Origin of the sequence: Novosphingobium sp. G106 (genome assembly GCF_019075875.1) — a bacterium.
Lineage (GTDB): Bacteria > Pseudomonadota > Alphaproteobacteria > Sphingomonadales > Sphingomonadaceae > Novosphingobium.
In genome coordinates this window covers 1-113,610 of record NZ_JAHOOZ010000002.1, presented here as the reverse complement: position 1 = coordinate 113,610, position 113,610 = coordinate 1, and the positions used below count along the sequence as shown (strand labels likewise).

Genomic DNA, 113,610 nt, shown 5'->3' with positions numbered 1-113,610 from the left:
TGCCGGAGGCGGAGCGGCGATAAGGGATTCGATTGAACCTAACGGCTCCGGAGCCTTGCAACAGTTCACTCACGCGGCGAAGCCGCGGACGTCAGCCCCCGTCTCACAAGAGACGCCCAACCTTCCTCCGCCGTGTCGACGAACTCGAAAAGCTCGAGGTCAGCGCGCGCGATCATGCCAGTGTCGACGAGCGCATCAAAATTGATGACCTGCTTCCAATATGAACTGCCGAACAGAACGATGGGAGCGCTGAGTGCCTTGCCCGTCTGCTGCAAAGTCAACAGCTCGAACATTTCATCGAGAGTTCCAAAGCCACCGGGGAAGATTGCGAGAGCCGACGCCCTCATCGCCAGATGCATCTTGCGCATGGCGAAGTAGTGAAAACGGAAGTTCAGCTCCGGGGTGATATAGGCGTTGGGCCTCTGCTCGCGAAGCAAAGTGATGTTGAAGCCAATGCTCGGAGCGCCAACGTCGTGAGCGCCCCGATTGGCAGCCTCCATGATCCCGGGGCCGCCGCCAGTTGCGATCACATTTTCGCGCCAGCGATGCCTGGGTGCGAAGGCACCGCCGCGCAACGATACGATCTGCGCAAACTCGCGTGCCACCTCGTAATAGTCAGTATGGCGCGTAAGGTTGTCAGCGGCCTTGCGCTCTTCTTCCGTTTTCGCATTGTCCTGGGCCTGCGCTGCAGCCTCCTTCGATCGAATGCGCGCGCTTCCAAAGACAATGACCGTCGAGCGCACCCCCCAGTCCTTCAAGGCGAGATCCGCCTTCGCGAATTCGAGAGCAAAGCGGATTGGGCGCATTTCCTCGCGAAGAAGGAACTCGGTATCCTCCACCGGCAAAAGCAGGCTCGTAGTGTCCGGATAGGCTAGAAGATCCATAGGCGCAGTCCTCGCAGTTAAAGCTGAGCGCGTGCAGCGCATCGCCAACACTTCTGTGAAGGACGCCTGCGCTTCAGGCTTTCCGTAATATCCCGGACTACTGCGGCCCTCGCGGGCGGTGATGTACTGTGCATTTGGCCAGCAAAAGCCGCGACCGGAGCGGCAGCTAGGCCGATGCGGTTGGCGCGTGTTCGCGCCTCGCGGCTCGCAGGACGGCGTAACCGAGCAGCCCGGAAAGCAGCGAACCAACCAGGACACCGATCTTCGATTCGGACTGAAGCAGTTCGCTGCCCGGGAAAGCCAGGAGCGTGATGAAGATGCTCATTGTAAAGCCGATGCCGCAAAGCAAGGCGACGCCGAGCAACTGGAGCCTGCTGGCGTGGGCGGGCATGTCCGCCAATCGCAGACGGACGGCGAGTGTCGCGAAGCCGAACACACCCACGAACTTGCCGATAAGGAGGCCCAATGCGGCGCCGAGGGTCACCGGTGCGAGCAACGCTGTGGGCGGTAAGCCGACGACGGGAACGGCGGCGTTGGCCAATCCGAATACCGGAAGGATCAGGAATGCGACCGGCAGATGCAAGGCGTGCTCCAGTCGGTACAGCGGGCTCTGGGAATCCGCGTCGGGGCGGCCAGGCCTGCGCGCCATCGGAATCGTAAAGGCCAACATTACTCCCGCGAGGGTGGCATGAATTCCGGATCGAAGAACCAGGACCCATAAGACCATTCCCACCAGGAGATAGGGGATCAGTGTAACGACGCAAGACCGGTTGAGCGCGATCAGCACGAGCAAGGCCGCGATTGCTCCGGCCAGGTCGATCAGCGACAACTCCGACGTGTAGAATAGCGCGATGATCACGACCGCTCCGAGGTCATCGATGATCGCCAGGGCAGCCAAGAACACCCGGAGCGAGGCCGGCACGCGGTTGCCGAGCAAGGCGATCACGCCCAAGGCAAAGGCGATGTCCGTGGCGGCGGGGATCGCCCAGCCGGCGGCGGTGGAGCCGCGATTGAACGCCAAGTAGATGAGCGCGGGAACCACCATCCCGCCCGCAGCGGCGATCCCGGGCAAGGCGCGGCGCGGCCAGGTCGAGAGTTCGCCATGCAGCATCTCGCGCTTGATTTCCAAGCCCACAAGCAAAAAGAACACGGCCATCAAGCCGTCGTTGATCCAGTGCCCGACGGTGAGCGGCCCCAGCGGAAGGTGCAGCAGCGCCGCATAGCCAGGGCCGAGCGAGGTATTGGCGATGACGAGAGCGACCAGCGCGGCCGCCATCAACACAAGTCCCGCGGACGACTGGGCTTCGAGGAACTGGCGGATAGCGCTCGGGCGCGCGAGGATGGTGCGGGTCAACAATGGCTCCAGACGCAGGCGATCTCGCTGGCGGCCCGACCAGCGCATAACCTGCCCGCATCCAGTTCAGATACGAACACCCACGATTGGCTATGGCACCCCGGCCGTGTCGGAACAACCCGGCCACCGTCAGTTGGACTTGCGACCGACTTGCCGATCAGAACGGAAAGGCTTCTCGGATGGCGAGGATCGCGACTGCGCAAGTGAGGACGTTGAGCGGAAGCCCCACGCGGACGAAGTCCATATAGCGATAACCTGCCATCTGGTAGACGATCACGTTGGTCTGATAACCGAACGGCGTCGCGAAGGCGGCGCTTGCCGCCATCATCACCGCAACGAGGAAGGGCCTCGGGCTGACCGCGAGGCTGTCTGCAAGGGCCACGGCCACTGGCGTTAGAAGCACGGCGACCGTCGCGTTCGACAAGAGCTCGGTCAGCACCATGGTGACGACGTAGAGCACGATTAGCGCGACTAGGGGGCTCAACCCATTCACGCTTCCGATCAGGAGGCTCGAGGCTTGTTCGGCGAGACCGCTCTGTTCCATGGCAATTCCGATCACGACCATGCCGGCGATGAGGATGAGGATTTCGGGCTTCAGACCGCTGTAAGCCTGGTCCGCGCTAATCACGCGCAGGATGATCAGGAGCACGGCTCCAGCAAACGCAGTGGCCGCGATCGGCGCCACGTTGAGCGCGGCGAGCGCGATTGCGCCGACGAACACGGAAAGCGCCGCGACGGCCTTGCGCGGCTGCAAGGGGCGGTTGATTGCAAAGAGTTCGGCATCGCCCACCTGCGCGCTCGCGATGTGCGAGGGATCGATCGGTTTGCCTTCTTCGCGCTCGTCGTGCTCGTGCCTGGCGAGCAGCCGACCACTGAGCAGGAACAGGTACAGGCCGCCGGCGAGTGCGACGGGCAGCCCGACGGGTGTGATCTCGAATATTCCGAAACGCGGCTGTCCGGCTATCCGTGCCATGTCGTCCACGAGAAGATCGTCGAGGTGCCGACGAGCGTGCAGCAACCGGTGAGCACCGTAATGTAGGAGAGCGGCATCAGGTAACGCTTGGGCGATTGCCCGATAGCCGTCGCTACATCGCGTATGACAGGCGCACCCAGAACCACAATGGGCGTGCTGTTGAGGAAGCACGAGACGCTGCCGATCATCGACAGGAGCAGCCAAACTCCCTTGGAGCCCAGCCGGGTGCACATGCTGACGCCCAGCGCTATGGCCCGGTCGAGCAGGCCGGAAAGCTCCAGGGCGTAGGCGATCACGAAGAGCGAGGCCAAGGCGATGATCGCCGGGCTGGCAAAAGCGCCTTGAACTTCGGATGGCTGAACCACGCCGGTCATCAGCAGAATGGCGGCGCCCGCAAGTGCTACGACGTCGGCGCGTAACCGATCCCAGATCAGCATCGCGACGCCGCCGAGCACCAGCAGCGTCAGAATCTGGTCGACGGTCATCGTGCCCGTGCCTCCGACTATGCTTGGCCGCTGTCAATGGGCCGTCGGCTGGATTGCGGCGAAGGCTTGGCCGAGATCGGTTGGCCCTGAGCCGCCGGCTTGCTATCGGTCCCAGAATGCAAGAGCCAAGCCTCAGGACCAGCCGCCTTGTCATCGCCGGCGGCTTGGCGGCCTTGATCGCGATGGGAGCGGCTGGCTTCCTTGCTGGCAGAGGCAGTTCCCCCCGTCCCCGCCCCGCCCGAGATCGCAACACCGACCGACGCGCCGAGTGCGCCGGCTCCGGAGAAGCCGAGCCTCCTCCAGCGAGGAGACATTATCGCGGCCGCTTACCGTGCAGCTGATGCCCATGCCGCGGGCAGGCCAGTTCCTCGGGAGGTGACCGAACTGGCCGGGCGTCGGTTCGATCTGGTTATCCCGTTCGGATGTGATGGCCCCGCACCGGCCGACAGCAAGGCGCCGCTACGCTGGCGGTACGATGAGAAGCAGCAAACAATCCGAATCCACGTTGCGCGCACGCACTGGCGGCCGGCGGACTGGGGAATCGAGGACCCGGATCCGGCGGGCCCTGGTGCAGAAGGTTTCTGGATCAGCCGGCCCTGGACTTCATCGGAGAGCTGCGCTCGATCGGGCAGCACCGTGCTGGTGACCGGCGCGGAGGCGGTCACCCTCCCAGGACAGACCTTGGCCGTCGCTCAATTCGGATCGGGTGAAGCCGGCAGCGATAGATCCGCATCGCGCGCGTTCGACCTCGTCAAGCGATTGGCACTGGATCGGTTCAATTCCGCCGACGGCTTTCGATTGAGGCTGGCAGGGCGCGTTCGCGCCCAGGGCGGCCGGCCACCTATCCTTTGCTTCCAGCCCGCAGGCGGCGAACAGAGGCCGATCTGTGTAGTGTCGGTTTCCTTTGAGGAGGTCGCTGTCGAGATAGCGAGTTCGGGAGAGCGCCTCGGCACCTGGCCACTCGGACAACCGACCAGCCTTTCGCCAAGTGAGTGATCCAGGCCCAAGATCTCTGCGCGCCGACTATCGAGGTGCGGCAGGCGCGTCTTTCGGGTCAAGAGTTTCACCGCACAGTTTTTCACTCTCAGGAACAAGATGCTGAGGTAGCAGCTACAAACTACTCGGCGAGGTTGACGTCCACAGCTTTGTAAGTAGAGCTAATTGATCCAAAAATGGAGGCACCTATTCATGGCCGACGAAACGTCTGGAACCGATCTTCTCGAACTCGCTACCGAACTGACAATGGCGTGGCTGTCCAACCCCAATACCCGGGCCGCAGCGGAAGACATTCCAACCTTCCTACAATCCATGCACAGCGCGGTGGTAAATCTGGCCACGCCGCAGGCGTTGCCGGAGGTAGCATCGGCGACCGAGTATGTTCCGGCTGTTACGCCGCGCCGCTCGCTCGCATCACCTGACCACATCATCTCGCTGATCGATGGCAAGCCCTACAAGACGCTCAAGCGCCATCTGTCGGGACATGGCCTGACTCCTGCTGAGTACCGCGAGCGCTATGGCTTGAAGAGCGACTATCCAATGGTCGCGGCAAATTATGCCGAGATGCGCCGTGGTCTCGCCAAGAAGATCGGCCTCGGACGGAAGCCGGGAGCCAAGGTGGCGACCAAATCGAGCCCCAAACCGGCGGCCACGAAGCCAGCAGCCAAGTCCAAAGCGCCGCGCGCCGCAAAAGCTACGGCTGAAACCGCGCCCAAGGGCTGAACCGAGCGCGCCGCAGCGGCGCTCAGTGCGTCGTTGCGGTGGTTCGGGTATGTCTCTGCGCCGAGCCGATCGAAGCGCGGTTGCGCCGCCAGAGTCCCGTGATACTGCGCGGCATAACAAGCTTCGGGAGCGTGCAAATGGACACCCCCATTCTAATGGAACTGACGGCCGACATCGTCTCGGCTCATGTCGGGCACAACAGCGTCGCCCCCGCCGATGTTCCCCGCCTCATCCAGTCGGTTTACGGCGCCCTAGCCGGCGTTGGGCAGGAGGCGCCAGCAGCCGCCGCACTTCCCGAGCCCAAGGTTGCCGTCCGCTCGTCGGTCAAACCTGATGCGATCACCTGCCTCGAATGCGGCGCGAAAATGAAAATTCTCAAGCGTCATCTCGCAACCGACCATGGTTTCTCGCCCGATGAATACCGCCTACGCTGGAGCCTTCCGCGCGACTACCCGATGGTCGCGCCCGACTATTCCGCCAAGCGTCAGGCCGTTGCGAAGGCATTCGGGCTCGGACGCAGAGCAGATAAAAAGGTGCCTTCAGATCAGGCAAAGGCGATGGCTTTAACCGATGGCGGCTGAAGACGGGGCCCGCAGACCGTTCGTCGACCAGACGGGCCTAGACCTTCTTGATGAGACCGGCATCTCTCATCTTTCAGATTATAAGGTGTTGCGAGACCAGTTGATCCCGCCTCCGCTCTGGACATCAGCCCACCCGGCGCATCGGGAGCCTCGCGAGCAGCGATAAGAAATAATAAAGCCTCTGCGTGTTAATGGAACGGGAAGAGGGTTCCATATCGGAATTTGGAGCGACCCGCTCCCACTTTCGAGGTGTAATAGAGTCGAGCCTTCGAAATAAAGTCTTTCAAGCATTTGAGTCAACGCTTAATAGATTTCGAAGAGGCGCAATGGGTAAGTATGTTGGCTCGGGCAGGCTGCTGCGACGCGCCGAAGCCTGGATTATCGGCCTAGGCGGTCTAGGTGTCGCCTTCCTCTCCGTGTGTTTTAACTCATTCGATGCCTTTATAGCGTTAGTGGCAGGACACGAAGACTGGCACATTCTTGAACTCGCCACGGTTCTTTTCTATGGCAGCCTTGCTGGCCTCATTATTGCGTTTCGCAGGGCAGCGGACTTACAGCGCGAAATTGTCAAACGCGAGGACGCGGAAAACCACGCCAATTTGCTCGCTCGGCATGACTCCTTGACCGGGCTTCCCAATCGACGGCTACTGAGCGACGAGTTGAACGTCGCAATCAAGGCAGTCGAAAATGCCGCCAGCGAATGCGCGGTTTTTGTCATCGACCTCGATCAGTTCAAGCCGGTGAACGATCTGCACGGGCACGACGTCGGTGATGGCGTGCTGATCGAGGTTGCCAGCCGCCTGAAAGGCGTTTGTGATGAGGGGGCGACGATTGCCCGATTGGGCGGCGATGAATTCGTCTGTGTGATGTCCTATCCGGCCGGGGCAGACGTCCCCGCGCGAACCGCAGGGCAAGTCATTCGGACATTGGGCGAGGCCTTCGTGATCAATGGCACACGCCTCGAGATCGGGGCGACCGTTGGCATAGCCCGTTGCCCGCAGGATGCGACGACTGCCGAAGCGCTCCTGAGAGCGGCCGACGTAGCAATGTACGAAGCCAAGCGCGCCGGGCGAGGCCAATATCACTTCTTCCATGCCGAAATGGATATGCGCCTGCGCGAGCGTGCCGTCATCGAGCTGGATCTTCGATCGGCGCTCGATCGCGGTGAAATCGAGGCCTATTTCCAGCCGGTTATTTCACTCGGCGAGTCCAACATAATCGGCTTCGAAGCACTGGCGCGCTGGAATCATCCTACTCGGGGCTTGCTGGCGCCCGACCTGTTCATCTCCATTGCGGAAGACATGGGCCTCATCGGGGAGTTGTCCTATGGCATCTTGCGCAGCGGCTGCATGGCCGCGTGCGACTGGCCACCTCACACGTCGCTGTCCATCAACATCTCACCGATCCAGCTCAAAGATCCGTGGCTGTCGGCCCGGCTGCTGGCCATCCTTACGGAATGCGGCTTCCCTTCGAGCAGGTTGATCGTCGAGGTGACCGAGAACGCGATCATTGACGATATTGAACTGGTCTCCGAGGTCTTCTCGTCGCTGCAAAATGCCGGTATCCGAATTGCGCTCGACGATTTCGGCAAGGGATATTCGAGCCTCAACCATCTGCGACAACTGCGCTTCGACCATCTAAAGATCGACAGCTCGTTTGTGCTGTCGATGGATGCGTCGGAAAGCCGCAAGATCGTCAGCGCGATCGCGGGGCTCGGCAAAGCCCTGGGCATGCCCGTGACCGCCGAAGGCGTCGAAACCGAGGCATCCGCGGAGACGTTGCGTTCGCTCGGCTGCGAACAAGCTCAAGGCTATTTGTTTGGCCACCCGGTCACCGCCTCCGAGACAGCCAATTCGTTCGATTCGACCGACAGATCTCTTCCCAAGGGAAAGGCGGCATCGAGCCTTTGACCGGACGAGGCTGCGAGTTAGCGGATCAGCGTTTCGTCGCGTAGTCCGCTGTCCGGAAGGACGTGCACACGCTCTTGGTCGAGTTTTGGGTCGCTGGGTGCCACACCGTCGCAGGGAAGTGCGCGGCGGCGATCGCCGACATAGATGGTGTATCGCGGCGGTTGCGATTTTGAACGGACAGAAGGGCAACCCCTTCACCTATGATGGCGAGATCGGGGTCACTCCTGACCTCGGTTCGCGGCGATTACGTTCGCGTCGGATAGAGGCAGGTTTCCTCTCGCAGTGGCTGGCGAACGGCTTGATCGAGGCAGATTTGCCGATGGTTTGCGTCGAGAGGGGGCACAAGAAGGCACTGCTCGAGGTTCCGCAATCAACAAATCGGATCGTAACGACGCGCGCGGTATTGCCCAGATGATGGCATGCTCAAAGGGGCCCGCCGCACTGGTTCAGCGTCAGTTGCTTTTGCAAAGGGGAGCCGTGTTCGGCTATCGTACCGGCCGGGGATGAAGGGACGTAGAGAGCGTCCGATAAGGAGCCGCCATGAACGACCAGGCCCAGGATTTTGATGCAGACGACTTCTTCCTCAGCGACCGGTGGGTCGCTAATCCCTATCCCTATTTCGACTATCTGAGGGCGAAGTCGCCGGTGCAGCGCGAGCCGCATCACGGCATCCTCATGGTCACGGGTTACAACGAGGCGCTGGAAATCTACAACGATCCTGAACGCTTCTCCTCCTGCATGTCGACCACCGGGCCCTTCGCCGGTTGCCCCATTCCGCTCGACGAGCATCGGGGCGAGGACATTTCGGAACTCATCGAGCAGTGGCGCGACAAGACGCCGTTCCACGACCAGCTCCCGACGATGGATCCGCCGATCCACACTGCCCACCGTTCCTTGCTGATGTCGCTGATCACGCCGCGGCGGCTCAAGGAGAACGAGGACTTCATGTGGAAGTTGGCGGACGAGCAGATCGACACATTCATCGACCGCGGCGAATGCGAGTTCATGAATGACTTCGCCCAGCCCTTCGCCGTGCTTGTCGTTTCCGACCTGCTCGGCGTGCCATCCGAAGACCGCGTGGAGTTCCGCCAGCATCTGATCCGGGTCGAGCAGGAGAGCGGCGGCGCTGTGGTCGGCGGTACCGACGGCGAAGTGACGCACGGGCCGTTGGAGTTTCTCTACGACAAGTTCTCGGCCTACATCGAGGACCGCCGCGCCAATCCACGGGAGGACGTCCTCACCGGACTCGCCAAGGCCACTTTCCCGGACGGTTCGATGCCAGATCCGATGGATGTTGCTCGCATAGCCGCCAACGTGTTCGCCGCCGGGCAGGAAACCACGGTCCGGCTGCTCAGCTATGCCTTTCAGTTCATCGGCGATCGCCCCGACATTCAGAAGCGCCTGCGAGAGGACCGCAGCCTCATACCCAATTTCGTCGAGGAGTGCATGCGTACCGAGGGCCCGGTGAAGGGCGATTTCCGCCTCACCAAGATGCCGACGACCGTGGGCGGTATCGACGTTCCCGCAGGCACTTTCCTGTTCATCGCGAACGGCGCCGCTAACCGGGACGCCCGCAAGTTCGAGAACCCCGCGGAATTCCAGCTCGACCGCAAGAACGCACGCCTGCATGTCGGCTTCGGCGCCGGCCGCCACGCCTGCCCCGGCGCGCCGCTGGCACGGGCCGAAACGGTTGTTGCGCTGAACCGCATGTTCGACCGGACCAGCGACATCCGTATATCCGAGAAGATCCATGGGCCTGCCGGAGCCCGGCGATACAGCTATCTGCCCACCTTTATCCTGCGCGGACTGACCCACATCGCCTTGGAATTCGATGCGAAGGAGGCAGGCTGATCATGAAAGTCCAGGTCAATTCGGAGATCTGCGCCGGTTTCGGCATCTGCACGGGAATTGCGCCGGAAGTGTTCGAGCTGCACGACGACGGCTATGCTGTTGTTCTGGTCAGCGAAGTGGCGCCGGAGGATGAGGATGCGATGCGTCGGGCGGAGAGCCAGTGTCCGGCACGAGCGATCTCAATTTCCGAAGATTGTTCCGCGGACTAAACTTGGCTGGGGCCGAGAAGAAATCCGGAAGGTGTCCGCCGTCGCCGACTTGCGGGTCATTCAATGCCCATTCTCGATCTCCCGAAATCGGATATCCGTTCATGTGGAAAGCCGTCAAGATGGCTAACCGGCCGCGTTGATAGGCCAATACGTTTTAGTCGAAGGTTTTTGACGTAGCTGCAATCCGTTCGCTCACGGCTTTTGATGAAGATGTGACGCCAACCGCTTCCGAAATCCTGAGCCACTCATTTGTAGCGGCGCGAACTCGTTCGACAATCAATGTCATTGCCCGGATCGAGATTCCATGGCGTGCACCAACGGACAACACGTGCTCTCTGCCGATGTTTCGGCCCTCGCCGTTGACCGCAAGGTAATGTTCTCCACCAGGCCCGGCCGAGTAGGTCAGGTCATAGGCCGGCGCCAACCGCCATTGTCCGGCATCATCCATCAGGTAGCTGTGCTGTCTGGTATGATCATCGCGATTATGGGCGAGCACGTTGAAGACCATGCGGCGGAAGGCTTCCTCTACATCTACAGCATGCCGCGTGAATTGCCCCGTTGCACGCAGGAACCCATCATAGTCGACGCTTGGAACGCTCCAGGGGGCTTCCAATGCGCCCGAGAGAGAGACCATGTGTATGCGCTGGCCGGGCGCGGGTCTATCGAAGCGCTTGGTCGCGAAATGGCCGGGCCCCTCCTGCGCTGGCAGCAACAGTGTTTCGGCCATATTGATGCCGGCCAGCCGGGCCATTTGAGCATAGGCTTCTTCGACCGGGCCGATGTCAATGGGATCGGAAGGCGCGCGGAACTTTACGATCCACGCTTCGAGATCATCGGACGGGTTAGACTCTGATGTGGTGAAGGACCCATCCTTGGCTATGCCAAGGTGGACTTTCGGGCGAGCGCCGCCGGAGCTGCCACCAAGTGTTGCCAGGGTGTTAATCTGTTCGATCTCGTCCCCCAGCAGGATTGCTCGAGATTGCTCGGCTAGGTCATCGAGATCGATCGAAAGGCCCCCGGGATCCGGGGTCGTGCTGGGCTCGTAGATGAGAGCGCCGCGCCCGTTTGTGCCAACAAGGGCGAGCTTGTCGACACCATTGAAATCCTCAAGGCGGAAACCGAGCTTGCGAAGCTGAAGGCGGATGAGAAGTGAGCCCCAGGCATCCGGCAGGCTATCGGACAGGAAGCCATGAAGACCATCAAACTCGCGTCCTTTCGCCGGCCATAGACCCGGTTCAGGCGGATAGAGCCCGGGGTCGAATTTTATTGATCGACGAACGACGCTCGGATCCCATTCAAGCTGTGCAATTCCATTGGCCGAAGCGATTAGACCGACAGGTTCCGCAGGCGTCGCGCTAGTCCTGTTCCAAGAAATACGAAGAGGTGAGCTAGGTGCTAGTTTCATCCGACATTCTTTCGGGACGGGGCTCGGAGCCGCCGTTTCGGCTCCGCTGCCATTTGCTGCTGGCGCAACAATTCGTCCATCGAGGATGCGGCGGGCGGTGGGAAGAGCGATGTAAGCCCTTCTTCGCAACGAAGTGCGATTGCCGCCCGAGCCAGATCCTCGATGGAGGCCTTGCCTTCCTGTTCCATCCGGCGCCAGGTGCGGTATGCTACTCCAGCCCGAGCAGCTGCATCGGCTTGGGTTATCCCTAAAGCGACGCGGCGAGTTTTGATCCTCGTGCCGAGGCTGGCCATCAGCTCTGAGGCGGTCTGAAACATAGTCCTTATATGGACTACAGTCGGGAAAAATTCAAAGATAATGTCCATATATGGCCAAATGGGATTGAGCCATGAAAAAGCCGTCCGGACTGCGGTTTCGAGTTAGATTCTGACCCCAACAGTTGAACGTGCGTGGCGTCTCGCTTAGCCCGGCTCAGAGAGACCGTGACCGCCAACAGAGCGGCCGTTCACTTGCAAGATCTGGGCCGTTGAAAGCGGACCTCCATTCACGACTTGCCGCGAGCGGGAATGGCTCGTTCACGGGCTTGCAACTGCAGTGATATGAGCATTCTACCCTGCGTCTGCCGAACTGCTGTCAGTCCATGTGTTGATCGTATGACGATGCAATGCAAGTTCTCGACTTGTGGATAAACTTGTGCGTTACTCTGGGGATGACCGAACGTGAAGCACGCGCCAAGCGGCTTGATGAGATGGCTGTTGAGGCAACTGGACTTGAGAAAGGGCAAAGTCTGGCGGCTGAGGCAGATCGCCTCCGCGCAATCGATTACGGCAGATGGCGCTTTCGTTATCTGAGGCTTCCGCTGCTCAGGAATTGATTCGACCTTCTGTAAGCAACCGGCAGACAGGCCTCGGCGACGTTGCGGACATTCGCGTCCCTTCGGGTGACCTCGGAACTGTCATTCGCCCATTTGAAGGCGTTTGCTTGGAGTGCCAAGGTCAAATGGCTTTGCTAGGGTTATCGTCAGTCGTTGTTGGAAGGGGCCGCCGATGATTGTCGTTTGGGGCGGACAGACGTCGCGATCGATCCGGGTCGTCTGGGTGCTGGAGGAGATGGGCCTTCCCTACTGCTTGCGGCAGGTCGACATGCTGGCCGCCGAGCAAGATCCCGAATTTTTGGCGGTCAACCCAGCCGACTACATCCCGGCGATTCAGGACGGCGACGTCACCATGGTGGAGTCGATCGCGATCATGGAATACCTCATGGCGCGCTATGGGCCGACGCCGCTGTCGCCGGCGCCGCACGAACCGAACTTCGCCGCGTACCAGCAGTTTCTGCACCTCGGGGAAGCTGGCCTCGCGACTCTGATGATGCCCGTCGTTGTCAGCCGGTTCATCGCGCCCGAGACCGAGAGGCACAACTGGGGCGCCACCTGGTGCCTGCGGTCGTTCCAGAAACGACTGAAGCTGGTTAGCGTGGCGCTCGCCAGTTCGCCCTACCTCGCGGGCGAGGCTTTCACTGCTGCTGATATCTCGGTCACCTACGCCTTGAACTTGGGCCAAAGGAATTGCGGCATCACCCTCGGCGACGCCGAACAAGCCTACATCGCCCGCACTACGGGCCGCGACGCCTACAAGCGCGCCATGGAGCGTTCGCACGAAGGAGTAAGCGCCTAAACCTATGCGTGCTCCGCCGGTGGGGCGTGAGACGGGAGCCACCGACAAAGGCGCAAAGCGGGGGCCGCCGGATGGGTACAACCAAACGGCCGATGCGAACCGTCGGATCGGCGACGATCGGCTGTAATTAAGACTACAACACGCGTTGGGCGCGCAATTTCTAAAAGGGTGGTTAACTCGGAACTGCGGTTGTCAACATCTAGTTTTTGACAGCTTCTCAATGATCTAAGCGCAGATCGGATAAATGAAATTTCCATTCCCCTTTCGACAGTGGGAGGCGAAGGCAGGAGCGCAGTTCGAAGTCGCTCAGGTCGGGAAGCTGCGGCGTCAGATCGCACCGCTATACGTGCTGTTGACATTGAGCGCAGCGTCGCTCGCTTTCACCTATCGCACGCTTGCGCCCGTCTGGCTGACCCTAGTGATGCCCGCGCTTTTGATCGCGGCGTGCATGACGCGAATGATAGGTTGGGGCCTGATGGGGCAACAAGGCGAGGTTACGCCCGCCCAGGCTCGAACTGCTCTACGGCGGACAACGGTTGTAGGAGCAATGTTTGCGGTGACGTTCTCGGCGTGGACACTCGCCCTCGATCAATATGGAGGAATTCGCGAGCATAGCCACCTCGCGATGTTCGTCGCGATAAGTGTCCTTGGGTGCGTGTTTTGCCTTGGCTATCATCCCAGGGCAGCTTCCGTAATATGCCTGATCGATGTCGGGACATTTCTCGTCCATAGTTTCAACCGCGGATCCAAGGTCGACATCGCGATCGCGATCAACGTCGCGCTAGTGACAGCGGTGATCCTCAAAGTCCTGCGCGACTCCTTCGCTTCGTTCATAACCCTTGAAATCTCGCAGAGAGCGCTTGAGCAAAAGCGCGAAGAGACCCAGAATTTGTGCGAAGAAAATGCGCTTCTTGCCCAGACGGATGCCTTGACCGGCTTGCCCAATCGCCGATTTTTCTTTGCGGAGCTGGAGCGAATGTTGGCTGCGGATGGCCAGGCATTTACAGTCGCCGTCCTTGACCTTGACGGATTCAAGCCTGTGAACGATGGCTTTGGCCATGCTCTCGGAGATCAGCTACTTCAGATAATTGCTCATCGGCTGCGGCCAGCTACAGATTCTATTGTCGCGGCAAGACTCGGCGGCGATGAGTTCGGTCTCTTGATCAAGCATGAAGCACCAGACGCAATCCGCTATGCGCGATGGATCTGCGATAAGGTGAAGGAATCGATTCCTCTTTCAGATGCGACGGTAACAGTCGGGTGCTCGCTTGGACTAGCGAGCTATCCCGAAGTGGGTCGCACAGCGCAGGACCTTTTCGATCGCGCCGACTTCGCACTCTATTATGCGAAGTCCCACAAGCGGGGCGGGTATGTCATTTTCTCGTCAGAACTTGCGGAGATTGTCCGCTCAGATCGGGAAATCGAGAAGGCCTTCCAGGTCGCCGAACTTGAGCGCGAGCTTACCGTCGCGTTTCAGCCGATATTTGCGACCAATGACCTCGCTCTCGTTGGCGTGGAGGCGCTTGCCCGGTGGAATTCGCCGCACGTCGGCATCGTTTCCCCGGAGCAACTCATCTCGGCTGCCGAACGCGCAGGAATGGCTCGTCGCACAACTCTGACTCTTTTCGGGAAAGCCTTGGAGGGAGCAGCTTGGCTGCCAGAAAACGTCCGCCTCAATTTTAACCTCTCGGCTCTCGATGTCGCGGATGACGTCACCGTCTCGCTTATCCTCGAGCGCTTGGATATGTCGGGTTTACGGCCCGAAAGGATAGTATTCGAACTCACCGAAAACGCTTTGGTGAAAGACCTCGACGCCGCTAGAGTTTCACTGGAGAGACTGCGAAATACCGGAGCTAAGCTGGCTCTAGACGACTTTGGCACCGGATTTTCGAGCCTGTCCACGCTTCACCGACTCCCCTTCGATATCGTAAAAGTAGATCGCAGTTTTGCCGCCAGACTGCACGACGCGCCCGGTCGGCGGCTGATCGCCGCAATTCGTGGCCTGGCCGATGCCCTGTCACTGCAGTGCGTTCTAGAGGGTATCGAAACCGAAGAGCAGCTTCACGAAGCAACTGCGGCCGGCTTCGGCTTCGTACAAGGCTATCACCTAGCCTCCCCAGGACTGATCGGCGATGTTCTCGCGGCGCTCGAGCTTGCTCGAGAGGCAGCCTGATTGATTAGGGCAGCATTTGGCTGACATGTGCGGCCTGAAAAGGAAATTGACGGCATGATCCTTCGCGGGACACTGGAGTCCAACGGCTCGAAGGCCAGGAGCGACGCTTCGATTGCCGAGCGGACCGCTTCGCGCTACACTTAGCTTTGATTTTGAACTGCAGGTTGGCGCGGTGCAGCTCGGCAGTGCGAGGGCTGATACCGAGATACTTACCTGTAAGGCGGTTAATGCGGCCCTCGGCGATGCCAGCGAGCATTCCCTTCTAGCGCCGAGAACCGCCGACTGTGCAGTCGTTGCTTTGGGCTAGCCCATTCGAGCACGAGCTTGTCTTCCGACAAAGGCGATTGAAGGCTCCTCGCTGCCTTATGGATGCTTTTTCGCGGATGGCGCCGTCAGGCTGCCAGAGCGATTTTGATGATTGCAGGCTTGAAAGCCGGCAGCGACGCCTCGATAGCGACGCGAATTGCCTCGGCGCTGTGCTTGGCTCCGATTTTCGCGAGGAGATTGGCGCGGTGCAATTCGACCGTGCGGGGGCTGATGCCTAGGTGCTCGCCGATCAGCCGGTTGCTCAGACCTTCGACCATGCCGGCGAGGATTTCTCGCTCTCGCCGCGAGAGCTTTTCGATCCGCGCCGCCGCCAGAACCTGACGCGAACCGCCTGCGGCCAGCGCATTCGAGCGATTGCAGGCACCTTGCAGTACCCGGGTCAAGGTCTCGCCGCAGCCCGGCCAAACAGCAAAGCCGACGGCTCCTTCGAGCACGGCTTCGACAATGTCGCATGGCTCCGGGCTGCTCGAATAGGCCACGATCGGAAGCCAGCCCTGGCGGCCGCAGATCTCCCGAGCGAGGGAGGCGACGGCATTCGCTTCATCGTGCATGAGGACCAGGCCGGATTTGGGCCAGGACGCCACGAACTCTTCGATGGTCTCGAATGGTTCGGCGCGGATGCCTTGGTTATTGAGATAGAAGGAGATCGACGCACGGCGCCGCACGTCCGCATCGATAATGAAAACGAGATCTTGCATGGCGGACTTGGACCTTGGGCATTGATGCGATCGGTGTGCGATCACGAAGTGCTAGCCGCGGGCCATCGGAAATAATGGTTAGATTCCGATGACGCTGATTTCGTAGAACTACGTAGGCGGGCGAATGCTTCCGCCGACATTGTTGCCGTTCAATGTCCATTCGTGGTTACGCAAAAGCAGCCATCGGTTCATCGAGCTAAGTAAGGGTTGGGCCCGACTTGCTCATCCGAGGATCCAGGCGCGCCGGCACTACCTTACCCCCTCGGGCCGCTGCGACTTTCAGCAGGCGCCGGAATGAAGGACATTCCATGTGGCTAGGCGCCGGGCATGACGCGGCATGTTCGAGGCCGTTCTTGAGCGCGCTAAGCTGCTTGATCGTCCGATCCAGTTCGTTCGCCTTGTGTGATAGTAAACTGCGGTCGATCTGAGCTGCGAGGCCGTTGCCGAACATCGCCCTGATCTGGTCGAGCGAAAAACCGGCCATCCGGCCGAGCGCAATCAAGGACAGGCGGCCGAATACATCGTGGCCGAAAGTGCGCCGGAGTCCGCGCCGATCCAGAGATTCAATCAGACCTTTCTCCTCATAGAAGCGCAGCGTCGAGGCCGGGACACCCGAGCGCTTGGCGACCTCCGAAATTTCGATCAGTTTCATGCTTGACCTCAAGTCGACTTAAAGTGGCATCGTGCTGTGAACTGACAGTCGGGACAAGGACAATCACGATGAAAAAGGCCTCACAATCCAACTCTCAGAGATCGTCATCTTGGGCACTGGCCGGGCTCTCACTGACGATGCTGATGCCATCGCTTGCGACCAGTACGGCAAACATCGCTTTGCCCGATCTTGCGCGGACTTTCGCAGCATCGTTTCAAGCGGCCCAATGGATCGTGCTCAGCTATCTGTTGACCGTCACCGCGCTGATCGTGGCGGTCGGTCGTCTTGGAGACGTGCTGGGTCGGCGCCGCTTGTTGCTGATTGGTACGATAATCTTCGCAGGAGCATCTTTGCTCTGCGGCCTATCGCCAAGCCTCGAGTTGCTGATCGTCGCCCGGGTTGCCCAGGGGGCGGGCGCCGCGATCATGATGGCATTGACGATGGCCTTTGTCGGCGCGGTGGTACCGCCTGAACGGACTGGAAGCGCCATGGGTCTTCTCGGCTCCATGTCGGCTGTCGGCACGACGCTGGGACCGGCAGTTGGCGGGCTTCTGATCGTATGGGCAGGCGCCAAGGCGATATTCCTGATCAACGTGCCGATTGCTGGTCTCGCCTTAGCGATCGCAATAGGCACCCTGCCGCGAGATCTTCCGCGCACAGCGGCGACAGCCCTGCGTTTCGACGTCGGGGGCATGGGTCTCATGGTCACCGCGCTCACCGCCTATGCCTTGACGTTGACGCTGAGCCGCGGGCAATTTGGATTGCTGAATGCTGCAGCCCTCATTGTCGCTTTCGCCGCAAGCATCGGCTTTGTCGCCGTAGAAATCAAAGTGACTTCGCCGCTTGTCCGGATAGACATGTTCCGTAACCGAGAGCTGGTCGCCGGGCTTGCTGCCAACGTGCTCGTCTCGGCGGTCATGATGGCGACACTGATCGTCGGCCCGTTCTATTTGACCAAAGCCATCTCGCTGCGCCCTGCCGCCGCGGGGCTCATCCTCGCTATCGGTCCGCTCGCTGCCGCAATTGCCGGGGTGCCGGCAGGCCGAATTGTCGATCGCTTTGGTTCGGAGCGCGCCGCGCTTGCCGGTCTCGCTGCTCTTGCTGTCGGGGCTACTGCTTTGTCCGTGGTCCCCGCGAGCTTCGGCATTGCGGGATATGCCGTGCCGATTGTCGTTATGACGACCGCCTACGGGCTGTTCCAGGCGGCCAACAACACGAAGATCATGACACGCGCCAATGCGGCAGAACGCGGCGTCGTCTCGGGGCTGCTAAACCTGTCGCGCAATCTCGGGCTGATCACGGGGGCATCGGCCATGGGCGCCGTTTTTGCCTGGGGAACGGCGGTGCGTGACGTGGTAACGGCATCGCCCAAAGCGATCACGGCGGGCATGCATTCGACGTTCGGAATTGCCGCCATCCTCATTGTGGTTTCGCTACTGATCTCTGTGCGCGCGGGGTCCGATGTTCTCAGGCGAGAAGCTGCGGCAGCAGGCTAAGCTGGGGCACGAGTGCAAGCGAAATCGCCAATCCTCAGAAAAACCGGAGCTTCGCCCGTCAAGACGCTTGGAGCTTCATCAGTCCGCGGCGCTGCGCGATGGGAAACAAAAAAATGGCGACCCTGTTATGAGTCGCCATCCAGGTAAGGGTCCACAAGTGGATCCTTTGGGTCGCATGTCATTGCTATCGTTAGCTAACCCGATTTTCTTGTAGAAACGCGACACGAGAAAAACATAAAGTTTCTCAGTTCGAAGCCCCGCGCGCTTGTTCGGCGCGCAAGGGGCCAGCAGGCTTGAATGGCTGGCGGCGCCCAGGGTGGGATCGAAGCTGGCTTATGACGATCGAATGGCGTTGGTGATCTGTGTCACCAAGCTGAAGAGCCAATGAAAATATCCTGGTCATGGCCCCAATCCCCTTGCGTAAACTGCGAACAACAATAGTATTTCTTAGTAGCCCGATTGAGTCGTTTGCTTCGATCAGGGCGGGGAGAGACATGTGGCAACGGTGATTGAGCCGAGCGATGCGCGCGTGAATGCCCAGCAAGCCGAACTGCTTCGGCTTAGAGAGAAATTTCTCAAGAACGACAGAATACTCGGTCCTGCCTGGATCCTGTTGATCAGACTCGTCGAGCGATCGGCTTCCTCGACCTCCATCGAAGTCTGCGACCTAATTTCCGTCCCCAATATTTCCGCAACCACCGCGCAGCAGTGCCTCGAATATCTCCTTACTCGAGGGTGGGTGCGGCTGGGCGCGGGGCCCGGGAAGCGATTTCGCACAGTCGATCTCGCGCCGTGGGCGCTCGCCGAATTGCGCATCCTCTTTGCATCAATCGACGATCCGGTCGAAATCGAAAGGAGATTTGACGCTCAGTTCTCATGAATTCTTGAAGCGGGTCCACGGCGCCGCCTGTGCTTCGCCGAGGGCTCTGGGGCAGACGCCAGGTCGAAAGCGGCCGTCGGCCGCTAGCTCGCTGGCCTCGCGTTCGATCATGCGCATAGGAGAGGCGCCATGGGAGACCGTGAATATTGGCAGGACTACCGCCGCAAATTGAACAGCCGACTGGGTCTCACGCGAGCGGGACTCGAAAAGAAGTTCGATGGCATGGGCGCTGGGCCCGCCGCGAGCCTGGGGCTCACACACCAGAATATCCAGGACATCCAACAGATGCGCGAGGACGAGGAGCATCTCGCCGCGGTCGAAAGGTTGCTCGCGGGCAATGGCCAGCTCGAATGAGGGCTTCGCTCGAAATGCGCGGCCCTGGCTGCAACGAGATGGCCGGGCGGGCGCCGAGGAGCCTTGACGGTTTGCCTCGGGCGGCTAGCCAGGTCGCGTGAAGGGCGGAGGCTCCTGATGGAACTCGACTTGGCGGATTTCCGGGAGCTGTTCGATGCAGCTCCCGTTGGCCTCGCGGTGCTGGACACGGATTTGCGCTATCTCTTCTGCAACGAAGCCCTGGCCGTACTGAACGGCGTGCCGGCGAGCGATCACATCGGCCGCACCGTTGCCGATATCGTACCTGGCGTGGCCGAGGCCGCAGAAGGGCCTTTTCGATCGGTGTTCGAGACAGGCGAGCCGGTCCTTGACCTCCACTTCAGCGGCGACGTCCCGGCGAATTCGAGCTCGCCGCGTTCCTGGGTCGAAAATGTACAGCCAGTCTTCAGAGATGGGCGCGTCGCGGCGATCGTCGTCAGCGTTCAGGAGGTCACCGCGTTGGAAGAGACGCAGCGCGCCCTCCTGGCGAGCGAACAGACGCTTCAGGCGTCGCAGGCGCTCAATCCCGACGGCTTTGCGATCCTGCGCGCCGTGCGAAGCGATCAAGGTAAAATCGTCGATCTCGAATGGGAGTATGCCAATCCGGCGGCCCAGCGCGCCGCGGTCGTCTCACCGCTGATCGGGCGAAGGCTTCTGGAGATCGCGCCGGCGGGAGGGGCCCTCGACGAGGCCTTCGCGCGCTATGCAAAGACACTGCATGAGGGCGGGACGTCCACGCTCGAGTTTCCCTACGAAAATGGCAGGTTCAAAGGCTGGTTCCGCTCGACGGTCGTCGCGATCGACGGGGAACGGATTGCCATCTCTTTCGCGGACATAACAAAGCGCAAGCACCACGAGGAAGCGCTCACGCTTGCCCTGCAGGAGTTTCGCCACAGGGTGAAAAATCTGCTCTCCGTGGTAAGCAGTCTCGTCGGCCACGCTCGGCGTAGTGCCGCAACGCCCGAGGCGCTGGCAGAAACCATCCAACGGCAGCTACAGACTCTAAGCGCGGCTCAAGACCTGCTGCTGACCGAGGGAGCAGGCCCGGTTCCGCTCGCCGAGCTGGTTGCCGCGGCGCTGAGGCCCTTTAACGTCGCTGACCTCCAGATCGATGGGGGACCTCAAATTCCAACGCCGACGAAAGCGGTCCTTCCTTTCACGCTAGCGCTCCACGAGCTCGCGACCAACGCGATGAAGCATGGAGCCCTGTCGCGCGAGGGGGGGGCGTGCATCGATCTCCTGGCGGGTGGAGGATGAGCGCGCCAAAGTGGTCTGGATCGAAACCGGAGGACCCGAAGTCGCCATGCCGACCCGTAGCGGCTTTGGTTCGAAACTGTTCAAGATGCTGGAGAAGCGCCTCGATCGCGGATCGCTAAACCTCGATTTCCGACCCGCAGGTCTGATTGCCTCGATCGATTTCGATCTGCCAGGTCGGCAGGACTAAGGGTTGAACCGCCGAATCCAACGTCAGCAGAAATCGCCGGCAGCGCCGACGTCCGTCGGTCTTTGGACGCCTCTCCAAAGCGGTCATTCATTCATGCTCAGGTTTGAGTCTCCCGTCGCACCAGAATTGTGAGTGCGGCAGCAGAATGGTCAACCTTCATGGTCAGCCTCGGTGAGGCACAGCTCGAAGCGATCGAGGAAGCGCTGGGCAAGGCGCTCGCCGAAACCTATCGCCTCCAGACATCGGAACACGCCGTGTTGCCTGCCGCGTAGTTGGGTACTGACGCAAAATAATCGGACAGGGCACAGGTGCTGCAATTGGCCGAAAACCCGCCATCCCTTGAGGCTGGTGGCCGCACGAGAGAACCCATGATTGCGTCAGTTTACTTTCTAGCTTTCGGAATGTTACTCTGCTGTGTCTTTTCCCTTTTCGCGAACACCGACGCGTTGTAGCCTCTATCTAAATTGTGGGCGATGAACCGCTTAGACGGCGACCATCGACCCAATACTTCGGTCTCGAATACCGAAATGGGAGGGGAGCCAATGAGGAAATCGGCCTATTTGCTTGGCGTGGCCATGCTTCAAGTTGTGAGCACTCCGGTATTCGCGCAAGGTGCGGCGGTCGGAGCCGATGCGAACGGCTCCGACATTATCGTGACCGCGAGGCGGCAGGAGGAACGCCTTCAGGATGTTCCAATCTCGATCACCGTGCTGAGCCAGGACGCCATTGCCGATCGAAACATCGTCAACGCGGGCGACCTCGGGAGCTATGTTCCCTCTCTCGCGACCAACTCCAATTTCGGACCTGAGCGTAGCAGTTTCTCGATCCGTGGTTTCATCCAGGAAGGCAGGACCTCGCCGTCGGTCGGAGTCTACTTCGCCGATGTGGTCGCACCGCGCGCCAACTCCGGCACGACGTCAGGCAATGGTGCCGGCGTCGGCCAGTTCTTCGACCTGCAGAACGTGCAGGTGCTCAAAGGACCGCAAGGCACGCTGTTTGGCCGCAATACGACGGGCGGCGCAATTCTTCTGGTTCCGACCAAGCCCACCGATCGCCTCGAAGGTTATGTCGAGGGCACGCTCGGTAACTACAACGAGCGGCGGATCGAAGCCGTGCTCAATATTCCGCTGAGCGACACCTTCCGCTTGCGCGCAGCGGTGGACCGCAACAAGGCCGATGGCTACCTGCGCAACCGGAGCGGGATTGGGCCAGACCGGTTTGCGGACACCAATTACGTCTCTGCGCGCCTGAGCATGGTCGGTGACCTTACACCTGATCTCGAGACCTACACGATCGCCCGTTACTCCAGGTCCCATACGAACGGCGTGCTCTCGAAGATCATCTCCGCTGGCCCCTATCCCGGCTTCCCGATAGCACCCGGCCTCGGCGGCTTCCTCGCGCCGCTGGCGGCAGCGCAGATCGCGCGTGCGCAGGCGCGCGGCGACGGTTTCTGGGATGTCGACAATTCGGTCGCCGATCCGAAGGAAATCCAGGAAACCTGGCAGGTCATCAATACCACGACCTGGAAAGCCAGCGACACGCTGACGGTCAAAAACAACGTTTCCTACGCCGAGTTCAAGCAGGACACCGCCTACAGCCTGTTCGGTGACAACTACATCTACCCAGCAGGTTACCTGGCCAATGTTCTGTTCCCCGGGTTCCCGGGTTTTCCCGCGGGCCATGCTGCGGGAATCCAGATCAAGACCGGGCCAAGCGGGCACTATGCCAGCCAGTCGACCTTCACCGAAGAGCTCCAGTTCCAGGGCAATTCGGCCGATGGCCGGCTCAACTGGCAGGTCGGTGCCTATCTGGAAGTCAGCAAGCCGCTCAATTTCAATTCGGGCTTCAACGAGATTTTCATCGAATGCACCAATCCCGGCGCCTACCAGTGCTCGTCAAGCTTTCTCGGTGCTTTCGGCCTGAACAACATCTCAACCGCCAACATCAAGGATTCGTATAACAACAAGGGCTTGTACGGACAGGCAACCTACAAGCTGACGGACAAGCTCAGCCTGACCGGCGGTATTCGCTATACGATGGACCGGATGAGCGATCTTTCTCGCAACATCAACACGACGATAGTCAGGCCCGGCGTCGCGACTTTCTCCTGCCAGGATATCCTGCTGTTCAACGCTGGCACGGCCGCCAATCCGATCCCGGTTTCGGCTTCGGGACCCACCGGACCCGAGTGCGTCCAGCGGATCAAGATCTCGTCCAATCGCCCGACCTGGCTGATCGACGTCGACTACAAGCCGAGCAACGATCTGCTACTCTACGCGAAATATGCGCGCGGCTATCGCCAGGGCAGCATCATCTCGAACAATTTCGGCTTCGAGACCTTCAATCCCGAAAAGGTCGATACTTTCGAGGCCGGCGCCAAGACAAGCGTCGGTGGCGCGGTGGCGGGTTATTTCAACATAGCCGCGTTCTACAATAATTTCACCAACCAGCAGATTGCAGTGAACTCGGTGGTTGCCCCGGCCTATGCCGCCGTGATCGCGCCGAGCCAGATCATCGCCAACGCCGGCAAGTCTCGCATCTGGGGCATCGAGGTCGACGCATCCGCGCGGCCGTTCCAGGGACTGAGGCTCGACCTCAGCTATGCCTATCTCAATACCAAGCTGATCTCGATCGTGCCGCCGGCGCTGCCGGTATTCTTCAGCGACCTGCAGCCGGCGGCGGACGTTGGCGGGCCCCTCGCCCAGTCGCCCAAGAACCGCGTGACCGTGACTGCAACCTACACGCTGCCGCTCGATGAGAGCATCGGCAAGATCTCGCTGGGCGGTACCTTCACTCATACCGATGCCAACCAGGTTCACACCCAGCGGTTCGCTCCCACGACTTTCAAGGTGCAGGCGGTCGACATGCTCAATCTCAATGCCAGCTGGGATTCGGTTGGAGGCCTGCCGGTCGACCTGTCCTTTTTCATGACCAACGTGACCAACATCAAGCGTTACGTCTATCCGATCGCCACCTACCAGACGACCGGCGCGGAATCCGTCTACCTCAACCAGCCGCGCATGTGGGGATTCCGTGCGAAGTACCGCTTTGGAGAGTAAGTCGGATCGGTTGAGGTTGCCGTGCCTGGAATTCCAGTCGCTGAAGGCGATCCTAAGCGCGGTCAGAAAATAGCGAGCAGGCCGGACGCGCCCGCAATCGCCGACTTTGCTGCCGTTCCCAGGTCCCCATCGAGGCGTTGTTAGCTGCCACGCGTTCATCCGGCGCGCGGCCTCGCGCTTGAGAACGCTCGCAGCCCCTGACAAGATCCTCGATGAACACCGGTGCCGACCATCAGACGGACCTACATTCACTGTGCGCCGCTGCTCACCAAATATTGAAGAGCCTTATCCGGCGAAAGATGGGTGCTATAAAGTGGCCCACACGGCGTTTCTGCGAGCTTTGCGGAAATGGCTAGCAAGTCGTCGTCATCACCCTTCTCGTAGGCATAGGCGGCCAGCCAAAATTCGGCTTGGCGGGAAAATTCGTTGAGAATGCCGACCACGCTCCGGTTTGCGGTCTTGGCGTAACGAACCTCATTCATACGCCACAGTTCCTGCGCGATGAAATCGGCCGGGATGCCATGCTCCTTGAGAACGGCGCCGAGCTGGCCAGGAAGGCGACGTCCCAAGGTGGCGGCCGGTGCCAGCGGCATCAACACCGGCAGCAAGGTCTTCTCCGATACCAGCAATGCTACTTGGGGTTTCCAAAACAGAGCGGTCGCATACCAATTGCCCAGCGCGGTATCGCTCTCACCCGCTATGCAAATCTCTGGCTTGATGCGATCAAGGAGCTTCTTGGTGGAATGCAGGTGAAACATCGCGCCAAACGGTAAGTTGGCCTCCCGCTCGAGTCCAGCGGTGGGAATTGGCTGCCTGCTTACGTTCGACAAGCGCCAACTGATCTGACGTTCCTGGCTCGCTGAGCAATTGCCAATAGTTACCTTCCGTTGATGGGTACTCAGCCGCGGCCTGCTACGCTCCTTTCGTTCGAAATTATCCTGGAATGCCAAAACCGCGACGTAAAGCGTCAAGCTTTGCCGAGTTGAACCATCGCGAAATCTTCGCGGGGAAGAACGGGCTGTCGAAGCCATGGAATGCACCTGGAACTAAAATGAGTTCGGTCGGCACACCGGCGTTGTTGAGACGTTGCGCGTAATCGACATCCTCATCCACGAACAGGTCGATCGAGCCGACTCCAATCCATGCAGGCGGTAGCCCCGCCAGATCCGAAACGCGTGCAGGCACGCCGCCGGGAACAGAGCGACCTCCTGGCTTGACCCCGAGGAAGCTCTCCCAGCCAAAGCGGTTCTTCTCGGCGGTCCAGACGATGTTGCCGACATGACTCGGCATCTGCCGGCTCACGCCGGTACGGTCGTCCAACATCGGATAGATCAGGCACTGGAAGCAGAGTGGAACCTCACCGCGGTCCCGCGCGGTGATCGCGAGAAGCGCAGCGTGACCGCCTCCAGCACTCTCGCCCATGACTGCAATGCGGCGGTTATCGACGCCGAGCTGCGCCGCGTTGGTGTGTAGCCACTTCAGGCCGGTATAGTTGTCCTCGATCGAACCGGCAAAGGTAGTTTCCGGAGCCAGTCGGTAGTCGACCGATACCGCCACGCACTCGAGTTCCTTGCACAGCGTCTGCAGGCTGGCGACGCTGCTTAGCGCGGTCCCCGTGACAAAGCCGCCGCCATGGGTAAACAGGATCGCCGGCCGGGCGGCACCAGCCGCCGCGTTGATGAGATAGATCGCGACGTCAGGCTGACCCTTGCTACCGGGAATTACTCGCCGTTCGTAGGGCACGTCCGCCGATGGCTTGGGACCATAAGCTTCCGCACCCTTACGCTGCTGGGCGAGCGTCGTAATGTTCAGCGGCGCCCTGCCGAAAGGTAAAATGCGTCTGGCAATTTCGCGCAGTTCCGGATGAACGGAGGCGAGGATCATCGCGTCATCGGTATCAGCAAGTGCCCGTCCGGGCATGATGAACGGTGCCGCCACCCCCAGCGCGCAGGCCTGTTTCAGAAGCTCTCGCCGATCCATCAAATCTCCCCCATTCTTCAATGTCCCAGCATGCCCGAGAGTCGCTGCAATCCTTAAAGAACTGAGAATGATAGCGCTACCGCAAAGCTTCGTACCTCTTGGGAGATCATTTCATTAAGAGGATGTGCCATTCCCGCCGACATAACGGTCGTTCCGAGGGTAAAATCCATTCCTTGAAAGCGGCCGCACGTTCACAAGCAACCAAGCGGTGCATTTGCTCTGACAAGGTCTGGTGACTTTACGCTAGGTCGGCCGCCCCGTGATCGCAGGGCGGCCCGGGTTCTGGTTAGAACTTGAATCCGATCGTCCCGCCATAAATCGCCGGCTCGGCCATCGGCGAGTAGGTGCCGGTGCCCGTGCCGCTGTAGTGCAGGCGGTACTTGTGATTGGTGATATTTGTGCCCCAGGCGCGAACGTAATAATGATTGCTGGGGTCGGTCCAAGTGACCGAGACGTTGACCAGCGCATAGGCTCCTTGGACGAAGCGCTGCTCGCGCTGGCGATCGGCGGGTACACCGGCAATGTTGCCCCAGACCGAAGGGTTCGTCGGCACATATTTCGTCGTGTACTTGACGTTGCCGGCGAACCGGATGCCACCTTCGCCCATCGGCACCAGATAGTCCATGCCGATGTTGCCCGAGAAGTTGGGTGCCCGCGACATCATCAGGCCAGAAAGGTTCTGCTGGCCTGTGACCGGACACTGCGCCGTGGCCGTCAGGTTCGGGAATGAGCAGTTGACGGCGCTCTTCAGCGGATCGGAATTCGGATTGATGCCGGTCTGAGCGGGGTTCACGCCCGTGCCGCTGAACAGGAAGTTGTCGCCATACCGCGCGTGGAGCCAGGTGCCGCTACCGCGGATGGTCAAATTCTCGACCGGCGTCCAGTCGAAGCTGGCCTCGGCGCCGTAGATCTTGGCCTTCGGCGCGTTGAGGATTACCGTCACCGGGAAGCCCGACTGAGCGAAGGTGCTCGCCACCTGCAGGTTCTTGTAGTCGTAGTAGAAACCCGCGGCGTCGAAGTGGAAGTTGCGCCCTGCGGTCTTGAAACCGACCTCGTAGGAATTGATCGTTTCTTGCTTGGCGGGCTCATAGGTGCATTTTGTGCCGGTGAAGCTGGCATTCACGCAGATCGGCGCCTGCGAGTTGTACGCGCCGCTGCGGAAGCCCTGGGAATAGGTCGCGTAGACGTTGGTTCGCGGCGCGATCTCATAACGGATGGAGACGCGCGGGGTGAACTTCTTGAAGGTATCCTGCACGTTCTGCGGATCGCGGAACAGGCCGAAGGCGGCAAAGGCAGCCGGACCGCTGATCTGCGCAAAGACTTTCTGCTTTTCCGAGCTGTAACGACCACCGACATTGATCGAGAGCTTCTCGGTCGCGTGAAACGTCATGTCGGCATAGAGCGCCCAGGCGTCCTTCTTCTGGTCGAAGGCGGAGGTCGACAGTAGCGTATAGTCGGCAATCGTGCCTGGCGTTTGGCCGTTGCTGGTGCCGGCCAGATTGCCAGTGTACTGCTTGCCCGGCTCAGGGAAGTAGAGGTGGTCGTTGAAGTAGAGGCCGCCCAGCGTCAGATCGACGTGCTCGATCGCATCGATGTTGTAGTTGACAGCCTGTTGCCAGGTTTTCTCGGCGATGACGTTGCTCGAATAGTTGGCCGGGATATAAGACCCGTCGAAATCGAACGCGTTGTGCGTCGTCACCTCTGAGTAGGAGGTGATCGACTGCAGCTTTCCGATACCGGTATCGATGTCGAGGGTGCCGGAGCCTTCGTACTGGACCGACTTCATAATGTCGCCAAGGTCGTATGCCTGGACGCCCAGATGATCGCCCGGTGTGCTCAGGAACTGGCGCAGAGTGGCAGCGCCGGCGCGCGTGGCGTAGACGAAATTACCCGCGCCGTTGACGTTCTCAATCGGCGTGTAGACGTTAGAGCGCGCGTCATCGATCTTGACATAGTTGAAGGCTAGCGTGGCGGTAACGTTTCCGAGCTCGGCCCGCGCCTTCATGCGCAGCGCTTCCTGGCGGATCGGCGTGGCGCCGCCGGTGCTCTTGGTGCCGTCGGTGCGGCTGAGCAGGCGGTTGTAGCCGTCGCCGTCGCGCAGATAGCCAGCGATAGAGATGCCCACGGCGTCCGAAATCGGACCGGCCGCATAGCCTGAGATGCGCTTGTCGTCGAAGCGGGCATAGGTCGCCTCGGCCTTGCCACGCCAAGTGTCGGTGGGGATGAAGGTCGTCAACAGGATCGCGCCGCCCGTGGCATTGCGGCCATAGAGTGTGCCCTGCGGGCCCTTGAGCACCTGGACGTTCTCGACGTTCGGCAGGTCGATGTTGATCGCCTGCGCGACGGGTTGGTAAACGCCGTCGACGTATACAGCGACGTTGTTCTCGAACGTGCCGTTGAGCAACGTGGTAACGCCGCGTATCGAAGGCTGGGGGAAAGCGCCGCCCGCACCGATTTGAAGGCCCGAGGTGACGTTGCCAAGGTCGCGCAGCGAGGTGACACCAGCATTTGCGATCGTATCCTGCGTGACCACTGAAATCGCCATCGGCACGTCCTCGAGCGCCTGCTCGCGCCGCTGCGCGGTAACGATGATCGTGTTGTTGTCGACCGAGGCCGTCGGTTCGCCTTGCGCCAGTGCGGAGCTCGTCCAGAGTGGCGCGAGAGCGGTTGCGGAGAGAAGGGCGGCAAGGTGTGCGTGACGCCGAATTGCGAGCGATTTCATATCATCCTCCATCTGATTTTTTTGGTTCTGCGATCTTCCGCCGAAGTCGCGTAATGCGCGGCTTGGCTGTACCCAATGCCGTTAAAACCCCTCCCCGGCCCCATCTGGTTTTGCGCTGCAGTGGCGCTAGGGTGAATGACTAATTGTACGGCCGTACAAACTCCAACCAATATTTGGGACCACGCTGTGTTTTCATGCACCCTGTGGTCATTTCGCGACACTCCTTCACGGAGTCCACTCGTCCGGCTTCAGGGCTACCCCCTCTGCCTACCGTTCAATCATCTAAGCGCTGGCGGCTCGCGCTCCTGTTAGCACGCCGGGAGCGCAGTACTTGCGGCCATTTAACGCGCGGAATGGCCAAATTCTTCTCGAGGATACGGGCCTAAGTAGAGCTACGGGCCGGCTGTCGCCGACATTCCGGACGAGGAATGCCGTAACTCGGATATTCAAAGCTGTGCGATCGGGCCTCCCTAGCGAGAAGGCCGGTGCCGATATGGATAGGTGAAGTCCGGCCGACGTAAGTCTCTAAGGCCGGACTTCGCTGATCGACCCTGAGGAGCGCCGGTGCGGACGCTGCGGATACTCTTGAGGTGCACGTCGAAAACGCCGGTCGGTCAGACGGGACATCCTCTCCAGCCAGAATGCATCATTTAAGCTCTGCGAGAGTTGCGCTGCAAGGGGCGATAGCGGCTGCAGCCAGCGCAACATGAAGTCAAATGGCTACGACAAATTTCGATTGCCGCTGCAATTCACGCCCCCTCGGCGCCCGTGCGTTGGTGGACCGCGGAAAAACCTTTCCCGACGGCGTGCAAATGAGTTTCCGAGCAACGTATCCGAGGTAGCCCGATCGTTGCAGCGGCGCTTCGGAGTTCGTTAAGACCGTCGGACACGATAATATATAATCTGTTGATGTTCCGTTCGTAACTGGGCACTGTGCAAGCGCCAAAAAACGCACGCTGATGCGCAACTGGGAGGGTGGTATGCAACATGTTCAACTCGACAGTACAAGTGCGTCCAATCGGCAGGCGGCGATGGTCAGAGCGCTAGGCGCAGTCTCGCTGCTCGCGCTTGGTTGGTGTGCTCCGGCGCTAGCGCAGGACGCTACACCGCAGACAGAAGGTACGCGTGCCTACGTCGAGAACGGTGACATCATTGTCACCGCCCGAAAGCGGCAGGAGTCCATTCTCAAGGTGCCGGTAGTTGTGACAGCGGTTTCAGATCAGAAGCTCGACAGCGTACAGGCGACGCAGATCATGGACTTGCCCAAGCTGGTCCCTGGCCTCGTACTAGGCACCAACTTGCTTTCGATCGGGCCGCAAGTCTCGCTGCGCGGCATAGGCACCTCATCGTACGATCCAGGCGTCGATCAGTCCGTTTCACTGAACATCGATGGGCTCTCGCTCGGCCAGGGCCTTGCTTTCGGCAGCGGGTTGTTTGACGTCCAGCAAGTCGAAGTCCTGAAGGGCCCACAGGCGCTATTTTACGGTAAGAGCAGCCCTGGCGGCGTAATCTCGCTACGCACCTCTGATCCGGGCGACAAACTCGAATTAATCGCTCGCGCCGGCTATGAGATCGAAGGCCGCGAGGGCAGAGGGGAATTGATCGCTTCGGGCCCAGTAACCGACACCTTGGGCCTTCGTCTCGCCACCACTTATTCGGAGGGACAGGGATATTTCCGCAATGTCGCAGTCCCGATCCTTTCGACCGGCGCCAGCGCTCCCTATGCCCGCGAGACGCGGCCACGCAACTTCATCGTACGCGGTACTCTGCTGTGGAAACCCGTTTCGGAATTCTCCGCGCGGCTTAAAGTCAACCATGCCTATGATCACGCCGTAGACGGCGAGGTTGCGCAACTTGCCAACTGCCCCGACGGACCAGGCCAATCCTTCGGGTTCGGCGGCTTTGGACCCGCCTTGGGTCTGTCACCCGTGGATCCTATCCCTTTCATCGGAGGCGACAACTGCAAGCTCGATAGGAATTTACGGATTCCGTATCTCAACCCGTCGTTTTTCCCGGGAATTCCTAACAATGGTGTGCCCTACCTCCAGAACAAACAAAACTATGGCACTCTGGAGCTGAACTACGACCTATCTCCGCAACTCGCGCTTACCTCGACCACGGCATACTACAATCTTAAGTCTAGCAGCATGGTCAACCCGACCCATACCACCGCGGCAGCGCCGACATTTGCCGTGACCAACCGGTTTAGCCGGCGAGAATTTACGCAGGAGCTTCGGCTCAACAGCGACTTCGCGGGGCCGCTAAATCTCACGCTTGGCGGATTTTACGAGAACGGGCGCCTGATCGACCGGGTGCATTTCATCCGCAACACTGCTTACGGGTTTCTCAGCCCGGCGATCGTGGGCGCGAATATCCTCAATGACGACCGCGCGACCACGGTCGATATCAAGACCTACTCGTTGTTCGGACAGATTCGCTACAAACTGAGCGATCAATTGGAACTGGCGGGCGGTGTGCGCTGGACTGACGAAACGCGCGAGGAACGCGTCTTTGATTATCAGAACAATGTGGACATCACTCCGTTTCTGCCCAACCCGCGAGTCCATTCCAGTAATTTCTCGCCTGAAGCGACTATCACCTACACACCGACCGACGATCTGACCGTGTTTGCGTCCTACAAGAAGGGCTACAAGTCTGGGTCGTTCAAGGTCGCAGTGCCGGCAGTGAAGGGAGAGGACAACTCGTTTGGCGATGAGCAGGTCCAGGGCGGTGAGACTGGCATCAAGGCTCGGTTGGCCGACCATAGCATCCTGACAAATGTTTCGGGCTACTATTATACCTATAAAGGCCTACAGGTCGGCGGAATTGCAGACTCGGTTGGCGGCGTTCCGGTGATCACCACTGTCAATGCGGGTAAGGCCATAACGTATGGCGTTGATTTCGATATTTCCTATCGGCCGCGGTCGATCGAAGGGCTAAGTCTCAATGCCTCGCTTAACTGGAACCATGCGCGCTACAAGGATCTGAATAACATTCCTTGTATAGCTGGCCAGACTATATCCGCGGGCTGCAATCAGTTCTTCGCGGTAAATGCCAACCAAACGCCGCCTGGACCGACGGGCGCCACGATCGTCAACGGAAAGTACGGTTTTTATACCGCGCAGGACCTTTCCAATACACCAATGGTAAGGGCGCCGCAGTGGGCGGCGAACTTTGGCTTCGACTACACGATGCCGATCGGCTCGGGCATGAAGCTGATGTTCACTAATAACAATCAGTACTCCTCCAAATTTGTAACTTTCCCTGCTGTAGGCCGTCCGAACAATGACAACTATCAGGGCTCCTTCATCAAGGTCGATGCCGGGCTTACGCTGAAGGACGCGAACGATCGCTGGGAAGTGGCAGTCATTGGCAAGAATATCACCGATAAGATTACTGCTTCCAACTGCTCGGCAACAAACTTCGCCGGTGGTATCGCTCTGGGCGGTGCGATCACGGGGGGGCACGGTGTCTGGTCCCGCGGGGTTTGCCGAGTCCGGTTGCAATACCGATATCGGCAGGTCGATCTGGCTGCGCCTTACCTTTCGGCCTTTCGGATAGCGTACTACCGAGGGGATGAGCTTGCCTCATCCCCCAATCGGTCTGAATAAATAGGATTTCCCCTGCGGCCCCGCGATGATTGAACCCAATTCAGAGGACTGATGCCGATAACAAAAGCCCCGCCGGGGCGGGGCTAGGTATGGGATTGTGTTGGAGCCGACCACTGCTACTATTTTCTTGAGAAAGCACGCGGCAGCAGAAGTCGCCCCCTTTCTGGCGGAAACACCTTAACGTTCGGTTTAGCCCGGCTAAGGTCGGACCCTTGTCAGCATCCAAGCGTCGCATCGATCGCCTTGGCTGGCTCTTACGGCGGCGCGCTCTCCACGACAGCCGTGCTCGCAGACAAGGCATATGATGCCGATCGCATCCGGGCGTCTCTCCGCGATAGGGGTGCGTTTGCTAACATCCCGCCCAAGGCCAACCGGAGGTCGAAACCGTACTTCAGCACATGGCTTTACCGTGAGCGAAACCTCATCGAGCGCTTCTTCTCTAAGCTGATGCACTTCCGCCGCGTCGCTACCCGTTACGACAAACTGGCTGAGAACTTCCTCGCCATGGTCCAACTCGCCTCAATGCGCCTTTGGCTGCGAGTTCATGAGTCTACGGCCTAGTCCGCTGCCCTCATTGCCAGTTCTTCCCGGATTTTGACTTGACGATCCTCGTCGATATCGAAGCTCCGAACAAGGGCTGCGCCTATAAGATGGGCCAACCCCGGCCCGAGCGAGAAGACCAGCGCCACGGCGGTTAGCGCCGTCGGGGTATTGGCCGCAAGTTTAGGATCGAAGCCGAACCAAGCGATTAGCGGTAGCGCGATGCCCACCGGCAGGGCGACACCAGCTTTGCCCGAAACGCTGAACACTGAAAACAGCATCGCCGTGCGGTTCACCCCGGTGCGCAACCGGTACTCGTCGGCGATGTCCGCCAGCATCGCGCGCAGCAGCATGTTGCCCGACCCCTGCATCAGCCCCTGTGCAACAGTAAGCGCTAGCAGCAGCGGGATGTCGCCCGCGCCGACGAGGACGAGCCCGATGTTGACCGCCGCCTGACCCAGTTCGGTGGCGATCAGTGCGCGGTGCTTGCCCTTGATCCTTGCGATCCATTGCCAAATCGGCGCAGCGAAGATGCCGATGACGAACTGGAACAGGAACAGCCCACCTGCCCACTCGGGTTTGCCGACCACGAAGCTGACGAAAAACACGAACAGCGCCCCGCGCAGCCCCTGCGCGAAAGTGATGACCAGGTCGGCCGTCATGACGCGGAACAGTACTTTCTCGGATCTGACCGCGCGGGATGCCTGCCGCCACGGGACTTTGGCAGCCTTCACCCGCGGGGTGGCTACGCTATGGTCGGGAAAGGCCCAGAAGGCCAGCAGCACGGTCGGAATCACCGGCAGAATGATCGCCGCGCCCATGCCGTGAAGCTTCATCATCTGGTCGCCGGGATAAAACCTATCGGCTAGCGTTGGCATCAGCAGGACTGAGAATAGGGCCAGCCCGCTGGCTATGGTCTGGTACGCGGTGATCCGGGTCCGCTCATGATAGTCGCCTGAAAGCTCGCCCGACCAGGCGTAGTATGGGATCTGAATCATCGACAGCGACAGGAAGGTGACGAGTAGCACGGCCACGAGAAAGGCTGGCGTCACGCCGGCGGGCGGGAAAAACAGCAAAGCGTTCATCGCCACGAACAACACCGAGCCAGCCCCGATCCACACCTTGCGCCGGCCGAGCCGGCTGCGCGTCTTGTCGCACAGCCAGCCGACTAGCGGATCGGTCGCCGTCCCCCAGATACGCTCGACAAGGAAGATCGCGCCCAGCACCGTGAGCGAAATGCCGTACTGCTGCGCGTAGATCGCAGGCAGATAGACACCGATAGGAAGCTGCACGCCCGTGACCGCCGTATTCAGCAGCGAATGCGCGATGAGACGACCGGTTGGCTGTTTGTCATCGGCCGCCGCCGCCCCGGGCTCGGGCACAGCGCTCTCGATGTTGGCTAAAGCATCCATGTCAGGCGACATCACTCTCACAGAGTAGCGCGGCGGTCGCCATTGCGACGAGATCGGCGAAGACCGCGTCGGCCGAAGCGCCCTTGTCGGTGAATTGGTTCATTGCGGCGAGCGAGTTGCTGATCATCGCGGCGGTGACGATCAGCCGCTGATGGAACTTCGGCCGCGCACTCACCGGCAGCAGCGGCCGAATACGCTCGACGATCACCATGACCACCGGATATTCCTCGTGCAAAGTATAGCGCGTCCAGGCCCAACCGGAACGGGCGAGACCCGCGAGGAAAGCGACGTAGCTATGCTTTCCATCCTCGCCACGCTGCTCGTAGAGCGGACGCCATAACGCATCCATGAGTCCGCGCAGCTCGGCGCCACGACCAAGCGCGTCGAGCTCTGCGATAAGTTCGGCACGGCGCGCTTCGATGCCGGGCAGGCGGTGATGGTAGATCGCCGAGATCAGCTCTTCCATACCGCCGAAATGATAAGCGACGACGTTGTTGTTCGCCGATCCGATCGCCGCGCCGATCTGCCGGGGCGAGACGCCGTCGAGGCCGCGTTCCGCGATCAGCGCCTCGGCCTTTTCGATCAGAGCAGTACGCGTTACCTCGCGCCTGGGATCGCGCCGGGTCCGCCCCCTTTCTACCATCATCGTGCGTTTAGCCCCTCGCCGGATCGAAGAACGGCCTATCTCCGACGATTGTCACGCGCTCCATTGCCCGCATCGTCGGCCAGTAATCCGCGACAGCGTAGTGTTGGCAGGATCGATTATCCCAGAAGGCGAAGCTGTTTGGCCGCCAGCGGAAGCGCACCTGATATTCGGGCTTCGAGGCCTGATCGTAGAGGTGCTGCAGCAGCCAGTCGCTCTCCTTCTTGCTCAGTCCCTCGATATGAGTGGTGAAGGCGCAGTTGACGTAGAGTGCGCGCTCGCCCGTGTCGGGATGGGTGCGCACGACGGGGTGGCGCTGTGGCGGGAAGCGATCGAGGAAGTCGGAAGTGGGTTTGCCTTGAACCGTGGCGAAGACACTGCCATCGTGCACCGCGGTGAGAGAGCATATCCATTCCTTCATCGCCGGGGACAGTCCCTCGTATGCTGCGACCATGTCGGCCCACATCGTGTCGCCGCCGATCTCGGGGATGGTGCGGCCGCGCAGGATCGAGCCGAGCGAGGGCTCAGCGCGCCAAGTCACGTCCGAATGCCACAAATCAGCACCTGAGGTGCGGTTCGGCTGGGTGCGGAGATGAAAGATCTCCTGGTGGGCCTGTTCCTTGGGCGTGACCGGATGGACCTCTAGTTCGCCGAAGCGGCGGGCAAAGGCGATATGTTGCTCTTCGCTGATGTCCTGATCCCGGAAGAAGATGACCTTGTAGTTCAGTAGCGCGCGATAGATCTCGCCAATGTCGTCGTCGGACAGGGCGCAGCCCAAGTCGATGCCTTCAATCTCTGCGCCGATGCGCGGGGTCAGCGGGGCGATGCCAAAGCGGTCAGACGTGCACAGTGGGGCGGTGGTGGCCATAAATGCATACCCTCTCCAAGATTGCGCCCAGGAGGTTACGTACAAATCATAAATAAGCAATATGCTTATTTATCGCGTCGCCGCGGTTTGGCCGTCCTCGCCTCGTCAGCGCAGCCCGTTGGGCGCCGGTAACGTCGACGTGGCGGATTTTGAGCCCATCTCGGGTTGCCCCAAAAAGCGGACCTTCCCGTCCTCTCCAAGATCACGCGTTGCGATAGCACATCGGAGTCTGCAATCGTGTACTCAGATGCAGCGAGCGGTAATTATACACGAAAGCCACGCCGGCGAAGGCGTGGCTCAAGTGTTGGCCGGAGCAATTGTTTAGGACCCGGACTCCTCGTCCGGATCCCTTTTGTGGATTACTGCCCGAAGTTGTAGCGCAGACGCACGCCGTAGAAGCGCGGCTGATTAAGCAGTATTTCGGCGACGCCCGCCGAGTTCCAGCCACCACCGTTGGCTACCGTGTAGCGCTCCTTCGTGAGATTGGTCACGAACAGGGCTGCGTCGATAGTCGAACCGGCGATACCCTTCCAGTCGAGGTTGAGGTTCACCAGGTCGTTGGCCGGCGTGTAGCCGACGGCAATGCCGTTGACAAAGGCCGGGACGGAGTAGTCATTGACCGCACTAGAGGTGTGCACCCAGGTTGCGCCAAACGAAATGCGCCCGATGCTTTCGTCGAGGGGCAATGTGTAGCTGCCGGTGAGTGTGACCCTGTGCTTCGGCGTATTGGCGAACGGCTTGCCGACGATCGAGGTCGGAGTAATGGTGCCAAACGGCGATCCGACAATCAACTGGCCCAGCTGGGACCCGTCGCCACGCACGGCTGCGGTACCGCCGGCAGTGATCTTGGTATCAAGGTAGGTATAGCCCAGATCGAAGCGAAGGCTTTCAAAGAAGGTTGCCGAAGCATCGACTTCCGCACCGTAGATGCGCGATTTGCCAGCGTTGACCACCGCGTTGCCACCGGACACACCCAAGGCCGCGTTGAGCGCATCTGGGGTAAGGCCAGCGAAAACCTGCTGGTTCACGATCTTGTTATAGAAACCGGCGAGGTTCAGGTATCCACTGACTGCTCCCCGGAAGCTCACCTTCGCGCCAGCTTCAAAGTTGTCGGTCTTCTCGGGCTTCCAGCTCTCGACCCCAGGATTAGTGAAGTTCAGGCCGCCCTGGCGATATCCACGGGCGTACTTGGCGTAGAACAGCAGGTCTTGAGACGGTTTAAAATCGAGGTCGATTACCCAGGTAGGCTTGCTCGACTTGTTGGTGAGGGTGGTCGTGCACACACTACGGTCGGCGGCGGGCGGGTTTGCAACGACGGCAGGATCAGCAGCCGGCCCAACCCGGTTGTGGCGAAACGAGTCGGTGCAGGCACGGGCGATGTTCACGCCGCTAACCGGGTCGGCGAACAGCGGACCAGTCGTAGCGTTCGCCGAGAAGCCTGCGCGCGTGCCTTGGGTGAGGCCGACAATCTTGTCGAAGGTATAGCGGATGCCACCGGTTAGCGCGAGCTTATCGGAAAAGTTGTAGGTGGCCTGACCGAAGATGCCGTTATTGTCGAAGTTGAGCTTTGTGGCAGATTCCGAGATGGATCCAAACAGCAGCGGGTTCGAACAAGCGAGGTCCTGCGGACGCGAGCAATTCAGGAAGATGCCGGTACGGCCTGTGCTGAAGCCAGTCGGGCGCGCGAATTCCAGATAGCCCCCCATGACGAAGTTTAACTTGTCCCAGCTGCCTTGAATCTGCAGTTCCTCAGTGAAGCTGCCCTGTGCTGCGTTGGCGGTGTTGGGTCCTGCAGTGTCAAGAACGATGCGGCCATAAGGCGTACCGTTCGGAGTGACAACGTTGGGCAACTGCGAGCTTATGCGGCGCAAATTGAAACCGGTGGCCACTGCGCCGGTGAGAGTGCCGCCGACATCGCGGCCGTTCACCACGAAATTGGCGCTTCCGAGGTCGAAATTGGCCCGTTCCTGGAATTCGCCGTAGCTGGCGATGTTCTTGATAGTGATGTGGTCGCTGGCCTTCCAGGTCGTCGTGTTGATGACCTGCCACGTGGTAATGTCGAGAAACGGATTCGCGTTGCTCGTCTCGATATCGTAGAGGCTGTCGCCGCGCGCGTTCTGTCGAGCAAGCTGAACATTGCACGACGTGGCCTGGAGATCGCGGGTGCCGCTGTAGCCGGCGGTTCCGCTAAAGATGTTCAGGTCACCGCCTTGCGAAACAGGCTGTGCGCAGCCGACAATCCGCGAGGCGTACCCGTTAGTGGTCGACTTGCTGTAGTGGAAGATCGTGTAGTTCTCGAGGTCGGGCGTCAGATCAGCGACGATGCTGAGGCGCGCATAGGTGTAGTCGAGATCGTTGTAGGCGTCGGGGCCGACGCGGTTGCCGGCAGCATTGCGCGCCAGGTTCTTCATGAACCCGTCGCGCTTGTTGCGATCGACCGCCAGGCGGATCTTGAAGGTGTCGGCCAGTGGGATGTTGATCGCCGCCTCGACACGCTTGTTATCGTAGTTGCCGTAAGTGCCCTGGACATAGCCTTCCAGGTTGTCGCCGGGCTTCTTCGGCGTGAGCAAGATAGCGCCGCCGGTCGTATTGCGGCCGAACAGCGTGCCCTGCGGACCCTTTAGCACCTGGACGTTCTGCAGATCAGTGAAAGTACCGGCACCCACCGAGTTGCCCGAGGTCGTGCCGCCTTGGGCGCGCACGCCGACGACTTCGGCGAAGTAAACGCCGACGGTGGGGGCTGTGTTTTGGTCCTGGTTGAAGCCGCGGATATTGAAGTTCGACTTCTCGGGGCCGTAACGCTGATTGATCGACAGCGAAGGCGTGTAGGCGGCGAGGTCTGCCGCAACCGCGACGTTGCGCTTGGTCAGCTGGTCCTGGTTGAACACGGTGATCGAGATCGGCACGTCCTGCAGGCGCTGCTCGACGCGCTGAGCTGTCACGATGATGTCGCCGGTGGCGCTATCGTCGCTGCTCTGCGCCATGGCAGGACTGGTGACGACAGCGCCGGCAGCAGCTGCGCCGAGAAGCAGGGCGCATTTCACGGTACGATGGTTCATTAGATTCCCTCCCCTAATATCAAACTCTCAAGTCGCCCCGGAGTCGCCGCTCAACACCGATCGAGGTGCCACGGCGGCCAAGTTCTTGTCTTCTGGAACACACGTTCCAATTATTTCTGCAGTGGGCACCTAACGATTGAATTGCTGCGTCGCAATGCCGAACCAGCGGTCGACTTCCCGAATTGTGATTGGTGTGATATCGCGGCATCACCTCCTCTTTTTCATGCCGTAAAAAGGGCTGTCTTCCTCGTGGCTACCGCGCACCAAAGGCTTGCCCGGTTTACTGCAGGCCGCCGTGTGGAAGAGCCAGTTGGCTTTTGGCCCAGCAATTCACGCTTTTATATCAATGGCCTGCTCATCGCATAGATGGATTATCCATATAAGGCAGTTCTTTGAGTATTATCGAAGTGCTTGCGGAATATTCTGCCTCCGCCGCCCTGACGATGATGAGCAGTGACGGCCCGAGAATGAAAGACTTATCACTCAGGCGTATGACATAGCCCACTTCCACAAGCGCAGTTAAAAGCATGTGGCAAGTTGCGTGGCTCATGCCGGTCCCCGCACGAATTTCCGCGTGCGTGCATGGCTTTTCAGCACGGCAGGCCATGAAATTGAGGATCTGCGATACCCTTAGTACTCCCGGGTTGACCTTGGTCATCATTCCCAAATCTTATCGCGTGTCTTGAGTCATATGATAAGGCATGGCTGAGGAAGGTGCCAGCACTCGTGCTTTATGACACGACAGCCGCCGTCCGTAAAACAGGCCCAAGCGCTTCGTCCGCTTTCCAGCTTTTGGCGCTGTTAGCTGCCTGTCAGGCCCCCCAACCCACCGGGGCGTGATCCGCGGGCGCCAAGTGCCGACAAAGTCGCTGTTCGTGCACCATCTGCGAAGACCGATTGCAGGAATTCTACTACTCTGAAATGCTCGTATCATGAGCAATCCGGTTTCCCGCTACCGAGCCTATCTGAAACGGAAGTCGGCGCCCTTGGACGGACTGGCGCTGGTGAGCGAGATGCGATGGCAATTGATCGCATGGCTGATCCCTCCAATTGCCGCACTGAGCATTTGCAAACTGCTTGGTACCTCGCTGGTAGTTGAGACATGGGCAATGCGGCTCTCCCTTTGCCTAAGCGCGGCGGGCTTCGCCTTGGTGGCCTGGGAGTTTTTTCTCTCGCCATTGCGAGATGATTTCATGGATGCGCGAGAACGGGCAAAAAGACATCGAGCTTGATTCCGCCGACCTGTTGCCACCCACATCTATGATCGCGGCCTAAAAGCCGACATCGACGGCGTGTCACACGGAGAAGAAGCGAACGCCCTTCGCGATCAAAATCGCACCTCCGAACAAGAACCAACCTGTCCCCACCAGACGCAGAGAAAGTACATAGCCTCTCATATGGAGGTGTGCTGTGATCCGCGGGTTGTCGTATCGACGGGCTATGGCATCCCTGATCGTAGCAGCCTTGACCATGAAGGCCGCGCCCAATGCAGCCATCAGAGCAAGAAATGCGTCGCCTGCCAATTCGTTCACGAGCTAATCTTCCGAGCTTTGCGACGGCTGACGCCCAGCAACCAGACATTTTCGCCTGCGTCAATCTGCCGAGTTCGGGCGTCAGCAAGCGCCGACATTGCCGCCGTTTAACCTGATCGCGATCAGTTCCGTTTCCAGTCATCGGATTATCGCTTACCGTGGTCAGCATGAAGTCAGTCGCCGTTCCGATATTGGCAGCCCTTATGATGCCGGCTTGCGTGAGCAATTCGCCGGTCAGCGTGGAAGACCGCACCCTGCGCTATGGGTGCAACGATCTCGTAGTGGTCGGCAGGATCATCGAAAATGGAGCATATGAGCCTGTCCAAGATGACGATGACCTTATTGGACATGCATGGGTAAGTGCGCGGATCAAAGTGAAAAAGGTATTGAAGGGCGCCGATATCCCGGCGGTTCTTCCTGTCCGGTATTTCGCACACGTCCATATGCGTGAAGATCGCGATTTTATGTTTGTCATCCGCAGTGCTGAAAAGGGCTACGAGATTGAAACAGGGCAACTCATGTCAGTCCACCCTCGACTTGCGGCACGCTGCGATTAGGCGCGTCTGTAAGTGCTGATCAATGCCCGCTTTCTGGGAGTGGCCCCCTCGGGTCGGACATGCGGAAGAAGATTATTTGACCCCCGCTGCGGGCTCTTGGAGAAGAGCCTATGTCGAGACAGCACCGATCGCACAGCCTCGAGTTTAAGCGCCAGATTGTCGAGGAGTATCTCGGGCTGGACCTCTCCGCGCTGGAAGATTGACCAGATGCCGCTCTGTTCCAGTCGGATCGAAAACGCACATCTGTCCTCCAGGAACACGTCTGCCTCATGACACTCGAGGCCCTGAACGACACCGAGGATGCGTTCGGTCCAGGAGACTCCTACTTCCGCAAAGCCTCGAGGATCGGTCGGAAATACCTTATAGAGGGGCATGGTGTGCTCCGTTTAACGGGACCACGGTGGCGGTCTGATTGCCTGTCGTCAGCTAGCTGGGCGCACATTATTTGCAGACTGCCGAGTCAAAAAACACTTCTGAAACCTCAGGGTCGCCAGTCCGTGTTTTTGCAAGCGACGAAAGCATCATGTCGCTGCCGTGCCTGATGAAGAGACGACCGCGACCGAAGCGCGTCCAGCTTTTTGCACGTCGGCTTCGCCAGGCTTGGCAACAGGCCACGCGCCGTGCGAGCCCGTATTGCGACCGGCTGCCGGATCAAACGATGGCAGCGATGCCTCCACGGCCAGGCGGATAGCCTCCGCGCTGTTTTTCGCGCCAGTCCTGATAAGAATGTGCGACCGGTGGAGCTCAACCGTTCGGGGACTGATCGCAAGAACTTTGCCTATCTCCCGATTGCTAAGACCATCGACCATTCCGGAGAGGATCTCGCGTTCGCGCGGGGTCAGTTGTACTATACGGCTGAGCGCCATGGTCCGACGCGTGGTGGAAGTGATCGCTGCATTGGAACGCGCGCGAGCGTGGCGGACGGCTGCGATCAGTGCCTCACCGTTGCCCGGCCAGTCGGCATAGCCCACCGCCCCACCGAGCACGGCCTCGACAACGCGTTCGGGCTCGGGTTCCTGCGAATAGGCGATCACCGGTAGCCAGGTATGCCGGCTCGCGATTTCGTGCATCAGCGCTACAACCATATCCTGGTCGTCATTGATGAGCACGACACCTGTCCTCGGCCAACATTGCATGAACTCATCGATATTCTCGAAGGGCTCTGCGGTGGTCCCATGACTGTTGAGATAGAAGGACAGAGAGCCGCGACGCTTCACGTCCTGATCGATAACGAAAACAAGATCGTACATAGGGTCTACTCGTTTCCCCGGCGACGGCCGGTCGGACAACGTACAAGTGCGTCGCGTGCAGGTGCTCGGGCGCGGCAATTGGTGCGGCCTACAGGGCTCTTATGGACCCTAGTTCATCAACGCTGAAAGGTTCGATGAAATAGACGCCGGCAGTATCACCTTTAACCCATTGCACGACACCTTCCCGTTCTGCGCCAGAAGCGAGCACAACCCGTATGCTCATGCCGCGATGAAAGCTGCCGTCGTGAGTGAGCTTCACACCGCGCTGCGATATATCCATCACCGTGGTGCCGCGGCTCTTACCATCCGAACTTACCCGAGCCGGCAAATTCGCGTTTAGCCGAAACGGGCGCGCCCGATTACCATGCAATTCCGCAGCAGATCTGCTCAACACCGCGGCACTGTCCACCTCGGCATTGAATGCGATTCCGCAGCTATGATCGACTTTCCAGACGACCCGGCCCGGTAGAACATTGCTGGGAGAGAACGCGATTTCGACGGCGGCGCCCATTTCCAGGGGCATGCTAAGCTCGAGCCGGACACCGGAGTCCGAAATGTTCCGGCAACGGGCGAAGCCACGATCGCCGCCACTATCGATCTGAACTAAGCGATAGATGGTAAGTGTTCGCTGCGAGCTGCGCCGGTCCGGAGAGATTTCGTGCTCGGCCGGCGGCAGAGCGGCTGGGACAGGCTGCGGTATCAGCAGCATATCGTGCTCCAACCTTGCCTCGATCTCCTGGGCAAAAGCTACGAGGTCGTCGAGATAATCGTTCACGGACTGATACGCTTCGAGATCGACATCCCGTATGTTGCTTGCCGCAATTTTTCTCCGAGACATGGGCAATCTCCCAATTGCCCCCGCAAACTGATAAGAGATCCATCCGGTTTCCAAATGCCGAAAGGTCATGCCTAATTTTGCGTTATCTCGGTGCAAAAATTTCACAGACTTCGTTTTGAATCATATAGTTGACTCAAATTCACATCCACAATGGATCAGTATCTTCGGGGTACCGGATTCGTGAGTGCAATCCTGAAAGCCGCGCGCGCTCTAATGACGTTTTAGCCTCGGCCTTCAGATCTTGCCCAAATCCGAGAAGGATCCGCTCTTCGCCAACCGTGCAAGGCTGTCGATGTGGGCCCCACCATTGGTCCGGACAATCTCTGCTATAGTGGCCTCGGGCACCGCCGGGGAAAATGATATTCCGCAACGGCGACCCTTCGCCCAAGCAACCGTGCCACACAGGGCATGGACGGGCCAGGCAAGGACGATTGTACTTCCGATCTCGGGAAGATGGTCCACTTTGAGGCCCGCGCCGCAGGACGACAGGCTTTCGACACGAACTTGCTGCAGCCCCCGAAGCGTGACGAGTTCGGCGATGAGTTCGGTTCGGGCTCGTCGTTCAAGCCTCCGCCCAACATCGCTGTCGGAGTCGGTCCTTGCCATCCAAGCACGATGATCCCGGAAGGTGAATTTTCGATTTCTCGAAAATGGCCCTGGAGATCAAGCACATCCAAATTGGAGGAATAGCTGAACTGGGTGCGTCGGCCAGCACACTCCCCAACCAGCGACCTAGGGCATAATCACCCTTGGGATCGGACTGGCCGGTGCGGCGATGCGCCGCAAACCAAAGGCGACTGTACGCGACGCGCTCTAGCTCCTGGCGCGAAGCGGAACGGGGCCTTGCCGCGTTGGCGAGGCCCTTTCGCACGGCCGGCAACATAGAAGACCGTTATATTGCTACGACCTGGCTCCAGACGCGGGGCATACGGCTATCTTTTCCGTCGCCGAGCCCCCTGCAAGCCTGACCGTTGAACGGCCACTTGCTACGCACGCTTCGCCGAAACACCTGTCCGGAAGCCCCAACCTGACGACCTCGATCGAAGCGCAGCCCGAACGTGAATGGACGGAAGGTATCAGGGAGGTCAAAAATGGCCTCGCATTGGCAGCTCCGTCGCGCGAGTTCGCCACTCACTGGCACTTCAGCATGGGTCGAATTGGCACATAAAATCGGTTTGGCGCCAAATGCTTGGAGGCGCATAATCGTAACACGGCGAGGAGTCGCCGCGCTGCAGGATCTCTCCCTCACCTTGCCGGCCTTACGCCCGCGCAGATCACCGCAGTCATGGCTATGTTCATTCTAACTCTTATTGGGGCAATCGTTCTTGCCGCCGCCTTCCGCTGGTGGAATGCCAGGGGATCTGGAAACGAGCAGGCCCAAGGAGTAAATCCCAATGCGATGGAGAAGGCTGCCCTCGGCGCACGCCTTTGAGGTCCTTGATCCTATGTGACCGCCGCAACTTTGGGGGCTGATCGAGCGTTGGATGCGCATGTTGCAGTCAAGGTTCTATAGAGACCAGGCCAACGCATGCGGCTTCCAGGCCGATCAAGCCGCTACACCCGCGGAAAGGCGAAAGTGGCTGGAGGCGGAAAGGGCGTGGCGCCGCCTCGCAGCTATGCCGATTTCAGTGTTCTCCGATGCGGTGCCTGAACAAGTCTGGCGTCTTTGACGGCAAGAACATCCTCTCGCGTTGGGTAGCTACCTCCACTCTGGAAGGAACCGGCGCTAGGTAGCGCGGTTAAACAAGGGAACCCTAAAAACATGGGGTGGACCACAAGGCGTACGCTAAGGTCATAGCGCGCGAGGATTGAACCAATGGCAGCCGAAAGCGCTTCAGAATGTTTGGTCCGCGCGGGAGCAGAGCGAGCCCTCGCCGAGACTGCGACACTTCAAAAGGTCCGCGAACAACACTTGCGATCTGCAGAGAGGTGGGACGACTTGGCGTCCGACGTTCGTCTTCGATCCGAGGCGCAAGCGCTGATTAGGGAAAAAGGCGCGGAGCAGAAAAGCGCTGTGGCTGCCGAGCGAGGCAAAAAAGGGGGCAGGCAACGCATGGTGACAATGACGGCGGAAGAGCGTTCTGATGCAGCTCGCAAGGCTTCCGAAATGCGGTGGTGCAAGGACCAGTAAGTCAACCTTGCCGTTCTGCCGCCGCATCAATGGGCCGGCAACCCTGCCTCTTTATGACCTCACTTAAGCGGCGGATCGGAATAAGGCGTCGGCCGAAAGATCGCTGCTCACCGATCGGCGTTTCACGTCCTCGTATCGCTCCAGTCTACGACGGAGTGTTGAGCGACCGATTTGAAGCCGACGGGCGACCTCGGCCACATTGCCACCGTAACGACGCATTGCGTATTCGATGACATCGGCCTCCATCTCCCACAGCTTTCGCATTTCCCCGTTCGCTCCATAGGGGGAGACGATCACACCCTCTGATACCGGCATAGATGAACCTCTGAATTTGCGACAACCGCTTGCTTGCGGCCTATTTCCATGCCGCCTCTTGGCGGCCAGTATATTAACTGGTGTTAAATCTGGCCGGCACAAAGCGCCGAGCTGCGAAACGATTGGGCTTGAGTTGAGTATAGGCCTTGGCTGCCGTCCACTGATGGCTCCGCAGATCCAATCAGCACGGCAGCCAACCGGCACATTACCGATTTTAAGACGCCCGATGATGAGGGCGGGCTAAAAGGCATGCCCGCCGCGGGCGTAGGCGTTGCATGGTTGATAATTCCCAATATCACAGATGCTTAAGACTTTTAGGTGCCTATGCGCCCGTGCTGTAGCCGCGATCCAGGCCCCCAAGCCATTGACCAGTTCGGGGCAGCAGCACACCGCAATAATCCGTGTTAACGCGTCCAGCGCCGCAGCCTGCCAAGCGCTTGTAAAAGGGACGCGATATGCAGGCAGTATTCGTTATGGCCATCGGGGCGTTGGTAGCGGCTGCTGGTCTGGTAGCCATCTATTGGACGGAACGCGAGCGGCGGCAGCGCGCGGCTCGCGACCGCGTGCAAGCAAGTGAAGCACAAAGAAAACCCCCGCCGAGGCGAGGGTAAGGTTCGAGGAAGAAAGACTGGCCAGCTTCTGGGTGCCGGCTTTCTCTAGACGCCGTTGTGGGCCGGTCTCCTCAGTTATGCCCGTTGGCTAGACCCGAATCCCAGAGGTGGCGTTGCAAGGCGCGGCCGAGATCGATTTATCCTGCTGGATGGTGAGAAACGGGCGGAGCTTGGGCCGGACTGCGACTGAAATAATCATCGCCATTGAGACAAAGCGCGGAACGATTAGCGTCGGTCAGGCGTACAGCGGGTATTGCCGTCATGTCCTAGGCCTCCCGAACCGCCGACCGGACATGACGGCAAACACCCCCGCAATCGTTCGCCAGGGTTCCCCGCCGCTGGCCATGCGCTCCGATTTGCCCATCGAGCGCGTTGCACCTGTGACGACACAAGAAAGCAGACTCCACACTTTGAGTTAGTTGGTCTCAGCAAAATGTGGCAGCGCGTGCTAGGAGCACGACGGACTGGCGCTCAAGCGCTCACAAAGGCCCCCGCGGCATGAGCGGGGGCAAGGTTCGGGGCGTGCCGCGTTAAGGGGGTAGCGGCATTTCTGGCGCCGCTGTTGGGGGCACGCAGCGCATATGTGGAACGCTCGCCGGCTGACAGGTATCCGTTGGCAAAGAAACCCCCGCCGAAGCGGGTGCAGGGGTCAGGGTCTTATTGAATGTGGCGGTGTATCTCGCACCGACGCAACCAGACGCCGGTCAATTGCGGAGTCCGCAGTCGCTAAAAAACTAAAGAGGCCGCAAGCGGGGCTTGCGACCTCTAAGGTTAATTGTGCCGTACTCGGGGCGACGGGACGGCCCGGTCTGAGTGCGCCCTCAAGGTTAATATTTCTTGAGCACCGTAGCGAATCCTCGGTAGTTGAAGCCGCCCATGTCCCGCTCCCCGTATCAGAGATCATGAAGCCAGGTCCTTTCGAGCCGGGCGTATATACCGTAGTGCGTTCCGACGTCAGGCACTCAGCGGATGTGCCTGGGATTGATATCGGATGCGAAGAGCCAGCGCAGTTGGCCCAATGTGATACACCCCGTCGGGCAGACTAATTGTGACTTGCTAATCTCTATGAACAACGGGCAAGTTGTCACAATAAATCGTTACGAATCAAGGTGGCCGATGGCTATCCGACGGTGAAAGCTGCATGAGGGCCATGGCTAACGCGAACTGAGGGGCGGGCATGAAGGACGGCAAACCGGCGTTGACGATGCGCGAAATTGAGATTCTTGAGCTTATTGCCCTCGGTCATTCAGCGAAGGAGGTGGCGCAAAAATTCGGCATCGCTTTCCGTACCATCGAGACTCATCTCGACACGATGCGGCTAAAATTCCGCGCCAGAAATCGAACCCATATGGTCGCGATAGCGATTGAGCTAGGTATGCTTTCCAAATCCCGTTTCCAGGTTAGGCCAGAACTAGCCGCATAGCATGTGCTTAGGCAACCAAGTCCGCAACATGGGGCGCGCTTACGCGCTCACCACCAACCTGTTGGGTCAGGCCACCCGCTGGCTCACCCGCGCCGAGCAAGAAGACCTGATCGAGCGCCCCATCGTCCCTAGCGACGCGCTGGGCTTCTCCTCACGGCAGAACAAATATGCCGTTGGTAAGGGTGAGGATTTCTGACCGCAGCGGCGTCTCATACTTGTCGGCAATATCGCCGATATTCACTTTTCCGACATGCCATAACCTTCACCCTCGCTTCGGCGGGGGTTTTTTATGCCGAACACTGAGGACACCGGGGGGAGCCCGCTTGCAACTTTACCGGTCCTCGTAGTAGCCGACAACCGCTCGTCGCTTGATACGTTCACGTACGTTCGCGCCGAACGGAGGGATTTATAGTGACCTCGGCGCTAGTGTTCACTTTCGTACATTGTTGAAAAACAACGTTAAAACCGGCTCCGACTGTGTAGTGTAGTCGCAAGACGCCACTGAATGTTGCGGTTTGCGACCCGGGAGCGAAGTGATGAAGGGGCATGTTCTGAAGCGCTTGGCTGAGCATGGTCCGGCGATCTTCGCTCAATATGCCGGCGGCGCAGACTTTAAAGAGATCGGCGAACAATACGGATGCTCCTGGCAGACGGTGCGCCGCTTTCTCATTGCCAACGACGTGCCGCTCCGCCGTCCAATCTGGAAGCTCAAGCTTGATCCATTCGAGACAGAGATATGCGCAGCCTATGCCGCCGGCGCCGAAGTCTGCGATTTGGCAGCACAGTACGAGGTACAATCTGAGACCGTTCGCCGCTTCCTATTTGCAAGGTATCTGCACCGAGATGAAGCGATCTAGGAGGAAATTGCGCCCCGGCCTGCATGCGGCAAGCCGGGACGCATTGTTGACCGAACTTAACGTCCGAGGTCTCACAATCGACGTCAGAAGTGGAAGCTGACGGTTCCGCGCAAGGAATGAAAGTCGAAATTCTGTTCGGCCGGTCGCATGTTGGTTGCGCCCGAAGTCAAAAGGAACGGATTTGTCGCAGGAGCCGTGCCGCGGCCGACGTTCACTGCATATTCCCCATCCTGATAGTGGTTGTAGAGATATTCGATGCCCAGGCTGATATTGTTGGTGAGCATGACTTCACCGCCACCACCAAGCTGATAGCCGAACTTCATCTTGTCGTCGTTCAGTTCGGTAAAAGAGTTGGTCGTATTGGTCGTGTTGAAAGAGTGCTTGATCTTTGCAAAGCTACCACCACCAGTAACATAGAAGAGCGCGCCGCCACCAGGCGTGTAGCCGGCACGGGCACGGAGCGAGGCAGCGTAGTCTGCTTTTCGACCGATCGTATAACTGGCTGGCGTGCTGCTGAAGGCGGTCGTGAAGTCCCGCGAATTGCTCTTGCTAACCTCGACCAGCAGACCGCCGACAAAGTTGCCCATACGTCGATCGTAGCCGATACGGCCCGCGTATTCTTCATGGTTTTCGTCCTGCAGGCATCCGCCTGTAGCGAGCGAGTTGCCATTCGTATGGCCATTGCAGAAACCTGGGGCAAAGGCATTGGCGCCGGCAGCCGTGCGCACCGTGTCACCGTAAGTGCCGTCCTGATTGGTATCAAATTCGATTGTCTCGCCGGTGTCGTGGCCCAGCGCTCCCATGCCGAACGTCGCGGACACGTACGGTCCATCGAAATAGGTATCACGGTTGTCCTGCGCCAGCGCCGGCGTCGCCGCGAGTGCGGCCGCAAAGGCGATCGTAGAGGCAGCCTGATATTTCTTCATCTTGGACTCCAAATTTCAAGCAGATGGATTGTGCCATCGGCCAGCAAACGTTGGAGCTAGTCGTCCGTTGCCGGCTCGGGACCTCGCCTGTGTCCAATTTGATGTGAGTGTGTTGTTAAAGTTACAGTACGCCATGCCCGCAGGGCACTGCATTGACCATCTGCATCAACAGCTATCTGGACTTCTGACCTTGGGTGAGCCTTTCGAATCTCCCGGTATAATGCTTTGGCTGATGAGGTTGATCTGAATACCCCGCTGGCCGGTATGCCATCGCCGCCTCCCGGCATAGCCTCGATACTCGCTAACGTCGCTATTGGCCCTATTGTCCTAGATGGATGTCCTTCGATGACCGACCTCGCGCATCCCGATCCCCCACCGCAGCCTACCGTCATCGGTGAGGGCCAGATGTCCCGAGATGACAGCGCTGCGGCGGTGGCACTCGTCCGCGAAGTTGCCGGCCTGCTGGATCATCCTCTCGACGATGTGTGGTGGTCGCTGTGCAACTGCCCCGCCTGGATGTCCGGCCTGCTCGATAGCCCGGAGGGATGGGGTGCCCTCGCGAACTACATGTCCAGCGATCTGGGCTGAAGCTCGGTCGATTACCTGCCGCCGATACATTGACGGCATTGCTGACCGAACTGATCCAACGTTCAAGCGCTTCAACCAGTCAGCTGAACGTCCGGTTCCTGGGTTTTCATTCCTGAGTCCGGACAGTCCCCAAGGTCGAACCTCAGCGACATCGGTCCAAAGTCGCATTACTCATCCCGGCACAGGCTCCGTATCCTTAAAAATCTGGAAGTGGATTCCTGATTTGCAAGGATGGATGACCGCCAAAACGGGCATTCGCCGCTTCGGCGTGTGACGCAATAATTTTGATCGGCCTGTGGGCGAAACTGCTAAGCAGTTACCAGCCTCAACATACGACTAGATGGCTGCAGCGACACCTGCCGACCCCAGTCGAACGCAAGATAGTCCTGCTCGATGCCATCGGCGAAGATGACTCCTCCTTCGTTCATATGCGAAGTGATGCTGAGCGGTGTCCCATCGAGTTTGCCGGCGCGGAGGGTGGTAGCGGTGGCCACGCTCGGGAATGGTTCGCGAACGAAATAGGCAACTGCATGCTCGTGCGGCGAAAGCAGGATCGAATTGCTAGTGGCTTCCATGATCGACCGGGCCCAACCGGTCGCACCTGTGCCGGAAGCGACGATCAGCCCGCTCGACGAATGGTTCTCGGCGCTATCACCAATCGAGATGCGATAACGCGCCGATTGATGGCTGCGGTGACCGACGAACAACTCGTTGAGCGCGACAAGCTTTTCGCCAGTGTCGAGCACGGCCTCGACCATTGTCCGCTGTTCGATCGCGATCTCGCCGTGGTGAGAGGCCCGTAGAGCCGCGTTCAATTTATCGAGCGGCACCCGGACCAGAACGCCGTCGTAAAGATCCGGTGCCGGGTTCACTCCAAGCACCGGCTGCCCGCTTACGTATTTGGCCACGTTTGCAATCAATCCATCCTGGCCGACCGCAACGATCACATCCTCGGGCGCGAACAGGAAGCGGTCGAGGTCGGCGCGGCGCACCAGTGCCTGCCGCCAATCGGCGGGCGCGGAGTCGCGCGCCTGGCGCAGCACGGCTTGGAACTGTGCGTGGCGTGTCTCGAGATCAGCCAGCCTCTGCCCGCGCGTCTCGAGATAGAAACGAGCCTGCTCGCGCGTGGCGTGCCGCGCGAGCAGAAGCTCGTAGTCGGTCTCGCGCGTCACAAACACGGTCCGGGGTGCGGTGGTGGTCATGATCGCCTGTCCTTATTGAGCGACGATCGCCACGGGAGGCACTTGCCGAAACTCGCGCATGATGGTCGCCAACAGGTCGGGCGTGACGTTCAGGTGCTCGATAGTATCGAGATTACCCGCCAGCTCTCGAGCCGCGAGACCGAGCAGGACCGCAGGAGGAAGGTCGCGGTAGATCGCGATGTGCGCCTGCTCCGTCTCGGCCTTAGCGCCCTCGATGGTCCGGATGCGCCCAGCCTCGGCTCCCGCCTCGATCTGCTGCGCCTCGGCAAGTCCAGTCGCGCGATTGCGGGCATTCTCCGCCTCCTCGGCGATCAGCTGCTTCTCGCGCCGTGCCAGCTCGGTCTTGTTAGCCAGCTCGTTTTCGGCGATCGCGCGTTCCTTGTCGACCGCTAGCGCCCGGCGTTCGAACATCGCCTCGTCCGCCTTTTGCTGTAGCGCCTCGAAGGTCGGAGTCTGAAGCGCGCGTTCGAGCTCGCTGCTCGGCGCGAGATTGTTGAGCCGCACAGCAACGACGGCCAAGCCGATCTCGGCGAGTGTCGGATCATTGGCGAGCGCCTGCTCGAGCCGTTGGCGTAGTGGCTCAACCCCGGCATCGAGCAGCGCGCGCACGGGCGCTTCGGCGAGATATTGCAGCGTCGCCTGGTTGATGAGGCCGGCTAGACGGGTCTCGATCCGCTCGATGGGTTCGCGGATATATTGACCATTGGCCAAGCCGATGGTGAAATCGATGCGCTCGGCAAGCCGCTCGGGCTCCACCACGCGCCATCCGATCGCACCCTGGACATTGACCGCCTGGAAATCGGCGCTGCGCCCCTTGACGAAGAGCGTCGTCTCGCGATCGTCCATCGGGACCTCGGCGATGCTGGCGGTTTCCGGCCTGAACCAGAAGACCAGACCGCGGCCGCTCTGACGGACACGTCCGTTGCGGTAGCGGATGACATGGTGGCTGGCATCGCTGCGCAGCTGCGCGAAGAAACCGAAGCTCGTAATCTGGGCCATCTTTGCCTCCCTCAATCGATTGGCTTGAAACGGTAGAGTTCTGCGGGTCGGAACGAGGTGCCTGCCTCGCGCTCGCCGGTGCCTTCGAGCCAGCCGCGGTCGAGCATGCGGCGCCGAAAGGCGGGCTTGTTCAGCCGCACACCGAGGATCGCTTCATGAACATCCTGCAACTGGCGTAGCGTGAACATGTCGGGCAGCAGAGCGAATGCGATCGGCGAATAGTCGAGCTTTCCGCGCAGGCGCTTGATCGCGAGCCCGAGAATATCGGCGTGATCGAAGGCAAGGGGGAGCACTGCTCCATCGTCATCGCAGGCGGTCACCGGGCCGCCGACCTCGCCGGGCCAGGAGACAGCGAGCTCGGCGAGCGTCAGTTCGGCGCTCTGCTTGAGGGCGGCCGCGAACCGGTCTGCCGGCAGCAATGCGAAATAGGCGATCGTGACAACGCGAGTTCGCGGATCGCGCGCCGGAGCGCCGAAGGTGTAGAGCTGCTCGATATAGGCATCTGCTAGGTGCGCCTCTGTCCCCAGCAGCCGAAGTGCCGCTTCGTCCAGGCCTTCGTCGATACCAACAAATCCGCCCGGCAATGCCCATTGGCCCAGGAACGGATGCTCCTCGCGCCGGCGCAGCAGCACAGCAGGGACGCCCTCAACCATCGTCATGAGGACGAGGTCAACCGTGACCGAGGGCCGCGCAAAGACGGCGGGATCATAGCTGGCAAGGAACTCATCTTCGGTCATGACAAAGCCTTATATGCGCCGTGCATATTAGTTAGATGCATAATGGATATATGTCAAATGATAATAAACTCCTGTGAATCGCCCCCGTCGGGGGCCCCGTCGTTTGATCTGACACGACAGTTCAGGACAAATGACAGCGCAATCGTCCCCACGTGAGGCGCGGCCGATTCGGTGGAAACGGTGCGCAGTTCGCGCACGCTGAAGGTGGGAATCAACGATCTTGTCTAAACCGCTTCTGGGCTCGTGAGCCGCCGGCAGGCGCCCATCTGAGCGGGCGGAGGCTAGTTAAAGTCGCGGGACCTGAGCAAGTCCCAGCCAAGGCCATAACGACTCAGATATTTTCTCAATCGGTCGGCAACGTTGGTGCTCGCCCGTTTCTGCCGAGACGCCGCATGGAGTGTGCGCCCGGCATCCGAAAGGGATGCGCTTTTTGCGACAGGAATGCACCACGAAGGCCAAAGCCTCGGTACCAAGTAGTGCATCAAGTCCGTCGGCTGTTTGCCTGACGTCTAAAACCGCCGAAGCCGTGCGATCTCGGCAGTCACCACGGAAATGGCGATCCGCCCCTTCGGTGATATCAATCGCCGGAAGATCGGAGCCAGGCGGTCGGTTCGACCATATGTGGCGGACGAACCAGATAGGCCGGTAGTATCAGACCCCGCCGATTTATATCAGGGCCGATCCTGGTGGATGGATCCGGACCTTTAGGGTCGCACCGACCTAGGCGGGGTTGAGGCGAATGCTCAAGCCCCGCCCAGTGTCAAACTCGCGCAAAACGGCAACTGGCTTCGCGATAGTCAGGCTTTTGCCAATGCCTGGTCGATGTCGGCGATGATGTCGTCAACATGCTCGATCCCCACCGAAATGCGGATGAGGTCTTCGGAGACCCCGGCAGTCGCGAGTTCCTCGGCATTCAACTGACGGTGGGTCGTCGATGCCGGATGGCAGGCGAGCGATTTCGCGTCGCCGATGTTAACCAGCCGGAGGATCATCTGCAGGGCATCAATGAAGCGGCCCCCTGCCTCTTTCCCGCCTTCGATGCCGAAGCTCAGGATACCTGACCCTTGGCCCTTGGTGATCTTGCAGGCGAGCGCATGGTATTTGCTGTCCGCCAATCCCGCATAGCTGACCCAGCTAACCTTGGGATGGTCCTGCAGATACTGCGCGACGCGACGGGCATTATCGCAATGGCGCTCCATTCGCAGACCGAGCGTCTCCAGGCCCTGGAGGATCAGGAACGCGCTGTGCGGTGACAGCGCGGCTCCAGTATTGCGCAGCGGGGCGACCCGTGCGCGGCCGATATATGCTGCTGGCCCGAGTGCCCCGGTGTAGATTACCCCGTGGTAGGACGGATCCGGCTCGTTGAGTATCGCGAAGCGCTCCTTGTTTGCCACCCAGTCGAAGCGGCCGCTGTCCACGATGATCCCACCGATCGTCGTTCCGTGCCCTCCGATATATTTGGTGAGCGAGTGGACAACGATATCGGCGCCGAAATCAAAAGGCCGGCAGAGGAAGGGCGACGCAACGGTGTTGTCCACGATTACGGGGACGCCGTGACGGTGAGCGATCTCGGCGATGCGTTCGATGTCGACGATATTGCCGGCTGGATTGCCGATAGATTCGAGGAAGACCGCCTTCGTTTTATCGTCGATCGCGGCCTCGAGGGCCGCGTAATCGTCGAAGGCTACGAGGCGGGTTTCGATACCCTGCCGGGGGAAAGCATGCACGAAAAGATTGTACGTGCCGCCGTACAACTGCGAGATTGAGACGATATTGTCCCCTGCCCCCGCTATCGTCTGGATCGCATAGGTGATTGCGGCCATGCCAGATGCCAGCGCGAGCGCGCCAATGCCGCCTTCCATTTCCGCAAGCCTGGCCTCGAGCACGGCAGTCGTCGGGTTCATGATGCGGGTATAGATATTACCCTGCACCTTGAGATCGAACAGATCGGCGCCGTGCTGGGTATCGTCGAAGGTATAGGACGTGGTCTGATAGATCGGCACCGCGGCAGCGTGGGTGGTCGGCTCAGCCACGTAGCCGTGGTGTAAAGCGATGGATTCGAGCTTCATGTCCTCTCCTTCTTCCATTGGCCGCGTACCGGTGATGCGCGGGCGAGACGCTAAAAAGGGCGACTGTAGGCAAATGGGTGAGCGGGGCAAACCTGCGCGCAATACTTATTGATATCGAGGTACGTGGTCCGCACCGAACGTGAAGCGTCGAAAGTCGACCCCCGCCGACATTGGTCTCGCGTTCCGGACTAGGCCGGACCGTTGGGTTCCTCCTGAATGGCCTTGAGACGGCTCAGCGGAACAGGCTTGCTTCCGCGTTCGCGAGTGCCAGCAGTTCATCTTCGGTGAGCCCGCCACATGTGTTCTGAACGATTAGCGAGTTCCAACCAGTGGCATTGGCGTCACGAAAGGCAAGCGCCCGGCGTGCGGAGTCCGTGTTGGCGATCAGGTGCCGCCTCCCGGAGTCATCGACGCCGTAAATTTGATAGCTTCCCATACGCTTTCTCCGTGCCGAAGCCCGCAATGCCGGGAAATGCTCTTAGATCGGTAAAGACCTTCGGCGTTCCGTTCGAAGGACTGCTGTTTGGTCCGAGAGCGATTAGCGCTCGCAGCTGAGCCGGCGATCTTGCCGACGTTGAGCAGGCTCGATCTAGGTATCTGCAAAAGCGCCCGCCCCCATTTTGCTATGGAAAAGGCATTGGCATAACGATCGCGGCGCCCATATCTGGTGCCAGACGTCAGACTCATGACGGCTGGCCCTTCCCGAAACCGCGATCAGTCTGCTCATCGAGTGCAGAAAATTATAATAATCCGCTGCCGCTTGATGTCGCGTCCGTACTAGGAATCAAACGCCACAGGCGCTAATCTCTGGCTGCGACCCTAGGGGGGATTAATGTCTTCGGACTAATAGGCCCTCTGACTTTACGGCCTGTCCGGCAATGCCGGGCAGGCCCTTTTGTCGTGCGGTGACCAATATTCAAACATGTATAGCAAGTCGGTTTCGAGCCGGATTTACGGTCACTTGGAGAGTGTTTTGCGAAACGCCGCTTCAGCATTTGCCAACGGTACGAAGAGCCGCATGTGAAACTGGATCACCTCGGTAAACAGCCGAGCGATTTGAACCATGCCTGTTGAGCGTGCTGACAGCCAATCAGCTCGATCCGCGGTGAACTATTCACGACCGATCGCTTGATAGTGAACGGAAACGGAGGAGAGACATCAACGCTGCGCCCCGCGACGACCGGTTTCACACGATCCGCCCCCACAGCAGCCTCGGCTACCGACCGCCAGACCCGGAAACGACTTCGCCGCCATTGCCACCTTCCGGTTCCGCTTCGCTCCACCTCCAGGCAGCAATGGCAACGGAGGCAACCGTGCACTAACAATCAACGCGGACCACTCAGTGGGGGCCGATCACAACAGATGTTACGGAACTTAATGCAATCGCGTGATTTGCGCTGAGCGCACGTCATCATAAGATCCACGCACGAGCTCGACCAAACCGCGCCGATCCAGTTCTCGCAAAACATCTACCCATATGTCGAGCGCGAGGCGCGATACGGTATTCACCCCTACTGCGCCGATTTCCATCATCATCAGATCGAAGTCCTGAAGTTCCTCGTCCAAGCACGTCGTTATGTCACTGTATCCTCGGGGTTTCGTCATACAATGCCTCACAGGCGCCAACAGCGCATAGCGGCGTCATATCATCGTCGCGCGGCCCAATCGTTCGATTTGCGTTCCTACATAATTCATCAACACTCATCGCAGCTTATCCGTGTCAAATTCACCGCAATGATGCCAGGCAAAATCGGACGCCGGTCTGCCGAGTGGCGCCCCCCAGCACCAGCCGCGTTTCTTCAATTCGCGACTTATGTTGTCCAGTGCATCGCAAATGCCCATGGCAGGATGACTTTCACCGCTACACGCCTTATTCAGAGCGCGCCATTTGTCGATCAGCAATTTGCCATCGCTGGAAATGCCCACCGGGTAGACTGACTTCGGAGCGCCGGACGAGTGCCCCCCTCTGACTTCAGGACCGACACTTTTTGTGCCGCCAAATCTTTCATTTGATGACGTTAAAACCGCGGCTGCGAAACCGATGGTCAATATCACGCCGACCAATATGCTGAATTTAACGTTGGTTTTCATTCGACGCAGATGTCCAAGTATCTTCTCCGAAATACGCGACCGGGTGCACATGCAGGACTCGGCCGCGGATGGCGGAACGGCTTGAGCGGCTAAGTCACGCCGGATCGGCAAGAAAGGTGGTCGGCAATCGAGCGCGGGTAGCTCCGTCCCGTAGCTTGGAACGCGGCTCTACTTGCTTCACGCTCAACGTTCCGTCCTCGAAATCAGACCTGTTGTTGGCGGAGATGTCGCTGAGCCCAGATCGGCGCGCGTCCGTCGGTGGCCGATTGATATACTTCCGGATAGCGGCTCAGAGCCGCTTCGATCGTGGGCGGGTCAAATGCAACGTCGGGCTCGAAACTGTCGAAGCCGCACCGACGCATGAAGAAGAGCAAATCGACCAGCACGTCGCCGACTGCCCTGATTTCACCGGTGTAGCCCGCCTCGCGCAATATGCTTGCACTCGAAAAACCGCGTCCATCGCGAAATCGCGGGAAGTCGATCTCGACGAGCCGCACTCGGCCTAGTTCTGGCAAGAGCAGACGTACGTCGTCGCCCGCCTCGAGCAGCACCGAAGAGGCATCCTTCTGATCAAGGAAGGCATCCAGCGAAACCGCAGGTTCGTCGGGCGCTTGGTCGTAGCGAAAGCGCAGCGGATCACCCATAGATCGCCTCCTTGAATGGATCCATGCCAACGCGGCGGTAGCAATCGAGGAAGCGCTCGCCCGGTTCGCGGATATCGCGATATCGCTCGATAGTACGCTCAACCGCGTCGACGATCCCTGCCTCGTCGAAACCCGGCCCAGTAATCTTTGCCTGCGAGGCGTCCTCTGCGCCCGAACCGCCGAGCAGCAGCTGATAGTTCTCGGTGCCCTTACGGTCGACGCCCAGGATACCGATGTGCGCCGCATGATGGTGGCCGCAGGCATTGATGCAGCCTGATATCTTGATCTTGATCTCCCCGAGGTCGAGCTGTCGATCGAGATCGGCAAAGCGCTCGGCGATCCTCTGCGCGACTGGGATCGAGCGCGCATTGGCAAGACTGCAATAGTCGAGCCCAGGGCAGGCAATTATATCGGTGACGAGGCCAAGGTTCACGCTCGCCAGCCCCGCCGCGTCGAGCGCTTGCCAGACTGCGTAGAGATCCTGCTTGCGGACATGCGGCAGCACGAGGTTCTGGACATGCGTCGAGCGCAGATCGTCGAAGCTGTAGCGCTCGGCGAGATCGGCGACGACATCCATCTGGTCAGCCGAGATGTCGCCGGTGATGCCGCCGACCGGCTTGAGGCTGATGTTGACAATCGCATAGCCAGGTGCCTTGTGCAGCGCGACTTGGCGGTCGCACCAAAGCGCGAAATCTGGATCAGAACGGTCAATCTCGTGGGAAAGTCCGGTCTCGAACGGCGGGGGGCACGAAATGCGCGGCGATGCGGTCGTACTCGGCCTGCGGGAAGTCACTGCCTAGCGTCAGGAAGTGCTGGAACTCGGCCTCGACCTGACGGCGAAATTCCTCTTCGCCGAGTTCGTGGACGAGGATCTTCATTCGCTGCTTATGAATATTGTCACGCCGTGCGTGGAGGTTCCAGACGCGCAGGATTGCCTGGATATAAGAGAAGATCTGACTAGCCGGGCAGAACTCACGGATCAGAAATGCGATGATCGGGGTGCGGCCCATGCCTCCGCCGGCATAGACCTCGAAGCCCTGCTCGCCTTTCTCGTTCTCGACAATGCGCAGGGCGCAGTCATGCCAGCGCAGTGCAGCGCGATCTTCGCTCGCGGCGATCACTGCGATCTTGAATTTCCGCGGGAGGTAGCTGAATTCGGGATGGAACGTGGTCGCCTGGCGTATCAGCTCAGCCCAAGGACGCGGATCGCAGATTTCGTCGGCGGCGGCCCCGGCGTAGTGATCGGCCGAGAGATTGCGGATGCTCTCGCCGCTGGTCTGAATGGCGTGCATCTCGACCGTTGCCAGCTCGGCCAGGATATCGGGCGCCTCCACAAGCTTGATCCAGTTGTACTGGATGTTTTGCCGCGTCGTGAAATGACCATAGCCGCGGTCATACTTGCGCGCGATATGCGCCAGCTTGCGCATCTGCGCCGAATTGAGCGTGCCGTAGGGAATGGCCACGCGCAGCATGTAGGCGTGGAGTTGCAAGTAGAGACCGTTCTTGAGCCGCAGCGGCTTGAACTGGTCGTCGGTCAGTTGGCCCTCGATCCGGCGGCGTGTCTGGTCGCGGAATTCCTCGACCCGGGCATCGACCATGGCCTGATCGTATTCGTCATATTTGTACATGTCGCATCCGCCCTATCGAGTGAAACGTTCAGGGAAACGCCAGCTCTCACCTTGTCCCAACGCCGCTTCGTATTGCCTCTCGGCAAAACGCCAGTTTGCAAGCTGGTCCCACCAGGTACCGAGCCACTTCGCCCGGTCTTGCTGATAATCGAGATAGTAGGCGTGTTCCCAAACGTCGCAGGTCAGCAACGGGATCACGCCCTCGTTTGTAATCGGCGTGATGCCATCATGTGTCGACAGCACCAGAAGTTCGCGTCCTTGCGCGATAAGCCAGACCCAGCCTGACCCGAAGTGTCCGGCGCCCTCCGCGGCAAAGCGTTTTCCGAGCGTTTCGACACTTCCGAAAGTCGACGCAATTGCCTCGGCAAGCCTACCCGCCGGTTGCCACGTCTCGCGTTGCATGCTTTGCCAGAAGAAGGCGTGGTTCCAGGTCTGTGCCGCATTGTTGAACAGCGTCGCTTGCCCGCGCCTTTGCGCGATCCGCACCGCATCTTCAACCGAAGCGACTACCGTCTGCGTTTCGGTGAGGACACGGTTCATCGTTTCCACGTAACGAGCGTGGTGCTTGGCGTGATGGATTTCCAGTGCTCGCGCTGAAATGACGGGTTCCAGGTCGCCATATCCGTAGGGGAGCGGTGGAAGAGGAAAGCGGGGCGGTGACTTGTCGATGCTTTCGGCGGCCCCACGCAAGCCTTGATCAGCCATGGATATTCTCCTGAAAAAAGGCGTGAGTGGAGTCCTCGCAATCGCAAATTGCGTCGCGAGCGCGAAGTGCGGCCAGGCAGATCGAGATGGCCTCGATCGCATGACGTCCGCTCCAGGCACCTTCGGCACCGACGACAATCACCCCGGTACATGTGGATTCGATCCAATATCCTGATGGCACCAATGTTTTTGCGGCTGCCGGTAAGCTTGAATAGCGAAGTGCGCGTACGCGCGAACCATCCGGGCGGAGCCACACGCCTGCGCCGAGCCTGCGCAGCTCCGCCAAGCCAGGAAAGACTGCCAGGGCGATGAGGGCGTCGAGGTGCCGATCCGGCTGAGTGGCACGCGCGCAGCCGACAATGGCGGCGCAGATAAGATCGTGGCGCGATAGCAAGTCAGAAACCCTGCCGCTGTTCTGGGGCGTCGGCGACCAGCCCGCGTTTTGCTCGGGACCCAAGTCAATCATTGCCAGGCGATTGCAGATCTACCATCCGCAGATAGGGCTTCAGTGTTTGGTATCCTTGCGGAAAGCGCCGTGAGGCTTCTTCGTCGGACAGTTTCGGCGAGATCACCACCTTATCGCCAGGATTCCAGTTCACCGGCGTCGCGACGCTCTGTGCGTCGGTTAGCTGCAGACTGTCGATCGCCCGAAGTATTTCTGCAAAATTGCGCCCCGTGCTCGGCGGATAGGTCAGGATGAGACGCACTTTCTTGGCAGAATCGATCACGAAAACCGATCGTACCGTCAAAGCCGGGTCGCTCTCGGGATGGATCATTTCGTATAACCTGGCGACCATGCCATCAGCATCTGCGATCATCGGGAAATCCAGCGCATGTCCCTGCGTTTCCGCAATGTCTGCCTCCCATCGCAGATGGGCTTCGATCGGATCGACAGATAGCCCGATCGGCTTGACGCCTCGCTTTTCCCATTCCGGGCCAAGCCGCGCCACTTCACCCAGCTCCGTCGTACATACGGGAGTGAAGTTCTTGGGATGGGAGAACAGAATTCCCCAACTGGGACCTAGCCATTCGTGGAAGCGGATTCTGCCCTGGGTCGAATCCTGCTCAAAATCCGGAGCAATCTGACCTAGCTGGATAGTCATCCCTTTGCCCTCGGCGTGCTCGTGTTTCTGTGCGGCGAATCATCGAAATTCGGCTCAAACTTGCGCGCACTGAAATCTTTCGCTTCCGGCCAAATGGCGAGGACATCGCGAGGTGGCAAAATCTCGATAACTTTGCAGCGAGCAGCCCAAGGATTTCGTTTTTCAGGCCGTGCACCCCATCCAAGGCCATTTAGGGTAAAGACGGAGGCCGCCAGTGCCATCCCGAGAACTGCCCAAAGAATCCCGGGGCCGACGACGCCTTCCGAGAAAGGCAGATAAAGGGCGAAAGCAACTAATCCGGACAATACGCCCCAGAGAATGCTTGCGAAGTCCTTCGGCGCGACGGGTGTGGATCGTGGCCGAGGTACTCCAAAAGGCTTCATCGCTTAGGTCCCAAATCTGGCAGGTCACCACTGTAGACCGTGAAGATGCTCGCGCTTAATCCCATCAGACAAATGAATATTATTGCACCTTTCCATGAAATATTTTGATCTGGGCCATTGCCCGATTCCTGGGGGTCGTCAAAAAGGAAGTTTTGTCGGCGCGGCCTCGAAATTGAATCTTAGTCAGAGGACGGTCAGCGCGCGCAGTCGCGTGCACGAGGAGCAACTTGATCGCCCTGCGTTTGTCGCGACAAGGCGGGGACCAAGCTTACCGCGGCCGGAGAGCAATTCCTGCGCTTCGCCACGACGCTTGTGCAGATTTGGGAGGGCGCGCGGCGGGCTGTTGCGCTCCCTCCAGGACGCGAAACCGTGGTCACTGTGGGCGCCGAACTCAGCCTATGGAGCCCTCTTTTGAGCCATTGGCTATTAGGGATGTGCAGGGAGTGTCACGAGTTTACGGTGACCACTCAAATCGACACGGCTCAGGGGCTTATCGAACAGGTTCTGGACGGCTCGCTCGCCGCTGCGGTCGTTCATGCAGCTTCTGGGCGCCCCAACATCGTTGCGGCATTGCTGTTCGAGGAAAAACTCGTGTCGGTCCGGACCATTCCAACAAACGTGCAGCTGTCACCTGAGGATAAGGTCGAAATTGACTGGGGCGAGAATTTCGCAGCGAGCTACAAGGCCGTCTTTCGGGATCGGCGAACACAGCCGTATTAATCAGTTATGGTCCATTTGCTCTCGGACTATATCCTCGCGACTGGCGGTAGCGGTTACTTCCGAGAAGGATTCATTAGTTCGTATCTTACGGAAGGGAGGCTCGCACTCGTCCCAGATAGCCCCGAATTCGCCTACTCTGCTTAGGTGGCGCACTCGGCCAAAGCAGATCAATGGCGTGATGGCGCGCATCCGCAAAGGGCTGCGCGAGGCTGCAGCGATAGCGCTATAGAGCATTGTCTCCGCGCAAGACAGATCGCGGCGGATGCCGTCAAAGGCAACGAACCGGTGAAGGACCTTCTCGAATAGCGGGAGCGGTTACTCGGATGTGGGTCTAGCGTGATTTAGGGTGCCGCGCGGTGGGCGCGGAACAGCCCCGCCCTACGATCGTTACTGGACTGCGACGCACGACAGGGTGCTTGGCAGGGCAAATAAGGATGACGCGCATGGGACGCGGTTGGCCTGCTATGGCTCTGGCAGTCTTGATAGCTATTATCGGCGCGATCCTAATTGTTGGCGGCGCTTGGCTCATATTTCTCGCTGGATCGCCATACTACATGCTCGCGGGCATCTTACTGCTCGCAAGCGCATGGTTGCTGTTTCGCCGTCGATTGATCGGTGTCTGGATATATTGCGGTCTCTTCGCCCTGAGCGTGCTGTGGGGCCTTGCTGAGTCACGCGGCAATGCATGGGCGATGATACCGTGGCTTATCGCACCATTCGTCCTTCTCGTGGCAGTGCTGCTCGTGATGCCGACACTGACCGTTTCACCCCATCGTTGGAAATGGTCGGGCGGCGGCATCGCGATCGGCACCGTGGCGGTGATACTATGCTTCGGCATGTTGAGCGGCGGCAGCGATAGTCCCGCGCTCGCGCTACCGGCACAGAGTTCGCAAGGGATGGCCGATCCTTCAGGCATGGCCACGGGAAAAGATTGGCCCACCTATGGCGGTACCTACGCCAATTGGCGGTACTCTCCGCTGAACCAGATCAGCCCCAGCAATGTTGGCAAGCTGCGAAAAGTCTGGGAAACCCATACGGGCGGCACGCCGATGAATGCCGACTACCGCAAGCTCTACGGTACCGAAAACACGCCGATCAAGATCGGCAATCTGCTCTACTCGTGCACTGCGAAAAACATTGTCGTCGCGCTCGATGCCGGCTCGGGACACGTCGTCTGGCGCCACGATCCGAAGGTGGCGGACGAATGGATTCCCTATACGACCGCTTGCCGGGGCGTCGCGGTGTATCAGGTTCCGGGCGAGACGCCTGGCTCGCCCTGTGCCCTACGAGTGATCGAGGGGACGCTGGATTCCCGACTCCTTGCGCTCGATGCCCTTTCCGGCAAGCCGTGTACGGAATTTAACGGCACCGGCGAGCAGGATACCAAGATCGGCATGGGTCAGGTCTATCCGGGCCTGGCCTCGATCAATTCGGCCCCAACTATCGTGCGTGGCATCATCGTCGTTGGCCACCAAATCCTCGACGGGCAGTACCGGCAAGCCCCTTCGGGCGTGATACAAGGGTTCGATGCGAAGACAGGTAAATTGGCTTGGGCCTGGGACATGGCGCATCCCGACTGGAGCGGTTATCCGCCCCCCGGCCAGGCTTGGGCTCGCGGCACGCCGAACATGTGGACGACTAGCGCGGGCGACGAAAAGTTGGGCCTAGTCTACCTGCCACTTGGCAATGTCGCCGATGATTACTGGTCGGGCGGGCGGACGCCGGTCGAAAATGCCTACTCCAGTTCGGTCGTCGCGCTCGATGTCACTACGGGCAAGCCGCGCTGGAGCTTCCAGGCCGTCAAGAAGGATGTCTGGGACTATGACCTGGGCAGTCCACCTTCGTTGATCGATTACAGGGGCACCCCGGCTGTACTGGTGCCTTCTAAGCAGGGCGATATCTATATTCTTGACCGTGCCACGGGACGGGCGCTGACGCCGATCGGCTCGATCGCCGCTCCGCAAGGCGGTGCTGAGCCGCAAGAACGGGCGCCGCGGCAGATCGTGTCGCTGTGGCAAACCTTGCGCCGGCCGCCGCTGACCGAGGCGGACATGTGGGGCATGTCGCCGATCGACCAGATGATTTGCCGTATCCAGTTCCGCCGCGCAGACTATCGCGGCTATTTCACGCCACCGAGCGTTAACCGGCACAGCGTCGAGTATCCGGGCTATAACGGTGGCAGCGACTGGGGCGGTGTCTCGATTGATCCCGTGCGCGGCATCATTGTCGCCAATTACAACGATATGCCCAACTACCTGCGATTGATGCCTCGGGCCGAAGCCGACAAGCGCGACATCAAGCCGCGTTTCGCTTCAAAGAAAATCTCCCCCAAGTCGCATTCCGTCGATCCGCAGTGGGGCGTACCCTATGCGATCGACGTCAACGCAGGCTGGCGGATGCCGTTTACCGGCCTGATGTGCAAGCGCCCACCTTACGGCGGCATCCGCGCCATCGATATTGCCACCGGCAAGACTCTGTGGGACCGGCCGATTGGTACGGCCCGCCGCAACGGCCCGTTCAATGTGCCAACCGCTCTGCCGTTCACGATTGGCACGCCCAACAACGGCGGCGCGGTAACAACAGCCAGCGGCCTGGTGTTCATTGCCGCCGCGACCGACGATCTCATCAGAGCGATCGACCTTCGCACCGGCAAGACCGTTTGGTCCGCGCCTCTGCCTGCGGGCGGCCAAGCGACCCCGATACTGTATCAGCAGGACGGCCGCGAATACCTGGTGATCTTCGCTGGCGGGCATCATTTCATGGAAACGCCTGAAGGCGACAGCGTCATTGCCTATGCTTTGCCAAGCTGATTGAACAGGATGTGGCTCGGGAGTGTTCATTGCTTCGCGCCGAGCAGCGCCTCTGCAGCCTCGTTCCGGCTGACAGCCGGGTGCGAAGCTGAACTACGGCACAAAACTTCAATCTCGCGGGCGGATACATATGCTCGGTTCGCCTTACTAGCGCGGCGATCTAGGTTCATTGGATCGCGAGCACTGCGATCCAATTCGGTCAGAATTTCCTCCGGGGCCAAAATGCACCGGCGTTGACGAGATGGAGGCTGGCAATGTGAGCCCCTTTCAATTATATCGTAATACGATCCTATTTCCGAAAAATGGCGATGTGGAGGTGCTTGCAAAGCCAACCACTTTCGGGGGCCCGTGCGATAGCGCGCCCGGATCGGCGAGCACCGTATTCCCCGGCGCTGTCGGCTGCCGGCGTCCGACGAGCTGATGGCGCAGATTTTCAAACCTTCAGCCGATACCTTCGCGCGGCTGGTGCTTGCTGGAAGCCTCCTCTTACTGATCGGCGTGGTGTTGCTCGGACCGGTCGCCGCCAGGTCGGGCTATCAAAGCAAGGTCGGGTGGGTCGTCGATCAGCCCGTTCCCTTCAGCCATAAGCATCATGTCGCCGGGCTCGGGATCGATTGCCGGTTCTGCCACGCGACCGTCGAAAGCAGTGCGCACGCCGGCTTTCCCTCCACGCATGTCTGCATGACCTGTCATTCGCAGATCTGGACGGGATCACCGATGCTGGCGCCGGTGCGCCAAAGCCTCGCCAGCGGCAAACCCCTGATATGGAACCGAGTGTCCAAGCTCCCGGACTTCGTGTTCTTTAACCACAAGATCCATATCAATCGCGGCGTCGCCTGCACCAGATGTCACGGCCGCGTCGATCAAATGCCCCTGCTCACGCGCGCCCACCCGTTTGAAATGCGCTTCTGCCTCGATTGCCACCGCGATCCGGCAGGCAGGCTCGGCCCGACCGATCAGGTCACACGCATGAGCTCCCTTCCATGGGACGAGGCGACGCATCGGCGTTTCGCGCTGGCCGCGGCGCGACGGTATCACCTCGATCCGGCGCGGCTGGACAAATGCGACATCTGCCACCGATGAAAACGGGCTGGAAAAAGGCGCTCGCGCAGCTTCACGGACAGGGCGGCCGGCGCTTTTGGCGTGGGCTCGACGAACTCGCCGGTTCGCCCGAGTTCCGCAAGGCGCTGGCGACTGAATTTCCGGGATTGGCCTCCCTCGACTGGCAGCGTCGGGACGTGCTGCGCGCCTTCGGTGCGTCGCTCGCACTTGCGGGGCTGGCGGGTTGCGAGGCTAATCCCGACGATCGCGCCATGCATTATGTGGAAGATCCCGAACATCTCGTTCCCGGCAATCCGCAACTCTATGCGACGGCGATTGCCTTTGCGGGGATCGCGCAGCCGGTGCTCGGCGTCACCAATGTGGGCCGCCCGACCAAGCTGGAAGGCAATCCCGATCATTCGGCGAGCCGGGGTGCTTCTGATGCGTTCACGCAGGCCGCGTTGCTCGATCTCTACGATCCCGAACGCTCGCAAGCCCCGCGCCAAGGCGGAATGCCGATTGATTGGGATGGCCTCGACGTGGCGTTGGCGGCGCGTGCGGCAAGACTGGACGCGACACAGGGCGAAGGTTTCCGGCTGTTGACGGGCGCCACAACCTCGCCGACAATGCTGCGCCAGATCGATGCGCTGCTCGCGCGCTGGCCGGCCGCTCGCTGGCATGTCTTCGAACCTGTCGACGATAGCCTGCTTCACGCAGCGACGCGCGCGGCATTCGGCCGGGCGCTCGACGCCATGCCGCTGCTCGATCGCGCGCATGCGACCGTCGCGTTCGATGCCGATCCGCTCGGCCCCGGCCCCTATCAAGTGCTGAACAGCCTGCGCTGGTCGGCCCGCCGCCGCGCCTTCCAGCAAGGCGACGGGCTTGCTGGCCTGCTCGTCGCCGAACCTTCTCCCACGCTTACCGGCGGCCGTTCGTTGGATCGTCTGGTCGCAGAATCCTCGCGCATCCCGGCGCTGGTCGCAGCGCTGGCCCGGATATTCGGGGTCACACAGGGCGCGCCCGCACTCAGTGCGAAGGAAGCGCAATGGATTGAACGCGCCGCCAAGATGCTCGCCGCAGCGAAAGGGCGCGGACTGGTACTGGTGGGCAGCGAGCAGCCCGCCGAGACGCAGGCGCTCGGCTGGGCGATCGACGAGAGACTGGGCAATCTGGGCCTCACCTCCCGGTTCGGCGAGCCGCTGCGGCCCTCGCCCGATCCCGACCACGCGCTCGACGCCCTGATTACCAGCATGGCTGCCGGAAAGGTGGACATGCTGGCGATCCTGGACACCAATCCGGTCTATGCCTCCCGCCAGGGCGCCGCGTTCGCGGCTGCGCTGCACAAGGTGGAGTTCAGCCTGCACGCCGGACTGTGGCACGATGAGACCGGCCAAGCGTGCCGCTGGCATGCGCCCCTCGCGCACGGTCTCGAAAGCTGGTCCGACGGGCGCGCCGCCGATGGCACGGCCGTGATCAGCCAACCCTTGGTGCGGCCCTTCTATGCCGTCCGTCCTGTCCATACCCTGCTTGCCGCGATCGGCGGCGCTTTCGGTCTATCGGACCATGATCTCGTCCAGCAGACCTGGACCGCGACATGGGGGGCGCTCCAGCCCAACTGGAACCAGGCCTTGGTCAAGGGCATTGCGCCCGAACCGCCGAGGATGGCGTTTCAGCCGCCTTCTGTCCGCCTCCTGCCCTCCGTCGCGTTCGCACGGCCGACAGGGCTCGAACTGCTCGTCCGTCCCGATCCGACGATCTGGGACGGGCGCCTCGCCAATAATCCCTGGGCGCAGGAGCAGCCCAAGCCGGTAACGACCCTGACCTGGGACAATGCGGTGCTGATCGCTCCCGCGCTCGCCGCCGAGCATGATCTGGCGGATGGCGACGAGGTTCGGCTATCCAGCGATGGCGTATCGGTCACGGGGGCGGTCTGGGTAATGCCGGGGCAGGCGCCGAACACCGTGCTCGTGCATCGCGGCTATGGCCGCCGCTTCGGCGAGGTTGCCCATGATGCCGGCTTCGACGTTGCCCCGCTCATGGATCAGCGCAGCGTTACGCTGACGCCGACTGGAAAACGCCGCAAGCTCGCCGCCGCGCAGGAGGAACATGCTATCGACGGCACCGATCTTGTCCGGGTCGTCGATTATCTCGATACCGTGCCCAAGCCGCCGAAGAAGCCAGCGCCGAGCTTCTGGGAAGACAAGCCGCTGACCCGCCCCAATTGGGGTATGTCGATCGATCTCGATCTGTGCACCGGCTGCGGGGCCTGCGTCACCGCCTGCAATGCCGAGAATAATATCCCGATGGTCGGCCGGGAGGAGGTCAAAAACGGCCGCCGCATGCACTGGCTGCGCGTCGATCGCTATTATGAGGGCGATCCGGGCGATCCGAAACTCCATGTCCAGCCAGTGCCCTGCATGCACTGCGAGGATGCGCCATGCGAAATGGGCTGTCCGGTTAACGCCGCCGTCCACAGCCCGGAAGGGCTCAACCTGCAGGTCTACAATCGCTGCGTGGGAACACGGACCTGTTCGTCCTTTTGCCCCTATAAGGTGCGGCGCTTCAACTGGGCCGATTATACCGGCGATGCGCCGGAGAGCATGAAGGCCCAGCGCAATCCAAACGTCACGGTGCGCGCGCGCGGCGTGATGGAGAAATGCACCTACTGTATCCAGCGCATCTCGGCCGCACGTATCGACGCCAAGGTCGCGGATCACCCGATCGCCGATGGCGCGGTCAAGACGGCGTGCCAGCAGGTCTGCCCGACCGGCGCGATCAGCTTCGGCGACATTGCCGATCCCGCGGCCGAGGTCGTCAAACGCAAGGCATCCCCTCGCGATTACACTTTGCTTGAAGAGGCCAATACCCGGCCACGCACCAGTTATAGCGCGCGCATCGGCAAGGAGCGCGGCAATGGCTGAAGAGCCGGCGCTTCGCGAGGAATATGATATTGTCGGCGAGGAGATCGTCGATCTCCCCCTCGCCTTCCCCGCGAGGCGCGGCTGGTGGCTCTGCTTCTCAGGCGCGCTTGCGTTGCTGGCCTTGTGGTTCGTCTCGGTGATCGTGCTGTTTAGCAACGGCGTTGCGGTGTGGGGCAACACCATTCCTGTCAACTGGGGGATGGCGATCATCAACTATGTCTGGTTCCTCGGGATCGGTCATGCCGGGACGCTGATCTCGGCGCTGCTGCTCATTTCCAATCGCAACTGGCGCAATTCGCTCAATCGTTTTGCCGAGGCGATGACTTTGTGCGCGGTGGTCTGCGCCGGCCTCTACCCCATCCTCCATTTGGGGCGGCCGTGGTATTTCTACTGGATCGCGCCCTATTTCAATTCGATGCAGGTCTGGCCGCAGTTCAAGAGCCCGCTGACGTGGGATTTCTTCGCAGTTCTTACCTACCTCATTGTCTCGCTCTTCTTCTGGTATCTCGGCATCCTGCCCGATCTCGCCTCGGCACGTGATCGGGCGAAGTCGCGCGGCTATCAGGTCTTCTTCGGGATCATTTCGCTCGGCTGGCGCGGCGACGCATCCCATTGGGCGCGCTGGCGGCAGGCCTACGCCATCACCGCCGCCATCGCGGTGCCGCTCGTCGTCTCGGTCCATTCGGAAATCTCGTTATTGTTCGCGGCGGGGCCGATTCCGGGATGGAACAGCACCGTCTTTCCGCCCTATTTCGTGCTCGGCGCGGCGTTCTCGGGTTTCGCTGTGGTCGGCATCATCGCCATCGCCATGCGCGCGGCGCTCCCCTTGCGGGCGCTCGTCACCTTGCGGCATCTCGACATGCTCGGCCTCGCGACACTCGCCACCGGGATGATGACGGCCTACGGCTATTTTTCGGAAGTCTTCGACGCGCTTTATGCGGGCGGCCAGGAACTGGCGACGCTGCACGATCGGCTCTACGGCCATTATGCGTGGAGCTATTGGGGTGCGGTGATCCTCAACTTCATCCCGCTGCAATTGCTCTGGTGGCGCCGCTACCGCCGCAGCCCGCGCCTTTTGTTCGCGGTGAGCCTGTCGGTCGCTGTCGGCATGTGGATGGAGCGCTTCATGCTGGTGGTGACATCGCTTTACCGTGACTGGCTGGTCTCTTCGTACGGCCATTATATGCCGAGCTTCTGGGACTGGTCATTGTTCGCCGGCATGGGCGGCATCTTCCTTGTACCCTTCCTGCTGTTCGTTCGCTTCCTGCCCGTCATTTCGGCGAGCGAGACCAAGGAAGAAAAACATAAGGAGGCGAGCGATGGCTGAACCGCCGTCCCGAGGCCTGCTCGGCGAATATGGCACACCTGAACGGCTGGTCACCGCCGTGCGCGGCGCGCGGGAAGCGGGCATGAAGCGGGTCAACGCCTTCACGCCCTTTCCCGTCGATGAAGTCGCGGAGGCGCTTGGCTTTAAGGACGATCGCATCCCCTGGCTGGGGCTGATTGGCGGCGTGGTCGGGCTGATCGGCGCCTATGCGATGCAGATCGCGACCAATCTCGACTATCCGCTGAATATCGGCGGACGGCCGCTCCTATCGCTCCAGGCGTTCGCGCTGATCGGCTTCGAGCTGACGGTGCTGTTCTCAGTATCGTTCATGGTTTTCGGGCTCTTCGTGCTCAACCGCCTGCCGCGCTATAACCACCCCCTGTTCGACATCGACCGCTTCGAGCGCGCGACCCGCGACGGCTTCTTCCTGTTCATCGCAATCGACGACGAGGACGAAAAGGCCGTCCAAGAGGCGCGCGCGCTGCTCGAACGGCTCGGCGCGAACAGCATCGACGAGGTGCGGGGATGAGGTGGCTGCTCCTCGCTCCCCTGCTCCTGGCGGGCTGCGATAATATGGTAAAGCAGCCACGCTACGATGCTTATGGCATTGGTGCGCTGTTCGCTGACGGCAAGGCGATGCAGGTTCCACCCGCCGGCACCATCCCGCGCGATGCGGCGGCTTGGGCATCACAGGCCGCGCGGCCGCCTATGTCGCTGGCGCTGCTCCAGCGCGGGCGCGATCGTTATGCCATTTATTGCTCGATGTGCCACGGTCTCGACGGATCGGGAGACGGCACTGTTCCGGCGCGCGGTTTCCCCCGTCCCGCCGATTTCCATGCCGCCGATCAGCGAGCGCTGGACTCGGCACAAATCTATCAGGCGATCTCCAACGGCGCAGGCGCGATGTACGGCTTTGCGGACCGCGTGCCCGCGCCCGACCGCTGGGCGATCGCTGCATATGTCGAAGCGCTGCGGCGGAGCGGCCCGCAATGACGCCGCGCCGTCTCCTGATCGCGGGCCTGCTGCTGTCTGCGCTGGCGCTCGCCATGATCGCGGTAGCACCCATCGATGCTCTTCGCGCATGGCTGGCGGCGGCATTCCTGTGGAGCGGTGTTCCGATCGGATCGCTCGGCTTCCTGATGATGATCCGGCTAATCGGCGGACGCTGGGGACACAGCCTTCTGCCCTTCTTCGAGGCGGGTGCGCTGACGCTGCCGATCGCAGCCGTCGCCATGGTGCCGGTGCTCGCGGGCATGACGCTGCTTTACCCCTGGGTTGGAGCGGCCATATCTGGCTTCAGGGGCGCCTGGCTGTCCCCCCTGCCCTTCGTGCTACGCACGCTGATCCTGTTCGTGGGGCTTGGCCTCCTCCTGTGGGCGCTCATCACCCGGCGCGGATCGGCTGTCGCGCTGTCGTCGGCGGGACTGCTGTTTCTGGCGCCCATGATGTCGATCGTGTCGGTCGACTGGCTGGTCTCGCTCGATATCGCGTTCCATTCGTCCGGGTTCGGGCTCTATACGCTGGCAATCCAGTTCACCGTCGCGCTGATGACCGCGATATGGGCGCTGCTGGGCCGCCAGCCTTGCCGCACGGAGACGCTCGGCGCGCTGCTCATCACCTTGATCCTCCTTTGGATCTATCTCGCTTTCACCTCCTTCATCATCGTCTGGTCGGGGGATCTCGCCTCCATCGTCGGCTGGTATAAGGTGCGCGGCGTCGGCGGATGGGGCATTTCAATCGCGATTGCTGCGGTGATCGAGGCGGTGGCGTTCCTCATTTTGCTCTCTCCCAAGGTCCGCCAATCGGCACGCTGGCTGCGCGCGATTGCGCTCGCCATGATCCTTGGCAAAGTGCTCGAAGCAGCGTGGCTCGTGCTGCCGCAGGGCGGCGCGGTGCGGCTCAAGCCCCTCTCTTTCTATATTCTCGCGGTCGTCGGGCTGGGGCTGGTCTTCCTGTCCGCGCAACGCCTGCTGCTGGATCGGCGCATCGCCGAGCGGCTGCCGGCATGACCAGGGTTCGCACCCAGCGCGGCAAACCCGCCAAAGGCGACCACCGCACCTACGAGGCTTCCGACGTCGATCCCAAGGCCGCGAACCTGATGATCGCCGCTGTCGCTGGCATCGTGTTCCTGGTCTGCCTGGGGGTCGCGGGTTTGTTGCTCTGGTTCGGCACGCTCCGTGAGCCATCGGCCGCATCGCCCTCCGCTTCCGCATCCCCCCTTTTGCAGACCGACGAACGGGCCGACCGGATCACGATCGAAGCCCACGCGCGCGCGCGACTGGAGGGCAAGGCCGGCGGCATGGCCGTTGAGCAGGCTATGCGGCAGACGGCCGCCGCCGGCTGGGATGCGGCCCGATGATCCGCGCGCTGATCCTGGCGCTGGCGCTCGTTTGTACGACCGCTGCCGCCCCCTTCGATCCGTTCGCTCAAGCGCGGATCGACGAGCATCCTGGCGCGCAAATTCCGATGTCGGTGCCGCTCCGCAATGAGGAGGGCGCGCAAACCACGCTCAGCAGTATCGGCGCTGGCAAGCCGATCCTGCTCGTCCCCGTGCTCCACGATTGCCCCAATCTGTGCGGCGTCACGCTCGACGGACTCGCCTCCGCGATGCGGATGAGCAATGTTATCGGCGGGCGCGATGCGACCGTGATCGCGTTCGGGATCGATCCCACGGAAAGTGACGGCGATGCACGCCGAGCGCTCGACCTGCTGGTGGAACGGCACCCCGAACTGGCGGGGCGGATCCACGCCACGGTCGGCAACGCCAAGTCAATCCATGCCGTCACCGATGCACTCGGCTATCACTACGCCTACGATCCGCGCGTCGGCCAATATGCCCACGCCGCCGCCGCCGCGGTGCTGACGCCGGACGGGCGGTTCAGCCGCTGGCTCTACGGCCTCGCGCCCGAGCCCGCCGACCTGACCGCCGCGCTGACGCAAGCGCGCGCCGGGCGCACCGGCGGCTTGGTGCAGCGGCTTATCCTGCTCTGCTATCATTATGATCCGGAAACAGGGCGCTACAGCCTCGCCATCGCCTGGCTGATCCGCGTCGCCTGTATCGCCACCGTGCTGGCCATCCTGCTCTACGTCCTGCTGGCGAAGAGCGGCGAACGGACGGACGAATGCTGAACCTGTTCGGCCTCAGTCTCCCGCAGGCGTCGGCGCACGCCCAGCATGTCGATATGCTGATCGGGGCGTTCAGCCTGTTGATCCTATTCCTGGCGGGACCCGTCATCGTCCTGATCTTCGCCTTTGCGATCCGCTATCGCCGGGGCAAGGACGTGAACCGTGACCATGCTCCCAACCGCAATGTCTGGCTCGAAGTTTCGTGGACGATCATCCCCTTTCTTCTCATCCTCGGCTTCTTCGTCGTCTCAGCGAAGATGTTCTTCTCCATCCATGAGCCGCCTGCGGACGCGATGCCAATCAGCGTCGTCGCAAAGCAATGGATGTGGAAGTTTCAGCACCCACAGGGTCAGTCGGAGATAAACACGCTGCATGTCCCCATCGGCCAGCCCGTCAAACTGACGATGACCAGCCAGGATGTGATCCACAGCCTCTATGTTCCGGCGCTGCGCTTGAAGCAGGATGTCTTGCCCGGCCGCTATACGGAACTGTGGTTCACCGCCACGCGGCCGGGCACCTATCATCTGTTCTGCTCGCAATTTTGCGGGCTCGATCACGCGACGATGGGCGGCAGCGTCGTTGCGATGGAGCCGGGCGCCTATGGCAGCTGGCTGTCCACCCAGGCGAGCGGCGGCTCGCTCGCGACAGCGGGCGCGACCCTCTACCGCAAGCTTGGCTGCGGCGCCTGCCATGCGGGTGATGGGACGACGCGCGCTCCTTCGCTGAACGGTCTCTACGGATCGAGGGTGACTCTGGAGGGCGGGCGGCAGATTGTCGCGGATGACCAGTATCTGCGCGACGCCCTCCTCGATCCCAACGCGCAAGTGACAGCGGGGTATAAGCCCATCATGCCAACCTATCGCGGGCTGATCGGCGAGGAGCAGGTGATGCAGCTCGCCGCCTATATCCGCGCGATGAAGACCGTCCCCGGAGAGCACCCATGAGCAGAGCAGGCCTCCACGATGCCTCCCGCGAGGAAGCAGCGCCACTGCACACGCCGGCGGAAGCGCAAAGCTATCTGAATGACGGCAACTCCCTGCGCTCCTGGCTGCTCACCACCGATCACAAGCGCATCGCGATCCTATACCTCATTTCCATCACCGGTTTCTTCGCGATCGCCGCGACGGCTGCGGCTATGATGCGGCTGAACCTTTTGACGCCGCAGGGCGCCCTGCTGACCGCGGAAGGCTATAACCGCGCCTTCACCATGCACGGCGTCATCATGGTGTGGTTCTTTCTGATCCCTTCCATCCCGAATGTGTTCGGTAATTTCCTGATCCCGCTGATGATCGGCGCGCGCGATATGGCGTTCCCGCGTCTGAACCTTGCCTCCTGGTACATCTTCATGGGCGGCGGCCTATTCACGCTCGCCGCCTTGATCTTCGGCGGCGTCGATACCGGCTGGACCTTCTACACGCCACTTTCATCGACTTATGCCAACGGCAATGTCGTGCTGGCGCTCTCCGCCGTTTTCATCGCCGGCTGGTCGTCGATCCTCACCGGCATCAATTTTATCGTCACCATCCACAAGCTGCGCGCGCCGGGAATGACATGGGGCCGCCTGCCGCTGTTCGTCTGGACACATTACGCGACCGCGCTGATCCTCGTGCTGGCGACGCCGGTGCTGACCGTGACTTTGCTGCTGGTCGTGGCCGAGCGCCTGTTCGGGCTGGGCATCTTCAACCCCGCCTTGGGCGGCGATCCCTTGCTGTTCCAGCATCTCTTCTGGTTCTACAGCCATCCCGCCGTCTACATCATGGTGTTGCCCGCGATGGGCGTCGTCTCCGAACTGGTGCCGGCTGCGGCGCACAAGAAGCTCTTCGGCTATTGGTTCGTCGCTTATTCGTCGCTCGCGATCGCTTTGGTCGGCTTTCTCGTCTGGGGGCACCACATGTTCGTGTCGGGACAGAGCATGTATGCGAGTACGGTTTTTTCTTTCCTGTCGCTGGTCGTCGCCGTGCCTTCCGCGATCAAGGTCTATAATTGGACGGCGACGCTCTACAAAGGCTCGATCGCCCTCAACGCCGCCTTCCTGTTTGCGATGGGCTTTATCGGACTGTTCGTGATGGGCGGACTCACCGGGCTGATGCTCGCACTGCTGGCGATCGACGTCCATGTCCACGACACCTATTTCGTCGTCGCCCACTTCCACTACATCATGGTCGGCGGCGCGGTGACGGCTTATCTGGGTGCAATGCACTTCTGGTGGCCCAAGATGTTCGGGCGGATGTATAATGAAGTGTGGGGACGCATCTCGGCGGTGCTGGTCTTCATCGGGTTCAACGTGACCTTCTTCCCCCAGTTCCTGCTCGGCTACATGGGGATGCCGCGCCGCTATCATGAATACCCGCCGGAATTTCAGACGCTCCATGTCCTCTCGACCGGCGGTGCCGGACTGCTCGGTCTCGGCTATGCACTGCCGCTTATCTACCTGCTTTACTCCCTCCGGCACGGTGAGCCCGCGAGCGCCAATCCGTGGAAGGCGACTGGTCTCGAATGGACCGTCCCTTCCCCGCCGCCGACGCATAATTTTGAGGACACGCCCATCGTTGTGCGCGAGCCCTACGATTATCCGCTGAGCCATGATTCGAGCATCGCATGACCATCGCGCGCCACGAACCCTTCCCGGATATTGCCCGCCAGCGCGAGGCGGATCGGTTGGGCATGGTCGTATTCCTCGCCAGCGAGGCGATGCTGTTCGGGGCGCTCGTTATGGGGCTGCTCGCACTGCGGACTTTCCAGCCCGCGCCGTTCGCTGCGACCAGCGAGCGCCTCAACCTTCTTGCGGGGTCGGCCAATACCGCCGTGCTGCTGACTTCCAGCCTGCTGGTCGCAATCGGGGCTGAGGCACGCGCGCTCGACCGCAACCGGCTGGCGGCCTGGATGCTGGGGATCGCGGCACTCCTCGGTATCGCGTTCCTCATCATCAAGGGCAGCGAATATTATCAGGAATATGGCGAGGGGCTGATGCCGGGTGCTGGCCCCTATCAGGACTTCGGTTCGCCCGGCGCACGCATGTTCATGGACGGCTATTTCGTGGCGACGGGGCTGCACGCCTTCCACGTCCTGGTCGGCGTGGCGATGCTCGCCGGCTGCGCGTGGCGGCTGCGACGGAGCGATCCCCCGAGCAAGATCGGCATCGAGAATGTCGGTCTTTATTGGCACCTTGTTGATGTCGTCTGGGTGTTCCTCTTCCCTATCCTCTATCTGAGCCGCTGAGATGCGACTGCGCCGGCTCTTCCTCACCTGGGTCGCGCTACTGGTCCTCCTGTCGATGACTATAGCGACGAGCTTCCTGCCGATCGGGAACTGGCGGCAACTTGCCAACATGGGGATCGCGCTGGCCAAAGCGGGTCTGATCGTGTGGATCTTCATGAAGATGCGCCAAGAGACAGCGCTTGTCCGGCTGGCGGGCGTCATCCCTGCGGTTCTGCTTCTTGTGCTCGGAAGCCTGCTGGCATGCGATTACTTTTTTCGGATCGACTCGCCCTTAATCCGTATCGATGGCTCGAATGCGCGCGGATCTCTTACGCCCGACGCCGCATCGTCCGGCGAACGCAGCCGTTAATCGCTCTTCTCGATCGTCGCCCGAACAGCGGGCGATCGTTGCGGTTTAAAGAAAATCTCGCTGTGGCGCGGCCCGCGCACATACCTGTCGTGCTTATAATAAGTGTGTTGACTTTATTACTAACCTAGGTTATCACCTTCTGGTAACGGCCGACCGAGTCGGGAGGCCCGCCAGGAGACCGAATATGACACGCGCTTTTCACGCACTCACCGTTCTTGCCGTCGCTCTGAGCACGACTGCCCTGACTTTCGCCGCAACGCTTGCCTGAAACAGGCCTTCGCCACCATGAGCGTCCGCTGACGAAAATTATTTTGGCGATGCGCAAAAAAAGAAAGGCGACCAGTAATGGCCGCCTTTTAGGAAAGAACCTGTCTCATTTCTGAAGCAAGCCCTTGTGGTCGCGAGTCCATTACTAGTACGATTCGGTGCCATTCCTAGTACGAACGCGACAATAGACTCTGGGTGACTGATATAAATTTGCTTAGCAGGTTTGGTCGCGTTGCCGCTGCGCAATGTGCTAGCGGGACGATATGACCAAGGCATCGAAGCAAATCGGAGTTGGCTTGATCGGCTACGGCCTCGGCGGCCGCGTGTTTCACGCGCCGTTTATCCAGGCCACGGACGGCCTCACGCTGCGCGCCGTGGTGTCCCGCGATCCAGCCAAGGTACACAGCGATCTGCCGGACATGGCCGTCGTTCCGTCCGTAGTGGAACTCCTGGCCCAGACCGGAATCGATCTCGTTGTCGTATCGAGCCCTGACGCGCTGCATGCCGAGCATGCGATTGCAGCGCTACGCGCCGGCAAACATGTCGTGGTCGACAAGCCGTTCGCGACGAACCTCGCGGACGCCCGGCGTATCGCCGAGACGGCGGATCTCGCCGGCAGGATGGTTACGGTATTTCACAATCGCCGCTGGGACGCCGATTTCCTCACTCTGCAACGGCTCATCGCCGAATGTCGCCTGGGCCGCATCGTTCATTTCGAAAGCCACTTCGACCGCTGGCGGCCGGAACCCGGGGGAGTTTGGAAAGAAGCGCGCGAGGGCGGGTCGTGGCTCGACCTGGGCCCGCATCTTGTCGACCAGGCGCTTTGCCTGTTCGGCAAGCCCGAGGCCGTGACGGCTGACATCGCAACGATGCGCGATGGCGCGCCTGCGCCCGACTGGTTTCATGCTATCCTTCACTATCCGCGAATGCGAGCGATCCTGCATTCCAGCAAGCTTTCGGCCGACCATCGATTGCGGTTCTCGGTATACGGAACCAGCGGAAGCTGGGTGAAGCAAGGTTTCGACACGCAGGAGTCGGCGGTCCTTGCGGGATCCGCTCCCGGCCATCGGGATTTGGGCTGCGACCCAGAGCTGGGCTTGTTCACTCAAGCTGGTAACCGGGAGCTTCCCATCGCCAACGAACGCGGCGACTACGGGCTGTTCTGGCGGCGCTTGGTCCATGCGCTTCAGGAGAATGAGCCTAACCCGGTGCCGGTAGATGAGGCCCTGCTCGTAATGGAGGTGCTTCAGGCCGGTCTCGAGAGCGCAGTCAGCGGCTCCACGGTCCGGCTGTGACCTTCCCCCTTCCCCACGCCCCATTGTAAGCGCGGGCCGCGGCCAGAGCGGACATCGGGCGCGTCGGCCGAACAAGAAATTTGCCGGCCCTGCTGTCCTGCGGCGATCCCATCTTCTAAGGAGCCCCGCCAAATGCGGAGTTAAACAAATGCAGGTCTGGTGTTTCGTCGGCGCGAACGGACTTTGGGCGCTCTGTGGTAACGAGGCGGGCGTGACCCTGCCGGAGGAACTCGGCCCCTGGACCTTCCTCAAGGTCGCTTCTCTCGACGGCGCGGAGAAAGACGAGCTGGAGGCCAAATCGCTGATCACCGAGCATGGCTTTTGCTGCTTCGATCCATCGACGGTGAGCTGAACTCTTTGTTGGATGATCGAGGCCGTTCGCCGAGTTGCGTCGTCCCTCCCGGTCTGCCACTGCGCGCGTCCGGCGCGGACGTGGCGGAATGGTAGACGCCGGGGACTTAAAATCCCCTGGGCAAGCCCCGTGCGGGTTCGAGTCCCGCCGTCCGCACCAAGTGGGCCGGTAGCTCGGCGCCAAAGGCGAGAAGCATCACGCGAGTGTACGTTCTGATCGTATTCGATTTCGATGGCACGCTTGTGGAAAGCGCCGACTAGCTTCTGATGCGAGCTGCGACCAGGCTTCGGGAGAGCATGCTGTCGAACGCCTTCACCCGCACTTCACGGAAGAAGCCGGCGTCGGTCTTGTTCGCTGCGATGTCGGGAGCTGCCTTGGCGTGACGTGCATCGATGCAGATCGCCGGGAGCCCCTCCCCGGTCAGCGCATGGAAGAACCATATGCTAACGGTGCCGTTTCAAAAACAACCAGCTTTGCGGACGGCGCATGCTTGCGGATCGCTGCCGCAAGAAGCTGCGGATCCGAGACGCACTTGCCGCGCCAGACCCGCTTGCCTGCACGCCGCGCTGAGATCGCCGTCTCTTTCAACGAGACGTCTAACCCGGTATACTCGTCCATGGCTGTTCTCTTTGATGCTTGGGCCCGGTTTCCGGTCGTGAGCCCGTACTTCCATAATATTGGGGAACAGCCACCTCTCTCTAAAATTCACCGGGTCAGAGGTAACTCGCTCCCGCGATTACCCCACGTCCATTCACCTGCCGAACGAAGAGACCCTGTCTTGCGCATTGTCGCGCCAGGGGGGCGACAGGCGCATTCGCCTCAAAGCAAGTTGAAGAGCCTTGGAGAACCGGTGGTCCACAAAGGAACCGGACTCGTCAGACATTCAGCATAGGCCAAGGTTTCTCATGGATCGGGTCCGGGCGCACGGGTAGCTGCAATCATTGGCTAATCAGGCATGCTCACTGGCACTGTGGAGCTTCGGGGGGATTGGCATCCAAGCCGCCAGTGCTTGGTGCATGGCTCGCAAGATCCTGTAGTCCCGGTGACAGCACTGCACGCCGCCGACCGCGAGCTCAACAGCTCGACATTGAGGTAACGGCGCATGTCCGTCCGAACCTGGGTCACAGCATCGATCCCATGGGCATACGGCTGAGCTGCGAATTCGTGACCACGGCATTTCGGGGGTAAGCTATCGTCGCTGCGCAGCGAGAATCCAGATTACGTGCAACCTGTATGGAGACGGCGGCGTTCTGGTCTGGGTAATACCGTCAGGAGGGTGACATGCCGATCTCTGAGCTGAGTGCCGTGGAACGGATAGCACGCGTTCTCGCCGCGGAACGACTGAGCGTGAACGCCGAAGGATACGAGCCTTCCGCTGGCGATGAGGTGGATGCAGAGTGGCATCTCTATATCGGGCAGGCTGTGGCCGTTCTGAAAACGCTCCGCGAGCCTGATATCGTCATGGCGAACGCCGGCGAGCCGGAGATGTGGCGCGCGATGGTTGAAGCTGCACTTGGCGACTATGAAGGTGACCCTGCCCGGGACTAGTCTACAAGACCGGCGACACTGGGGAACTACCGCAGAGCGCTCATCTCGAAAGGTGATCATATCACCGATGACGGAAAGCAAAGATCTTTCGAAACGACATCGCGTGGTCATCGTGGGCGCCGGGTTCGGCGGCCTGTGGGCTGTGAAGCAACTGAAGGGCGCAGAGGTCGACATCGTCCTCATCGACCAGCGCAATCACCATCTCTTCCAGCCGCTCCTGTATCAGGTCGCGACCGCGTCGCTCGCGCCGTCCGAGGTCGCGTGGCCGATCCGATCGATGCTCCACAATCGCAAGGACGTCACCACTATTCTCGAAACTGTGACAGGCGTGGATGCGGTCGGCCGCACGGTGCGCCTCGCAGATGGAAGCCTGGTTCCCTACGATACGCTGATTCTCGCAACGGGTGCCCGGCACGGCTATTTCGGGCACGATGAATGGGAAGCTATCGCTCCGGGGCTGAAGACGATTGAAGACGCTACTGCCATTCGTAGCCGCATTCTGCTGGCATTCGAGGAAGCTGAGCGCGAAGCCGATCCGGCGCGTAGAGCGGCACTGCTCACCTTCGTCATCGTCGGCGCAGGCCCTACCGGAGTCGAATTGGCCGGTACGATCGCGGATCTCGCGCATGATACGCTTGCCCGGGATTTCCGCACGATCGATACCCGCAAGACGAATGTGCTGCTCGTCGAGGCCGGACCGAAGGTCCTCAACGGCTATTCGGACAGCCTCTCCGACTATGCGAAGCGCGCGCTGGAGAAGCTTGACGTGACAGTAAAGCTGGGCGCAATGGTTACGCTGATCGAGCGCGGGGCGGTGACCTTCGGCGACGAGCGCGTGCAAGCTCGCACTGTGATCTGGGCCGCCGGCGTGCGGGCCTCGCCGGCCGCGCTGTGGCTTGGCGTGGCGGCCGACCGAAACGGGCGGATCATCGTCGAGTCCGATCTCAGCGTTCCCGGCCATCCCGACATCTTCGCGGTGGGAGACACGATCACCGTCGAGGCACCGGGTGGTACGCCGGTGCCGGGGATCGCCCCTGCCGCGAAGCAGGAGGGGGGCCTACGTCGCCAAGGCGATCCGGCGGCGGCTCGCGGGTAAACCCAAGCTGCCGCCGTTCCAGTATCATCATGGGGGTAGCCTCGCCCAGATTGGCAAGCGCAAGGCGGTGATCGACTTCGGATGGCTCAAGCTGCGGGGCTCAGCTGCTTGGTGGCTATGGGGAATCGCCCACATCTATTTCCTCGTCGGCGTCCGGTCCCGCCTCAGCGTCGCACTCAACTGGTTGTGGATTTACACGCGCAATCAGCGCGGTGCGCGGCTCATCACCCAAGCGGAATCTGGCTGTGACTGGACTCCGCCATGAATGTCATCGCGTTCCGGCTGACAGAGTGATGTTCCGGCTCGGGAGAACCGCCGAACCGACGCGCCTCGTCTCGAGCATCGCCTTGCCGGCAATGCTTACCTATGTTGCGACAGCCCTGTTCGGCCTCGCCGACATGTGGGTGATCGGCCGGCTCGGCGACGCAGCAGTGCAAAGCGCAGTCGAACTCGGCGCGAAGTTCATGATGGCGCTCTTGATCGTCTTTGCCTTATCATTCCTGATCGGGCAGCGCGTCTCGTCGCGCGAGGTCGCGCCTTTGGTGATAGTCGGCGGATATGCAACGTCCATTGGCTCAGCGATATCGAGGAAGGCCGGGTAGTTGCAACCGCTACAGTCATGCGGCTCAGTGCCGATCCGACGTTCGCTGCCGATGTGGCCGCTGCGCGGAGCGAGGTTGCGCGCCTTCGGTCGAGTGGGGCAGCCCTCACGTCTGACTGTGATCGTGAAAGTGAAGCTCTGGCGAGGCAGTAGGTCGTTCGGTCGATCTTGGCAGTGATGCCAGGCAGCCCGCGCTCGTTGTTCGCTGGCCAGGCCGAAGAACTCATGGCCTGCAGCGTGCCTGTGGCAAAGCTCTGCCGTTCAGTGGAATCCGCAGGTAGACGCCGCGTGCTCAAATTGCGGTGAGGGTCGGATGTTGACTGACGTGAAGCGAGGATATCCGTGAACCTGAAGATACTGGCCGGTCTCACCCTGGCGATGCTGGCAACCACTCCCGCTGTCGAAGCTGATTTTGACGTGACCGCGATCGGGGTGCGTGGCGGACTGGATGACGGTAACCTCTCGGCATGGATGATCGCGCCTCAAGAGCAGGCCAGGGGGGTGATGTGCGACGCCGGCACTCTGGTAAACGGGATGGAGACCGCACGACATCTCGCCACACTTCAGCGTTCGCTCGACACGACCTTGCACAACGACATCGCCGGCTACCTGATCAGTCATGCGCATCTTGGACCACGTCGCCGGCATGTTGATCGCCTCGCCGGAGGATAGCGCCAAGCCTATTTATGCGCTCCCCTCGGTCAGCAAGGCTCTGCTTGACATTTACTTCAACGGCGAAGCGTGGGCGAATTTCACAGATCGCGGAAAAGCGCCCTTGGGCAAGTACAAGCTCGTCGATCTCACGCCCGGCAAGGCGACGCCGCTCGTTGGCACAGCCATTTTCGCGCATGACGGCTCTCACCATCGGACGGCTCTCGGCGGCGACCGGCGTCAAGGTCGAGACGATCCGCTACTAAGAGCGTTCCGGTCTTATCGAATCGCCCGGCAGGACTGGGTAACTACCGCACCTATGGTGCCGACGATGCCCGCGCGGACAGCTTTGAAATGACCCAATGTCCAGCGGCGCGTTGAGAGCAGATAGGGGGCTGTGGCGCTTACGCCTCTGATAATATCGGCTTAGGAACTCGTCATCGATCAAACCGAAAATGGTCTATTCAAAATCGACTGCGAGCGCTTTCACATCGCTTATCGGCAGATACATCCGCAAATCATTTGAAGGAAATGGTTCGAAACCATAGCTCGCATAAAGATTTTTGCGCCGTTCAGTGAGTGCGGGGTCGTTACAGTCGAGGATATCGAGAAGGATGACTCGTATCCCAATTTCATCAGACGCGGTTGCGATACGCCGTAGGCAGTCGGTGAGCAGATCCCCGCCAAAGCCTTTTCCTTGAAAACGAAAATCAACAGCGATCATGGAGATATACGCAGCTGAGATATAGCCCTGACCAGGTCGATCCCGGCGAAACTTGTCAGGCAGGTCGGTATAATGGATGGAGTGAGCGTTTGTAGCATAGAAGCCTACAAGCGATCCGTCTGGGCTGGTAAGAACGAATACCCGAATGTTGCCAGCTTGGGTGAGCTTGTTTGCAGTTTTTTTGAAATAATTGTCGACTTGCTCGACCCCGCACGAAAAAGCCGCTCGATCATGTTTGGATGGATCGAGCGGCTCGATGGTGGATTTTCCACCCGCCTGATTATCTGTCACTTGCTTTCGATCGTCCCTTTGTGACGCGCGAAGGCGGCGCGAAGGTTCTCAGTGGGAGCAGCGGGGCGATCCAGGGCGGCAAAGAAGGCCTCGTGATCGACTGGCTCGAGCATCGTATGCTCATGAGCGGAAATCGTTTCCATGGCAGCCTTGTAGGCCGCGTTCATCGTGAATACCGAATCGTCTACACCTGAAAGAGCAGCTGCCTTTTGGATGGTTTCCTTGATGCGCGGCTTGGTCCGAAACGACATTCGTTCAGAACTGCGCTCTTCAATCCCACCTATGCTGTCGTGGTAGGTCAACATGGAAATTCCTTCTATTTCGACAAATATGTACGCCATAGAGGCGCACCTTGCAAGGTCATGTACGCCACGCCGGCGCACATTCAGCTAAGGTGAGCAATTCGCCTATGAGCCGCGTTCGGGCCGAGCCATTGATGTGCCCAAGCGCCGTAGTCGCGTGTCTGCTTGTCAGCCGGCCGTGAGCCAGCAACTGCGCCTCTTGGGGCTGGAGCGCGATCGAACCCGGAGCTAGCCGAAACAGCCTCCGGGATCCCTCGTTCCAAACTAGCCGAGGCCTCAATTTGATGCGCGCGTGGAGGTAGCCGAGCAGAGCCTCGACGCTCAGACCCCCGCCGAACCGATCGGTCAACCGGACACTCGCGTCAAACCCGCTCGCGCGAAGAGGCTCCAGAATGTCGAACGCTTCCTCTTTCGAATGCGCAACGATGCCAATCCGTTTCAGGAACGAGCTCTCTTTGTGATCATTCCGCAGCCCTCCGCGAATAGAATCAAGCAGCGCCTTCGGTGTAGAGGCAGGATTTGGGGTTTTTGCGGAAATGGTGAGCCCGATAATGGCTTCAGCAGTCACATCGATCACCATCGTAGCTAGCGGCCGCCGCGGTGTGCCGTCTCCGAAGTTCACCGGCATATCGAGAACGGTGTGGTCGACCAGAAGCTCGAAGCCGGCCTTTATGTCATCGGTGAGCAGGCTGGGTCGGGTCCGTCGGACGTGAAGCCCGATCGTGCAGCGATCAGGCATCGCAATACCGAGAGTATGAGCCTTTGCCATGATCCGATCGACAATCAGATTAGGCCGCGCGCGACCACTGTCGGAGATAATGTCGGCCATGAGTTTGAGTTGGTCCTGTTTGAAGCGCGTAGGCTTGGGACGCGAGGCTCCTGCGCCAGCGACTACTTCTGGGCGAGGACTCGCTCGCCAAGCGCGGACCATATTGTAGAACTGGGCATGGCGTAGGCCCAATTTGGCAGCTTCTGCTTCGGCCGCGGCTCGACCAGGCTTCGCGATAAAACGTTCGATGGCTTCGATTCTGCGCGAAACCTCGGCACGCCGTGCTGGCTCCACGAAGGTCAAATCGTGGTCAGTGGGCATAAAGCCTCCTCATTTCGGGATCTGGGGGTGTTTGGATTGGTGTTGATGCAGCGTGACGTGGCAATGCCGTGATTGGGGCATTTCAAGCCTGTCGGCCGGTCAGTGCAAAACTGTCCGCGCGATGCCGCCCGTCTTGCCTTCATACGCCGGACAGCGACCTCGGCTTTAGCCTGGAAGAGAGTAGGGCACTGCTCGACCTAGCAGCCCAGCGCGAACGCGATTGCGGCGAGATCGACGCACTCGCCAGCCGTCACCTTGTCGAGGTTGATCGAAAGATCGCCGCCGTCAAACAGGAGAGCAAGATTGCCGGTGGCGCTTCTTCGAATGGGCCTCAGTCATTTAGTGTTCAGGCGAGCGGGATAGTATTTGCCTAGGATCAACCGGAGGATTCTTGATGCCTAAGCTCCGTACTGCCCTGATCGCCGGCGGCGCCTCGCTGCTATTCGCCGGAGCTGCCTTTGCTGCTGCCGAAAAGCTTCACACTATGAGTGTCGCCCTGCCTGATGGCTCGGTCGCGCATATTACCTACGTCGGTGATACCGCGCCCAGGGTCGCGATCGACCCGGTGGATTCACGCCAAGCAATCGCCTACGACCCCTTCATGCAGATGGAGCGTGACATGGCAGCGATGCAGCAGCGCAGCGCCCAGCTCATGCAGCGGACCGCAGAGATGCAGCGCAGCGCCGATACGCAGCATCCCGAACAGATCCTGGTCTCGGGCAACCTACCGGCGGGAAACACTTACAGCTATACCTCGATCACGTCGTCGAATGGCAAGAATTTCTGCACTCAGACCGTTCAGTGGAGCTCTGACGGCAAGAACGCTGAGCCCAAGATAACCCGCGCTAGCTCCGGTGATTGCGATTCGGCGAAAATGAAAACCCCGGTTCCTGCCGCAGCAGCATCGGGTGAAGCACCCGTGAAGCCCGACCCGCATTCGATCTAGCCCCCCGGCGACCGAGCAGAGCATAGCAGAGCTGGTTCAGAGCATTAGGAAAGCGAAGAGGTGTCCGGCCACCGCGAGATCTTGCTCGTTAGGAGTGAGATCGAGGGTGGTCGTGCCGCCATTCGAGGCCGAGTGGCCACAGAACGACCGCGACCAGCGCAGCAACGGCGAGCGTCATACGCAGGAATTCACTGGCCGCGAGTTCCTCCCGCTCCAGGAGCAAAAGCAGGGCCAAGCCGAAGGGAACCCCGAGTTCAGGGTGGCGGACAAATTTTAGAACAGTCCAGCAAAACCAGCTAAACAGCGCCGCAGCCATGAGACTGCCAAAAACCAAGCCGAGAGCTTGAGCGATGATCGAAAGCATCATCATGGCGGGCATTCTCACAAATCGGGTCCTGCACGCCTCTTACATATGTCGTATTACGATATATTCAAGGCCAAAGTCGCTGATTTCACAGGTGCATTCACAGCGCCAGATAGCGATCGCTGCATCAGGCCTCGAGTTGCTCGAAAATCGTTGCCAGCAGCGGTTTGAGCCTTTTAATCTCGTCGCGATGAACGCCAGAGAGTTCGTCCAGGATCGTGTAGGCCCGCTCGGTGAGACGAAGAAGAGCGCGGCGCCGATCATTCTCAGCCGTCTGCCGTCTCACCAGCCCCAAGCCTTCCAACCGATCGATGAGCCCGGTCGCACTATGCGGCTTTAGAATCAGGCGCTCGGCGACGTAGCCGACCGTCGCTTTGGCTGGGTCGACGGCGCGGATCGCCAACAAGGCCTGATGCTGTCGCGGTGTCAGGCCAATGCCACTGGCACATTCCTCGCTGAAGGCCTGAAACCGCCGGATCGCATAGCGGAAGTTGGAGAGCGCAACATAATCCTCGTCGGTTAGTGGCCGGTTCCGCCCTTTCATAAATCGCCTCCGGATTGAATTGTATCGCATTGCGATATAGTGGCCCTACATCTTCCGCAACAGGACCGAGCCAGCCCTATGCCATCTTCTTCTGCCCATTCTATCGAGAGCCATCGGCTCGCGGACCATAGCGTTGATCTGCGGATGCCGCTTCTAGCTATGATGGCGCTGGTTGTTGGCACGGGCGGCGCCGTCGGGGCGTGGATTCTTGTAAAACTCATCGCAGTGGCCACCAATCTATTTTGGTTTGGGCGGCTATCAGCAGACAATGTCGTCATCACCGATGCCTCAGTCGGACTTCTGGTAGTCGCGATCCCAGTCCTGGGCAGCCTTATTGTTGGCCTGATGGCGCGGTTCGGTTCCGACAAGATCCGGGGGCACGGTATCCCGGAAGCCATTGAGACAATCCTGTTTGGACAAAGTCGCCTGTCGCTGAAGGTCGCGCTGCTCAAGCCCCTCTCGTCAGCGGTTTCGATCGGTAGCGGCGGACCGTTCGGCGCGGAAGGGCCAATCATCATGACGGGCGGTGCGATCGGATCGCTGTTCGCGCAATGCTTCCATCTGAGTGCTGCCGAGCGCAAAACGTTGCTAGTCGCCGGCGCCGCCGCGGGCATGACCGCGATATTTGGGACGCCGCTAGCGGCTATTCTTCTCGCCGTCGAAGTGCTGCTTTTCGAGTGGAAGCCCCGCAGCTTCGTGCCGGTAGTCGTAGCGGCTATGGTGGCCTATGCATGGCGCCCCTACTTCATCGGATCAGGCCCTATGTTTCCGACGACCGCCGGCCTGGTGGATGGCGGTTTGGGTCTCGTGGCCTCCGCTGGGATCGGGGTCGCTGTTGGGCTCGAAGCGACGCTACTCTCGACGATGCTCTACCGCATCGAAGATCTGTTCCATAAGCTCCCTGTCCATTGGATGTGGTGGCCGGCGATCGGCGCGATCGTCGTCGGCATCGGTGGCCTCATCGACGCCCATGTGCTGGGCGCGGGGTATGCCAGTATCGAGGCGCTCCTCACGGCCTCACTGTCGTTGAGAGTCGTTGTCGCTCTGCTTGTCGTGAAGGCTGCCGTCTGGCTGGTGGCATTGGGATCGGGCACGTCAGGCGGCGTGCTCGCTCCATTGCTCATACTTGGCGGTGCCGCAGGTTTTCTGATCGGTCAGTTCCTGCCGGGCGATGCCGGCTTCTGGGCGATGATCGGCATGGCCGGCATTATGAGCGGCGCGATGCGTGCGCCAATGACAGGAGCAATATTCGCGGCCGAACTCACCGGACATTTCCAGGCCCTTCCCTACACCATCGTGGCCGCGACGGCCGCCTATGCCATCAGCGTGCTGTTGATGCGGCGCTCGATCCTGACGGAAAAGATCGCTCGGCGCGGACGTCACATCCTGCAGGAATACACGGTCGATCCGCTCGAACTACTCCAGGCAGACCAGATCATGACCCGAGCGCCGGAAACGCTGCCTGGGACAATGACCATTTCGGAGGCCTTGGCCTTTTTCACATCGGAGGCGCGGCACCGCAGCTATCCCGTCGTCGACGGCAACGGCCGTCTGGTAGGGCTCGTTTCACGAACCGATGCGCTACAGTGGCAAACAGATCGGCGTCAGGCCGATAGCACCCTCGCCGACGCCGTCTCCGATGCAGCCCAACCGGTAGCGTACCCCGACACACCATCGGGCGTCGTTGCGGACCTGATCATTGAAACGGGAATTGGCCGCATTCCGATTGTCGCGCGGCACACTCATCAGGTTGTAGGCATTCTGTCGCGCCAGGACCTTCTCAAGGCGCGCGGCGCGAACAGAATGGCCGAAACGGACCGCGATCGCTTCGTGCGGCTCGGCACCGAGCGTCCCGCTTAGCGCTGACAACTCCGATATCTCGGTCGTCCAAAGCTGGCCCGAGAAGGGTGGAGAACGAGTCATTTATTCATTAAAGTGTAAGGACCATTTGAGCCGGGCATCAACGTGATAGGATGGGGACTTGCTTCGACGATAACTTGCCAGAGCGCGCTGCCGCGATTTTCAAAAACCGCCGGAACGAGGGGCATTCCATGTGGCTCGGTGCAGGACAGATGGCGGCGTGCTCCAGGCCATTTTTCAACGCGTTGAGTTGTCTGATCGTCCGGTCAAGCTCGGCCGCCTTGTCCGACAGCGGCACACGGTCGATCTGCGCCGAAGGCCCGCTGCCGAACATCGCGCTGATCTGATCGAGCGAAAATCCTGCCAGGCGACCAAGTGTGACCAGCGAGAGCCGGCCGAAGACATCTTGGCCATAGGTGCGCCTGAGACCGCGACGCCCCAGCGATTCTATCAGGCCCTTCTCCTCGTAGAACCGCAGGGTCGAGGCCGTGATTCCCGATCGCTTCGCCACCTCGGAAATTTCGATCAGTTTCACGCTTGACCTCAAGTCGGCTTGAAGTGGCATCGTGCTGCGATCCGTCATTCGACACAAGGACAATCGCTATACAACAGGCCCCGAGCGCGACGCGCCAATCATCAACGGGAGGGCGTTGGCCGGCCTTTCCCTGACGACGCTGATGTCGTCGCTCGCCACCGGTACCGCCAATGTTGCGCTGCCGAGTTTGGCGCGTATGTTCGCGGTGTCGTTTCAGGCGGCGCAGTGGATCGTGCTAGCCTATCTGCTGACCGTTGCCGCAATGGACGTCATCGCCGGGCGCGTCGGAGATGTCGTAGGACGGCGCCGGCTGTTACTGGCCGGCACGACGGTTTTCGCGGGCGGATCATTGCTGTGCGGCCTCGCGCGAAGCTTCGAATTAGGCGCGGTGATCGGGCTCGATCCCGCGAGCGCCGGCCTCGCGCTTTTTGCCTTTGGTTTATCCGAGTTGCCGGATGGGCCTCACCGCGAACTCGTGAAGCTTCTAAGTTCAACCCTTGAGCTCACGCCGCGTCCAGTCGCCGTAAGCGCGGCGAATATGGCTGTGCCACATTCGCGAGTTCCGCGAGAATGCTCGAGATTTTACCCTAGGGTATGTTCTCGACGTCGATCAGCAGCGCTATACGGCCATCAGGCGCCCTGCTGGCTAATTGTTCCGTGACCATGGGTCCCCCTGCCGAAAATGAAATGAATGTCTGCGCATCCGCAGCAGCCTACGGTCGCTTCGACAGTCTTCCAATAGAAGACCCTTCCCGGTCACTTAGGAGAAGTGCCTGAGAGTGGCCGAGGCCTTCCGACCGCTGACACCATCACGGCCGAAATGGCGTCTAGCATTTGCTCTGGTACATAGGGCTTGGGAACCAGAATGCTCTGCGGGACTCCGAATGCGGGCCAATCCGGAGCACTGTCTCCCGTCGCGTAAACCACAGGGATATCCGGTCGCAATTCCCGAGCTCGCCTCGAAACCTGCCATCCGTTCGGCCCCGAACCAAGACGCACGTCCGTGATTATACCGGCTATCTCTCTGTGACGGTTGTCCAAAACCGTGATGGCTTCTGCCCCGCTGGTCGTCGGCAACACCACATATCCACTCGCTTCCAGTGCGTCCTGGATTGCCATGAGAATGAGCGGCTCGTCTTCCACGACCAACAACACCATTACTTCAAACACCAGATTGCCCCCCGGCCCCGCCGCCGTTTCTCGCAGTTCGGATTTATATCGGATTACGACCTATTTCGGCGCCGTTGGTTCCCAAGTCAAGGCCGTCAGAGCGGTCGCGACCGCAAACTGAACAATAGCGGAGGCTCGTGGAGGAAACGCGGCCGAGACGATTGTGCCCGCAGCAATTCGTCATCGGCCCCCGGATTCGAGCACTTTTGCTCAATCTTTGACGTCGCGGGAGACTTGGCGCGTGATCTGCAGCTCCGGCCGCGCATATCGCAAGGCTGCGCGCTCTGCCGCCAACTCGCCCTCTGCATAGTTGTGGCCGGCGAGAATCAACGACATTAGGTTTTGCGGCAGAAAGACCTGATCGAGACGCCGCGCCCCAAGGCTTGCCCAACAGGGCACAGCGTGCAGAAGCGTAAAATAGCGCGCGGTTTCAAACCCCTCTTCAAGTGCCACGCAGGAGACTCTCCTCCCTCCCACTTGCCATGCCCCCTTCCCCGGCCGGCCCGGCATGAGTTTCATGCTGTAATTGCCAGTCTTTGGATTAAGAAAAATGCGCTGAACCGCGGTCAGTCGGTTCCCTTAGCGCACCGCTACGAGCAACGCGGGATGAAACGTATTCCAGGGTTTTAAGGCGGTAGGGACGACGCGCATGGAAGCGTAGGTCATCGATGGCCGGTTAGAGATGCCGCAATGTCAGACGGCGCTCGGCGATTGTCCCTGTGATGGAAATCCCCTCCTCCCATAGCCGCGCCACGTTACCGGCTCCATGCACGGCCGCGTCACGGTAAGAGAAGTGTTGCTGATTGGAATCCGACACAGCTCGCGCAGGATTTTTTTGCGGTTGCAACCGGCAATGCATGCAACAAAAATGCCGCGATCGCCCTGGCGTATCGATGGACTTGGCGTGCTATCAGCGTGCGCTTGGCACAAACACCTCGCTGTCCGGCCGTGCCACGGCCCGCCCAGAGCAACTACGGGATCGATGAGTACCTGAGTTTGTCGTCTGGCTGTAAGCGGAATGATCTCTCTCCTGCTTACCAGATCTCACCCATCACCCTTTTCCTGCTTGCAGCCCGACTGACATCTGGTCGCGTATCGATGACCCGCAATCTTCCAGGCGTGAGCGTAGGTAAACCAGACGAAGCCCGCATGCGGAAACGACTTCTCGCGAGCACGCACGGGTCTTTTGGTCGCTGTGGATCTTGTCGCCTGCGCTTCAATTGCACTTTAGGAGCATCTGGAGGCGCTGGTTAAGCCAGCGGACCGCTTGTAGCCCCCCGCCAATTTGCATACGACTGGGGATGAATATGAGGCCCCTACTCGATGTGGCTCAAGACCGATCTATACTTGTGCGGATTTTGCGGCGCTGCTTGATTCGCCTTGATCAGTCCGCGATCCCAGGGATGGTCCGGGACTCTCGGCTCAGGGGCAGCACTGTCCCTGCTTGATGGCGAAAGAAGCCGCTCATTTGACTAACCACGTGTGTTTTGGCATAGCTGTCCAGGATTAGGGGGCGTTTTTCGGCCTTTTTCACGAACCGTGGCCAATTTGGGTTGAAAAGGGGGACATTTCCCATGCTGTCGGGTCAGATTCTCGATGCGATGATCACCTCCTGCGAAAACGCGAAGACTGTCCTGCGGCAAGCTGCCATCGACCCGTCCGACAGGAAAACTCTCAATATTTCAATGGGTGCATCGGTCGCCGCCGAGTTTCTGGGGCGAACACCCGAAGCCCTTTCCAAGGCAGAGGCTCGTGGACGCCTTCCAACACCTAAGACCTCCGCCAATGGACGCCGATATTACACCGTCGATGATTTGATCGCGATTCGCGAGGCGCTCGGCATCAAGATGGGCAAATTGCCGTCCGAGCGAGCCGTCGTCGTTGCAGTACAGAATTTTAAAGGCGGCGTGAGCAAGTCGACCACCGGCAAGCACCTTGCCGATTATCTAGCCCTGCGTGGTTACCGGGTGCTCGTCGTGGACTGCGACCCCCAAGCCTCGATGAGCGTTATGTTCGACGTCAATCTCGAGGCGTTGGTCGAAGAAACCCATACGCTGTCGAACTTCCTGTCGCCGCGCATTGATGAGGCGGATTCGCTCCGCAAAACAATCCAGAGGACTGCCTGGCCCAATATCGACATCTGTCCGGCGAACCTGGGCCTTCAGGACACCGAGTGGGAACTGACCGCGACGATCGAAGAAGGACCAACGGCAATCGCCGGCGCCTTCCGCATGCTGCGGATCGGATTGGAAGAAATCCGCCAAGATTACGACGTCGTCATTCTCGACCCACCGCCTGCCATGGGGTTCCTCGGCGTCAACACTCTGACAGCGGCCGATGGCTTGCTGATTCCCGTCCCCGCCAGGCAGCTCGACTATCTCTCCACGATCCATTTCATGCAAACCTGCCGAGAGGCGATGGATCTCGTCTCCAAGTTCGACACGTCGATCGATTACGGCTTCATTCGGGTCGTCTGCACGATGTTTCAGCCGAGCCGCACGAACGAGGCGCAGATGCTCCAAGTCATGGAGAAGACTTACGCCGGACAAATGATCTCAACGCCCATTCTACTCTCCGAAGAGATCAAGAATGCCGGCCTTTCGATGTCGTCGGTTTACGAAATCAACAAGCCATATGGCTCGCACCAGACCTATGTCCGTTGCCGAGACAATCTCAACATGGTTTTTCGGGAGATCGAGAAAGACATCTGCAAGCAGTGGCCGTCGCGGATGGCGCAGCTAGGCACCGATAGGTTGACGGAGGCGGCATGACAAGCGCGGGGGCAGACGGCGTAGTCTTTTGGCGAACGCCATTGAAAGCATCGGCACGACACCTGCCCCGACACCGCCGGCGGATGCGCCCGTCGCGGCAGAACTCGTTGTGCGAGAGAAGCCCGCAGACGAAGCGGCTACCTCATCGTTTCTAGAACGGCGTGGGATTGCGTTCGACGAGATCGCACGGACAGTGAAGCGGCTGACCATCCGTCTCAAACCATCGGAATGCTCAATTTGGCCCGGCAATGCGCGGGATCATGCCGCGCTCAGCTATGATCGCTGCGCCTCTCTTATCAAATCCATCAGAGAGGAAGGGACCAATCGTGAGCCTGTGGTCGTTCGGCGCACTCCGAACGCCGAGCAGCCTTACGAGTTGATCGTCGGCACACGCCGGCATTTCTCGGTTTCTTGGCTGCATGCCAACAACCACACCGAAATCGAGCTCGTCGCCCGGATTGAAACACTCGACGACGAAGGCGCTTTCCGGCTCGCAGATCTGGAAAATCGGGAACGCGAGGACGTCACCGACCTCGAGCGGGCCCGAAATTATCTGCATGCCGTCGGAGCCTATTACAACGGCGTCAGGACCCAGATGGCTGACCGCCTCGCTATACCGAAACAGAATCTCCACAATTTGTTGCAACTCGCGGAACTTCCCGACGGAGTCGTGAACGCCTTTGCCGAACCTGGTGATCTCAAGGTCCGTCACGGCATGCGCCTTTCGCCGCTCCTCAAGGACGAACGCTATCGCGACGCCATCCTGGCCGAAGCAGCTCTCCTGACGGAGGAGCAAGCGAAGCTACGGGCTGCCGGAGCCGACAAGATCGAAGGCAGCAGGGTCTGTGAGCGCCTGGCGACCGCAGTGACAAGCGCAAGGAGCGCGCCGGCGCCAAAAGCAAAGCCTGCTCTGAGGGCATCTTCAGGCAAGGAAATCGGACAAATTCTCGCCGACACCAAGGCGAAGGGCATTACCATCAATATCAACCCGAAATGCGGCGAGACGGCCGACGAGATTCTGGACGCCCTGCGCCCCGCCATTGAAGGTGCGCGGTTTGCCCAGAAAAAAGGGATAAATCCACTTTTACGTCTTATTTTCAAATACTTATCTTGTAGTAAAACGCGTTTTACCCGCGTTGCAGGACGTGAGATGTCACAGGAATTCCGTGAAGATGGTCAAGTCGATCTCTTTCTGCCGCAGCTCACGGCACTGCCCCTTCGCGACCAGCGTGAGACGATGGAGCGGCCATTCTTCTCTCTGTCGAAACGCAAGCGCCTGAAGCCGATCGACTATATCAGTCCCGATCGAAAGATTACGGTCCACGTCTCGGCCAACTCCGAATATGGCCTTGCAACGATCTATGACCTCGACATCCTCATCTACTGCGCGTCGGTCCTCATCGAGCACAAACGTCGTGGTACCAACGACATTCCGCAAACCTTAAACGTCGTACCTTACGACATGCTCAAAACACTGAAGCGCGAGGTTGGCGGTAGAGCCTATGACTTGCTGGGCAATGCCCTCGATCGGCTTCAGTCGACCACAGTGAAGACCAATATTCGTTCTGGTGACGCCGTGGAGACCACGTTCTCCTGGATTGACAGCTACAGCCAGCTCAAGGATCGCGCCGGCAACGTACGCGGCATGCGCATCACCCTCGCAAAATGGTTTTACGACGGCGTCCTCATGGAAGGCGGCGTGCTTGCCATCGACCCTGCCTACTTCTCGTTGACAGGAGGAAGAGAGCGCTGGCTGTACCGCGTCGCGCGCAAGCACGCCGGCGGTGCCGGTACGGATGGTTTCGCGATCTCCATGCCCACACTATTCGAGAAATCGGGCGCGGAGGGCGATTACCGCCGCTTCAAGTTCGAGATGACGAAGATCGCAAAGGAGAATGCGCTCCCTGGCTACGCCTTGGAGATTGAACTGCGCGGCGAGGCCGAGCCCTTGTTGCGCATGATCAGGCGCGACATCCCGGCAGGAGCCCCTCCCCTGCCCCGCCCTCCGCTTTACGCGAAAAGCCCATCGCCTCCGCGCAGAGCAAGATGGACGCCTCGCCCGTGGTTGGGTTTCCGGAATATGGTCATATAGCGCACAGCGCCTTTAGCGCGATCGCGCGGGCAAACCTACCCGAGCCACAGCGTGATCACGGGCTCGTAGCCGACGACTTTCGTTCGTTCCTGAGGCAACGCGGGATTGCATACGACACGAAGAACATCACCCAAATCTTCGCGACGTTCTGCTCAAAACAACGCGCCGCGACCTGACAGAGGCTCAGTACTTCGGGAACGTACGAACCGCGTCCAAACCAGGTTCAGGATCACGTTCCTGAAGTACCGTCTTTCGATGAGTCCGACGTTGTACGCGCCGAACCTACGAATGCCACAGTGGCCGAGGCTCGGCACTCTCAAATCCAGCTAGTCAGCGCCGCACTTATCCTGGAGATGCCTCCGCCGGGGATTCTCACATAGTCATGTTGGTCTTGATCGCCGCCGTAAGCACGCGGCCGACGCGCAGGATGCGGTATCATCGAAAAAGCTTCCAAATCGGCCACATGTCAATAACCGGGTACATTAGGAACGGGCATCCGAGCAGAGCGCGCGCCGACAATTCCAGACATGAATTGAAGCGTCCCAAATGGACCACCGATGTCGGCATCGCCGCTGGTCGGGCAGGGGAGGGCGGTTGCGCTATTGCCAGGCCCATCCGAATCGCCTCATCCAAGCAGCGGCGTTCCTGAAGTACCGAGACAAAGCCAGACCTCACCCGATCAACAAAGCTGGGTCGCGGCTCGATGCCGCAAGATCTCCCCACTCGATCGAAAGCAGCATGTCGCCCGACCCTCCATCGTTGGGCAGCGAAACGGCGTAATAGCCATAGAAATTGCGAGCTCGGACTATGTCAGACCGGCCGGAAGGCCGTGCCGGCGGTACCGATGTTATGGATACCTCCTATCCATACAGACGACCCGTTCCCAAAGTACCGTGAGGGAATCGTCGTAATGCCCTAATTGCCCATTTACGACTATCAATGCCGCCATATCCGCGGCCTGACAGGACGCCTGCTGCCCGGATGAGATGGAGCGCTGAAAATACCCAAAACCCCCGCAATTCCGCGACTTCTAGCAGAGTAAAACGCGTTTTACCGCGGCTCGTACCCCGTCTGATGAGCGCAAAGCGGCACGGTATTTCAGGAACGGATCACGGTACTTCAGGAACCGAATCACGGTCCAACAGGAACGCTACATTGGGTATTTCAGGAACGCTAAGACGGTATTTCAGGAACAGCCATGTTGCCTCGACTCGCGATGATCCCGTGAGTCGCTCTAGCTGCGTCCACAGCTTAACCTTGTATCCTATCTTCTAAAGGAATTAACGGCGCCTACGGCAAATCCTCTCTATTGAAGATATTGGGATAGGGAGAAGGGCGCTTGACCGGGGAAGTTGGATCCCATCTTTCGATCCTTCCCCAAAGCCAGTGAACCACAGCTAAGGTCAGAGGGCTGATGTATGCCACAGAAACGGCTCTACGGCTTGCTCAGGCGATCGAGGACGCCCCTACCGCCACGCCTGCCCTAAGTGTCGCGAAGCGACGTAGCACCTTCCGGAGTGCCGCCAATCCCGAAGTCATGAAAAGACTCTGTCAGCACAGAGCGGTTGATCGAACGCAAACCACATCGCCCAAAGATCGGGTCATCGCGCTCAAGCCCAGCATCGCCGCTTGCCACCGACCGCGGCGACGGACGCATTCGATCACTACTTTCTGGGCCAGCTCACGGGCGCGAAGAATAGAGGTCTGCGGGGAAGCCAAACGGCCTACCGCGCCCGGTTTGTCGCCAACCCGTTCCGTCTGGCACCGTGCGCTGCTGGTGTTGGCACACAGCGAGCGACAGAGCACCTCGGATCGCTTCGAGCGTCTTGTTGCCTTGCCGGCGTTAGCTTTGCTCGGGTCGAGCCCGAATGTGCTGAAGGCGAAGGCTCGTTGCCCCCGAGGCAACCGTACCATAGTCTGTACCCGTGGGCCTGGTCATGCGACGGGTCGCTCGTTGAGAGGCCGCGCTCGGAACCACAAAAGGACGTTTTTGCCGAATTTTGCCCTCAGAATCCCGTAGAGCGCGTTGGCGAGGTCGCCGCACCCTTGCCCATCTGAGGCTGCGTTTTCGCGCTGTAAGGGGCCTTTCCGGGAACGTCTAAAATAGATTTATAAATCAAATTGTTAGGGTGATTTTCGGGCTGTTCCGCTGTTTGGACGCGAATTGCTGCTCCTAGCGGCGTCGGCAGGCCGCAAGGTTAGTCGTCTTCCTCGGCATCAGCCAGGGGCACGCCGCTGCGATTCAGCAGCGCCTCGATGCCCGCCATCGCGGCATCGTACTCACCCAATGCCGCGGACGAGAAAGCAAAGCCAGCTGCTGGCTCGCTGACATCGGGTGCCGGGTGAGCACTGAGGTTGACTGAATAGAGGCACACGCCCGCGAGGGTGGTGCGCTCGAGTACACCGATGTCACCCAGCGCGGCGAGCATCGTGCGGACGCCAAGTCGGGTGGCGCCCAGCAACGTTTCGATCTGCGCCGAGCGCAGCGGCCCAAAGCCTGCCAGCAGTTCAAGCAGCGCCGGTGCGCGCGAGGTGCGCCGGCGACCAGGTTGGAGGTCATCGATGCGCCGACTAAGCTGGCCCGCTTTGACCAGGCTACCGCCCAGGCTTTGCGCGACCTCGCGCAGTGCGCCCGCCACGATGATGCGCGCTTCGCCCGGCCCGGCCGCATCTGGCGAAGCATCAAGGCGGATGAGGCCGGGGAAGGGGAGGGCGTGGGCGAGGAGCCCAGCGGCGCGCCAGTGTTCGCCCCAGAGCATTTCGAGAGCCCAGCGCGGGGAGGGCAGCGCTGCGCGCTCGACGGTCAGCCGCATTGCGCCGAGGCTGATCGGCACGAGGGCGCGTTCGGGCGGCGCGAAGCGGATATGCGCAGCGACCGCGCGGTGAAGCTGCGCCAGCGCGGGCAGTGGTAGCGGCGAGGGTTCAAGCGCTTCGATCAGGTTGCGTGCCCCGGTGACCAGGCTGTGAGCGGCGGCGTGCCCGGTCTCTGCGTCTGGCACGCTGTCCTCATGATCCTGGGGCGCCAGCAGCGCCGCGGAGAACTTGGCGGCGAGCGCGGCGAGGGGCTCCCAGCTGCTGTGCGCGAGCTCGGTGAGGATCGCCTCGCACACCGCCCGGGGCGCGCGGAGGTGGCGCGGCGGGGCATCGGACAGCGTCGCGAGGCCGGCGCACCAGGCGTGGAAGCGCTGATCGGTGAAGCTATGCCCCTCCTGGCGCAGCGCGGTGATGAGCAGGGTCCGCAACTGCTGGCCGGCGAGCAGGCGCAGCGTCCGCGGCCGCGCCGCGCCGAGCGCGCCATCGAGGCGGCCGAGCGCGAGCAGTGCCTCCGTCTCGAGCGTGGGAACATCGCCGGGGTAGGCCATGGCTGTCCTGTCCGATAAAACGCTGGAAAATCAATGCATCGCTACGGATGTATAGCGAACATCAGAAAGCTATACAACAACAGGAACTACGGAATTCATGCACTATCGCTAATGGGATATTATCGATAGTGACGTCGCCACAGCAATTGCGTATCAGACGTCCATGCCCGTGAATTCTCCCTCTTCTCGATCCGTCACCACCATGCCGGGAATCGCTGGCGAGCTGGTGATGGTCCGTACCGCCGCTGAAGCGCCGCTGCCGCGCCGGCATGGGGATCGGGCTGCGAACCGCGTCGCGCAACTGACCGCGCTGCTTGTTGGCCTCATCGGCCAGGGCGGAGCAATCGACCGCCTCGCCTTCCGCAAGAGCCTCGAGGCGCGCGCACCGGCGAGCGTCAAGGCGCTCGCCAACGATCTTGCCTGCTATGCGGCGTTTTGTACGCGCGCGCGGGGGATCGGCCTGCCCGCGAACGAGGCGCAGATCGTCGCTTACCTCGAAGATTGCGAAAGCCGGAAGCTTAAGCCGGCGACGGTTGGCCGCAGGCTCGCCAGCTTGGCGGTCATCCACGGGCTGCTCGGCGTGACGAGCCCGACGCGCGGGAGCATCGTGCGCGATGCGCTGCGCGGGTTTCGGCGCCGGGTGGGGGTGGCTCAGCGGCAGGCGGGGCCATTGCGATTTGGTGAGGGTATCGGCGCCGAGCCCGCCAAGGGGTTCACCTTGAGCGCATTGCTGCAGGCCTGCCCGGGAACGCTACCCGGGTTGCGCGATGCGGCGCTGCTCTCGCTTGCCTACGACACCGGGCTGCGCGTCTCGGAACTGGTGCGGGTGACGTGCGACCATCTCGCCACCCAGAGCGATGGCTCCGCGGTACTCACCGTGCCGCGCTCAAAGACCGACCAGGAAGGGCAGGGGGCCTACGCTTGGCTGTCGCCCGACACGATGCGGCGCGTTGCAGCATGGTGCAATGCCAGCGCGATTCGTGAAGGGCCGCTGTTCCGTCGCATCGGCGTGGTACGGACGAAAGCGCGCGAAGCCGAGCCACCCCGGTCGTTACCGGCGCCGCCAGGCTTTCAGTGGCGGCTGTCTGTCGGCGCGCGAGTGGGCGCTGAAGCGAAATCCGTGCTGGCGTCGACAACCTATATCATCGGCGAGGAAGCGTTGACGCCGGCGGCGGTGCGACTGATCATCAAGCGCACCGCCATGCGCGCCGCCGACGAGCATCTGGTCAATCTCGTCGGCAAGGAACTCGTCGCGGCGATTGAGGCGCTGAGTACGCATTCGCTCAGGGTCGGCCTCACGCAAGATCTCTTCGCCAGCGGCGAGGATGCTGGCCCTATCGCCCAGGCACTGCGGTGGACATCGACGTCCACCGCACTGCGATACGGCCGAAAGCTTGCACCGGCTTCCAATGCGACCGCGCGGATGCTGCGCGAGGTTAGGGGATGACGGCCACCATTCCGGCCGGGACTTGCCCTAGGAAGGCACTCACGGTCATCTTCCTCGACTGACGAGGGCAGGGGAGCGCCCTCCAGACTCCAGACCTCTCGGAGGGTGTGAGGGAAGACAAGTGTGAGTCCCACAAGTGGATAGCCCCGAAGTACCGCGTCAGCGTTAAGTGCCACCTACACTTTGCCACTTCCCGAACGCATCGGCAACATCCCGCCTGCCGAGGCCGAAGAACAATATTATGCTGCCGCGGACAACATCGATATGACAGCGTGCCTCACAACCCAATGCCTCCGGCAAACCCGGCGCGGTTCACTTTGCGGTGATTGGCCGCAGCATTGAACTCGGCCATAAGCGCTGAAAGCCGCAAATCGGACGCAAGCTTCCAGAGGGCGTGGAGCGGCGCATCGGATGCGAGCTCCTTGCCGATCCGGACCCGACGCTTCATTGCAGCGCGATCGAATACGCCCAGGAACAGATTGTCCGTCGTTTTGAAGTAGTAGTGGACCAACGCCGGCTTGATCGAAGCCTGCGACGTCACGCGACGGGTGCTGACCGACGCATATCCTCCGTCGACCATCAGATGCTCGGCGCTCAATTGCCTGCTGGTGGGCAATGCGATCTCCGATTTGTCCATCCTCGCCGTAGCATTCCGCTTACGAGCCGCTTCACCGGTTCAAGCGACTCCGTGGGGGGAACGCATCTGTTCCTCGGGCTTCCGATCCCCGATCATAGCTGGAAGCGCTAACGATCAGGGACCTGGCCTCTGTCGCCGGTCAGCTCCCGAAGCGATACTTGATCCGGATACCCCACATCCTGGGCGCGCCGAATATCGCCGTTTCGTAACCTTGTGAGAGAGTGCTGCCGGTAGCGACCGGGTAGATCTGGTTGGTCACGTTGGTTACGAACGCCGACAGGTCGATCGGCTGGCCCAGGAACTCGTTCCAGTTCAGGTTGAGGTTGACGAGGTTGGTCGCCGGCAGGCGGCCGAGGTTGGCGTCCCACAGCGGGATGTTCGCGGTACGAAGCTGAACCGAGTTGGTGCCATCCAGAAATGGAACGAACGCATCGTCGGCGCGGCTGAAGTACTGGGCGCTGGTGTAGACGTAGGTCGCGCTCAGGGAAATCCTGCCCAGGTGTTCGCTGACCGGCAGCGTATAGGTTCCCGTCAGGGTCACGCGGTGCTTTGGCGAGAGCGATAGAGGTCCGCCGACGATCTGGTTCTGCGTGAAACCTGCGAAGACGGATGAGAGCGCCGGCGGGATCGTGGGTGGGACGAAAGACTTGAGTTCGGTGTCGAGATAGGCGTAGCCGAGATCGAAGCGCAGGCTGTCGAAGAAGGTTGCGGACAGATCCACCTCGATGCCGCTCAGCCGCGACTTGCCGGCATTGACCACCGCGGTCGAGCCCGCGAAGCCGCTCCCCAGCACCGGGCTCACCCCGACCGAGAGTTGCTGATTGCTGAAATCGTTGTAGAAGCCGGTGATATTGAAGTAGCCGCTGACAGCGCCATGGAAGCTGGCTTTAGCGCCCAGTTCGTACGTGTCGACCTTCTCGGGATCCCAGGCTTCGAACCCGAAGTTGTTCGGGTTGATGCCGCCGGTGCGGTAGCCGCGTGCGTACTTCGCGTAGAACAGCAGGTCCGAAGCGGGCTTGTATTCAAGGTCGACCATCCAGGTCGGCGCATGCGACTTGTTCAGCGGATAGGTGTACAGGCACTGGTTGATATCCGTCACCACCTTGCCCGTGCCCGGCGTGGCGCCCGGGTTGTTCAGCGGATCCGAGCAGCGCAGGATCTGCGGGACGCCCGCCGCCGGAACGGCTAGATTGAGGCGGGAACTGCGCGCGCTCACCTTGGTAGTGTCCCACGTGTAGCGCAGGCCTGCGGTCATGCTCAATTGATCGGTGAGCTTGTAGGTACCCTGAGCATAGAGCCCCTTGCTGTCGAACGATGCCTTCTGGGACGCCTGGGTGATCGAGCCGAAGCCCAGCGGGTTGGTGCAGGCGATATCGCAGATCGAGGTGCAGTTGACGTATGCCCCCGTCCGACCCTGGTTCCAGCCCAGCGGCCGGCTGAGCTCGACGTAGGCGCCGAGCTGCCAGTCGAACCGACCGTCTCCCGTCTTGCCGTGGAGCTGGAGCTCCTCGGTGAAGCCGGATTCGGCCGCCTGGTTGGAGGTCGTATCAAAAACATCCTGGAACGTGACCTGGAATGGCGTCGTTCCAAGGAAGAAATTGTCGCCGTTGAGATTGTTGCTCAGCCTTTCCCGGAACTCTGAATAGCTGGCGATGTTCTTGACCGTCAGATCGTCGCTGGCTTGCCACGTCGTGGTGTTGATCACCTGCCAGGTGCGCTGGTTGACGAAGGGGTTCGGATTGGAAATGTCGGAATCCAATGGGCCGTCGCCCCTCGCGTTTTGCCGGGCGATCTGAGCGCAGGCCGCCTGGGCGTTGATGCCCAGGATGCCGGTGGTCTGCCGCTGGTCGCAGGCGATCAGGCGGCTGCCATATCCGCGGCCGAAGGAATGGCTGTAGGTCGCGACCGTATAGTTCTCGAGGTCCGGGGTTAGATCGGCGACGATGCTGAGGCGCGCGGCGAAATAGTTGACGTTGGCGAAGTCGTCCGCACCCGTTCCCGAGTGGTTCTTGACGTAGCCGTCACGCTTGTTTCGGTCTACCGTGACGCGGACCTTGAATGTATCGGCGAGAGGCACGTTGAGCACCATCTGCCCGCGCATCAGATTGTATCCGCCGGCCGAACCCTCGACCCAGCCCTCCAACCTGTCGGTGGGCTTCTGCGGCACCAGGAGCACCGCACCGCCCGTGGTATTGCGGCGAACAGGGTGCCCTGAGGTCCCTTGAGCACCTGGACGTTCTGCAGGTCCATGAAAGAGCCCACGGGAGCGGTCGCGCCGGAGGTCGTGCCGCCCTGGACGCGGGTGGACACCACGTCGGCGAAATAGACGCCGACCGATGGCGCGGTGCCGCTGTCCTGGACGAAACCGCGGATCGAGAATGCGGCCTTCTCAGGGCCGAACCGCTGATTGACCGATAGCGACGGGGTATAGATGGCAAGGTCGGTCGCGGTCACGACGTTGCGATTGGAAATCTGCTGCTGGTTGAAGACCGTGATCGAGATGGGCACGTCCTGTAGGCGTTCCTCCGAGCGCCGGGCAGTGACGACGATGTCACCGAGATTGCCCGCCGACTCATCCTGGGCCGCCGCTGGCGCGCTCGCGGCGATGACGATGGCGGACGCAGCGCCTGCAAGGCTCGCCTTGGTACGGTTGATACGCATAGTGATCCTCCCCCTTGTCGATGGTGTTCCCGGCGTGGCGTCAGGGCCCGGCGGGTTTGTCGAAGTTCACGGAAACGTGCGTCACGTCGCCTTCGATCGCGCCGCGCGGCGTAGTGTAGTCCGTGACCGGCACACCGGTGTCCCGCCCGATATCGACCGTTTCGCCGAGACCCGATGGGCTTAGGAAGAGGCTTCCGACATGCCCGGCCGCGATGCTCTTGCCGTTGGCGAGAAGGGTGACATCGGCGCCCTTCGCGAAGCCCCGGAAATCGAACCGCATGCGTAGAGTACCGGCGCCCTGAGGCAGCGGATCGGTGGCAGCGATGCGGGTGGTCTGCGCCGGATCGGTCGTGGCGGCATAGACGAAGGTCGGCCTTCCTTTTCGAGGAACAGGCTCCAACCGCCGAAATGGCTGCCCACGGCGATCACCACGCCGGATGCGTCGGGCTTGGCGGTCGCCACGTCGGCATCGAGCGTGAAGCTGCGGCCGGTCCAGGCAGGATTGCCGCCTGCGGGCGCGCTGACGTCCTTGCCCCAGTAGTCGTAGCGGTCGCGGCCCACCGGGCGCTCGTTCTTGTCGAAGCGTGCGATGCCGAACCTGTGGTCAAGCGGGAACACGTGGTTCTTCTCGGCTTCCTGGCGCCAAAGCGCGATCATGTCGCGAAGGCGGCCGGGATTGCGTTGTGAAATGTCCTCGCCCTGGGAGAAGTCCTTGGTGAGATCGTAGAGTGACCAGCGGGTTTCCGGACGAGGCCCCGCCGGGGCAGGTTCTCCCAAGTCAGGCGGCCATCGTCCCCGGAGAGGAACCAGCCGTCGTGATACAGGCCGATCTTGCCGCCGACTTCGAAATATTGCGTGCGGGGGTGCGCCACATCGCAAGTGGCGAGGCTCGGCAGCAGGCTCTGCCCGTCCATCGGTTTCTGCGCCACGCCGTAGACACTGCGCGGCGCCGGCAGGTGCGCGGCTTCCAGGATGGTCGGCGCGATGTCAATCAAATGGCCGAACTGGCCGCATATGGCGCCGGGACGGGAGACATGCCCCTTCCACGACATCACCATGCCGTTACGCACTGCGCCGAGCACGGAGGTATACATCTTGCCCCAGCGCAGCGGCGTGTCCATCGCCCAGGCCCAGCCGACGGGATAGTTGCCATAGACCATCGGTCCGCCGAGCTTGTCGGTGTTGGAGACGAGCCATTCTGTGGACTCGACGCCGCCGGTCATCGAGTAGGTCTCGTTGACGGTGCCCTTGGGGCCGGCCTCCATGCTGGCGCCGTTGTCGCCGATGATCAGCGTGACGAGCGTATTATCGAGCTTGCCCATCCGCTGGAGTTCGTTGAGCACCCGACCGAACTGCTCGTCCTGATAGACCAGTTGGGCGGCCGCGACCTCCATCGACCGCGCGGCGAAGGCCTTTTCGCCGGCCGACAGGCTGTCCCATGCTGGGATGGGATCGGGACGCGGCGTGAGCTTCGTGCCTTTGGGGATAAGGCCGGCGACGAGTTGCCGGCGCCAGGTTTCCTCGCGCATCCGATCCCAGCCCTGATCGAACTTTCCCTTGAAGCGGGCGATATACTCCGGCGGAGCCTGGTGTGGTACGTGAGTCGATCCCGGCGCGTAATAGATGAAGAACGGCTTGTCGGACGCAACTGCCTCGTGGTTGTGGAGCCAGCTGAGCGCGTCCGTCGCTAGCCGCTTATCGAGCAGCGCGCCTTTGCCTTCGTCGGGATCGACCCGATTCGTCCCGCGATAGAGATGCGGATCGTACTGGTCACTGTCGGCCGTGATGAAGCCGTAGAAGTATTCGAAGCCGAGGCCTGTCGGCCAGTTGTCGAAGGGCCCGGCTCCGGGATCCTCGCCCGGCGGCACGTTGTGATGCTTGCCGAACATGGCTGTGCTGTAGCCATTCAACTTCAATACCTGCGCGATGGTCGCGGCCTCCGGGGTGATGCGGCCCGTATAGCCAGGATAGCCCGAAGCCAGGTCGCTGACGTGTCCCATGCCGACGTTGTGATGGTTGCGCCCAGTCAACAGCGCTGCGCGCGAGGGCGAGCAGACGCCGGTCGTATGGAAGCGGTTGTAGCGTTGTCCCTGCGCGGCCAGCCGCTCGAAATTGGGCGTGGGCACCGGTCCGCCAAATGCGCTCGACATGGCGAAGCCGACATCGTCGCTCATGAAAAGGAGCACGTTCGGTGCCCCATGGGGCGCACGGACCGGGACCTGCGGCGACGGTGTGGAATCGAGGATGTTGTCGGCGATAACGCCGCTGAAGGGCGAGGGTGGGACGGGCAGGACACTCCGCTCGCTCTGAGCGTGAACCTCGATGCTGCTTGCCCAGGCCAGCACTGTTAGGCAGGCACCCGCCCATTTGCGCATATCAACCATCCTCTGGATCCGCTCGGCGGTTTGCCGACCCTGTCAGGAAAGGATTGCAAAAGGCCGGGAGTACGTCCAATTCATCAGACTACAAATTTGATGAATTGGATTCATCATGTTCGACCTACGTCATCTGCGATATCTCACCGTGCTGGCAAAGCGCCTGAACTACGCACGCGCCGCCGACGAGCTGGGCATTACTCAGTCCGCCCTGAGCCGCTCGGTCCAGTCGCTGGAGCAGGACTACGGCATCCGCCTCTTCGAGCGGGGCCGGGGCGGTGTCTCCGCAACCCTGGCGGGCCGCCAGATCATCGACCGCGCTCTGGGGCTCTTGGCAAATGCGGACGATCTCGAGAGTCACCTTCGCAATACCGCGCAAGGCGATGTCGGCGAGCTGAGCTTCGGCATCGCGCCAGTGCCGGCTCGGGCGCTGCTGGCCAGAAGCCTGCAGGAAAGACTTCGTCAAGCGCCGAAGATCCGGAACAACGTGTTCATCAGAAGCTTCGATGCTCTGCTGCCGATGCTGCTCGCCGGGGAGATTGAGTTCATCGTCTCTCCGATTGTCCTGGTGCCGGACTTCCCTCCTCTGCGTTGCGAGAAGCTGGGGGATTTTTCCGGTCAACCTAATCGTGCGGCCTGGCCATCCGCTGCTCAGCGGTGCGAGCTTGGACAACCATTTTCCGTTCCTGCTTTCGGGCCAGAGCGTCATGCCGCATAGCGCGCCCGCCGAGCTGCTCGATGAGAGCGGCGGCGTCATCAACCTCATCGAGGATTTCGACACATTGATCCACGTGACGCGCAATTCCGATGCCGTCTGGCTCACGTCGACCTATGCCGTGGCCGACGAGATCGCCCAGGGCACACTCGCGAAGCTCTCGAAACCAGCTGCCGTGTATGAGGGCCATTTCACCGCCGCCATCTTTTCCCTCGATCGGAGTTCGCCGTCTCCGCTCGCCAAGCTCATGAAGCAGTCGCTTCGCCATAGATTTAACAGCTTGGTCAGGGACCATGCTGCCGGTTGATCGGCGTCGCTGCTCCTTCCAGGTCGCGCTCGGCGCGGAGGACCGGTCCAAAACGTCTCGGTCGACTTTCGCGTTACTTCATATCGGCAGGGGGCTCACTCTAGATCCATCCCGACATGCGGGACGTCACTTTCGATCGCTCCGGTCGCGTAGGAATAATGGGGAACGTCTACGCTGAAGTGCTCCTGTTGGGAGCCGTGCATTCACGCACAGGGGGGACGCGTGAGATATGGTCCACGCCATTCCGATCGGCGGTGCAACGCCCGTTAATTTACGGCACGACCATTACATTTGTCATGTCCTAACGCTATATGAGTGGGATGGGCGATATCCCAATCTTCCTTCGTCTCCAAGCGCACGGTGGTAGTCTCATGACGCGCCTGACCGCCTCGGGACGTGAAAGCCGCTAGAGCGGCGCGTCTCCGAGGCGGAAAGCCGGCCCCCGGTTGGGCCGCAGATCATTCACCACCATCGACGGATGCCTGCGAACGGAGCAGTTGTGTCCACGGAGAAATCGTATGAATGAACCGCAGGAAAGCGATCTCGCGACGGCTGTTATTTCCAGCCGCAAAGAGATCGAGGGCGCGATGAAGCGATATTTCGCGAAGGAAATTGGCTCGAATCCAGCCTCGCATGCTTACGCAGCAGGGCGGCTGGTCGACATTCTCATAGGATCGCTGGGCCCCAGAACGGATGGCGGTGCAAACGCCGTCGCGAGTGCAATTCCGCCGGCGTACTATACAATGTTCGGCGACGCTCTGATCCCAGTCTTAAAAGACGTCATAGGAAATGTGGCGTCTCCGACGATTATCTCGAAATCTATCGACAGCTATTGGCGCGCAGTTCGGTGTCATCAGATAGCCTGAAGGTCGGAACTTTTAGAAACCTTCGGCCGTTGCCTCCAGCACTAGCTTTTCACGTAGCTAAAAATGAGAAGGGAATTGACTGGTGCTCACCGTCTTGCTTCTAGCCTCGGTTTTTACTGCGCTTGAGGTTGCTCCATCGTTCTTTTCTGATCAAGTTATTGAAGCTAAATCTGCCTACCGTGATTGCATCGCCGATACCTTTGGCAACCGCCCCAGGGATGAGGCCGCGGAGACGACCCTCGCAGTCGCTCTTGAAAATTGCCGCGATATCGAGCTTGCATTGCGGGCGGCGTCTAAGGCCGTTCCCTATGCAAATCAAGGGGATACACTCGCGCTTGTTCTCGATACCCGGATCGAGGGTGAGGAGGCAGGTTTAAGGCAGCGCGAGTTTCGTTGAGATGCTTGTCGCGTTTCTACTATTCAGGCGATGATACTTGAGTTAATAATACATAGTGACCCAAAGACTCTGCACTCTCAGGGTTTTTACTCAGGGGCGACCTAGCAATGGGTCGTCCTTTCTTTCGTCGAACGATTTCAGGCGGCCGTCCTGCCGCCTAAGCAAGCCCCGGTGTAACCTGCTTCTTGACTGAAGCATCGAGGCGATGGCGTTTTGACTAACGCATGCACATACCTGGGGTAAGGTGACCATCGGCGAAGCATTTACTTTGCTCGGGTAAGCGAAAACCGGCTTGGTAAGCTACCGCCCACGCTTCGCTGAACTCACTCCAAACAGCCGTGGAGTAGAGGCTATATGCGGTCAAATTGATCTGGAGGTTCTAGCGCCTTGAACGGCGGAATCGTCTAAGTAAATGATTCATAATTAAATTTAATGTTCCAGAGTCTTCGGGGCTGGGCGGGGTTGGTAGGCCGGGGTCCCCGCATGGGAACGCCGGCCATTTGGTTACCTCCGAGACTTTTTTCGCATCATTGCGAACAGGCGGTCTTTAACAGCGAGGCGAAGCTTCTTGAGGCGAAGGAGCTTCAGGCTATCGGGGAGCCTGGCTCGCGTTTCTCTCGTGATCTCCTCGTCCAGGCGACGGTGGATTTCAGTAAGCCGGAAGGCTGCGGATGACATAGTTATCTCCAGCAAGTTGGCCCGCAATAAGCGGAAGCAGAATGTGACTGAGCCGCATCGCGACGTCAGACTGACGGTGGGGCTCGCGCACGATAATCGGGAAGGCGAGATATTCGCATCTCGGTCGAGCTTGACTTGGTAACGGGTGGAAACGGCCTCGTGGAGCCGGCCTCAAAAACTATCTCAAGAGAGGGATGCGAGCACAATCCCGCTGAGATCTCTGCGAGCGTCTCGCCAGAATGTGACTTTCCGACAGATCGGATTTTAGATGTCGCGCCAATTGCTCGAACAGAGCCGAGCCTAGTAATTGCATCGCGTACCGCCTGCGGCGCACCCGTCGCAGGGGCTGCGCTGGTGACAAGGCCAAATAGGATAATGAGTGCCGCGAACGGTCCTCGCGTATCCCACAATTGCGTCATGTTAGGCACTCAAGCACCTTTTCTTTGTTTGATTGAAGCAGCGGGCCATAGGCAAATTTGAACCGTGCAACGGCGTGGTTGGAACCCCTAACCCCCTCCTTGCCATTTTGAGCGGGGCGCCCTTGATGAAGGTGCTGCCTTCGAATGATGCGTTGCGTACCGGGGCGAGGGGGCTGGTCTCAGTGAAACGCCAGCTTCTCGCAAAATGCCTCGTCAAGGCGCCCGACACCCTTCTTCTGCGCAAGCTTGCCCACGGTCCGCGCCAGTTGCTTGCCCCGGCGGAAAAATTTGACCGTCCAGACCACTAAAGCGTGGGTCAGAATAGAAGAAGCGGAAACCTCCGGGCACGCGCACTGCGACCCCGACGGTCTCCTTGTTCGCCTCCACAACGAATTGATTTAACACAATACCTCCTTGCATGCGAACTCCCGGAGATCATTCGACCGCCGGTTTAACGCACACAGCAAGATCTACCGCGCCAACTGGCGCCACTTGGCTTGTTGAGAGGAGCCCTAGGCGAAGGCTTGAGGCACTAAGCGCCTAGGGCATGCAGTCGTGCGGTACTGCTGCCGGGATGGATTTCGGAATTTCGTCTTATGCACATCATAATGTATCTAATATGGGGCTTCTAAATATAAATGCAAACTCAGAGATCCACTGACGTGATGTCGTGGACGACCTCCGCACCAGCGTAGCTGTGCAATGATGTGGTCGTTGTAGGTCCACTTCTAAGGTCGTTCCATGGAGCAGGAGGTTGTCACCGTCGGATTGGATCTGGCGAAGAATGTGTTTCAGGTGCACGCTATCGCAGCCGATGGCGTAGTGCTGATCCGGCGCAAGCTGCGTCGGTCCGAGGTCATTGGGTTCTTCGCGGAGCTATCCCTTGCCTGGTCGGCATGGAAGCCTGCGCTTCGGCGCATCACTGGGCGCGCGAGTCGATGGCGATCGGGCGTGAGGTGCGCCTGATGTCGCCGGCTTGTGTTAAGCCTTATGTGAAGCGCGGGAAGACCGATGCGGCGGATGCCGAAGCGATCTGCGAAGCAGTAACGCGCCCGACGATGCGCTTCGTCGCTGTGAAGTCGGTCGAGCAGCAGGCGGTGCTGATGCTTCATAATAGCCGCGATCTCATGGTTCGGCAGCGCACCATGCTGATCAACGCGCTTCGGGGTCACTTGGCTGAGTACGGGATCGTGACGTGCTCTACGCAGAGACGCTGATCGGACGCGACACGATCAGCACTATGCCGCTCAAGACTATGGAGGGCTTTCTTGATCATGGCGTGACGAGCCAGTCTCTGGCTGCGGACGTCGAGGGCGCGGGTCAGATCCTCTCGACGCCCAAGGATCTCGGCATCGATCTTGCAAGTGTGGCAGCTGCTCTGGTCGTCGAGGGCATCGAGAAATTTTGTGGCGCCGCCGGCACGCTTTTTGATGCTATCGCAAGGACATGCCGCGAAATTCATGGTCGAACGGAGCGCGCTGACGAAGCTAAGCCCTTGTTATGTGGGGCAGGTCACCAGCGAGCGCAGTTCATCGAACTAGTCTGGTCACGTGCAGCCGTTCGGTAGCCTTTTCCCGCGAGAATCGCTGCGGAGGTGGTCGATATCTGAAGTACCCATGTGCCGGATGAGATCTAACAGGGAGCGTTCGGTTGGTCGCGTAGCAATTGCTACCCGTGTGTCAACGGGCACCGAACTTTCCCCAGATGTGGGCGCCCAAAATTCCCTACGTTGGCGGTTTTGGACGGAGCGGTGATCAGCCGTATTCGTGATCGGGCTTTCCTTTCATCGGTGGTCGCCCGCGGCGCTTTGGCGGGTGCGGATTGAACGGGGCGCCGTTGCGGACGTTTTCGGGCACGAGCGCCGCGTGCTCACGCATGCGGTAGCTGGAGCCTTCGATCTGGATGACGACGGCGTGGTGCAGCAGCCTGTCGAGCAGCGCGGTGGCGACGACAGGATCGCCGAAGACCTCTCCCCATTCGGCGAAGCCGCGATTGGAAGTGAGGATCATGGCGCCCTTTTCGTAGCGGGCGTTGACGAGCTGGAAGAACAGGTTGGCGCCGCCGGGCGTGACCGGCAGGTAACCGATCTCGTCGACGACCAGCAGCGATGCCCTGGTGAGGAAGCGGATCTTCTCCCTCAGTGTGCCTTCACGCTCGGCTTTGGCAAGCTGCGCGATCAGATCGGCGAGCGGGATGAAGTAGACTGCTTTGCCGGCGCGGACGGCCTCGACGGCAAGTGCTGTAGCGATGTGGCTTTTGCCGGTGCCGGGAGGGCCGAGCAGATGGACGACCTCGGCTCGTTCGATAAAGTCGAGGCCGGCGAGCGCCAGGATGCGGTTCTTATCGAGCGATGGCTGGAAGGAGAAGTCGTAGCCGGCCAGGGTCTTGACCACAGGGAGCCGCGCCATGCGCAGGGCAGCCTTGATCCGGCGGTTCTCGCGCAGCGAGCTCTTCGCCCAGCAGCTCATCAAGCGCTTCGATGCCATCGATCTGACCCTGCTCGATGCGCCGCAGGGTGGCATCGAGGATCTCGAGTGCGCGCGGCATCTTGAGCATGACGAGGCTGCGGCGGATGGAGTCGACGCGCGAGGATGGTGCCGCACCGTTCATGGCCGCCCCTCCATCGCCAGGCTCGCGCCGATCGCCTCATAGGCCGCCAGCGAACGCAGTGGCACATGGTCGCCGATCCGGCCGATCATTGTCATGGGCCTCTCCGGCGTTCGCGGCTGCGGCCGTCCGGTGCGATGGCGCCAGTCGATACGATATTACCGGCGCCCTTCGAGCACGGGATGCTCGGCGACGATGATGCCGCGGTCGATGATGCGCACCAGATCCGGCAACTGCTCGATCTCGACGAGCCGGCGGGTCCGGTCGGGCACGCTGTAGAAGTTGCCGCCAACCGCGACGAAGCCATCATGGGTAACCCGCCGCTCGAGCTTCAGGACGGCGTTGAAGCGATGGTCGAGGAGGCCGCTGAAGTTCCCCTGTTCCTCGGCTAGGGCCTCGGCCACCACGCGTTGGGTCGTCCCGTGCACGCGTGCATTGGCGACCGTATCCAGGCTCCAGTCGATGAGCTGGACATTGAGGTCCTCCATGTTGCGGAAGGATCGCCCCAGGAAGAAGTCGTCGCGGATGTAGAGGAAGAGCCGCTCAACCTTGCCCTTCGTTTTTGCGCGATAGGGACGGCAGGCCCTGGGCTGGAAGCAGTAATGCTTCGCCAGCGCCAGCAACGAGGTGTTATGAACAATGAGGCCCTGATCATCCTCGCCGGTCACGGCCGTCGCTGTACGGTCGTAGAGGATCTCGATCGGCACGCCGCCCAGCGCCTCGAAGGCCTGCATGTGACAGCGCAGCAGCGTCTGCAGGTCCTGGTGCAGCATGTAGCGGGCAAACGGGAACCGCGGGTAGCCCAGCACCAGGCTGAACCAGCATCCAGACGATGCTCACCACCCCCGGCTCGTCAGTGAACTCGACGACGAAGCGGGCGAAGTCGACCTGGCCCTGCACACCGGCAACGGTCTCAGAAGCGGACCTCGTAGGGCTTGGGATCGTGCTCGGGCCGGATAACGGCGAGATATCCCTTCACGGCGGTATAGGCGCCGGCGTAGCCCATCTCCCGGATCTCGCGGGTCAGCCGCGAGGCCGCCGATTCGAGGAAACGCGGTGACCCGCTCGCGCAGGAACTCCATGTACAGCGCGATCTCGCACGAACGCCGCAACTGGCGCGGAGCCGTACGCCGGCACCTCGACGCCGCGCTCGATGTATTAGCGAATGGTCTTGGGATCGCGGCCCGTCCGACAGGCGATGGCGGTCCACCGACAGCCCCTGCCGGTGCGGCTCAAGTATCATCATGGCTTCTCCACGTCGGATCATCGGCGGGCCTCCCGCAGGAGGTCATCGCGCCGATTTTGGCGTTGCCCAACGAGAGGGGGTTAACCCCGGCTCATTAGACGCTCAAATCCAACAATCAGGGAATTTTTCAAAGCCACTTTTGCGGAGAATTACACGCCCACTGACACCCGTGCTATGCCTTTATTTTTAAACGGTTCGGAGGCTGCTGGCGAAATGCAATAAATGATACCCGACCAATTCATTCGTCGCTCTTCAAGCCATTGGGCGACATGCCATCCTGCGCGGGAGCGAATGAATAAGGATCGTCCCGAT

At 60.4% G+C, this 113,610-nt stretch carries 102 protein-coding genes, 1 tRNA gene and 10 pseudogenes; 60 read left to right on the top strand and 53 right to left on the bottom strand.

The features are described from left to right. Window positions 1-65: 65 nt before the first annotated feature. The 3 genes and pseudogenes from KRR38_RS30685 to KRR38_RS30675 form a co-directional block, all read right to left on the bottom strand. Window positions 66-884, bottom strand: coding sequence for an LOG family protein (locus KRR38_RS30685; RefSeq protein WP_217407628.1), 819 nt, complete (start codon window positions 882-884; stop codon window positions 66-68). A 166-nt stretch (window positions 885-1,050) separates the two neighbouring features. Continuing rightward, entirely contained in the window at window positions 1,051-2,241 is a 1,191-nt protein-coding gene (nhaA, locus tag KRR38_RS30680) for a Na+/H+ antiporter NhaA (protein ID WP_256449648.1), read from the bottom strand. Between the two features lie 154 nt (window positions 2,242-2,395). Further along, window positions 2,396-3,696, bottom strand: a pseudogene (locus KRR38_RS30675) (SLC13 family permease). Window positions 3,697-4,884: 1,188 nt separating this feature from the next. Here KRR38_RS30675 and KRR38_RS30670 point away from each other — a divergent pair. The 5 genes from KRR38_RS30670 (at window position 4,885) to KRR38_RS30650 (ending at window position 9,966) form a co-directional block, all read left to right on the top strand. Further along, window positions 4,885-5,415, top strand: a complete 531-nt coding sequence (locus KRR38_RS30670; protein ID WP_217407626.1) for a MucR family transcriptional regulator — start codon at window positions 4,885-4,887, stop codon at window positions 5,413-5,415. A 137-nt stretch (window positions 5,416-5,552) separates the two neighbouring features. Continuing rightward, entirely contained in the window at window positions 5,553-5,996 is a 444-nt protein-coding gene (locus KRR38_RS30665; RefSeq protein WP_217407625.1) for a MucR family transcriptional regulator, read from the top strand. Window positions 5,997-6,322: 326 nt separating this feature from the next. Further along, complete coding sequence (locus KRR38_RS30660; RefSeq protein ID WP_217407624.1) at window positions 6,323-7,906, top strand: bifunctional diguanylate cyclase/phosphodiesterase; 1,584 nt, start codon at window positions 6,323-6,325, stop codon at window positions 7,904-7,906. 540 nt (window positions 7,907-8,446) lie between these two features. Continuing rightward, entirely contained in the window at window positions 8,447-9,757 is a 1,311-nt protein-coding gene (locus tag KRR38_RS30655; RefSeq protein ID WP_217407623.1) for a cytochrome P450, read from the top strand. A 2-nt stretch (window positions 9,758-9,759) separates the two neighbouring features. After that, window positions 9,760-9,966 (top strand): ferredoxin, encoded by a 207-nt coding sequence (locus KRR38_RS30650; protein WP_217407622.1) that lies wholly within the window; start codon window positions 9,760-9,762, stop codon window positions 9,964-9,966. A gap of 154 nt (window positions 9,967-10,120) precedes the next feature. Here the strand turns inward: KRR38_RS30650 and KRR38_RS30645 are convergent, their stop codons facing one another. Together KRR38_RS30645 and KRR38_RS30640 are read right to left on the bottom strand one after the other, a co-directional pair. After that, complete coding sequence (locus tag KRR38_RS30645; protein WP_217407621.1) at window positions 10,121-11,371, bottom strand: type II toxin-antitoxin system HipA family toxin; 1,251 nt, start codon at window positions 11,369-11,371, stop codon at window positions 10,121-10,123. After that, window positions 11,368-11,664 carry a helix-turn-helix domain-containing protein gene (locus KRR38_RS30640; RefSeq protein WP_254515821.1) on the bottom strand — a complete coding sequence of 99 codons (297 nt, stop codon included), beginning with the start codon at window positions 11,662-11,664 and terminating at the stop codon, window positions 11,368-11,370. Before KRR38_RS30640 ends, KRR38_RS30645 begins: the two co-directional genes overlap by 4 nt. A 753-nt stretch (window positions 11,665-12,417) precedes the next feature. Between KRR38_RS30640 and KRR38_RS30635 the strand changes: the two genes are divergently transcribed. After that, complete coding sequence (locus KRR38_RS30635) at window positions 12,418-13,044, top strand: glutathione S-transferase family protein (protein WP_217407619.1); 627 nt, start codon at window positions 12,418-12,420, stop codon at window positions 13,042-13,044. Window positions 13,045-13,288: 244 nt separating this feature from the next. Continuing rightward, window positions 13,289-15,217 (top strand): bifunctional diguanylate cyclase/phosphodiesterase, encoded by a 1,929-nt coding sequence (locus KRR38_RS30630; RefSeq protein ID WP_217407618.1) that lies wholly within the window; start codon window positions 13,289-13,291, stop codon window positions 15,215-15,217. 4 nt (window positions 15,218-15,221) lie between these two features. Here the strand turns inward: KRR38_RS30630 and KRR38_RS37985 are convergent, their stop codons facing one another. The 3 genes from KRR38_RS37985 to KRR38_RS30620 all read right to left on the bottom strand — a co-directional run bounded on the left by KRR38_RS37985 (window position 15,222) and on the right by KRR38_RS30620 (window position 16,894). Beyond that, window positions 15,222-15,473, bottom strand: a complete 252-nt coding sequence (locus KRR38_RS37985; RefSeq protein ID WP_375293483.1) for a LuxR C-terminal-related transcriptional regulator — start codon at window positions 15,471-15,473, stop codon at window positions 15,222-15,224. A gap of 136 nt (window positions 15,474-15,609) precedes the next feature. Further along, window positions 15,610-16,209: a LuxR C-terminal-related transcriptional regulator gene (locus KRR38_RS30625; RefSeq protein ID WP_309141216.1), complete on the bottom strand. Its 600-nt coding sequence runs from the start codon at window positions 16,207-16,209 to the stop codon at window positions 15,610-15,612. A gap of 229 nt (window positions 16,210-16,438) precedes the next feature. Continuing rightward, entirely contained in the window at window positions 16,439-16,894 is a 456-nt protein-coding gene (locus KRR38_RS30620; RefSeq protein ID WP_217407616.1) for a helix-turn-helix domain-containing protein, read from the bottom strand. A 68-nt stretch (window positions 16,895-16,962) separates the two neighbouring features. Here KRR38_RS30620 and KRR38_RS30615 point away from each other — a divergent pair, with 68 nt between their 5' ends. The 6 genes from KRR38_RS30615 (at window position 16,963) to KRR38_RS30590 (ending at window position 24,145) form a co-directional block, all read left to right on the top strand. Continuing rightward, the gene (locus KRR38_RS30615) at window positions 16,963-18,390 is read left to right on the top strand and encodes an MFS transporter (protein ID WP_375293482.1); all 1,428 of its coding nucleotides are present in this window, start codon (window positions 16,963-16,965) and stop codon (window positions 18,388-18,390) included. Window positions 18,391-18,886: 496 nt separating this feature from the next. After that, a complete protein-coding gene (locus KRR38_RS30610) occupies window positions 18,887-19,270 on the top strand; it encodes a hypothetical protein (protein ID WP_217407614.1) in 384 nt (127 codons plus the stop codon). Window positions 19,271-19,399: 129 nt separating this feature from the next. Then, complete coding sequence (locus KRR38_RS30605; protein WP_217407613.1) at window positions 19,400-19,624, top strand: hypothetical protein; 225 nt, start codon at window positions 19,400-19,402, stop codon at window positions 19,622-19,624. 117 nt (window positions 19,625-19,741) lie between these two features. Beyond that, a complete protein-coding gene (locus KRR38_RS30600) occupies window positions 19,742-20,899 on the top strand; it encodes a sensor histidine kinase (protein ID WP_217407612.1) in 1,158 nt (385 codons plus the stop codon). Between the two features lie 10 nt (window positions 20,900-20,909). Next, window positions 20,910-21,086 carry a hypothetical protein gene (locus KRR38_RS30595; RefSeq protein ID WP_217407611.1) on the top strand — a complete coding sequence of 59 codons (177 nt, stop codon included), beginning with the start codon at window positions 20,910-20,912 and terminating at the stop codon, window positions 21,084-21,086. 542 nt (window positions 21,087-21,628) lie between these two features. After that, window positions 21,629-24,145 (top strand): TonB-dependent receptor, encoded by a 2,517-nt coding sequence (locus tag KRR38_RS30590; protein ID WP_217407610.1) that lies wholly within the window; start codon window positions 21,629-21,631, stop codon window positions 24,143-24,145. Between the two features lie 248 nt (window positions 24,146-24,393). On the opposite strand, the gene KRR38_RS30585 is transcribed toward KRR38_RS30590, so the two are convergent. The 3 genes from KRR38_RS30585 to KRR38_RS30575 form a co-directional block, all read right to left on the bottom strand. Beyond that, entirely contained in the window at window positions 24,394-24,975 is a 582-nt protein-coding gene (locus tag KRR38_RS30585; protein WP_254515782.1) for a DUF6933 domain-containing protein, read from the bottom strand. A 103-nt stretch (window positions 24,976-25,078) separates the two neighbouring features. Then, window positions 25,079-26,125 carry an alpha/beta hydrolase gene (locus tag KRR38_RS30580; RefSeq protein ID WP_217407609.1) on the bottom strand — a complete coding sequence of 349 codons (1,047 nt, stop codon included), beginning with the start codon at window positions 26,123-26,125 and terminating at the stop codon, window positions 25,079-25,081. Between the two features lie 286 nt (window positions 26,126-26,411). Then, window positions 26,412-28,847, bottom strand: coding sequence for a TonB-dependent receptor (locus KRR38_RS30575; RefSeq protein ID WP_217407608.1), 2,436 nt, complete (start codon window positions 28,845-28,847; stop codon window positions 26,412-26,414). Between the two features lie 980 nt (window positions 28,848-29,827). On the opposite strand from KRR38_RS30575, the gene KRR38_RS30570 reads away from it, so the two are divergent. Further along, window positions 29,828-32,458: a TonB-dependent receptor gene (locus KRR38_RS30570; protein WP_217407607.1), complete on the top strand. Its 2,631-nt coding sequence runs from the start codon at window positions 29,828-29,830 to the stop codon at window positions 32,456-32,458. Between the two features lie 282 nt (window positions 32,459-32,740). After that, window positions 32,741-33,019 (top strand): annotated as a pseudogene (locus tag KRR38_RS30565) (transposase); the annotation flags it as partial. On the opposite strand, the gene KRR38_RS30560 reads toward KRR38_RS30565, so the two are convergent. From KRR38_RS30560 to KRR38_RS30540, 5 genes are all read right to left on the bottom strand, one after another. Further along, on the bottom strand, window positions 33,016-34,422 hold the full coding sequence (locus KRR38_RS30560) for an MFS transporter (protein ID WP_254515781.1): 1,407 nt from the start codon (window positions 34,420-34,422) through the stop codon (window positions 33,016-33,018). The pseudogene KRR38_RS30565 and the gene KRR38_RS30560 overlap by 4 nt on opposite strands. Further along, window positions 34,412-35,056, bottom strand: a complete 645-nt coding sequence (locus KRR38_RS30555; RefSeq protein WP_217407606.1) for a TetR/AcrR family transcriptional regulator — start codon at window positions 35,054-35,056, stop codon at window positions 34,412-34,414. The genes KRR38_RS30560 and KRR38_RS30555 overlap by 11 nt, the downstream gene beginning before the upstream one ends. A gap of 7 nt (window positions 35,057-35,063) precedes the next feature. Then, window positions 35,064-35,921 (bottom strand): TauD/TfdA family dioxygenase, encoded by an 858-nt coding sequence (locus KRR38_RS30550; RefSeq protein WP_217407605.1) that lies wholly within the window; start codon window positions 35,919-35,921, stop codon window positions 35,064-35,066. Window positions 35,922-36,280: 359 nt separating this feature from the next. Continuing rightward, window positions 36,281-38,905, bottom strand: coding sequence for a TonB-dependent receptor (locus KRR38_RS30545; RefSeq protein WP_254515780.1), 2,625 nt, complete (start codon window positions 38,903-38,905; stop codon window positions 36,281-36,283). A 430-nt stretch (window positions 38,906-39,335) separates the two neighbouring features. Continuing rightward, window positions 39,336-39,641 carry a helix-turn-helix domain-containing protein gene (locus KRR38_RS30540; RefSeq protein ID WP_217407603.1) on the bottom strand — a complete coding sequence of 102 codons (306 nt, stop codon included), beginning with the start codon at window positions 39,639-39,641 and terminating at the stop codon, window positions 39,336-39,338. Window positions 39,642-39,912: 271 nt separating this feature from the next. On the opposite strand from KRR38_RS30540, the gene KRR38_RS30535 reads away from it, so the two are divergent. After that, window positions 39,913-40,212: a hypothetical protein gene (locus KRR38_RS30535; protein WP_217407602.1), complete on the top strand. Its 300-nt coding sequence runs from the start codon at window positions 39,913-39,915 to the stop codon at window positions 40,210-40,212. A gap of 63 nt (window positions 40,213-40,275) precedes the next feature. Here the strand turns inward: KRR38_RS30535 and KRR38_RS30530 are convergent, their stop codons facing one another. After that, a complete protein-coding gene (locus tag KRR38_RS30530) occupies window positions 40,276-40,512 on the bottom strand; it encodes a hypothetical protein (RefSeq protein ID WP_217407601.1) in 237 nt (78 codons plus the stop codon). 158 nt (window positions 40,513-40,670) lie between these two features. Here KRR38_RS30530 and KRR38_RS30525 point away from each other — a divergent pair, with 158 nt between their 5' ends. Beyond that, complete coding sequence (locus tag KRR38_RS30525; protein ID WP_217407600.1) at window positions 40,671-41,069, top strand: hypothetical protein; 399 nt, start codon at window positions 40,671-40,673, stop codon at window positions 41,067-41,069. 521 nt (window positions 41,070-41,590) lie between these two features. On the opposite strand, the gene KRR38_RS30520 is transcribed toward KRR38_RS30525, so the two are convergent. From KRR38_RS30520 to KRR38_RS37975, 4 genes are all read right to left on the bottom strand, one after another. Then, window positions 41,591-42,319 carry a response regulator transcription factor gene (locus tag KRR38_RS30520; RefSeq protein WP_217407599.1) on the bottom strand — a complete coding sequence of 243 codons (729 nt, stop codon included), beginning with the start codon at window positions 42,317-42,319 and terminating at the stop codon, window positions 41,591-41,593. A gap of 88 nt (window positions 42,320-42,407) precedes the next feature. Beyond that, a complete protein-coding gene (locus KRR38_RS30515) occupies window positions 42,408-43,157 on the bottom strand; it encodes a PilZ domain-containing protein (RefSeq protein WP_217407598.1) in 750 nt (249 codons plus the stop codon). A gap of 234 nt (window positions 43,158-43,391) precedes the next feature. After that, the gene (locus tag KRR38_RS37980) at window positions 43,392-43,763 is read right to left on the bottom strand and encodes a PilZ domain-containing protein (protein WP_375293481.1); all 372 of its coding nucleotides are present in this window, start codon (window positions 43,761-43,763) and stop codon (window positions 43,392-43,394) included. Window positions 43,764-45,351: 1,588 nt separating this feature from the next. After that, the gene (locus KRR38_RS37975; RefSeq protein ID WP_375293487.1) at window positions 45,352-45,534 is read right to left on the bottom strand and encodes a helix-turn-helix domain-containing protein; all 183 of its coding nucleotides are present in this window, start codon (window positions 45,532-45,534) and stop codon (window positions 45,352-45,354) included. Between the two features lie 1,857 nt (window positions 45,535-47,391). Here KRR38_RS37975 and KRR38_RS30505 point away from each other — a divergent pair. The 3 genes from KRR38_RS30505 to KRR38_RS30495 all read left to right on the top strand — a co-directional run bounded on the left by KRR38_RS30505 (window position 47,392) and on the right by KRR38_RS30495 (window position 48,494). Then, window positions 47,392-47,637, top strand: coding sequence for a response regulator transcription factor (locus tag KRR38_RS30505; RefSeq protein ID WP_217407596.1), 246 nt, complete (start codon window positions 47,392-47,394; stop codon window positions 47,635-47,637). A gap of 28 nt (window positions 47,638-47,665) precedes the next feature. Then, the gene (locus KRR38_RS30500) at window positions 47,666-47,833 is read left to right on the top strand and encodes a hypothetical protein (RefSeq protein WP_217407595.1); all 168 of its coding nucleotides are present in this window, start codon (window positions 47,666-47,668) and stop codon (window positions 47,831-47,833) included. A gap of 340 nt (window positions 47,834-48,173) precedes the next feature. Next, complete coding sequence (locus tag KRR38_RS30495; RefSeq protein WP_217407594.1) at window positions 48,174-48,494, top strand: hypothetical protein; 321 nt, start codon at window positions 48,174-48,176, stop codon at window positions 48,492-48,494. A gap of 83 nt (window positions 48,495-48,577) precedes the next feature. Here the strand turns inward: KRR38_RS30495 and KRR38_RS30490 are convergent, their stop codons facing one another. Then, the gene (locus tag KRR38_RS30490; RefSeq protein WP_217407593.1) at window positions 48,578-49,420 is read right to left on the bottom strand and encodes an outer membrane protein; all 843 of its coding nucleotides are present in this window, start codon (window positions 49,418-49,420) and stop codon (window positions 48,578-48,580) included. Window positions 49,421-49,765: 345 nt separating this feature from the next. On the opposite strand from KRR38_RS30490, the gene KRR38_RS30485 reads away from it, so the two are divergent. Next, a complete protein-coding gene (locus KRR38_RS30485) occupies window positions 49,766-50,008 on the top strand; it encodes a hypothetical protein (protein ID WP_217407592.1) in 243 nt (80 codons plus the stop codon). Between the two features lie 308 nt (window positions 50,009-50,316). On the opposite strand, the gene KRR38_RS30480 is transcribed toward KRR38_RS30485, so the two are convergent. From KRR38_RS30480 to KRR38_RS30460, 5 genes are all read right to left on the bottom strand, one after another. Further along, window positions 50,317-51,210 carry an NAD(+)/NADH kinase gene (locus KRR38_RS30480; protein ID WP_217407591.1) on the bottom strand — a complete coding sequence of 298 codons (894 nt, stop codon included), beginning with the start codon at window positions 51,208-51,210 and terminating at the stop codon, window positions 50,317-50,319. A gap of 12 nt (window positions 51,211-51,222) precedes the next feature. Next, complete coding sequence (locus KRR38_RS30475) at window positions 51,223-52,209, bottom strand: SPFH domain-containing protein (RefSeq protein ID WP_217407590.1); 987 nt, start codon at window positions 52,207-52,209, stop codon at window positions 51,223-51,225. Window positions 52,210-52,220: 11 nt separating this feature from the next. After that, window positions 52,221-52,946, bottom strand: coding sequence for an NUDIX domain-containing protein (locus KRR38_RS30470; RefSeq protein WP_217407589.1), 726 nt, complete (start codon window positions 52,944-52,946; stop codon window positions 52,221-52,223). 797 nt (window positions 52,947-53,743) lie between these two features. Beyond that, complete coding sequence (locus KRR38_RS30465; RefSeq protein WP_217407836.1) at window positions 53,744-55,015, bottom strand: O-acetylhomoserine aminocarboxypropyltransferase/cysteine synthase family protein; 1,272 nt, start codon at window positions 55,013-55,015, stop codon at window positions 53,744-53,746. A gap of 232 nt (window positions 55,016-55,247) precedes the next feature. Further along, window positions 55,248-55,451 (bottom strand): hypothetical protein, encoded by a 204-nt coding sequence (locus tag KRR38_RS30460; protein WP_217407588.1) that lies wholly within the window; start codon window positions 55,449-55,451, stop codon window positions 55,248-55,250. Between the two features lie 748 nt (window positions 55,452-56,199). Here KRR38_RS30460 and KRR38_RS36660 point away from each other — a divergent pair. Continuing rightward, window positions 56,200-56,337: pseudogene (locus tag KRR38_RS36660) on the top strand (IS3 family transposase); the annotation flags it as partial. 52 nt (window positions 56,338-56,389) lie between these two features. Here KRR38_RS36660 and KRR38_RS30455 read toward each other — a convergent pair. The 8 genes and pseudogenes from KRR38_RS30455 to KRR38_RS30420 all read right to left on the bottom strand — a co-directional run bounded on the left by KRR38_RS30455 (window position 56,390) and on the right by KRR38_RS30420 (window position 61,569). Then, window positions 56,390-56,581: a hypothetical protein gene (locus tag KRR38_RS30455; protein ID WP_217407587.1), complete on the bottom strand. Its 192-nt coding sequence runs from the start codon at window positions 56,579-56,581 to the stop codon at window positions 56,390-56,392. Window positions 56,582-56,716: 135 nt separating this feature from the next. Next, window positions 56,717-57,106 carry a hypothetical protein gene (locus KRR38_RS30450; protein ID WP_217407586.1) on the bottom strand — a complete coding sequence of 130 codons (390 nt, stop codon included), beginning with the start codon at window positions 57,104-57,106 and terminating at the stop codon, window positions 56,717-56,719. A gap of 203 nt (window positions 57,107-57,309) precedes the next feature. Beyond that, complete coding sequence (locus KRR38_RS30445) at window positions 57,310-57,750, bottom strand: DUF934 domain-containing protein (RefSeq protein WP_217407585.1); 441 nt, start codon at window positions 57,748-57,750, stop codon at window positions 57,310-57,312. Next, window positions 57,743-59,378 (bottom strand): annotated as a pseudogene (locus KRR38_RS30440) (nitrite/sulfite reductase). Before KRR38_RS30440 ends, KRR38_RS30445 begins: the two are co-directional and overlap by 8 nt. 12 nt (window positions 59,379-59,390) lie before the next feature. Continuing rightward, on the bottom strand, window positions 59,391-60,083 hold the full coding sequence (locus KRR38_RS30435) for a superoxide dismutase (RefSeq protein ID WP_217407584.1): 693 nt from the start codon (window positions 60,081-60,083) through the stop codon (window positions 59,391-59,393). After that, the gene (locus KRR38_RS30430) at window positions 60,076-60,549 is read right to left on the bottom strand and encodes a hypothetical protein (protein ID WP_254515779.1); all 474 of its coding nucleotides are present in this window, start codon (window positions 60,547-60,549) and stop codon (window positions 60,076-60,078) included. Before KRR38_RS30430 ends, KRR38_RS30435 begins: the two co-directional genes overlap by 8 nt. After that, the gene (locus KRR38_RS30425) at window positions 60,542-61,186 is read right to left on the bottom strand and encodes a peroxiredoxin (RefSeq protein ID WP_217407583.1); all 645 of its coding nucleotides are present in this window, start codon (window positions 61,184-61,186) and stop codon (window positions 60,542-60,544) included. The genes KRR38_RS30430 and KRR38_RS30425 overlap by 8 nt, the downstream gene beginning before the upstream one ends. Further along, window positions 61,183-61,569, bottom strand: coding sequence for a hypothetical protein (locus tag KRR38_RS30420; RefSeq protein WP_217407582.1), 387 nt, complete (start codon window positions 61,567-61,569; stop codon window positions 61,183-61,185). Before KRR38_RS30420 ends, KRR38_RS30425 begins: the two co-directional genes overlap by 4 nt. Before the next feature lie 104 nt (window positions 61,570-61,673). On the opposite strand from KRR38_RS30420, the pseudogene KRR38_RS37970 reads away from it, so the two are divergent. The 17 genes and pseudogenes from KRR38_RS37970 (at window position 61,674) to KRR38_RS30335 (ending at window position 79,155) form a co-directional block, all read left to right on the top strand. Continuing rightward, window positions 61,674-62,518, top strand: a pseudogene (locus KRR38_RS37970) (LysR family transcriptional regulator). Between the two features lie 205 nt (window positions 62,519-62,723). Beyond that, a complete protein-coding gene (locus KRR38_RS30410) occupies window positions 62,724-65,099 on the top strand; it encodes a membrane-bound PQQ-dependent dehydrogenase, glucose/quinate/shikimate family (protein WP_217407833.1) in 2,376 nt (791 codons plus the stop codon). Between the two features lie 420 nt (window positions 65,100-65,519). Next, window positions 65,520-66,182 (top strand): cytochrome c3 family protein, encoded by a 663-nt coding sequence (locus KRR38_RS30405; protein ID WP_254515777.1) that lies wholly within the window; start codon window positions 65,520-65,522, stop codon window positions 66,180-66,182. After that, window positions 66,161-69,061: a TAT-variant-translocated molybdopterin oxidoreductase gene (locus KRR38_RS30400; RefSeq protein ID WP_254515776.1), complete on the top strand. Its 2,901-nt coding sequence runs from the start codon at window positions 66,161-66,163 to the stop codon at window positions 69,059-69,061. The genes KRR38_RS30405 and KRR38_RS30400 overlap by 22 nt, the downstream gene beginning before the upstream one ends. Continuing rightward, window positions 69,054-70,388 (top strand): NrfD/PsrC family molybdoenzyme membrane anchor subunit, encoded by a 1,335-nt coding sequence (gene nrfD, locus KRR38_RS30395; protein WP_217407581.1) that lies wholly within the window; start codon window positions 69,054-69,056, stop codon window positions 70,386-70,388. Before KRR38_RS30400 ends, nrfD begins: the two co-directional genes overlap by 8 nt. After that, the gene (locus KRR38_RS30390; RefSeq protein ID WP_217407580.1) at window positions 70,381-70,917 is read left to right on the top strand and encodes a DUF3341 domain-containing protein; all 537 of its coding nucleotides are present in this window, start codon (window positions 70,381-70,383) and stop codon (window positions 70,915-70,917) included. The genes nrfD and KRR38_RS30390 overlap by 8 nt, the downstream gene beginning before the upstream one ends. Beyond that, complete coding sequence (locus KRR38_RS30385; protein ID WP_217407579.1) at window positions 70,914-71,381, top strand: cytochrome c; 468 nt, start codon at window positions 70,914-70,916, stop codon at window positions 71,379-71,381. The genes KRR38_RS30390 and KRR38_RS30385 overlap by 4 nt, the downstream gene beginning before the upstream one ends. After that, the gene (locus KRR38_RS30380) at window positions 71,378-72,397 is read left to right on the top strand and encodes a hypothetical protein (protein WP_217407578.1); all 1,020 of its coding nucleotides are present in this window, start codon (window positions 71,378-71,380) and stop codon (window positions 72,395-72,397) included. Before KRR38_RS30385 ends, KRR38_RS30380 begins: the two co-directional genes overlap by 4 nt. Beyond that, entirely contained in the window at window positions 72,394-72,747 is a 354-nt protein-coding gene (locus KRR38_RS30375; RefSeq protein WP_217407577.1) for a hypothetical protein, read from the top strand. The genes KRR38_RS30380 and KRR38_RS30375 overlap by 4 nt, the downstream gene beginning before the upstream one ends. Next, window positions 72,744-73,517, top strand: coding sequence for an SCO family protein (locus KRR38_RS30370; protein ID WP_217407576.1), 774 nt, complete (start codon window positions 72,744-72,746; stop codon window positions 73,515-73,517). Before KRR38_RS30375 ends, KRR38_RS30370 begins: the two co-directional genes overlap by 4 nt. After that, complete coding sequence (gene coxB / locus KRR38_RS30365) at window positions 73,511-74,458, top strand: cytochrome c oxidase subunit II (RefSeq protein WP_217407575.1); 948 nt, start codon at window positions 73,511-73,513, stop codon at window positions 74,456-74,458. Before KRR38_RS30370 ends, coxB begins: the two co-directional genes overlap by 7 nt. Next, entirely contained in the window at window positions 74,455-76,116 is a 1,662-nt protein-coding gene (ctaD, locus tag KRR38_RS30360; RefSeq protein ID WP_217407574.1) for a cytochrome c oxidase subunit I, read from the top strand. The genes coxB and ctaD overlap by 4 nt, the downstream gene beginning before the upstream one ends. Further along, a complete protein-coding gene (locus KRR38_RS30355; protein WP_217407573.1) occupies window positions 76,113-76,733 on the top strand; it encodes a cytochrome c oxidase subunit 3 in 621 nt (206 codons plus the stop codon). The genes ctaD and KRR38_RS30355 overlap by 4 nt, the downstream gene beginning before the upstream one ends. Before the next feature lies 1 nt (window position 76,734). After that, a complete protein-coding gene (locus KRR38_RS30350; protein WP_217407572.1) occupies window positions 76,735-77,082 on the top strand; it encodes a cytochrome C oxidase subunit IV family protein in 348 nt (115 codons plus the stop codon). Between the two features lie 530 nt (window positions 77,083-77,612). Continuing rightward, window positions 77,613-78,644 carry an oxidoreductase gene (locus KRR38_RS30345; RefSeq protein WP_217407571.1) on the top strand — a complete coding sequence of 344 codons (1,032 nt, stop codon included), beginning with the start codon at window positions 77,613-77,615 and terminating at the stop codon, window positions 78,642-78,644. A gap of 148 nt (window positions 78,645-78,792) precedes the next feature. After that, window positions 78,793-78,996 carry a hypothetical protein gene (locus KRR38_RS30340; RefSeq protein WP_217407570.1) on the top strand — a complete coding sequence of 68 codons (204 nt, stop codon included), beginning with the start codon at window positions 78,793-78,795 and terminating at the stop codon, window positions 78,994-78,996. Between the two features lie 74 nt (window positions 78,997-79,070). Further along, window positions 79,071-79,155, top strand: a tRNA-Leu gene (locus KRR38_RS30335). 109 nt (window positions 79,156-79,264) lie between these two features. On the opposite strand, the pseudogene KRR38_RS30330 reads toward KRR38_RS30335, so the two are convergent. After that, a pseudogene (locus KRR38_RS30330) lies at window positions 79,265-79,614 on the bottom strand (IS110 family transposase); the annotation flags it as partial. 663 nt (window positions 79,615-80,277) lie between these two features. Between KRR38_RS30330 and KRR38_RS30325 the strand changes: the two are divergent. From KRR38_RS30325 to KRR38_RS30305, 6 genes are all read left to right on the top strand, one after another. Next, window positions 80,278-80,544, top strand: coding sequence for a hypothetical protein (locus tag KRR38_RS30325; RefSeq protein WP_217407569.1), 267 nt, complete (start codon window positions 80,278-80,280; stop codon window positions 80,542-80,544). After that, the gene (locus KRR38_RS30320; RefSeq protein WP_254515775.1) at window positions 80,519-81,640 is read left to right on the top strand and encodes an NAD(P)/FAD-dependent oxidoreductase; all 1,122 of its coding nucleotides are present in this window, start codon (window positions 80,519-80,521) and stop codon (window positions 81,638-81,640) included. The genes KRR38_RS30325 and KRR38_RS30320 overlap by 26 nt, the downstream gene beginning before the upstream one ends. Continuing rightward, window positions 81,552-81,905 carry a hypothetical protein gene (locus tag KRR38_RS37965; RefSeq protein ID WP_375293480.1) on the top strand — a complete coding sequence of 118 codons (354 nt, stop codon included), beginning with the start codon at window positions 81,552-81,554 and terminating at the stop codon, window positions 81,903-81,905. Before KRR38_RS30320 ends, KRR38_RS37965 begins: the two co-directional genes overlap by 89 nt. A 25-nt stretch (window positions 81,906-81,930) precedes the next feature. After that, complete coding sequence (locus tag KRR38_RS36650) at window positions 81,931-82,242, top strand: hypothetical protein (protein ID WP_254515774.1); 312 nt, start codon at window positions 81,931-81,933, stop codon at window positions 82,240-82,242. A gap of 341 nt (window positions 82,243-82,583) precedes the next feature. Continuing rightward, complete coding sequence (locus KRR38_RS30310; protein WP_217407568.1) at window positions 82,584-82,913, top strand: hypothetical protein; 330 nt, start codon at window positions 82,584-82,586, stop codon at window positions 82,911-82,913. Further along, window positions 82,861-83,250 carry a hypothetical protein gene (locus KRR38_RS30305; protein WP_217407567.1) on the top strand — a complete coding sequence of 130 codons (390 nt, stop codon included), beginning with the start codon at window positions 82,861-82,863 and terminating at the stop codon, window positions 83,248-83,250. The genes KRR38_RS30310 and KRR38_RS30305 overlap by 53 nt, the downstream gene beginning before the upstream one ends. Before the next feature lie 102 nt (window positions 83,251-83,352). Here the strand turns inward: KRR38_RS30305 and KRR38_RS36645 are convergent, their stop codons facing one another. Genes KRR38_RS36645 through KRR38_RS30290 form a run of 3 tightly spaced genes read right to left on the bottom strand, consistent with a single transcriptional unit; the run spans window position 83,353 to window position 85,299 of the window. Next, window positions 83,353-83,907 carry an N-acetyltransferase gene (locus KRR38_RS36645; protein ID WP_217407566.1) on the bottom strand — a complete coding sequence of 185 codons (555 nt, stop codon included), beginning with the start codon at window positions 83,905-83,907 and terminating at the stop codon, window positions 83,353-83,355. Next, the gene (locus KRR38_RS30295; protein WP_217407565.1) at window positions 83,904-84,212 is read right to left on the bottom strand and encodes a DUF1778 domain-containing protein; all 309 of its coding nucleotides are present in this window, start codon (window positions 84,210-84,212) and stop codon (window positions 83,904-83,906) included. The genes KRR38_RS36645 and KRR38_RS30295 overlap by 4 nt, the downstream gene beginning before the upstream one ends. A 55-nt stretch (window positions 84,213-84,267) precedes the next feature. Further along, the gene (locus KRR38_RS30290; RefSeq protein WP_217407564.1) at window positions 84,268-85,299 is read right to left on the bottom strand and encodes a hypothetical protein; all 1,032 of its coding nucleotides are present in this window, start codon (window positions 85,297-85,299) and stop codon (window positions 84,268-84,270) included. Window positions 85,300-85,367: 68 nt separating this feature from the next. Here KRR38_RS30290 and KRR38_RS37530 point away from each other — a divergent pair, with 68 nt between their 5' ends. Both KRR38_RS37530 and KRR38_RS30280 read left to right on the top strand, forming a co-directional pair. Beyond that, window positions 85,368-85,673 (top strand): MerR family DNA-binding protein, encoded by a 306-nt coding sequence (locus tag KRR38_RS37530; protein ID WP_309141215.1) that lies wholly within the window; start codon window positions 85,368-85,370, stop codon window positions 85,671-85,673. Window positions 85,674-85,693: 20 nt separating this feature from the next. After that, the gene (locus KRR38_RS30280) at window positions 85,694-86,245 is read left to right on the top strand and encodes a hypothetical protein (RefSeq protein WP_217407563.1); all 552 of its coding nucleotides are present in this window, start codon (window positions 85,694-85,696) and stop codon (window positions 86,243-86,245) included. Between the two features lie 88 nt (window positions 86,246-86,333). Here KRR38_RS30280 and KRR38_RS30275 read toward each other — a convergent pair whose 3' ends face one another. Next, entirely contained in the window at window positions 86,334-86,615 is a 282-nt protein-coding gene (locus KRR38_RS30275) for a hypothetical protein (protein ID WP_217407562.1), read from the bottom strand. Window positions 86,616-86,736: 121 nt separating this feature from the next. Then, window positions 86,737-87,153 carry a MarR family winged helix-turn-helix transcriptional regulator gene (locus tag KRR38_RS30270; RefSeq protein ID WP_217407561.1) on the bottom strand — a complete coding sequence of 139 codons (417 nt, stop codon included), beginning with the start codon at window positions 87,151-87,153 and terminating at the stop codon, window positions 86,737-86,739. A 78-nt stretch (window positions 87,154-87,231) separates the two neighbouring features. Between KRR38_RS30270 and KRR38_RS30265 the strand changes: the two genes are divergently transcribed. Then, complete coding sequence (locus KRR38_RS30265; RefSeq protein WP_217407560.1) at window positions 87,232-89,013, top strand: chloride channel protein; 1,782 nt, start codon at window positions 87,232-87,234, stop codon at window positions 89,011-89,013. 100 nt (window positions 89,014-89,113) lie between these two features. Here the strand turns inward: KRR38_RS30265 and KRR38_RS30260 are convergent, their stop codons facing one another. Next, complete coding sequence (locus KRR38_RS30260; protein WP_217407559.1) at window positions 89,114-89,548, bottom strand: helix-turn-helix domain-containing protein; 435 nt, start codon at window positions 89,546-89,548, stop codon at window positions 89,114-89,116. A gap of 31 nt (window positions 89,549-89,579) precedes the next feature. Here KRR38_RS30260 and KRR38_RS30255 point away from each other — a divergent pair, with 31 nt between their 5' ends. Beyond that, window positions 89,580-90,209: an MFS transporter gene (locus KRR38_RS30255; protein WP_217407558.1), complete on the top strand. Its 630-nt coding sequence runs from the start codon at window positions 89,580-89,582 to the stop codon at window positions 90,207-90,209. Between the two features lie 95 nt (window positions 90,210-90,304). Here KRR38_RS30255 and KRR38_RS30250 read toward each other — a convergent pair whose 3' ends face one another. Both KRR38_RS30250 and KRR38_RS36635 read right to left on the bottom strand, forming a co-directional pair. Then, on the bottom strand, window positions 90,305-90,706 hold the full coding sequence (locus KRR38_RS30250) for a response regulator (RefSeq protein WP_256449647.1): 402 nt from the start codon (window positions 90,704-90,706) through the stop codon (window positions 90,305-90,307). A 222-nt stretch (window positions 90,707-90,928) separates the two neighbouring features. Next, the gene (locus KRR38_RS36635; protein WP_254515773.1) at window positions 90,929-91,171 is read right to left on the bottom strand and encodes a toprim domain-containing protein; all 243 of its coding nucleotides are present in this window, start codon (window positions 91,169-91,171) and stop codon (window positions 90,929-90,931) included. Window positions 91,172-92,292: 1,121 nt separating this feature from the next. Between KRR38_RS36635 and KRR38_RS30240 the strand changes: the two genes are divergently transcribed. The 3 genes and pseudogenes from KRR38_RS30240 to KRR38_RS30230 all read left to right on the top strand — a co-directional run bounded on the left by KRR38_RS30240 (window position 92,293) and on the right by KRR38_RS30230 (window position 95,757). After that, window positions 92,293-93,489 (top strand): AAA family ATPase, encoded by a 1,197-nt coding sequence (locus KRR38_RS30240; protein WP_217407556.1) that lies wholly within the window; start codon window positions 92,293-92,295, stop codon window positions 93,487-93,489. Window positions 93,490-93,598: 109 nt separating this feature from the next. Next, window positions 93,599-94,231 (top strand): annotated as a pseudogene (locus tag KRR38_RS36630) (ParB/RepB/Spo0J family partition protein); the annotation flags it as partial. A gap of 408 nt (window positions 94,232-94,639) precedes the next feature. Next, window positions 94,640-95,757, top strand: a pseudogene (locus KRR38_RS30230) (replication initiator protein A). Window positions 95,758-97,779: 2,022 nt separating this feature from the next. Here KRR38_RS30230 and KRR38_RS30225 read toward each other — a convergent pair. Further along, a complete protein-coding gene (locus tag KRR38_RS30225; protein WP_217407555.1) occupies window positions 97,780-98,943 on the bottom strand; it encodes a hypothetical protein in 1,164 nt (387 codons plus the stop codon). 163 nt (window positions 98,944-99,106) lie between these two features. On the opposite strand from KRR38_RS30225, the gene KRR38_RS30220 reads away from it, so the two are divergent. Next, entirely contained in the window at window positions 99,107-100,390 is a 1,284-nt protein-coding gene (locus KRR38_RS30220) for a tyrosine-type recombinase/integrase (protein WP_217407554.1), read from the top strand. Window positions 100,391-100,667: 277 nt separating this feature from the next. Here the strand turns inward: KRR38_RS30220 and KRR38_RS30215 are convergent, their stop codons facing one another. From KRR38_RS30215 to KRR38_RS30200, 5 genes are all read right to left on the bottom strand, one after another. Continuing rightward, window positions 100,668-101,027 (bottom strand): TetR/AcrR family transcriptional regulator, encoded by a 360-nt coding sequence (locus KRR38_RS30215; RefSeq protein ID WP_217407553.1) that lies wholly within the window; start codon window positions 101,025-101,027, stop codon window positions 100,668-100,670. Between the two features lie 139 nt (window positions 101,028-101,166). Beyond that, entirely contained in the window at window positions 101,167-103,194 is a 2,028-nt protein-coding gene (locus KRR38_RS30210) for a TonB-dependent receptor domain-containing protein (RefSeq protein WP_217407552.1), read from the bottom strand. Next, a complete protein-coding gene (locus KRR38_RS30205) occupies window positions 103,128-103,688 on the bottom strand; it encodes a TonB-dependent receptor plug domain-containing protein (protein WP_217407551.1) in 561 nt (186 codons plus the stop codon). Before KRR38_RS30205 ends, KRR38_RS30210 begins: the two co-directional genes overlap by 67 nt. Before the next feature lie 180 nt (window positions 103,689-103,868). Next, the gene (locus KRR38_RS36625; RefSeq protein ID WP_254515772.1) at window positions 103,869-104,345 is read right to left on the bottom strand and encodes a hypothetical protein; all 477 of its coding nucleotides are present in this window, start codon (window positions 104,343-104,345) and stop codon (window positions 103,869-103,871) included. After that, window positions 104,342-106,063, bottom strand: coding sequence for an arylsulfatase (locus KRR38_RS30200; protein ID WP_254515771.1), 1,722 nt, complete (start codon window positions 106,061-106,063; stop codon window positions 104,342-104,344). Before KRR38_RS30200 ends, KRR38_RS36625 begins: the two co-directional genes overlap by 4 nt. Window positions 106,064-106,178: 115 nt before the next feature. Between KRR38_RS30200 and KRR38_RS30195 the strand changes: the two genes are divergently transcribed. The 4 genes from KRR38_RS30195 to KRR38_RS30180 all read left to right on the top strand — a co-directional run bounded on the left by KRR38_RS30195 (window position 106,179) and on the right by KRR38_RS30180 (window position 108,348). Continuing rightward, entirely contained in the window at window positions 106,179-106,781 is a 603-nt protein-coding gene (locus KRR38_RS30195; protein ID WP_217407550.1) for a LysR family transcriptional regulator, read from the top strand. Further along, complete coding sequence (locus tag KRR38_RS30190; protein ID WP_217407549.1) at window positions 106,771-107,085, top strand: hypothetical protein; 315 nt, start codon at window positions 106,771-106,773, stop codon at window positions 107,083-107,085. The genes KRR38_RS30195 and KRR38_RS30190 overlap by 11 nt, the downstream gene beginning before the upstream one ends. Window positions 107,086-107,603: 518 nt before the next feature. Beyond that, on the top strand, window positions 107,604-107,951 hold the full coding sequence (locus KRR38_RS30185; protein ID WP_217407548.1) for a hypothetical protein: 348 nt from the start codon (window positions 107,604-107,606) through the stop codon (window positions 107,949-107,951). 82 nt (window positions 107,952-108,033) lie between these two features. Continuing rightward, window positions 108,034-108,348, top strand: a complete 315-nt coding sequence (locus KRR38_RS30180; RefSeq protein ID WP_217407547.1) for a hypothetical protein — start codon at window positions 108,034-108,036, stop codon at window positions 108,346-108,348. Between the two features lie 504 nt (window positions 108,349-108,852). Here KRR38_RS30180 and KRR38_RS30175 read toward each other — a convergent pair. After that, window positions 108,853-109,026, bottom strand: coding sequence for a DUF465 domain-containing protein (locus tag KRR38_RS30175; protein WP_217407546.1), 174 nt, complete (start codon window positions 109,024-109,026; stop codon window positions 108,853-108,855). A gap of 544 nt (window positions 109,027-109,570) precedes the next feature. Here KRR38_RS30175 and KRR38_RS30170 point away from each other — a divergent pair. From KRR38_RS30170 to KRR38_RS30160, 3 genes and pseudogenes are all read left to right on the top strand, one after another. After that, on the top strand, window positions 109,571-109,753 hold the full coding sequence (locus KRR38_RS30170) for a hypothetical protein (RefSeq protein ID WP_217407545.1): 183 nt from the start codon (window positions 109,571-109,573) through the stop codon (window positions 109,751-109,753). Window positions 109,754-110,186: 433 nt separating this feature from the next. Next, window positions 110,187-110,638: pseudogene (locus KRR38_RS30165) on the top strand (IS110 family transposase); the annotation flags it as partial. A 2-nt stretch (window positions 110,639-110,640) separates the two neighbouring features. Next, entirely contained in the window at window positions 110,641-111,012 is a 372-nt protein-coding gene (locus tag KRR38_RS30160) for a transaldolase family protein (protein WP_217407544.1), read from the top strand. Window positions 111,013-111,199: 187 nt separating this feature from the next. Here KRR38_RS30160 and istB read toward each other — a convergent pair whose 3' ends face one another. Together istB and istA are read right to left on the bottom strand one after the other, a co-directional pair. Further along, window positions 111,200-111,931, bottom strand: coding sequence for an IS21-like element helper ATPase IstB (gene istB, locus KRR38_RS30155; protein WP_305800863.1), 732 nt, complete (start codon window positions 111,929-111,931; stop codon window positions 111,200-111,202). A gap of 120 nt (window positions 111,932-112,051) precedes the next feature. Next, window positions 112,052-113,319: pseudogene (istA, locus tag KRR38_RS30150) on the bottom strand (IS21 family transposase). Window positions 113,320-113,610: the final 291 nt, after the last annotated feature.

What these genes read in the sequence shown, in the direction of transcription:
- KRR38_RS30685 (WP_217407628.1), bottom strand. Translation starts at nt 884, where the DNA reads ATGGATCTTCTAGCCTATCCGGACACTACGAGCCTGCTTTTGCCGGTG.
- KRR38_RS30670 (WP_217407626.1), top strand. Translation starts at nt 4,885, where the DNA reads ATGGCCGACGAAACGTCTGGAACCGATCTTCTCGAACTCGCTACCGAA.
- KRR38_RS30665 (WP_217407625.1), top strand. Translation starts at nt 5,553, where the DNA reads ATGGACACCCCCATTCTAATGGAACTGACGGCCGACATCGTCTCGGCT.
- KRR38_RS30660 (WP_217407624.1), top strand. Translation starts at nt 6,323, where the DNA reads ATGGGTAAGTATGTTGGCTCGGGCAGGCTGCTGCGACGCGCCGAAGCC.
- KRR38_RS30655 (WP_217407623.1), top strand. Translation starts at nt 8,447, where the DNA reads ATGAACGACCAGGCCCAGGATTTTGATGCAGACGACTTCTTCCTCAGC.
- KRR38_RS30650 (WP_217407622.1), top strand. Translation starts at nt 9,760, where the DNA reads ATGAAAGTCCAGGTCAATTCGGAGATCTGCGCCGGTTTCGGCATCTGC.
- KRR38_RS30645 (WP_217407621.1), bottom strand. Translation starts at nt 11,371, where the DNA reads ATGAAACTAGCACCTAGCTCACCTCTTCGTATTTCTTGGAACAGGACT.
- KRR38_RS30640 (WP_254515821.1), bottom strand. Translation starts at nt 11,664, where the DNA reads ATGGCCAGCCTCGGCACGAGGATCAAAACTCGCCGCGTCGCTTTAGGG.
- KRR38_RS30635 (WP_217407619.1), top strand. Translation starts at nt 12,418, where the DNA reads ATGATTGTCGTTTGGGGCGGACAGACGTCGCGATCGATCCGGGTCGTC.
- KRR38_RS30630 (WP_217407618.1), top strand. Translation starts at nt 13,289, where the DNA reads ATGAAATTTCCATTCCCCTTTCGACAGTGGGAGGCGAAGGCAGGAGCG.
- KRR38_RS37985 (WP_375293483.1), bottom strand. Translation starts at nt 15,473, where the DNA reads ATGCTCGCTGGCATCGCCGAGGGCCGCATTAACCGCCTTACAGGTAAG.
- KRR38_RS30620 (WP_217407616.1), bottom strand. Translation starts at nt 16,894, where the DNA reads ATGAAACTGATCGAAATTTCGGAGGTCGCCAAGCGCTCGGGTGTCCCG.
- KRR38_RS30615 (WP_375293482.1), top strand. Translation starts at nt 16,963, where the DNA reads ATGAAAAAGGCCTCACAATCCAACTCTCAGAGATCGTCATCTTGGGCA.
- KRR38_RS30605 (WP_217407613.1), top strand. Translation starts at nt 19,400, where the DNA reads ATGGGAGACCGTGAATATTGGCAGGACTACCGCCGCAAATTGAACAGC.
- KRR38_RS30600 (WP_217407612.1), top strand. Translation starts at nt 19,742, where the DNA reads ATGGAACTCGACTTGGCGGATTTCCGGGAGCTGTTCGATGCAGCTCCC.
- KRR38_RS30590 (WP_217407610.1), top strand. Translation starts at nt 21,629, where the DNA reads ATGAGGAAATCGGCCTATTTGCTTGGCGTGGCCATGCTTCAAGTTGTG.
- KRR38_RS30580 (WP_217407609.1), bottom strand. Translation starts at nt 26,125, where the DNA reads ATGGATCGGCGAGAGCTTCTGAAACAGGCCTGCGCGCTGGGGGTGGCG.
- KRR38_RS30575 (WP_217407608.1), bottom strand. Translation starts at nt 28,847, where the DNA reads ATGAAATCGCTCGCAATTCGGCGTCACGCACACCTTGCCGCCCTTCTC.
- KRR38_RS30570 (WP_217407607.1), top strand. Translation starts at nt 29,828, where the DNA reads ATGCAACATGTTCAACTCGACAGTACAAGTGCGTCCAATCGGCAGGCG.
- KRR38_RS30560 (WP_254515781.1), bottom strand. Translation starts at nt 34,422, where the DNA reads ATGTCGCCTGACATGGATGCTTTAGCCAACATCGAGAGCGCTGTGCCC.
- KRR38_RS30555 (WP_217407606.1), bottom strand. Translation starts at nt 35,056, where the DNA reads ATGATGGTAGAAAGGGGGCGGACCCGGCGCGATCCCAGGCGCGAGGTA.
- KRR38_RS30550 (WP_217407605.1), bottom strand. Translation starts at nt 35,921, where the DNA reads ATGGCCACCACCGCCCCACTGTGCACGTCTGACCGCTTTGGCATCGCC.
- KRR38_RS30545 (WP_254515780.1), bottom strand. Translation starts at nt 38,905, where the DNA reads ATGGCGCAGAGCAGCGACGATAGCGCCACCGGCGACATCATCGTGACA.
- KRR38_RS30540 (WP_217407603.1), bottom strand. Translation starts at nt 39,641, where the DNA reads ATGATGACCAAGGTCAACCCGGGAGTACTAAGGGTATCGCAGATCCTC.
- KRR38_RS30535 (WP_217407602.1), top strand. Translation starts at nt 39,913, where the DNA reads ATGAGCAATCCGGTTTCCCGCTACCGAGCCTATCTGAAACGGAAGTCG.
- KRR38_RS30520 (WP_217407599.1), bottom strand. Translation starts at nt 42,319, where the DNA reads ATGTACGATCTTGTTTTCGTTATCGATCAGGACGTGAAGCGTCGCGGC.
- KRR38_RS30515 (WP_217407598.1), bottom strand. Translation starts at nt 43,157, where the DNA reads ATGTCTCGGAGAAAAATTGCGGCAAGCAACATACGGGATGTCGATCTC.
- KRR38_RS37980 (WP_375293481.1), bottom strand. Translation starts at nt 43,763, where the DNA reads ATGGCAAGGACCGACTCCGACAGCGATGTTGGGCGGAGGCTTGAACGA.
- KRR38_RS37975 (WP_375293487.1), bottom strand. Translation starts at nt 45,534, where the DNA reads ATGGAGGCCGATGTCATCGAATACGCAATGCGTCGTTACGGTGGCAAT.
- KRR38_RS30505 (WP_217407596.1), top strand. Translation starts at nt 47,392, where the DNA reads ATGAAGGACGGCAAACCGGCGTTGACGATGCGCGAAATTGAGATTCTT.
- KRR38_RS30500 (WP_217407595.1), top strand. Translation starts at nt 47,666, where the DNA reads ATGGGGCGCGCTTACGCGCTCACCACCAACCTGTTGGGTCAGGCCACC.
- KRR38_RS30495 (WP_217407594.1), top strand. Translation starts at nt 48,174, where the DNA reads ATGAAGGGGCATGTTCTGAAGCGCTTGGCTGAGCATGGTCCGGCGATC.
- KRR38_RS30490 (WP_217407593.1), bottom strand. Translation starts at nt 49,420, where the DNA reads ATGAAGAAATATCAGGCTGCCTCTACGATCGCCTTTGCGGCCGCACTC.
- KRR38_RS30485 (WP_217407592.1), top strand. Translation starts at nt 49,766, where the DNA reads ATGACCGACCTCGCGCATCCCGATCCCCCACCGCAGCCTACCGTCATC.
- KRR38_RS30480 (WP_217407591.1), bottom strand. Translation starts at nt 51,210, where the DNA reads ATGACCACCACCGCACCCCGGACCGTGTTTGTGACGCGCGAGACCGAC.
- KRR38_RS30475 (WP_217407590.1), bottom strand. Translation starts at nt 52,209, where the DNA reads ATGGCCCAGATTACGAGCTTCGGTTTCTTCGCGCAGCTGCGCAGCGAT.
- KRR38_RS30470 (WP_217407589.1), bottom strand. Translation starts at nt 52,946, where the DNA reads ATGACCGAAGATGAGTTCCTTGCCAGCTATGATCCCGCCGTCTTTGCG.
- KRR38_RS30465 (WP_217407836.1), bottom strand. Translation starts at nt 55,015, where the DNA reads ATGAAGCTCGAATCCATCGCTTTACACCACGGCTACGTGGCTGAGCCG.
- KRR38_RS30460 (WP_217407588.1), bottom strand. Translation starts at nt 55,451, where the DNA reads ATGGGAAGCTATCAAATTTACGGCGTCGATGACTCCGGGAGGCGGCAC.
- KRR38_RS30450 (WP_217407586.1), bottom strand. Translation starts at nt 57,106, where the DNA reads ATGAAAACCAACGTTAAATTCAGCATATTGGTCGGCGTGATATTGACC.
- KRR38_RS30445 (WP_217407585.1), bottom strand. Translation starts at nt 57,750, where the DNA reads ATGGGTGATCCGCTGCGCTTTCGCTACGACCAAGCGCCCGACGAACCT.
- KRR38_RS30435 (WP_217407584.1), bottom strand. Translation starts at nt 60,083, where the DNA reads ATGGCTGATCAAGGCTTGCGTGGGGCCGCCGAAAGCATCGACAAGTCA.
- KRR38_RS30430 (WP_254515779.1), bottom strand. Translation starts at nt 60,549, where the DNA reads ATGATTGACTTGGGTCCCGAGCAAAACGCGGGCTGGTCGCCGACGCCC.
- KRR38_RS30425 (WP_217407583.1), bottom strand. Translation starts at nt 61,186, where the DNA reads ATGACTATCCAGCTAGGTCAGATTGCTCCGGATTTTGAGCAGGATTCG.
- KRR38_RS30420 (WP_217407582.1), bottom strand. Translation starts at nt 61,569, where the DNA reads ATGAAGCCTTTTGGAGTACCTCGGCCACGATCCACACCCGTCGCGCCG.
- KRR38_RS30410 (WP_217407833.1), top strand. Translation starts at nt 62,724, where the DNA reads ATGACGCGCATGGGACGCGGTTGGCCTGCTATGGCTCTGGCAGTCTTG.
- KRR38_RS30405 (WP_254515777.1), top strand. Translation starts at nt 65,520, where the DNA reads ATGGCGCAGATTTTCAAACCTTCAGCCGATACCTTCGCGCGGCTGGTG.
- KRR38_RS30400 (WP_254515776.1), top strand. Translation starts at nt 66,161, where the DNA reads ATGCGACATCTGCCACCGATGAAAACGGGCTGGAAAAAGGCGCTCGCG.
- nrfD (WP_217407581.1), top strand. Translation starts at nt 69,054, where the DNA reads ATGGCTGAAGAGCCGGCGCTTCGCGAGGAATATGATATTGTCGGCGAG.
- KRR38_RS30390 (WP_217407580.1), top strand. Translation starts at nt 70,381, where the DNA reads ATGGCTGAACCGCCGTCCCGAGGCCTGCTCGGCGAATATGGCACACCT.
- KRR38_RS30385 (WP_217407579.1), top strand. Translation starts at nt 70,914, where the DNA reads ATGAGGTGGCTGCTCCTCGCTCCCCTGCTCCTGGCGGGCTGCGATAAT.
- KRR38_RS30380 (WP_217407578.1), top strand. Translation starts at nt 71,378, where the DNA reads ATGACGCCGCGCCGTCTCCTGATCGCGGGCCTGCTGCTGTCTGCGCTG.
- KRR38_RS30375 (WP_217407577.1), top strand. Translation starts at nt 72,394, where the DNA reads ATGACCAGGGTTCGCACCCAGCGCGGCAAACCCGCCAAAGGCGACCAC.
- KRR38_RS30370 (WP_217407576.1), top strand. Translation starts at nt 72,744, where the DNA reads ATGATCCGCGCGCTGATCCTGGCGCTGGCGCTCGTTTGTACGACCGCT.
- coxB (WP_217407575.1), top strand. Translation starts at nt 73,511, where the DNA reads ATGCTGAACCTGTTCGGCCTCAGTCTCCCGCAGGCGTCGGCGCACGCC.
- ctaD (WP_217407574.1), top strand. Translation starts at nt 74,455, where the DNA reads ATGAGCAGAGCAGGCCTCCACGATGCCTCCCGCGAGGAAGCAGCGCCA.
- KRR38_RS30355 (WP_217407573.1), top strand. Translation starts at nt 76,113, where the DNA reads ATGACCATCGCGCGCCACGAACCCTTCCCGGATATTGCCCGCCAGCGC.
- KRR38_RS30350 (WP_217407572.1), top strand. Translation starts at nt 76,735, where the DNA reads ATGCGACTGCGCCGGCTCTTCCTCACCTGGGTCGCGCTACTGGTCCTC.
- KRR38_RS30345 (WP_217407571.1), top strand. Translation starts at nt 77,613, where the DNA reads ATGACCAAGGCATCGAAGCAAATCGGAGTTGGCTTGATCGGCTACGGC.
- KRR38_RS30340 (WP_217407570.1), top strand. Translation starts at nt 78,793, where the DNA reads ATGCAGGTCTGGTGTTTCGTCGGCGCGAACGGACTTTGGGCGCTCTGT.
- KRR38_RS30325 (WP_217407569.1), top strand. Translation starts at nt 80,278, where the DNA reads ATGCCGATCTCTGAGCTGAGTGCCGTGGAACGGATAGCACGCGTTCTC.
- KRR38_RS30320 (WP_254515775.1), top strand. Translation starts at nt 80,519, where the DNA reads ATGAAGGTGACCCTGCCCGGGACTAGTCTACAAGACCGGCGACACTGG.
- KRR38_RS30305 (WP_217407567.1), top strand. Translation starts at nt 82,861, where the DNA reads ATGCGCATCTTGGACCACGTCGCCGGCATGTTGATCGCCTCGCCGGAG.
- KRR38_RS30295 (WP_217407565.1), bottom strand. Translation starts at nt 84,212, where the DNA reads ATGTTGACCTACCACGACAGCATAGGTGGGATTGAAGAGCGCAGTTCT.
- KRR38_RS30290 (WP_217407564.1), bottom strand. Translation starts at nt 85,299, where the DNA reads ATGCCCACTGACCACGATTTGACCTTCGTGGAGCCAGCACGGCGTGCC.
- KRR38_RS30280 (WP_217407563.1), top strand. Translation starts at nt 85,694, where the DNA reads ATGCCTAAGCTCCGTACTGCCCTGATCGCCGGCGGCGCCTCGCTGCTA.
- KRR38_RS30275 (WP_217407562.1), bottom strand. Translation starts at nt 86,615, where the DNA reads ATGATGATGCTTTCGATCATCGCTCAAGCTCTCGGCTTGGTTTTTGGC.
- KRR38_RS30270 (WP_217407561.1), bottom strand. Translation starts at nt 87,153, where the DNA reads ATGAAAGGGCGGAACCGGCCACTAACCGACGAGGATTATGTTGCGCTC.
- KRR38_RS30265 (WP_217407560.1), top strand. Translation starts at nt 87,232, where the DNA reads ATGCCATCTTCTTCTGCCCATTCTATCGAGAGCCATCGGCTCGCGGAC.
- KRR38_RS30250 (WP_256449647.1), bottom strand. Translation starts at nt 90,706, where the DNA reads ATGGTGTTGTTGGTCGTGGAAGACGAGCCGCTCATTCTCATGGCAATC.
- KRR38_RS30240 (WP_217407556.1), top strand. Translation starts at nt 92,293, where the DNA reads ATGCTGTCGGGTCAGATTCTCGATGCGATGATCACCTCCTGCGAAAAC.
- KRR38_RS30225 (WP_217407555.1), bottom strand. Translation starts at nt 98,943, where the DNA reads ATGGCCTACCCCGGCGATGTTCCCACGCTCGAGACGGAGGCACTGCTC.
- KRR38_RS30220 (WP_217407554.1), top strand. Translation starts at nt 99,107, where the DNA reads ATGCCCGTGAATTCTCCCTCTTCTCGATCCGTCACCACCATGCCGGGA.
- KRR38_RS30215 (WP_217407553.1), bottom strand. Translation starts at nt 101,027, where the DNA reads ATGGACAAATCGGAGATCGCATTGCCCACCAGCAGGCAATTGAGCGCC.
- KRR38_RS30205 (WP_217407551.1), bottom strand. Translation starts at nt 103,688, where the DNA reads ATGCGTATCAACCGTACCAAGGCGAGCCTTGCAGGCGCTGCGTCCGCC.
- KRR38_RS36625 (WP_254515772.1), bottom strand. Translation starts at nt 104,345, where the DNA reads ATGATCGCGCTTTGGCGCCAGGAAGCCGAGAAGAACCACGTGTTCCCG.
- KRR38_RS30200 (WP_254515771.1), bottom strand. Translation starts at nt 106,063, where the DNA reads ATGCGCAAATGGGCGGGTGCCTGCCTAACAGTGCTGGCCTGGGCAAGC.
- KRR38_RS30195 (WP_217407550.1), top strand. Translation starts at nt 106,179, where the DNA reads ATGTTCGACCTACGTCATCTGCGATATCTCACCGTGCTGGCAAAGCGC.
- KRR38_RS30190 (WP_217407549.1), top strand. Translation starts at nt 106,771, where the DNA reads ATGCCGCATAGCGCGCCCGCCGAGCTGCTCGATGAGAGCGGCGGCGTC.
- KRR38_RS30185 (WP_217407548.1), top strand. Translation starts at nt 107,604, where the DNA reads ATGAATGAACCGCAGGAAAGCGATCTCGCGACGGCTGTTATTTCCAGC.
- KRR38_RS30175 (WP_217407546.1), bottom strand. Translation starts at nt 109,026, where the DNA reads ATGTCATCCGCAGCCTTCCGGCTTACTGAAATCCACCGTCGCCTGGAC.
- KRR38_RS30170 (WP_217407545.1), top strand. Translation starts at nt 109,571, where the DNA reads ATGAAGGTGCTGCCTTCGAATGATGCGTTGCGTACCGGGGCGAGGGGG.
- istB (WP_305800863.1), bottom strand. Translation starts at nt 111,931, where the DNA reads ATGGCATCGAAGCGCTTGATGAGCTGCTGGGCGAAGAGCTCGCTGCGC.